Genomic DNA, 94,575 nt, shown 5'->3' on the forward strand with positions numbered 1-94,575 from the left:
TATGACGAAATTGTTGATGAAGTTTCAAAAGCATGGAATCACTTTATTTCAATACCGGAGCGAGTGATGAAGATATGTAATCGGGAATGGATAAAGTTGATTTAATCTTTATGCGGAATGGTATAAGTACGCAGTCTAACAAAATTAACGAAGGGTATTGTGCAATAGGAGGAGTCCATATAAGGCACTTGAGTGCCGAAAGTGTCTGATATGCTCTTCACACATAACCAGAGACATTCACGGCTAAAGCCGTTCCTACGCTTTGTAATCACGATGTTCAATCACGCTTTCCATGTTGTTTAATCATGATGACAAGGTTGAAGGCTCTAAAATTGGCTACTTCACTTTACGCTAACCAAATTAGCGCGTAGGTGGCACTTGAGTGCCGAAAGAGTCTGATATGCCCTTCACACCTAATCACTGATATTCACTGCTAAAGCCGTTCCTACGCTTTATAATCAGATGTTTAATCACGATGTACAAATCAAAAGTGAATAGAGTAGTGGGCTCAAATCTTTAAAATAGGCCCACTTTATCAAGCATTCATTCTCATCTATTAATAATGAGTCTTCACTTGGCAAGCTGCCTGACGAATTAGTACCCTATTTACCCTTTGTTGCAATTTTCATCTTGGTTTAGTACCTGAGCTATGTAAAACTAATCGGGTTTTTAACCACAATCAGGTGACATGAATGTCTCAAATAAAAGCTTGGAAACTTATTAGCCTGTTTTGTTTGGTAAGCTTGCTTATGGGCTGTGAGTCGAAGGAAGAGCAGCTGAAACAAACAATACAACAATCCATAGAAAAAGCTGAAGTAGAGTTAAATCAGTTGGGTACTGCGCTTGATAATGGCTCTCTTCGTAATGCGACTTTACTTAAACAGTATGCAAAGGTCCTCACGGAGCAGCAACCACAACTTTCTGAAATTGCGCGTGTTATTAGCCTTGATGCAACCCGAGAAGGTGCTATTTACAGTGGGCTTAAACAGCGTTTAGCGGATGTCAAAGCAACGAGCTTAATTCCGCCTTATGAAGACACCCTTCATCAACTTGATTTAATTCGTGACGCCGCAAAACCGTCTTTATTCCAAGACGCTTTAACTGACCCAATAAATATGCTCGCCGATATGTCAAACGGTGCGCTTGCGCGTGTTGGGGCAATTAGTGAGGCTGCAGAAGGTGAAAGCGTAGGAAATCAGCTTGTTGGCAACCCTAATTACGGCCAATGGCAAACCAATAGTAGCGGCACTAGCTTTTGGGTTTGGTATGGCATGTATCGCATGCTCGGTGATGTGTTTGATCGTGTTGAATATGGTCGTTGGAGCCGCAACAGAAAATACAGCTATTACAATGACTATGGCCGTTATCGTTATTCGAGCCCTAAACAAATTAAGGCACAACAAACTGTTGAGACACGAACACGCCAGTCTTATCAACGTCAAGGTAAACAATTCACTAGCCCGTATGCAACCAAGCGAAGCGGTGCATCAGGGTTAAGCCGTAGCAGCTATACGCCGCCACGCACACGTAGTAGCTATGCTTCTAGTAGTAGTTACAGTAAAAGCTCCGGGTCATTACGCAACAGCTCGAGCAGAACATCACGTGGCATTAGCCGCGGTAAGTAGTGAAAAGAATAACCATCGGAGTTACAACACATGTATGAATTTAATGGAATAACAACGTGGTCATTGCAAGCTTTAGCAATCGACTTTGCAATCATTATCGCCTTATTTGTAAGCTTAAAGTTTATTAAAGGCTGGGTATCTAATCTACATGCCAATGATGAGATTACGGAACGTGACAATTTTGCGTTTGGTATTAGTTTTGCAGCAGGGCTTGTTGCGTTAGCCATTGTACTTAGCGGTGTGAGCAGTGGTGCATTTGCAGTCAGTTTACAACAAGAAGCACTACAAATGGTGGGCTATGGTGTAATGGCGATTGCGCTCATTAAGCTTGGTCATTTCTTCCAAGATAAAGTGGCGCTGCGTAAAGTGAGTTTGCATGACGAAATCGTCAAAGGTAATGCAACAGCTGCACTTATTGATTTTGGACATGTTGTTAGTGTTGCCATTGTTATTCGTTCAGCTTTATTTTGGGTTGCTACTGAGGGGTGGCATGGTCTTCCGATAGTAATAGCCGCATTTGTGATTGGCAGTATCGCCATGTTGTTGGTGAGCCAATACCGAGTTCAGCTGTTCAAACGTACAAATCGCAGTGGTGATTGCTTACAGCAAGCGGTGATTGACGGTAACTTAGCAGTGGGAATTCGTTATGCAGGCTTCTTAGTGGGCAGTGCATTAGCGCTTACAGCAGCATCAGGCATAGCCCCGTACGCTGCGGATAATATTGGAGCAAGCTTAGGGTATTGGGCATTGAGTGCCGCGCTAAGTATCGTAGCCTTTATTTTATTGCACTTACTAACGATTAAAATCATTTTAGCAGGGTGTGATATTTCTGATGAAGTTAATCGCCAGAAGAATGTCGGTGTAGCGGCAATTTCTGCTGCGGTATCATTTGCTATAGGCTCTACCATGGCCACGTTGTTAGGTGCTTAATTAAGTGTCTCATACAGCGGCTTCGCCAAGTAGAGCCTCTCTACTTGGTCATGATTTTTTATTAATTACTGTGATGGCCGTACTCGCTGGGTGCGGCCTAATTTATGAATATCTACTATCGCATTATGCTGGGCGTGTTCTTGGCTCTGTTGAGAGCGCCATTTATGCCATGATAGGCACAATGATCGTGGCAATGGGGATCGGGGCATTTTTAGCACGTTGGTTTAAAGACGCATTTACTGCATTTGCATGGCTTGAAAGTATCATTGCTTTAGTCGGTATGGGTTGTATTTTAGCAATTGCCAGTGTGATAGCTGTTAGTTATTCATTGCCTCATCTCTTCTCTAGCATCTTTAACTTACCAGCAGATACCGTACTGGATGGCTATGTATTTGAAAAGCTACAAGAGTGGTCGCGTTTTTTACCTTATGTGTTTGGTCTGTTGCTTGGGCTTTTAATCGGTATGGAAATCCCGTTAATAGCACGTATTCGTCAGCAAGTTTATGGCCGCTTTTTAGAGAATAACGCGGGTACAATTTACGGTGCTGATTATATTGGCGCTGGGGTCGGTGCTGCAATTTGGGTGAGTATTATGCTTGCAATGCCAATCATGCAGGCTGCTGCTTGGACGGCATTGTTTAATATTATTGCCGGGCTGATCTTTTTATGGCGTTACCATCAACACGTGCGTTTTGCGAAGGTGTTATTAATGTGTCACGTGTTGCTATTAGTATTTTTCGCTTTTGTGTTAGTGCTTGGTACGAGCTGGATGAAAAATCTTAGTAACGTTTTATATAAAGATAAAGTTATCTACTCGCAAGCAACTAAGTATCAGCACTTGGTGTTAACCGAGCGTTTGAGTCGCAATCAGCCAACTGCGATCACAGATTTATACCTCAATGGTCGTTTGCAATTTTCAAGCGTTGATGAGCAAATTTATCATTCGATGCTGGTGTATCCTGCGATGCTAGCTTCAAATCGCCATGACCGTGTGTTAATTATAGGCGGCGGTGATGGGTTGGCGCTTCGCGATGTTTTGAAGTGGCCAGTAAAGCATGTCACCTTGGTTGACTTAGATGGTCAGCTGTTAAACTTATTTGGTAATGATGTGGGCGACTATGATGCGCCAGAGACTATCAGAAAACGCTTAATTGAGCTGAATAATCACTCGATGAGCGATCCTCGAGCACAAATCCGTATTGCAGATGCCTTTTTGGAAGTTGAAGCTATGCTTGCGAAAGGAGAGCGTTTTGACACCATTTTAATTGACTTACCAGACCCCAATCATCCTGACTTAAACAAATTGTACAGTGATTATTTCTATAATCATGTTCGTCAGTTATTAGCCCCAGATGGTGCAATGGCAGTGCAGTCAACGTCTCCTTATCACGCCAAAAAGGCGTTCTTAAGCATTGCCAAAACAGTCAGGGCTGCCGGTTTTAATTACGTAGAGCAATACCAGCAAAATATCCCTTCATTTGGCCAATGGGGATGGACTATTGCTACCACCACAGGCAAGCCTGCGAGTAGCCGAATTCGCGAAACAGACAAATTACCAGTACCTTCTCGCTGGGTAAGTAAAGAGTATTTATTGGCATCTTTTGTTTTTCCGAATCATTATTTTGAACAAGTAAATACAATTGAAGTCAATAGATTAGGTTCTGGAACTCTGTATGATTATTATCGTCAAGCGTGGCAAGTTGAAACCGAATTGTACAAAAATTGATATTTTATAGTTGACATAATATGTCGGCTATGCAAATCTTAACTCAGACATAATATGTCAAAACGTAAAAAGGTGAGACATGGAATTAAATGAACTATCAATCAAACTGGCTTCTTTTGAAACAGAAGGTGTGAGCTTTGAGTCTTTCTTGATTGCCAACCCAGGCGAACAAGATGTATTGCAAGTTATCGTCGATGGGAATGATGAGTTACCTATCTTTGTTACGCAAACCGAGGAGCAGCTACTGTGTATTAGCTACTTGTTTGCAGAGGACGAAGTAAAAGCAGATATGCGTGATGAGTTAAACGAAACCTTATTACGTTTGAACGTGCCTATTCCATTAAGCGCATTTGCAAAGATTGATGATAAGTACGCTATTTTTGGTGCACTGTCGGTTAATTCATCGTTTGATGATATTACCCATGAGCTGGTAACACTCGCTGATAATGCGATTGATGCACTTGAAGCCGTGACGATTTATTTAAACGATTAATTAGCAATTTGCGGAGTTAAGATTATGAGTATTTTAAAGAAACTATTTACAGCTGTACGTGGTGGCGCTCGTGAAGCAGGGCAAGCGATTGTTGATGCAAACGGTATCCGTATCTTCGAACAAGAAATTGCTGATGCACAAAACGCGTTACAACGTGCTAAAAAAAGCCTAACAGAAGTGATGGCAAAAGAGATGCAAACAAAGCGCAAAATTAGTGCGTTAGATGCCTCTATTGCTGAACATGAAGCCTATGCAGGCCAAGCGCTTGAAAAAGGCAATGAAGCATTAGCGCTTGAGATTGCTGAGAAAATCGGTGACTTTGAAACAGAAAAAGCAGAGCATGAAGGCGTGTTAGCCGGTTTTAGTAATCATATTGTGACACTAAAACAGCAAGTAAAAGAAGCTGAAAAGTCGATTAAAGAGAACCAACGTCAATTAACGATGGTTAAGACAACTGAAAGCGTGCAACAAGCAACGATGGCAGTAAACAGCACACTGAATACAAACAGCTCATCAATGACATCAGCGCGTGAGTCGTTAGAGCGCATTAAACAGCGCCAACAAGACCGTCAAGATCAGCTTGGCGCAGCTAAGCAGTTAGAAGCGGATACGAATGGCGATGATTTAAAAGCGAAAATGGCTGAAGCGGGTATTGGTGATACTAGCCCTAAAAGTGCAGACATTTTGGCGCGCATTAAAGCTAAGCAAAACAGCTAATTTTATTAGCGGAAAGACAAAAGGTAACCCATGCACAGGGTTACCTTTTTTGCTTCAACAAGGAGTCAGCCAATGTTTAACTTTTTCAAATCTAAAAAAGCCCCAGAGCGCCAATTAACTGAACCTAGCCAATTACAAGTAGGTGATATGCTGAGCGTGATTGATTCGTTTGCTTATCCAAACTGGTTAAAGGGGCAGACATTACGTGTTATTGATGTACAAACGTATCAGTACCAACGCAGTGCTGAGTATGAGCTCGTTCTTGAGAGTGAATCGGGCCAAGTGGTGTTCTTGCAAATTGAATCTGATGATGGTGAGCAATGGGCAAACTTCGCGATTAAAATTCAACGCGATGATGTAGACGAAATATTTACGCTTGATGAGTTTGCACGTATCTTCGATGAAGATGAGTTAACCACAATTAGCGTGCAAAACACCCCTGAACGTTTTAGCCACTTTTTAGCTAAGAGCTACAAGCAAACTGAAGCGCCTTATGTATGTTATTTCCATAATAAAGATTATCGCAATAAACCATTACCTCGCTACGAAGATGAAGGCGGTGAACCATGCGAAATGATTTGTTTAAGCTCGGATGACGAGAGTTATGGCTTGAACATAGAAATTTGGGAAGGTGGTGAAACCGAGGTATCACTCACGCTAACACGCCCGATTAGTGATATTGTTGATTTATTTCCTGGGGATGCCAAGTGAGTGATGCAAAAGCAAAATGGCAGCGTCAGGAGCAAGCGGTTCGTGCCACGCAAATGGCGTTTGATCTAAGCAGTGAAGTACAAAAATCAATTAAAAAGCAAGCAATTGATCAAGAACTGACCCCATCAGATATGATTCGGAAAATTCTTGAGCTCGACGTTAAGTCTAAAAAAACCAGACAACGCTTATCGTTTAATTTAAATGACGAAGAAATTGCTCTGTTAGCTGCGCGTTTTGGTGTTGATGCAGATGATAAACGTGCGGTAAAGCAGCGAGTTGCAGAGCTATTGATTGCCCACAGCCAACGTAAATAAGGGGTGTAGTTTTGCCTTTGTGACATTAAGCCCTTACACTGAGGGGGAGATGTTTTAAAGAAGTGGCGTGTTGTGGATATTATTTTAATTGCGTATTTAGTTATTTTTGCATTATTTGGCACCGCCGCAAGTTACTTTGTGCGTTACATTTATGCTTACTGGGTGCACAACACGATGCATGTGCACTACATCTATAAGGCCGGAGTGTGTATCATCAGTGTGGTGATTGTATCCGGCCTTATGACATTATTTACTTAATTTCGATTGCTTGGCATTGCTCTGAAATACACAAAGATTGTACAGGCAAAACTGGCGAGCAGTCGTTAACACTTAACGGTTGTTCTGAATCTTTTTCTAATGAAGTGATCTGCTCAGCCAGCTGCTCGGCCTGCTCTTGTGGGGTGTTTAGCGTTGAATAAACCACATAGCGGCTTGGGCCACCACATGCGCGCTCACCTACTTCTAACACCTTACACTGGAAGCTTGCACTGCAACTATTGTTACTTACGATCTCGTCCAGTTGTTCATTTAAATCACTTAAATCAACACCTGTAGAGCCGCCAACAGAGGTGCTCTCACAGCCTGTTAATGCAAGCGCTGCCAACATCGTTGTGGTGATGAAAAGTTTATTGAAAGTCGATGAACGAACCATTATTGCTTATTCCTTAGTATACACTTGCCGCTGAGCCATCGATTTTAACACAAGTATTTGCAGAACACTGTGTGCCTGGTGCCGTTAGATGCTGACAAATACTCATAACGTCATTGGCTGCATTGTATTGGCTTTCAAGGCTCGTGATTTTTTGAGCTATTTTCTCAACTTCACTGCTATTGGCTGTTTTAGTTGAATACACAACATAGCTGCTTGGGCCACCGCATGCACGGCTACCAACAGGAAGTACTTTACACTGGCTACTGTTATCGCAGCTTGGGTCTTGAATGAGTTGTTTGAGCTGTTGATGGGCAGCAGTAATTGTTGTTTTTTCGGGTGCCGACTTGCTGATTTCAACTGCTTGAGGTGCATTTTCAAGTTTACTGGTTGTTGCTTGTAATTCGGTTTGTTTGGTTGTTGCTGCATCAGAGCACGCGGTAAGTAGCGCGGGAAATAATACAGCTAAAAGTGAAAAGCGCATAATGGACCTATAAATCGTTGAATAAGTACTCACCATCATACACTTTGCACTCAGAGGGGCAATAAAAACGTTGTCTTTCAGTAAGTAGCTCTGTCATTACAGAGCTACATTGTGTACAGGTTTAATTGCTATAAGCCACCTTTTGTAAGCTTTGCTGGGTCGAGCAATGTATTCAATTCTTCGCGTGAAATGTCAGTATGCTCAGCGGCAACATCAATAATAGGGCGACCTTCTTGATAGGCCAGTTTGGCAATTTTAGCGGCTTTCGTATAGCCGATCACCGGATTAAGTGCGGTGACTAAAATAGGGTTTTTAGCTAATGCTTTATCAACATTGTCTTGATTAACACTGAAACTGGCAATGGCTTTATCGGCAAGTGCCTCACTACTATTTGCCAACAGCTCAATGCTTTGCAGTATGTTTAATGCAATCACGGGTAACATCACGTTAAGCTCAAAATTACCGGCCTGACCTGCTACTGTAATGGTAGCATCGTTACCAATGACTTGCGCACTGACCATGGCGGCAGCTTCTGGGATCACAGGATTCACTTTACCAGGCATGATCGATGAACCGGGCTGTAAAGCTTCTAATTCAATTTCACCTAGACCAGCAAGCGGACCTGAGTTCATCCAGCGTAAGTCATTGGCTATTTTCATTTGCGCCACAGCTAAGACCTTGAGCTGTCCAGATAATGAAACAATGGCATCTTGTGAGCCAATGTTGTAAAAAAAGTTTTTACTTGGACTGAAACGGATACCTACGTTTTCGCTTAGGTGTTGGCAAAAAGTAGCAGAAAATGCAGGGTCTGCATTGATACCAGTACCAACCGCGGTGCCTCCTTGAGCCAGCTCGCAAACACGCTCAAGTGATTGGCGTATGCCTGTCATTGCGTTATCGATTTGGCATTGCCATGCTGAGAGTGTTTGCGCAAAACTGACGGGCATTGCATCCATTAGGTGAGTACGCCCCGTTTTAATAATATGACCCACTTCAGCTTGTTTACTCTGTAAGCGTTGGCTCAGCTTGTCTAGTTTAGGAAATAACTCGTAAATAATATTAATTGCACTGCTGACGGCAATTGCAGTGGGGATCACATCATTAGAACTTTGCCCCATGTTGACGTCATCATTCGGGTGTACTGGCTCATTAGCAAGGGTCGTTGCCAGTGTGGCAATAACCTCGTTAGCATTCATGTTCGAGCTGGTGCCGGAGCCGGTTTGGAATACATCGACAGGAAACTGCGAAAAGTGCTTACCATCAATGATGGCTTGGCAGGCTTGTTCAATCGCATTCGCTTTTACTTGGCTCAAATGTCCTAGCGCTGCATTACTCTGCGCCGCTGCTTGCTTAATGTAGGCAAGGGCAGTAATAAATTGCTTTGGCATGGTCAAGCCGCTAATTTTAAAGTTGTTGATAGCACGTTGAGTTTGAGCTTGATACAAGGCATTTACGGGAACGTGTAGCTCACCCATACTATCTGATTCGGTTCTAAATTTGCTCATAAACACTCCTAAATAGGGTTAAACTCTTGACTTAGAACGCAGGCTTCTCGCTCTAAGCAAAAATATTTTTCAATACAGTTATGAGTTTTGTAGTAACGCTTTAACGCGAGCTGCGGTTTGTAGAGTTGAGCTAAACATTGCTTACGAATAGCATTGTGAACTAGAGAATCGCACATTTTCTCAAGTAGTTCATGAAACGTACGCCTTAAATACAATTCTTGTAAAATAAAGCTTTGATGTTTTTCGTAATAGCGTGCGATGTTTAATCCCGCTTCAATATAGCCCGCAACCAACGCTGGAGCATGAAGCCCCGGTCTTTGACAAACACATTTCATTTGCCGCTGATAATTGAGCATAGCATTGTGAGAGTACATAAGAAAACCGATTAGCTGTAATGATAACTATTATCATTACAGCTAATCGGTTTTAGTGCAAGTCTTATATAACGGTGTTAAGACTGAATAGATTAACTGCAGAGGTTTAATTATAACCAAGAATAAAAATCTGGTCTGTTTCATGTTTTTTCGGCGCCTGTACATTTTCTTTATTGCATTGAGAAAGAAGATCAATCACGGTTGCTCTGTCATCACAACTTGTTAAGGCGGCTTTTTCGCTTTCTGCACGCTCGCTCGCGGCAATGGCTGCATCGACAGCAGTGTAAGGTGAGATATACATTATATTGCTCCTATTGGTTTGCTCATTACTGAATTTGCATAAGCTATACCAATCATGTTTATAAAATATAATCCTTTGAATTAAATGAATTTAAATTATTTTTAATGCAATAGAGCGCGACATTATTGTGGATTTTTGCTTTACTGTTGTGCATTAATTACCAAACATGGTGCAAAAACTGGTATGGAAAAACCATTCTCTCAAGCCTGTGAAAATAACAAATCACCCATTCTTCACGTATTAAAAGACTTTTTTGCCGATGTAGAAAATGTACTCGAAATTGGCTCAGGTACAGGGCAACATAGTGTGCACTTTGCCAAGCATTTAACGCATTTGCAGTGGCTATGCAGCGATCGTGAGGTGAATCACTTAGGTATTTTACAATGGCATCAGGAAGCATCGTTAGCTAACTTGCATGCCCCTTTGTCACTAGATTTACAGTATGCTTGGCCTGTTGATAGCGTGAACGCAATCTATACCGCCAATACACTGCATATTATTAGCTGGCCGCTGGTTGAGCGTTTCTTTCAAGGGGTTGAAAAGCATTTAGCCCACCAAGGAAAGTTATGTATTTATGGGCCATTTAAATACCAAGGCAATTATACAAGTGCCAGTAACGCTGAATTTGATACCTTTTTAAAGCAACAAGATGCAAACAGTGCAATACGTGATTTTGAAGCTATTTGCCAACTTGCAGAGCAGGCAGGCTTAACGTTTGTTGAAGATGTACAAATGCCAGCTAACAACCAATTACTGCTGTTTAAACGGCAGTAGGGTATCGCACTGTGCTTTATAGAGTGCCATGTGTTGGCGCTCTCTGGCGATAAAATCGTTGATAGCCGCAGCAAAATCAGGCTGTTGAATATGGTGTACTGAGTAAGTGTAAACGGGCTGAAACCCTCGGCTTATCTTATGCTCACCTTGTGCTCCAGAGTGAAACTGTTTTAGCTTATTGGCAATGCAGTATTCAATCCCTTGGTAATAACACAGCTCAAAATGCAGGCTGTCGATTTCATCATTGGCGCCCCAGTAGCGACCATACAGACACTGTTTATCTTTAAAGCTTAAAGTCGCAGCGATAACTTCATCAGCCTGTTTAGCAAGCATCAATACTAACTGTGTGGGCATTGTATCTCGTAGTCGTTGAAAAAACGCATTATTTAAATAACCTGTGTGACCTGAGCGTTTAATATAAGTTTGGCTATAAAAGTGGCTAAAGAGCTGCATGTCCTGAGCGCTTATAGTGTTACCTTCTCGCCACTCGATGGTTATGTGTTGTTGAGTGATTTTGGCACGCTCTTTTTTTATCGACTTTCGCTTGCGTGCTGTCAGTGAGTCTAAAAAATCATCAAAGTGAGAGTATGCTTGATTAAACCATTGAAACTGGACGCCTTGACGTAGCATAACAGCATCGCTTTTTAGTGATTCAGCCTGTTGCTGGTGGCAAAAGTTGATATGCCAGCCCGACCATTGCCTATCGTGCGCAGTATTTGTTAATACTTGCGTTAAATAATTATAAACACTGTCTGGATTGGGGTGGTTAATGCTCAGTCTTTGACCTTCAATGGGGGTAAAAGGCACGGCAGATAACCATTTGGGGTAGTAATCTAAACCATGTTGTTGATACGCCTCTGCCCATGCCCAGTCAAACACATATTCACCGTAAGAGTGATACTTTATATACCCGGGTAGTAGAGCAACGATATGTTTTTGCTGGTAAATTGCCAGGTGCATTGGTTGCCAACCTGTGTTTTTACTCACGCAGCCACTGTGCTCAAGCGCAGCTAAAAAAGCATGATCGGTAAAGGGGGTATCATGAAAAAAACGCTGCCAAATTGTCGTATCAATATCCGTTATTTGATTAAACCAACTGTGATTAAATTGGCTCATTGTTCAGAGGCTCTTTCAACGTCTTTAATAAAGTCTGTGATGTGCAAGCTGAGCTTATCGAAATATGGATTGAAGGTGAGTCTTGCAAATGGCTTATACTTCGCTAAATTCTCTGCTGTGCGCTCACCAATAACAATTTCAGGCTGATATTTACAGGCTTTGTATAGGGTATCGTCATCTAAATAACTGCCACAATTTCGATAGCGGGCAGTGCGGCCATAGTGTGGATTGCTTGGTTTATTAACGATACCAATATGTGACATGCCTTGAATATTTTTACAGTCTTCGGTGTCGCAGTCATCGCTAATTATCGGGTAATCGGCAGGAAAACTATTGGGTATATTTTTATCATCACCGTAATAAACAAGACGATTAAGTTGGCTGTTTTTATGAGTTTTGGGATTGTGTAGCTTAGCTAATAATTTAAACGTTACTTGATTATCAATCGTGGTATCAACATCGCTAAAGGTGCTAAAAAAAGCAACATCAGGTAGTGAACGGTGTTTTAGTTTATCTAAGCTGATGCGCTTCATGGCTTCATAGCTGGCTGATGCGGCATTAAATGGAAAGGACTCATATTTTGCAAAATCGAGATCGGCATCTTTATCTATCCAGTTTATAAAGGGTATCGCGTCAACCCACTTGGCTAGCCAGCCATTTTTATTATGGGGCTCAGTCGCGGGTGAAAACAGCATCGCGCCGATAATGTGTTTATCAACGGGACCTTGGGTTAAATAATCAATGATCATTGCTGCACCTGTTGAATACCCCCCTAAAATGACCTGATCAAAATCTTTTAACGTGCGCTCAATAGCGTAAGTGCTCGCCTTGTTCCAGTCGTTGGCATTAATCTCTTTGAGTGCTCCTGGTGCTGTACCGTGCCCTGGTAATAACAGGGTACGTACCGTGTAACCTTGTTGATAATACACTTGAGCTAGATCATGGTAGGTAAAAGGTGAGTCGGTTAAGCCATGGATTAATAGCACTGCCTTACGGCTCTGTTTTTGTGTTAACTCAAAGGGGCTGATTAAATCTGCTACTGTTGCATTTGCAGGGCGTGATCCTTGCGCAACGAGTTGCTTATAGGTGTCTGTATAGACTGGGCAAGGCAGCGTTGCGCGGGGATTTTCGCTGCTAATTTCAAGGTAAGCAGCTGTAAGGTAGTCACTATACGCTTGCTCGGTGTTATAACTAAAGGTGCTGTGTGAGCGAGGAAGAGGTTCTCTGAAAAGCCCTTCCCGCTTACTTTTCATCATGAGATTTTCATCTTCCAGTTGGGTTAAACACGTTTCTTGCTGTGCCTGTAATGGGGGGCTGCCGAGTCCAAAAAGAATGAGAATAAAGGCAACTAAGTTGATGAATTTCATTGTATAAGAGTCCTTTTAAGTATTCAGCTTATCGCGTTATTGTCGTATTGCAAGTACGCAGCGTCACGCTAAAGGTAAATGGCGTTTAGTGAATGCTTGCTTTAATACCACCGTCGATTCGATATTGGCAATACAATTGATACTGCCTAATTTATGTTTTACAAAACTTTCGTAGCTTTCTAAGTCAGCGGCAATTATTTTTAATAAATAATCATAGCTGCCTGAAATAACCGAGCATTCCAGTACGTGTTCAAGCTTTTCCACTTGCTGTTCAAACTGCTCCGCAGCAGCAACCGAGTTTTGATTTAAGCGTACAAACGCATAAACAGAGACATTTAAGTCAACCGCTTTGGGGTTAATTGCAGCATGATAACCACTAATCACATTACTTGATTCAAGCTTCTTAATTCGGCGCAGGCAAGGAGTGTCAGAGAGGCTGACTGATTGAGCAAGCTCAGACACAGATGTACGTGCATTATCTTGTAGTGCGTTGAGTAATTGTTGGTCTTTTTTGTCTAGTTTCATTTCTATTTGAGTGATTTTCACTAATTATCGCAAATTCTAGCTTATATTTTAGCGATTAGCACTCAGTGAACTCTGTTAACATTATCGCAATATATTTATTTTGGAGTAAGCCTGTGACTGAGAACACCAAGGCATTTGATAGCTGGCTGCGTACCCGATTTGTTGAGATCAATAGCGAACTAGAAAAACTATATTGGCAACAAGACGATAAAGCGAATGTAGAAGGCGTTGGCGAACACCTTAAACACCAGTTAGAGCAGGAAGGGAATGAGCATATTCGTGCCTTATTAGCAGAAGGCAATACCGACGAAGGCTTTGATAATGCCTTTGATTTATTAGGCAATGTTGGCTTATTTATGGCTGCATGTCGTCGCCATGAAATTACTGAACCCTCACGCGAAACCACTTCTCCCTTGGTTGATGCGTCGGCACTTGCTATGCACATTGGCGCATCCATTGGTGTTACACCACGCTTTGCGACTGCTCATTTAACCACCCACAATAAAGCGGTTGATGGTCTTTATAAGCGCTTTACAAATCTTGAAGATGAAAAAGTCTTTGTTGATTACAACACCAAAGGAATTTTGGCTTACAAACGTGCGGCAGATGCGTTACTAAAAATTCAACCATTAGGAATTTCGCACCCAATTGCCGCTGATTTATTGGCTGTAGCCAAACATGCATTACTGGATGTCATCGAGTCAAATAATGCGCTGTATAACAAACTCGATACTGATCGTTTCTTTTACTGTGTGCGCCCTTATTACAAACCCTATCGCGTAGGGAAAGAGGTTTATCGTGGTGCAAATGCCGGTGATTTTGCAGGCATTAATGTGATTGATATGTTGCTTGGACTTTGTTTTGCTAACGAGCCAAGCTATTCGCAAATGCTGGTGGATAAATTTTTATACATGATGCCAGAAGATCAGCAAATATTGCGTGAAAGCATGCGGATGACGAGTATCATGGATGACTTTTTAGCCGCAGAAACTGAACGAGATAGTGAATGGCTGCAAACAAACTTAAAGTTATTTATTCAAGTTTGTAAATTGCATGGTGACACAGCAATCGGTCATCATAATCAACTCGTGAGTAAGTACATTGCACAGCCATCACAAAAAATGCAGCAACAACATATGGATAAAGTCACGGCGAGTGGGCCACCGTTACATGTGTTGCTTAACTCTCTTGAGCAATTACGTGATCGCCGAGCCGCAGCAAAACGCGACGATATCCGCACTCGCTACGATGATTTAACTAAGCTAAAACAGTGGATTAAGTAATGCGTAAACATGACTTTATACTCGCCCCAGGAAGCTATTTATTAAATCATTCTGTGGGCCGCGCTTTAAAATCGGCAGAGCCGTATTTTCATGAGCATTTTTTTGCCGCTTGGCAAAATGAAAATAAAGAGCCTTGGCAGCAATGGTTACACGGCGTTGAGGCATTTACATCAAGCTTAGCGCGGCTGTTTAATTCGGATGCAGAGCTATTTTGCCCACAAGTGAATTTATCGAGTGGCTTAACAAAGTTAGTGATGTCGCATCCGCGTTTGCAACAGACAAACTGCACAGTATTAATGGCAGAAAGTGATTTTCCTAGCATGGGATTTGCGATGCAAAAAGCGCTCCCTGCATGCGCTGAAATTGTGTTTATTGGCGCTGATGAGGATTTAACCGATGCTCAGGTTTGGCAATCATATTTGGCTAAGCAAGCGTTCGATTTAGTGTTTGTGAGTCATGTGTATTCAAATACTGGCCAGCAAGCTCCGATTGCTGAAATCATTCAAATTGCAAAGCAATCCAATACGCTAAGCCTGATAGATATCGCTCAGTCGGCAGGTATTTTAGAGGTGGATTTAACAGCACTTGACCCCGATTTTATGCTTGGCTCGAGTGTTAAGTGGTTGTGCGGTGGCCCAGGTGCTGCTTATTTGTGGGTCAATCGTCATCAACTTGCATTGTGTCAGCCAAAAGATGTTGGTTGGTTCTCTCATCAAAATCCATTTGAGTTTGATATCAAGCATTTTACTTATCATCATACGGCACTGCGTTTTTGGGGAGGAACGCCATCAGTCGCACCGTGTATTTTAGCTGCGCATAGTATTCGCTACTTTGCCGATTTAGGCATTGATAAAGTACGCGCCCATAACTTAGCAATGCTTGCTACGTTGCATGCTGAGCTGAGTGAATATATGCGTTCGCCAAGTGCAGCAGATAAATGCTCCGGCACGGCAATCATGCATTTTGGTCGTCAACAACAGGCGGTTAAAGCGGCGTTGCATGAGGCTAATATCGCTGTTGATGAACGTCATTTAGGGCTAAGGGTCTCAGCCCATGTTTATAATGACGACAATGATATAAATGACTTTATTAAGACTGTGAAAAGCGTTTTAGATTAAGTGCTTGTCGCGCTTTTGCCTTTACAGAACGCCAGTGTGTCATCGGCTTTTTCGGTACCAGCGCTAAAATGTGTTCGAAATCGATGTCATCAATATGCATTTCATTACTGTGCGCAAACATAATGCGTTGAGGTTTAAGGGCTTTTAGCATTAATAAAGAGTTTAAATACAGTTTAGGATAAAACACAGGAAAGGGTGGCATAAGCTGCCCTTTCACTTTTACGAGTAAGTCGGCAATGTAAATTCGCTCTGTGGGAATATGGTACAAGCTAATATCGCGGTCGGTATGACCTGGCGTATGCAGTGCTTGCCAGTCATCAAAATCCGGCAGGGTAGAGTCGGTTGCTAAGTAATAGTCGGCATCTAGATATCGGCTATACCAAAGATTGCGTCTTTCTTTGTTTAGCCGACCTGCAACCCACCATGCAAGAGCGATATCGGTCAAGTGCATTAAAATACCATCGAGGCCTTTATACCATTGCCCCGGTGCATTAGATGTCGCAATTTTTGCACCGCTTAGTTTTCTTAGGGCATGGGCGCCACCGGCATGATCGGGGTGCATATGAGTCACAACAATCAGTTTTAAATCTGTCAGAGGGCGGTTGAGTTGTTCGGTAATATAGTTAAATACGGTGTCGACATCAGCGCGGCAACACCCATCGAGTAGCATTAGTTTGTCGGGATATTCAACTAAGTAAATATTTTGAATATAACCTTCGATTGTGTGTATGTGCATTACCCTCGCTCCCTTAATTAACCCGTCTCAATTGTTATATCATGCCTGACCAGTTTAGGAAAATTAGGGGGTTTGTGTGCCTTTCAGTTGCTTTTTACGCTCTTCTAATTGTTTTATCTGTTGTTCAAATTGCGTAAGTTGGTTTTCATAGTATGAATTTATGCGCTTACTTTGTTTACTTATTGCATCGTTAATCGAATCTGCACCTAATCTGTTCGCCGCATCTTGAGTCATTAACTTAAGTTTTTCTATTCGTTCGCGCTGTTGTTGCTTTAGGTTTTTACGTTCTAATTCTAGTTGTTGAATTTTGCGATCGATTTCTTGGACTTGTAGGTAGTCATCAACGCTTAGCTCAGGCTGTTTTTTTGTATTATCGGTGAGTTGTTTAGGGGGAAGGTTGATTTTTATGATAGTGGCGTCTTTTCCACAGGGTTGCTCTGAGAAAGTGGCAACACCCTTTATCATGCATTTATAGACAGTTGCTTGGCTGCTAAAACTAGCTAAAATTACTGTGGCTAAAATCTTTTTTGTCAATTTACTCATTCGAGTTCTCTAGCGAGCGGCAAAATAGAAAGGGTTGCTTTGCTGTTTGACTGTATTTCACTTATATATAAATAGGTATTATCAGCTGTTTGATGGGCTGCCAACCTAATATCAAGTGCATTACTAGCTAAAAACAGATTTCTGCCCCATGTGTTATCTGAAAAGTCTCTTTCACTGACAATGACGCCTTCTCCTTTTTTTGCATAAAAAACACTTATTTTTGATTCATCGATTACTGCGTCAAGTGTAGCAAATGAGCCACTAATATCAGAGTAAATGGTCTCTGCATCACTCCATTGTCCTTCAGACCAACGAGTCATAAGTATTTTTTCATCCTTACTGCTAAACTTACGATATATAATACAAGGTGAACAATAAGTATTATCAAATACAAGCTTTGAGGTTTGTATATACGTTCCTTTATCTTGTTTTGGGTTTGAGTTTTCATAACTGATTTCTGGGTATATTTCTAATGTAGATAGGCTAACTGGAGGTGTTAGCAAGTTACCAGCTGAGGTTATAAAAGAATTTTCATTTGGATTGTAAACTGCATAACTACCTTGATATCGCCTAGCGCTTGGTGAAAAAGAAGACCATTCCCATAAAATATGCACATTGCCGTTGGTATCAACAAACAGATCATTCGGGTAGACTGGTGCGTTCAATCCATTTTCTTCTTTTGTATTTGCTGCAAACTTAGCGATTAAACGCCATGTTTTGGACGTGTTATTCCAATGGTAAAGGTCTCCGGAACCTGAGTACTTTTCATATTCAGATTGTTGTTTTATTTTAGGCAGGTTTCTAATTATAAGATAAATATCTCCTTCAGGAGTGCTTTTTGCAATAGGATAAGTAAAAGAGCCTTTGTTTTGAAACATAAAACTCTGCTCTAACGAGTTCAAACCCGAATCTCCTAAAAAATAGCAACATCCATTACCCTCATTATGCATTCCGGCCCAAACATGTATTGTTCCATCACCATCCATTGCTATTGTTGGTTGCTTGTGGCCAATGTCATCACAAGAATACCAATAACCTTCTGTTGAGTTTGCAAGGATATAGTTCCAGTTGCCACTTTTGTCTTTAGACGCAAGGGCGAGGTAGTGCGTACTATTATCTGAACACTTTTTGCTTTGCTCCCCAGATGCATTGTAAGCTATGTAAAGGTTTTCATTATAACTAGTGATCGGAGACCACCATCCCGCCCTGTTGGATGAATCGAGGTTAAAAGAGGTTACAGACTGACCTTCACTTGAAAGGCTGCTTATTGTTGGGGTAATTATTTCAGAATCCCCCTCTCCTTTACATCCTGCTAAAATTAATAGAAAAGTTAAACTAAGGCGAATTCTCATTTCTGATCTACTCCTTGATTTCAAGAGTAAACTTATAGTTAACGTTACATCAAAAATCAAACAACGCCGCATATTTTAGCGAGGATTAATTGAGTCACTCTCAGTTAAAACTTTCGCTATATGTGAGTTTCACTGATTCAGTATAAATTAATAGGGCATGTTAAGTGCGTTTTCATCACCATGCTTTATAAGGAAAGTTCTTGAGGCTTATAAGGTCAATTTCGACAAGGTCATTTTTGTTTAGATATTGCAAGCATAAAAAAACCGCTAAAAAGCGGTTTTTAATAATAAAATGGTGGAGAAGGAGGGATTCGAACCCTCGATAGAGCTACAAACCCTATACTCCCTTAGCAGGGGAGCGCCTTCGGCCACTCGGCCACCTCTCCAACGCATAATTCAGATTGTAACTTGCTGATAATTATCAACAAATAAAAATAAGTGGTGGAGAGATAGGGATTTGAACCCTAGAGGGGCTACAAACCCCTGCCGGTTTTCAAGACCGGTGCATTCGACCACTCTGCCATCTCTCCACAAAGTGTTGCGAGAATAATACTTAGCTGAATCGGTTGTGTAAATAGGAAAAAGTTCGTTTGCTTGTTTTTTGAGCGTAAAGACGGTGTTTTTTGTAAAAAGCTTTAAATTTTTGCTGTTTTAGTGCTTTTAAAAAGAGGGGAGCAGCAAACGAGGAGCTAAAGAAGATGCTTCGTTAGTGGTTGGGTGTTTGCTGCACCTAAAAAGTAACCATGGTTGGGGATTACTTATATTGTACTGCACCGCCAAGCGCTAGCTTTTTGCCGTAGCGATTAAGTTTTGCCAACATTTTTGCTTTGCGGTTAGTTGGTTTTACGGCAACATGAGTTGCAGCATTTTGATTTAAAGTGTTAATTGGGTTCATTACTTTGCTCCAGATTGTGTTTGGTTGAAAACATGGGTATTTTGCAGGCAAAGTGAACAAAAATAAAACGATAAAATTTGAGTCTGTCGGATAACTTTTTCTTATCTGAATGCGCCTTGTTAACGGTGAGTTAAGTTACGTGTCTCATTGTTTTTTGAATAGTTATGCTAAAGAAATGCGCTCTAATGTCCTTGTTTGTAGGGGTTTTTAGCTTTTGAAACTTTGTTTTATGCGTTTTTAAAGTTTTAAATTGAGTATTTATTCAGATTAATTTAATTTGAATAAAAAGAGGTTTTTTGCTAAGAAGATGAAGTGGCAGTTGATGTTAATAATAATAAAGCCAAGTGACAAAAAAAATACTAAGCAAAGTGTTGAATGGTTATTAAACGAATGCACATTACGGCACATTGAGCCGCAACTTTTCTTTACCACGGGACACTTTGAAAGTGACCATAAAGCAATTGCGAATCTTGCAAAGCACGTTAATCAGGCTGTTGTTATTGGTGGCGATGGTTCACTGCATTTAGCCATTAATGCACTGTTTGGTTCAGGGCAACCGCATACTTTTACCCAAAAATAAGCTCTGCTCTGAATTCATCGGCCCAGCCAGCCATTTTGAGTTTGCTTCTCATGCTGGCTTTCTTGGGGTGTAAACGAGCCATATTCAAACAAAATCGCCTAATCACTCCGACATTTTCCGCTCCGTCCTCTTTGCGTATTCGGCTATCATCTTCTTTAAACGTCACGTCTAACACCCAGTGGACTTTATTTTCGACTTCCCAGTGTGCTCGGATAGCCTGGTTGACCGCAGCGGGGTCAATATCCAGTGAACTGATGTAATATTGCGTTTCAGTGCTCACCTCTTTGTCTTTAAGGTGGCGCTCTCGCTCTATTTTGATAACACTGCGTATACCTTTCCAGTGCTGTGCTTCACTTATCCACTCACTGATTCTTAGTTGCTGGCACCGGCGTACTTCAATTCGTCCATGGCCAGAATCAGTCTGTTCATTACAGGCAATCCAAGCGGGATTATCCCTCTCTACCTTATGGAAATAGGCGGCAATTTCATCGCGTAGTTGTTTGTGGTTGTTTTTGATGCAGAGCACATAATCTGCGTTCTCCGAGCAGATTTTCTCGACTATCTTTTTCTGAGAGTTCATGGCATCTGCACTGATAAGAGCGCCTTTAATATTAAGCGTGTCGAGTAGATCCAATACCGAAGCATTCTCATTTTTCTTGCCCGATGACTTCAGTTGCGCAAGCACTAAACCTGCATCTTTGCTCCAGGCGGTAATGCTATGTAATGCCGTTTGCTTATCGCCATCGTAGGAATGACGAAGTGTCTTACCGTCGATGGCAATTTGAGGCTTACCCGTTTCAACACGCACTTCATTCACCCAATTCATAAAGGCTTTATTTAATTGTTCAGGGCATATTACTCGGACAATTCGGGCAATGGTATCGTCAACAGGAATGCCGTTTTCAAAGGGACGGTATTGGCGCAACCAATCAAGTTTATCTCGACCAAACACTTCTATATCGCTCCAACCCTCTGCTCCAGAAAGGACTGCACTCACAGTCAGAAATATCACATCAATAAAGTCATGTTGAACATTAATTTGCGTGCGGGGATCGGTAACTTCTGAAAAATGGCTTAGAAAACTCATAATTAACTCGTGTCATCAAAAAAACTATTTGATCACACTAATGATGATAAATATAACGAATTAAATCGATCAGATATCAGAGTAATTTAACAAAAGTACGATCTTGCCCTGCTGTTTGGTTGTGATTGTTCAATTGCCTTATTGCCAGCAGGGACCGGTAATGACTTTGCGCGAGGCTTTGCTTTTAAGCCGCAACAATGGCGAGACGCTGTCTTTTCAGGCCATACTCAGTTAATTGATGTTGGGAAAATTAATCAGCGGTATTTTATTAATGTGGCTGGGGTCGGTTTTGATGCGGATGTTGTTAGTCAATTAAATCAAGTGGGGCGGTTTACTGCGTTTGGTTATCTATGGCAGGGCATTAAACAGTTATTTTCTTTTCAAGCAAAGTCTTTATCAGGGGTATTTGCCGACAAGCATGAAGAGTTCACTAATTTAGTGACTTTATTTGCTAACCATCATTATTTTGGTGGAGGCTTAAAAATTGCGCCTCATGCCATATTGAATGATGGAGAGCTTGAGTGTTATCGCATGCCAGCAGGTAACTTAGTGAAGAATTTACGCAGTTTTTTACATCTCATTTTTGTAAAACATCATAACTTAAACGAGCTTCAATACTGCCGTTTGTCTCGTGCCGAAATACACACTGCCGGTTTGCTAATAGAGGCTGATGGCGAGTTGGTCGGTGTGACACCTGCAAAAGTTGTCATGTATCACCAAGCATTACGTTTTCATTTACCATAAAAAAGCGCCTGCTATTTTTAGCAGGCGCTTGGTGTTAGAGGTGACATAATCACTTCTAACTGGGGACAGAGCGATTTTGCAGGCTATTTCTTGTAGCAAAAAACGCTTTAATTCGTTGTGTGGGCGTTAATACAATGGCATTGCCAAATAGCACTAAACTAAACCCTATAAATGTGTTGGTTTGCCACTCAAACCCTTCAAACAATGTACTCAGTACGACTGCCACCAGAGGAAATAATACAATGACGTAACTGGCGCGCTCGGGACCAATATTTTTCAATAGCGCAAAATAACAAGCAAATGCGATGACAGTGCCAAATATGGCTAAGTAAAGTAGCGATACCCAGTAACTTGCAGGTGCAGTGAATGTCAGTTGCACGTCGCTTATTAATACATACACGGCTAAGCCAATAGCACTGTAAAGCATGCCCCATGCATTCCCCTGCATAACGCCAATATCACGCTGAGAATTGCGGACGCTGATCATATTACCTAATGAAGCCACAAAGGTCCCTGACAGCGCAAGCAGTAACCCGACCAACGTACCATTACTCAAGTCGAACTGCTGAATTTGTGGCCAAAACAAGCTGGCGATACCCAAAACGCCTAACAATGCGCCAACGTAAATTCGCTTGGCGATTGGTTTCGAAAAAAACAGTCGGGTATTAATAATATTCATCACTAATAGCATTGAGAATGCAATGGAGGCCATGGCAGAACTAAGGTAATTTTGTGCCCAATACAGTGTTAGGTAGTTCAAACCAAAGTTAAATAATGCCAGTAGGGTAAAAAAACCATGATCACGCCATGAATAACGCATCGGCAGGTTTTTAAATAACACAAATGCCCACATTAAAATGGCGGCAATTGCAAAACGATAGAACAAAGAAATTTCAACGGCGACATCACCTAGTTGAAACTCAATAGCCAGCCACGTTGATCCCCAGATCAATACAGTTGCAAGGTAAAGAGCGGCGCTTTTCATCTTTATTGCCTAAATAGGGTAAGTGTGTTTATTTTAATTTGATTCTGTATACTTAACATATACAGAAAACTACAAATGCAACCTATACAGTTTGGTGAGCTATGTCACAAGTGATCAGTCGCAGTAACAGTCAGTTCTTGTATCAGCAAGTGACTCAGTTAGTAAGAGATTTATCGTCACAGGGATCGTTATTACCCGGAGAAAAACTCCCTTCATTGCGAAAAATGGCTGAAAAGCTTAATGTCAGTATTCCTACCGTTAAGCAGGCCTATCAGCTTCTTGAGGGGCAAGGGTTGATTGAAGCGAGAGAGAAGTCGGGATACTTTTTAAAATCATCGCAGTTAAATCAATCAAGACCCAAGCGCGTGAAATTAAGCCGCGAGCCAATGACTGTCAACAAGCAAGCGCTGATAGAGCAAGTTTATAGCGCAATTCACAAAGCCAATGTTGTCCCGTTTGGTATTGCTAATCCAATTGCTGCGGCACCCACCGATAAAGCATTAGCACGAACGATGCGCCGAGTGATGACATTGGCCGGAGCTACGGTAATTAATTATGGGCCGATGGATGGCTTTGCTCCGTTAAAAAAGCAATTGATTCATCGTTATTTAGATTTCGGAATTGGTGTGGCGAGCGATGAATTGGTGATCACCAATGGGGCACAAGAAGCGCTTGCCATTGCACTAAAATGCGTGGCAAAACCTGGTGATGTGATTGCGATTGAATCACCTTGTTACTTTGGCATCATTGAGTTAATTGAAAGTTTAGGATTGAAAGCGCTGGAAATCCCACTATGCCCAGATGAAGGCATTTGGTTAGATGACTTACAACAGGCGCTAGATGAGCATGATATAAAAGCATGCGTGTTCTCTACCTCATTGAATAACCCTGTGGGGAGTTTTATGCCTGATAGTAAGCGTGAACAGCTGGTCGCTTTACTTGAGGCTCGTGATGTTGTGCTGATAGAGGATGATGTATACGGTGATCTACATTACACCGCAAAACGTGCTACACCAGCGCAGGCTTACTCTAAAAAAGGATTGGTGATCACCTGCGCCTCATTTTCAAAAACGGCTGCACCGAGTTATCGGATTGGTTGGATTATTGCGGGCCAGTTTGCTGAACAAGCCAGACGTTTTAAACGAGCCTTGAGCTGCTCAGCGCCATTGATCAATCAATGGACCTTGTATGAATTTATTGCCAGTGGTGAATACGACAGAAATATTCGTTTATTACGCCAGCGACTAAGTGCTAACAAAGAGCGAATGATTTGGTGCCTGCAGCAATATATGCCAAGTTGTGCACGTATTAGTAACCCGCAGGGAGGGTGTGTTATTTGGGTGGACTTAGGGAGTCAATATGATGCCGTTAAACTATTCCATTTAGCATTAGATGCGGGGATTAGTATTACTCCTGGGCTTATTTTTTCGGCGGGGAAAAAATACCGCAGCTGTTTTCGATTAAGCTATGGTTTGCCTTGGTCAGAGCGTTTGGAAGACGCAGTCAAAACGTTGTCACAACTAACCGTACTTGCAAAAAAATAAAAAAAGCGCAGAGCAAGCTCTGCGCCATAAGACCAAGTAGATTGGTTCAGGGATGTTAATGCATTACAGGGTGTTCTGTTTGAACGTGAACAGTTGGTATTCTTTGAGTTGTGGCACTAAAGCAACGAGCTGTTGCTCTTTGTGAGCAATATCGGCAAAGCTGCCACACAATGCGTCGGCACGTTTTTCAAGTTGCGCTGCTTGTGTTTCTACACGCGCTTCGATTTGTTCACCCATGTTTTCCATGCGCTGTTCAAACGTGTCCATGTCACCACCCGAGCCAAGAAGCTCAGAGCCTAGTGCAACTAAAATACTGCCCATTGATTGCATCATTGCCGATTCAACTGCAGACTCAATTTGTTGGTCGAATTGTTCATCAAAATTTTGACCAAACTTTTCAAAACTTTGCTGACCCATGGTGAATGCACCTTGTTGGTAAAAGGTATTTTGCACTTCTACACTAATCTCATCCATTAATTCAGAGATGTCATCAAAGCCACTAATGTTGAATGCGTTTGCCACTTCTTCAATTGCAACACCGGCAATTTTCACACCCTCTAGAGCAATGTTTGCCACTTCGGGTAGTTGGCTACGTAAGCTATCTGAGTAATTTGCAATAGCTTGTTGTTGAGATGCATTCAGCGAGATGTTTTCGCCATCAATGTATAAGTTATTTTGATCAATGATTTTCATTGTGCTGTTATCAGCAGTGAACACTTCTAATTCGTTTGGCGTGATGCGAACATCGTTCTTGAACTCAACATCACATTGCTCACCACTGAATGAAATATGCGTATCATTATCGTTATGAGCCATAGCGCTGGTTGCGATAAATAAAGAACTTACTAACAATAACTTTTTCATTTTTTTCTTTCCTGTTTGAAATGACGAAAATAAATAATCAAACTTAATGCCAAGGTTTTTATTGTGTTTATTTTCATTGAGTTATGTTGTTTTTGAGGTTTTTTAAAATGAAAGCTGTTTGGTTTTTTAACCATTTTTTAGTCAAATTAACTAAAAAACATACATGGATAAATGTGTTTTATCGAAACGATAAAAAACTCTCACTTTTCAGAAATCAAATTTAGCGCTATTTATTCACAATATTGACATATCGCCACTTTAGCATGGCGGTGTGGCTTTATTTTGGTGGTTTTTTACATACTAAATAACCACTGAGCTTTTTAATCTTTGCCAATTCACAGAGCAAATTTTAATCTCCTGAATTGGTCTCAAACACTTTATGGAGTGGGTTGTGGGTAAGACATTTAGTTATGATGCGCTAGATGACGATTTTGTTGAAGACGAGTACGAAATGGTCGGGCGTAATCAACACGACAAGAAAAAGCAACGCGTTAAGAAGAAGTTGGAAGACTATCTTGAGCAAAAACGCTTGCGCAGAAACTTAGGCGAAGACGACTTTGATGAGTACATGAACGACTAAGCATAAATTTAGATAAAGAGGCTATTGCCTCTTTATTGCTTTTTGATTCGAGGTTTATTTGCTCAGTGCCGTAATAATTGCAGACTCGATGTGTTCTGGTTTAGTGAGGGGCGCGAATCGTTTAATCGCTTTACCATCCCTACCAATCAGAAACTTTGTAAAGTTCCACTTTATTTTACGGGTGATAAAGCCCGGTAATTCTGATTTTAGGTGCCTAAAGACAGGGTGAGCATGTTCACCATTGACATCCACCTTACTCATCATTAAGAAACTCACGCCATAGTTGATGAGGCAGCCTTCCTTGATTTCTTTTGTGTCACCGGGCTCTTGTTTACCAAACTGATTACACGGAAAGCCGATAATAATGAGGCCTTGATCATGGTATTTTTCGTGCAATTTTTGCAGGCCTTCGTATTGTGGTGTAAAACCACACTTGCTCGCTGTATTGACGACTAAAACGACTTTATTTTCGAAATCAGAAAAGTGAACCGTTTGGCCTTGTAAGTTGGTTGCTGAGAGTTGATAAAATTCGTTCATAATAGTGACTTTTTATTATTATTTGATTGATTCTAACCCGCTTGCCTTATTTCTGAAAGTGTGAATTTTATTCAGCGAATTCATTGGTAAGGTGCTCAATTAGTAAACGTACGCGGTAAGGCAAGAGATCTTTGCGCGGATACACCAACCAAGAGGCGTTGTCGCTGACTTGAAAGTCATCCAGCACTGTTACAAGTTGCCCTTTTGCAATATAGGGCTCAACAATGTCGTGTGCCAAATGCGCGATTCCGATGCCAGCAATAGCTGCACTTAGAATGGCTTGAGGGTGATTGCTGCGCCAATTGCCATTTATACGGACTTCTTTGATGTGTTCATCAATGTTAAAACGCCAACGTTTTCTCATCGCGATTAGGCAATTGTGTTCAGTCAACTCATAAGGGTGCGTTAAGCGTGGATGGTTGGCTAGGTATTCAGGGCTTGCGACAAGCGTCATTATTCGCTTGCAAAGAGGTCTGGCGATAAGATTGGAGTCTTCCATGCGGCCAAAACGAACGGCTAAGTCAAAGCCCTCTTCAACTAAATTGACATTACGGCTATTGAAGTCGATTTCGACTTCGACCTCTGGGTAGCGTTTGACAAATTCGGCAACTTTCGGTGCAACTTGATTGGCAACAAATTCACCGGCACCTGTGATACGAATAAGCCCTTTAGGTTGGCGTTGCTCACCCTGTAACTGGTTATTCGCATCGATAAGCTCTTGCCGGATTGCTTTAAGTTTGATCGCATATTCTTTTCCGGCCTCTGTCAGGCTTATTTTTCGCGTGGTACGCTGAAAAAGGACTGACCCTAAGCGGTTTTCAAGTTGTTGAATTTGCCTACTAATATGTGAAGTAGAGACCTCCATCGCCTTGGCTGCATGGGTAAAGCTCCCTTGCTCAACAACATATAAAAATTCGTCTAAACCTTGCCACATATTCATATCCTAAGATTTCTAGCTAGTGTGAGTTTACGTTAATTATTGTTGCATTACTGCAAAAGTGATTATCTATTTTACCGCTTTATCCCTATATAAAAATAACTAAAATGGTTTATTCTCTGATAAAAACTCACATCAACGATGAGGAAGCCACATGTTAAATTTTAGTTTTGAAAACCCAACCAAGATTCATTTTGGTGAGCAACAGATTAAAGAGATTCAGTCAGAAATCCCTAAAAATGCCAAAGTACTCGTCACTTATGGTGGTGGCAGCATTAAGAAAAATGGCGTTTATGATCAGGTTAAAGCAGCATTAAGTGAGCATACGTGGTTTGAGTTTGCAGGTATTGAGCCAAACCCAAGTTACCAAACCTGTATGAAAGCCGTAGAGCTTGTTAAAGAAAAGCAGATTGATTTCATTCTGGCTGTAGGTGGGGGTTCTGTGGTTGATGGCAGTAAGTTTATTGCCGCTGCGGCTGAATTCACGGGTGAGCCTTGGGATATTTTAGCAAACGGCGCAGAAGTAAAATCGGCGGTTGCACTCGGTGTGGTACTGACCTTGCCTGCAACGGGGTCTGAGTCGAATACCTTTAGTGTTGTCTCAAACCTTGAAACTCACGATAAACTTCCATTTGCCAGTGAGTATGTGCGCCCTCGTTTTGCGGTACTTGACCCCGCAGTAACGTTTTCATTACCAGAGCGCCAAGTGACTAACGGGATTGTTGACGCATTTGTACATACTATGGAGCAATACCTTACGTATGATGTAGGTGCAAAGTTGCAAGACCGCTTTGCCGAAGGAATTTTAATGACCCTCATTGAAGAAGGGCCTAAAGCATTCTCAGAGCCAGAAAATTATCAGGTGCGCGCTAATATTATGTGGTCAGCAACAATGGCATTAAATGGGTTGATTGGTGCGGGCGTACCTCAAGATTGGGCAACACATATGATAGGGCATGAAATGACAGCAGTGTACGGCCTTGATCATGCGCAAACCCTAGCGATTGTATTACCACGCATGATGGCTGAGCAAAAAGACACTAAGCGCGGTAAGTTACTACAATATGCAGAACGTGTGCTGGGACTGGATATTACCAATGAAGAGGCGGCAATTGAACACGCGATAGCTGCAACGGAAGCTTTCTTCCACAGTGTTAAAATGCCAACACGTTTGAGCGATTATAACTTAGACGACAGTGTGGCAGATAAGCTTGTTGCGCAGTTAGAGCGCCATGGCATGACTGCTCTGGGTGAGCGTGAGCAAGTGACACTTGAGAAAAGCCGCGCTATTTTGCTCGCCAGCGTATAAGTTGCGTTAGCTCAAGATTATAAATAATCCCATCCCTGCCAGTGTTGTGTAGTAAATGTTGTGTGTTTTGTAAGCCACAATAACGGAAAGTACCGCAGCAATTAGGTAGGGATTTTGCCAATCTAAATTAATCCCTTCATCATTAATAAATACAATGGGCACCCAAATAGCAGTGAGCACGGCAGGAGCACTAAAACTCAAAAACTGCTGCATTTTAGGGCCTACCTTAAAAGGCAAAGCGCGGTGTAGAAACAAGTAACGCGTAAAAAAAGTAATACACGCCATTAATACAATCGTGGTCATCATGCACTATGCTCCTCTTTTGCTTGCCAGCGGCTAATTGCGTACCCAACCGACATAGCAATCAGTGCTGCTGTTACTAACCATAACTGAAAACCGTGGCTTTTAAGGAGGGTTGCAACGACTCCTGCGGTGACGACGGTGGCAAGAGTTGCGAGGTTTTTCACCCCTGGCACCACTAATGCAATAAAAGTGGCGGCAATAGCAAAATCAAGGCCTAGGTTTGTTAAATCGGGCAATAAGCTGCCAGCAACAATACCAAGCAATGTCCATATGTTCCATGCGATATAAAAACTAAAGCCAGCACTTAAAGCATAAATAAGGCGCAGCTTTGTTTGGTAGGCTTTAGGGTGATGCGAAAAAGCAAATAACTCATCGGTTAAAACAAAGCTGACAGGTAAACGCCAACCAAATGGTTGATCAATGACTTTATGGCGGATGGCTAGGCCATACAAAAAGTGTCTTGAACTTATAATAAGCGTGGTAAATAAAATAGTGAGTAAGGGGGTATTGCCAGCCATTAATTCAATCGCGACTAACTGCGCAGAACCGGCAAATACGAGTAGTGACATTGCTTGTGTTTCAAACGCACTAAAACCATTTTGGATTGCTAAAGAGCCACACAGAATGCCCCATGGGATGACGGCTAAACATAGCGGGAGCATGTCGAAAAAGCCTTTTAATAACGCTTTGAGAATAGGTTTTTGCATTTTATCGCTCTTACTTGTTGTTATGGCTCAGATCAAAACACCTGTAATAGAGGCGTGTCAAAATAACCGAAGTTTGCAATAATGTATACCCCAATGCCTTACCGGTTCTGGTCTTTTTAAGTGCTTTGAGTATATTTCATAGGGAGCGTTATCATGTCTAAAGTGAAAGTATGGGATGGCTTTATAAGAAGCTTTCATTGGTTATTAGTTGTTGCAATTGCAACGCTTTATTTTAGTGCTGAAGAAGGCATGCTGGAGCTACATTTTGCAACCGGGTATTTCACGCTAGCGCTCATAATCACGCGTCTTATATGGGGGGTTATTGGCAGTAAAACGGCCAAGCTGTCCTCATTGATACATTCACCGATTGCGGCAATTAAGTCATTTAAAAATAATGAGCATAAAGCTGGTCACGGGGCTGCCGGCAGCTATATGGTCATCGCGTTTTTTATATTAATTTTGGCGCAACTAGGCTCAGGATTGATGACCAGCGATGACATACTTACCGATGGACCGCTTGTTAAATATGTATCTACGGACACGGTTGAGTTTGCAGGTTGGTTACATCACCTGAACTTTGATATTTTGCTGTATGCTATTGTGCTGCATGTAATTGCGATTGTGATATATCGTATTAAAGGCAAGAACCTCGTTAAACCAATGCTGACGGGCAGTAGTGAGCAAGTTTCTGTGACTGAGCCTGTGACAAAATCACCCTTGCTTGCATTCGTTATTTTTGCGCTGTGTTTAGTGGTACTCTTTACCACATGGGGTGCTGAGCCATTAAGTTATTTGTTTAGTTGAGTGAGTTAAGTGAGTTAAGTGTTAAAAAAGGCGCAGACGGCGCCTTTTTTAATGTCGTTGACTAGTCTTTAAATGACTTATGACAGTCTTTACATCCTTTAGCCCACGCACCGAATGCTTTACCAATTACTTTCTGATCACCACTTTTTGCTGCAACCGCAAGTTCATCCGCATATTGCTGGAAAGCGACTGCTTTTTTCATAAAAGTGTCGTTATCGTTCCACACCGCGGGAAGCGCTGATGTTTCGCCTTTGTCTGAACCTGCAACAAATGCTTCCCATGGCATTTTTGATAAAGCGGCAGCATTATTTGCTCGCATTTGGAAGCGCTCAGCATCAAAAGGGACTTTTCCTTTTAACATGTCGCCCATATCACCAATTTGTACACGGATCATAGAAAACGCAGCTTGGCGGTATTCAATCGCGTCGCTAGGTTCTTCGAATACGGTGCTTGCTGTTGCGCCTAGTGCCAGTGTCGATAACATGGTACCTAATACTAAGTGTTTTAATTTCATTCCTTTTGCCCCTTTAGATGTCATAAAGATAAACTGTTTGAGTTGTATCTTAGCTAGGTGTTTTATTCAAGTGTAATGCGGTTAATCTTAACTTAAGTTTAATTTAATCATTAATATCAATGTCAGCGAAGATCATCCCGCGTCGCATGCTACGTGTTGCTAAGAAAACTTCGCCAAGTAACGATAAAAAGCCACAAATGAGCAGTGCCATCGCAGCCACAAAGCAACTCGCAATGGTCACACTTAAGTTGATAGAGTGAATGTGTGATAAAAATAAACACATAACCACGGCGCACACGAGCAAAGCACTTAATACACTTGCACTAAATGCAATATGAATACAGCGAGAACGTTTTAGCAGGGCTCTTAATTCTGTGGTCAGTGACTTATTGAACTCTTCGTCGGTACTGACTTTTAGCTTTCGCTCTAACTGCCTAGCGCGGTCTGTAATACGCGCTAAACGATTTGATAAAACACCTAAGGTTGCCGCAATACCGGTGATTAAAAAGACCGGAGCGACAGCGGTTTGTATAACCTTTGCCATAGTTAGTATGTTAATGACTTCTGAGTTCATTGTGCCTTACTCTACTCTAAAAATATTACTTTCGTTTACAAACGTTTACATCTGAGTTTTTATTTTTATATTCTTTTAAAACAAGGTTTTATTTGTTTTTCGGGTTCTTTATTGAGTTGATATGTAATCATGGTGTAATCAAGATGTTGTTCCTACTAATGTTTACGTTTTATATTGGCACTGAAACGTAGTTTCAATTGCTATTTAGACGATAACATAACATATCCCAGGGGAACCCATGTCTAATAACCTAATAAAAAGAACAACGATTGCTTTAGCTGTAACAAGTGCACTATGTGCCAGCGCGCAAGCGAATGATTTTTCAAAATATAATCTAGCAGGTAAAGAATTAATTAAACCGAGTGCGGTAAGTAAAAAAGAACAAAATACTCAAAGCGAAGTGACTAGTTGGTTAATAAAATTAAATGCGCCAGCAACTATTAGTGCGAAAAGTTTAGGGGCAGATGTTGCCTCAGTTCAGGCACAAGCTAAATTAGCACAGGCGAGCGTTGAGCAAGCTATTCAGAGTATGGACTTACCCGTTCAAGTCGTAGCTAAGACATCAACACTTGTAAGTTCGGTTGTTGTGAATGGTAACAAACAAGATATCGCAAAATTACTTTCAAATCCGCAAGTTGAAGGTATTTATCCCGTCTATGATTACAAACTACATGTAGCTGATAGTGCTGACTATATTGAAGCGACTCCGCTTGTAGCGAATGGCTTAGCGACGGGTCAAGGTGTACGTGTTGCTGTACTAGATACAGGTATTGATTATACGCACACTGCATTTGGTGGTGAAGGCACTGAAGCAGCTTATGAAGCAGCCATTGCAGATCCTACAACTGTTGATTGGCCGCAAGGAAAAGTGCTTGGTGGTTTCGATTACATTAATAATGATGCGGATCCTATTGATGTAACGACAAACCATGGTACGCATGTATCTCACTCTGTGAATGGCATTGCACCAAATGTTGATTTATTTGTTTATTCAGTGTGTGCTGCTAACTGTCCTGGACTGGCGCAATTACTTGCGTTAGAGAATGCGATGGACCCTGATGGTGATGGTGATATTTCTGATCGTGTAGATGTCATTAATATGTCTTTAGGTGGTGACTATGGTGACATTGCTAACGACGCGGTTGGACTTTTCATTAATGAGGCTGTGAAGCTAGGCACTAACGTGGTTATTTCAGCGGGTAATGATGGTGCATACCCATTTATTGTTGGTGGTCCGAGTACAACAGAGAATGCGTTGTCTGTTGGAGCAATGACTCACCCTGCAGAAGAGCAGTCAGTTGCTAGCGGTACAGTTAACGGTGAAGAAACTATTGTTCAGCCAGCTAGCTTTGGCCCACAAACTGCATTTAGTTACACAAATGACAACATTGAATTAGTTTACCCAGAAGCAAATCAGGCAGCGTGTGAAGCATTTGCTGATGAAGTTGATTTTACTGGCAAAGGTGTGATTATTGACCGTGGTGAGTGTGCATTCACAGTCAAAGTATTAGCAGCTCAAGCAAAGGGTGCTGAGTTCGTTGTCATTGCAAATAATACAGATGATGGCACGCCAGCACCTATGGGCGGTGCTGATGCAGCGGTCACAATTCCTTCTGTAGGTGTAACATTTACAGCGGGTGCTGCGCTTAAAGCGGGTGGAACATTTAACTTAACTGTTGAGCGTTTAGTATTGTCTGGTGCAATTGCAGACTTTACATCACGTGGCCCATCAATGGGCGGTTTATTAAAACCAGAAATTACCGCACCAGGCGTGAACATTATGACGGCTCATCCAGGTCTTGGTGATGGTTTAACTGGGGCTACAGGTACTTCGTTCTCTGGTCCTATCACGGCTGGTGCAGTGAGTTTACTGAAAGAAGCATTACCAGAGCGCAATGCACTTGAAATTAAAGCAACATTAATGAATACCGCTAACTTAAACGTAACAATGGAGCCATTAGCACTTAACCCTGATGCTGAACTTGCGCCAATTAGTTACATCGGTGCAGGTTTAGTTGATGTTAATAAAGCTGCTAACTTACCTGTTGCAGCTTGGGCAGCAGATACTAAACAAGCGGCTCTTTCATTTGGTTTAGTGAATGCATCAGAAACAGTTAATTTAACAAAAACGGTACAAGTTAAGAACTTCTCGAATGAAGTAAAAGTGTATTCGCTTTCTTTAGAACAGCGTTATCAAAATGATATTGACCGTGGTTCATTCTCATTAGATTACCCAGAGACAATCACTGTTCCTGCAGGTCAAACGCTATCATTCGATGTGACAGCAACGATTGACCCTACTACATTACCAGAATGGACACTGACGGATGATAACATTGGCTCACAAGCAGTCACTGCTGATTTAACAAACTTAGAGCTTGATGGTGCGTTAGTCTTCTCTGATGGTAGTGAAAAAGCATTCCACCTTGTGTATCACGTATTACCAAAAGCAAATGCTGCAATGAGCTTTACTCCTGTGATGACAGAAAATGGCCTTGCTCATACGTTAACTAATACAGGTGCAGTGGCACTTGAGCCTGTATTTGCACCAACAGTAATGACTGACGACATAGATGAAGACCAACGCTTTGATTTAGTGGGCGCGTCAATTGAGACGTTTGCTGTGCCAACAGAAGTCTGTGCAAGCGGTTTTGTTACTTTAACTACAATGGTGATGAACGAAGGTATTACGCATTCTTATGTGGGTGGCTTCATGGCTGACTTCGATATAGACCAAGATGGTACATACGATGTAACAGTTCAAAATGGTAAACTTGAATGGTTCTATGATGTTGAGCCTGGTACCGCAATTACCTTTACACATGGTTATGGAAGTGGCTCTGGCGCGCTGAACAATATTTATCAAATCATTGGTAATAATCATTTAACAATGCAAAGCTGTTTAGGTGATTTTGGTTTAACCGCAGAAGATGTTGGTAGAGCTACAGTAAATGTACGTTTCCGTACAGAGGAAGAAACTTGGACACCAATTGCTTCGGGCTCAGGCGATGTTGCAATGGGGACTTATACGTTTAAAGATGCATCTAATGATGTGTATGCAGCATTAGTTGATGAAGCGGGTGAAATAGTTAGCTCTTTAGAGCCAGGTGCTTCAGCAACGTTATTAAACGCAGGTGCAGACTTCATGATCCTGTCTGATTCAGGATCGAAAGCATTTGTAGCTACGCCAAGTGAGGACGCTGATGTTGCTCCTGTTCTTGAGGATGCTTCTTTTACAGTGGATGAAAACACTGCTGTAGATACTGTGATTGGTTCATTAGAGGCCACTTACGGGGCTGCTCTTGCTAACCCTATTGCTGAGTATATTGTGCTTAGTTCTAACTCAACAGCCGTTTCAGTGACAGCTGAAGGTGATGTAGTAGTAATGAATGCAGATGTGCTGGATTACGATGCGGGCTTGACTTCTATCGAGCTTGAAGTCGTTGCTGTAGATTCTGCAGGTAATATCTCTGAGCCTGCAATGATAACTGTTGAAGTAATCAATGTTGCAGATGAGCCTGAAGAAGTTTATCCTGTAATTGATGCGGACTTAGGTGAGTTCTCTGTTCAAGAGAATGCCACTGAAGGTACGGTCATTGGTACAATTACAGCAACTGATCCTGACTCAGATCTTACTCCAATCGTGTCGTATGAAGTGACAGGCAGTGACAGTATTGGTATTAGTGATGCTGGCGAGTTGGTGGTTGCAGGTATTATCGATTATGAGCAAACAAGCTCTATCGAAGTTTCTGTAACTGCGGTTGATTCAGCTGGTAATAAATCAGAAGCAGTCACAGTTACTATTGCTGTTACTCAAGATCCTAGAGAGGACGTAGTGGTTGAAAAACCTAAGAAGAAGTCTTCATCAGGTTCATTAGCATGGTTAACTTTACTAGCTGCACCGTTTGCATTTATGCGCCGTCGCAAGCAAAAGTAATGACTTGATTTGTAATTAATAAAGGGAGCTTCGGCTCCCTTTTTACATTGCTTCACAAAGCATGCTTATATCTTGCTCTGTTTTTACTTATATTGGAGGATGAATAATAAAAAATACAACAGGAATCTCATGAACGTTGGTTACTCTCTCTGCTTTGCAGCACTCTCATTTGCCGTTTTAACGGCGTGTAATAAAGTCCCTGATACCGCACATAATATTGAGCAATCACGTATTACAGAAAATGCAGGTATAGCGGCACCTATTGCAAAAAAAATTCGCCATGAAATGAGTATTCATGGTGATACGCGTGTCGATAACTATTACTGGATGCGTGATGATGCGCGTAAAAATGAGGCGGTAATTGCCCACCTCACTGCTGAAAATACTTACGTAGATCGCACGATGGCGCATACAAAAGCGCTGCAAGATACACTTTTTAATGAGCTTAAAAGTCGTATAGAGAAAGACGATAACTCTGTGGCTACCAAAAAGGGAGACTATTATTACTCATCGCAGACGCGAGGTGATGATGAGTATCCAATTTATGTGCGAAGCAAATCCAGTGATGGTAACAACCAACAAGTCATATTGGATGTTAATGAACTTGCTAAAGAGCATGACTACTTTGCTGTAACAGGCATAGAGGTAAGCCCTAATGGGCATTTATTGGCATACGGTGAAGATACTTTAAGTCGGCGTATTTATACCATTAGAGTGAAAGACTTGGTCAGTGGTGAGCGACTGGCAGATACGATAGAAGGGAGTGAGGGAGATGTTGTTTGGGCAAATGACAACCGCACTTTTTACTACATTAAAAAAGATCCACAAACGTTATTAGGTTATCAGGTTTATCGCCATACATTAGGCACCCCACAAGCTGATGATGAACTGGTTTACGAAGAAAAAGATACTCGCTATTACACCAGCATAGGTAAGAGTAAAGACCATCAAAAGATCTATATTTATCATGAAAGTACTAGTGCTTCTGGTGTCTCTGTTATTGATGCAAATGACACAGGTGCTTTGCCGAAGCGGTTCATCGAGCGTGAACCAGAACTTGAATATAGTATTAAAAAGCACGGGGATTGGTACTACATAGTCACCAATCTACATGCCGTTAATTTTCAATTAATGAAGGTACATCAATCACAAGCGCATGATAAAGGCCATTGGCAAACGGTGATTGCGGGTAGGGATAACGTTAAACTTGAAGATATCGAGTTATTTAAGAATCATTTGGTATACAAGGAACGTGAAATGGGGCAAACCCGTTTAACTATTCGTGACTTACGAAACCAAAATGAACAAGTGATTGTTTTTAATGATCCAACTTATATGGTTGATAGCTATGGAAATTTTGAGCTGGATAATCCTCGTTTACGTGTTTACTACTCAAGTATGACAACCCCAGATACCCATTACGATATCGACCTTATAAGCGGCGAAAAAACAGTGCTTAAGCAGCGCAACGTTTTGGGTGACTTTACGCCAAGTAACTATGCATCTGAGCGTATCTATGTAACAACCCGTGATGGTGTTGATGTACCGGTCAGCCTTGTTTATCGTAAAGATAAGTTTAAAAAAGATGGCAGTAATCCTCTTTTACAATACGGTTATGGTTCGTATGGTGCGACGATGGATCCGCGTTTTTCGAGCTCGCGTTTGAGCTTACTCGACCGCGGTTTTGTGTTTGCGATTGCACATATTCGTGGCTCTCAAATGCTAGGTCGCCCTTGGTATGAAGATGGCAAATTACTTCATAAGAAAAATACGTTTAATGACTTTATTGATGTAACTAAATCTTTAGTTGCACAAAAGTATGGTGACAAAGAACGCATATTTGCCATGGGAGGCAGTGCCGGAGGGTTATTAATGGGGGCGGTCGTTAATCAAGCGCCAGAGCTTTATAGCGGGGTGATTGCTGCAGTGCCATTTGTTGATGTAGTCACCACGATGTTAGACACAAGTTTACCACTAACAACCAATGAATATGACGAGTGGGGTAATCCGAATGAAAAAGTATTTTACGATTATATGCTGTCATATTCACCGTATGATCAAGTTAAAAAACAAGCCTATCCTCATATGTTGGTCACTACGGGGTTACATGATTCGCAGGTGCAATATTTCGAACCTGCAAAGTGGGTTGCTAAACTGCGTGAATACAAAACAGACAACAATTTAGTACTCTTTAAAACTGATATGGAAGCCGGGCATGGAGGGGCGTCGGGACGCTTTAAAAGCTTACAAGACACCGCCTTGTACTATGCCTTTATGCTTGATTTAGCGGGTTATCAACAATAAGCAAAAAGGCATCAATGCGCTTTTATTGATGCCTATTTTGATAAGTTAAAGCGAAACTGGCTGCCTTTCCCTAAGGTACTATTTACTTCGATATTACTGTTCATTAGGGTTAGTAAGTGCTTGCATATTGCTAACCCTAGCCCTGATGTTCCTCGTTTTATACTGTTTCGTGCTTGATAATGTGGCTCAAAGATCGCGTGTAACTCGTCTTCGTGTATGCCGATACCCGTGTCTGATACTGTGACGTAAAGTTGCTCACTTTGCTGTGACACGCTAATTGAGATAGTGCCCTTTTCCGGAGTATGGCGAATAGCATTTTCGAGCAGGTTGGTTAATATGCGTTCTAGTTTGGCAATATCCGTGGTCACGGTGAAGTCGCAGATTTCAGGGATAACCTGGAGAGTTATGCCGGCTTTTTGTGCAGTTAATGCTAGCTTGGCCAGGCAATCATAAATAAGCTCTCCTAGATTAAAGGTTTCTGTGTTTATTTTTACTTGGCCACTTTCTAAGTGCGCTAGTTCGAAAATTTGTTCTATTAACAGTTTTAACTGCTGGCAGTTATCCATAGCAAGGCTTAAGTAGTGCTGTTTTTCGTGTTCATTCAAATGACTTTTGGGTTTTTTTATTACTTCAATAAATCCGTGCAATGAAGCAAGCGGTGTTCTTAAATCATGCGAAAGGTGAGTGAGTAACTCGCGGCGCTGTTTATCTGCCTGTTGTAACGATTTTAATTGCTCATCAATGCGAGACAACATGCCATGAACTCCTTTGCTTAAGTTACCTATTTCATTGTTACCCGAATAGCGTGGGCTTTGTGTCATTTTTGTTAAGCTGTAATTTGCCGCTCTAATTTGGCAAATCTCGTTATTTAGCTGCGTGAGGGGTAAGGTAAAAAATCGAAAGAGAATAAGCATGATAATAAGTAACGTAATGACTGCAACTACAAACCCTATTGCACCAATCTTAAGAATGTCATTACTTTTAATATTATTAAGTAAAGTATCAAAGGTTTGACCACCAATAATCACGTACAAATAACCTTGCAATTGTTGTTGGTTATAAACCGGCGCGGCAGAGAATATTTTTTGGGTATTACTGCGAGGATCATCACCGTAAATCGGTGTTGTACTCGTTTTATTAATGAGTTCTTTGATAGGGATGAGATTTATTTTTTGTTTAATTACTTGCCCAGGTTTAGCCGAATAGGTCAGTAACTTACCGGTTGAATCAACAAAGTAGAATTCAAAAGCCGGGCCGAGGATCATCAAGGTATGAAATAAGTTCTCCAAAGCTTTATAGTCATAGACACCTTGTTTAATTAATGGATTGTCATTCACTAGGTGCTCAGCTAACTGTAAATGCAGGTTTTGTTGTGCATGATCTTGGGCGCTTTGCTCCAGCTGTTTATTCCAGTTGAATACCAGTGCACACAACAGGCTAAAAATAAATATGAACGACCATGCGAGCTTTTGATATAAGGTCATCGAGTGCATTAATTGGCACTCAACTGACGAGGGTTTAGTTTATAGCCAACACCCCAGACGGTTTCTATAAATGGTGTTTGATGGTATTGCTCAAATTTACTCCGCAGACGGTTGATATGTGAATTCACTGTATGCTCATAACCACTGTGTTGATAACCCCACACTTGGTCGAGTAATTGTTGTCGGCTAAATACGTGGTTCGGGTGCTTGGCAAAATACACCAGTAAATCAAACTCGGTGGCGGTTAAGTTAATTGCTTGGTTAGCTAAAAATGCTTGGTGGCTGGCAAATTCTATGTGCAGTTTGCCTAGTTGTATTATGGGTTGTTTCTCAGTTTGCTCGTTACTTGATTGTGCCATAAGAAGCTGTGCGCGATGGCGTAGTTGGGTTTTTATACGTGCCTGTAACTCTCTGGCGAAAAAAGGTTTGCAAATATAATCATCTGCTCCCATTTCTAACCCTATAACTCTATCCATATCGCTGCTAAGAGCGGTAAGTAAAATGACTGCGATAGTTGGGTAATGTTCCTTAACTTTTCGACATAAACTTAATCCATCCATCTGCGGCAAGTTTATATCCAGTAATACAAGCCCATAGTGATTGCTAGCAAGCTTTTTAATCGCTGATTCAGCACTGCATGCTTCATCAATGTGTAGGTTTAAGCTTTGTAACTGGGTGGCGATCAAGTGTCGTATAGTTCGGTCATCTTCAACAATTAATACTTTTTCTGTGCGCATAGTCATATCCAAATCGCTAAGGCACCTCCCTATGCCCTCAGCGTAAGTGGGTGCTATTATTATTGCGTCCGCGTTATGATTATCTGAGCAACAGGGTTATCAAATTTATGTTGGCTCGTTAGCACTGAACTTCGTAAACCATCATCTTGGCTAACAACACCAGGGTGCATTGCTACACTGTTGATATCATCTCGGCTTTCGTTAAAACCTTCTCCTGAGTCAGCAGGACCTGGGATCGTACCATGTGCTTCTGAGTTGGTCTCTGTACCAGCATCATAAGCATGACTATGGCGAGAAAGTGATTCATTAACAGCTAACGAAGACACGTCTATAGCATTAAGACCGGTAAAAGCGTCATTTGTATTCACCAACATTGTCGCTAAGCTAATCTTTAATGATTCAAGCTGCTCCGTGGTGAGTGTAAGAGTAAGTTGCTCTCCCGGAGGTAGTGGGCTTTCAGCACTCTGAGCGTGTGTTGCAAAATCAACGGTTAATAGTTGGCTGTTATCACCGCCCTCGGCCATTCTTTCTAATGCCTCTGAAGCAGAGTTTCCTATTTGCCATAGCATACCCTCTGTGTGAGCGATAAGGGCAACAGGAGAAAAAGGTTGTGCGGCGGTTAAATTGGTTATTGTCACAGTAAATTCGTAGCTTGTCGGAGTGACAACCACGGGAGGTTTTACTTCCACATCATTGTTATCTGAATCACTGCATGCTGCGAGGCTTACACCCAGCGCGAGTATAATTAAGCTTTTTGAAAAGCGCATAACGGCCTCCTACTTCACGGTTACAGTTAACATCGCAACAGGGTTAAGCCATCTGTGTACTGTATTATTAAGATCACTGATACCCGCTTCGAGGTCGTCATCACCTAAATTACCTGGATGAATGTGTACCATGGTATTGTTTTCGTTACTTGTTACACCACTTGCTCCACTACCAGCATTCCCACCAGGTGCCGCAGGAATACCTAAAACATCTAACGCACCCGCACCCTCAACAACACGTTCATCATTGGCTTCTGTACCCGCATCATAAGCATTTAAATACACGGTGTAAGTTCCTGCTTGCGATGGAATCATCCAGCTATCTAAGCCGACAAAACCATCATTGGTGGGGAGTAACATTGCAGTTAGCGATAAATAATTGTTGCCATCGCTGGTGGTTAATGTGGCCATAGTGGAACTGGTAGGCGCTAATAAGCCTTCTGCAGGATTCGCAACCATGTCACTACTTGCAGCAGTCGCTTCATTAATTAAAGGCTCTAAATTTCCGCCTTCAGCCATTGTTTGTAATGCCGTTGAGGCAGGCATTGCTACGTTAAATAACTTATGTTCACTGTTGTGGGCTGCAATGAGCACTGGGGTAAAATGTAACCCTTGGGTGAGGTTGGTCAGTTTAATGTCCAGTTCAGCCGCTTGGCCTAAAAAACTAGTCAAAGCGCTGGCTGCTAACATTGATAAAGGTAAAGCTTTCATTGTTCTTTCCTGTTTTTGATGATTTAAAAACAGTATCAAAGCGCAATATCAAGAAAGCCTCACGAAGTTATCACTTTTTTATCACAGCAAATTAAGTAGCCGTTCAAGGGCGTATACATCTTCGCCATTTTCTTCTTGAATCAGTCGGTTATCTTCATCGAGTAGCAATAGGCGAGGAATCCCTTTGTTTGCATAGGTATTATAAATTGTGCGACTTTCATCACTTATAAGCGGATAGTTAAGATGGTAGTCACGTTTAAACTGTGCCAACGACGCGGAATTTTCTTCACGGCCAATCGCAATAATTTGCAGTTCAGAATTATTGACCCATGGACTTGCTTGTAATTGCTCAATAGTACGCTGAGAATCAGCGCACCAGGTGGCAAATAAAATAATTAGTTTTTTCTTATTCTTAAGTTGTACGATATAGTTTTCAATATCAGTAAATTGGCTATGTTTAAATGATTCGCCTGGTTTAATAAACGTGACGTAATCGTTTTGAGGTAACGCTGGGGCCGTAGCTTGCTTTGCTCCGTTTGAAGAACAAGCGGTTGCTAGAAAACTACAAAGTATCAGTGTTATGCGTGTTTTTTTCATTTGCATCGTGAGCGTTTAATTTTTAATCTGCCCTCATAATATAGGCAAATGAAAAACGAAAACAATACAACAAGGAGATAAAATGGAAGATAATCAAAAAGTTGAATTAGTAGAGTGTAATAAAGAGCAACGCACTTGGGCGATGTTATGCCATTAGTCGCCGAGCATGGCCGTAAATCACTTAATTTTCAATTAACCATGATGATAGCCTACATCGTGAGTTTTTTACTTATATTTGTAGTGATTGGCGTGATTTTACTGCCTGTGATTGCGGTGTTTGCTTTTATCATGGTGGTGGTCAGTGCTATTAAGGCCAATGATGGTAAAGACGTTAACTACCCGTTGAGTATTGAATTTATAAAATAATGGGATTGCAATATACTGTTAAAGCTCAGTAACCGTGCTGAGCTTGTCTTTTTTGGTGTGCAATGGCCTATTTATCACTTTTTTTTACTGCTTTTATTTCAGCCACCTTATTACCGAGTTCCTCAGAATTAGTCATGACCGCGATGGTAGCCAAAGGCAACTACGTTTTATGGTTACTGTGGCTTAGTGCCACCTTAGGCAATGTGTTAGGGAGCTGTGTAAACTATTGGTTAGGAACACAAGTTTTACGTTTTAAAAACCGTAAATGGTTTCCGGTGTCTGAAAAATCAATTAAAAAAGCAGAAACGCAATTTAACAAGTACGGCATATACAGTTTGTTGTTTGCATGGCTGCCTGTTGTGGGCGACCCTCTGACAGTGGTTGGGGGAATATTTAGAGTTAAATTTTCTGTGTTTTTGATATTAGTTGCCCTTGGCAAAGGCGCACGTTATTTAGCCGTGCTTGCCTTTGCGGTTGGGCTAGAAGGGTTGCTTTAGTCTTTTTGCCAGTCAAGTGTGAGTGACACAGAGTCAGCAAAACGAAGAGCATGAGGTTTATCAACGCGCACTTTAGCGTAATGAACGCTCTGATGCTCATGGCAAATTGCCAGTATCTCTGCAACGAGTTTTTCTAAGAGTAAAAAATGCCCTTGCTCCACAAGACTGATCACCTCTTTAGTGATGGTTTTATAGTTGAGCGCTTTATCAACGGCATCTGTTTCACATGCTTGGTCAGCCGGGTAGTGAATTTCTAAGTTGATCACCACATCCTGCTTTTTTTCCCGCTCGTCTGGGTTAAAACCAATAAAGGTTCTCAGTCTTAAATTCGTTACATTAATAATTGCATTGGCCATAATTACCCTCTAACTAGTTGTAAAAACTCGTTACGGGTTTTTGGATCAGCCCTAAAGTTGCCAAGCATCACTGAGGTGCGCATGCTTGAGTTTTGCTTTTCAACGCCACGCATCATCATGCACATGTGTTTCGCTTCAACAATCACCCCCACGCCTTTTGCTCCAGTGACTTCTTCAACTGCTTTCGCTATTTGATGAGTAAGTTGCTCTTGGATTTGAAAGCGACGCGCAAACATATCAACAATACGTGCAAACTTTGATAAACCAAGTACTTTACCATTTGGAATATAAGCAATGTGGCAACGACCAACAAAGGGTAGCAAGTGATGCTCACACATTGAGTAAAGTTCAATATCTTGAATTAATACCATGTCATCAGCATCTGAGGTAAACACCGCGTTGTTGGTAATTTCATCTAACGTTTGACGATAGCCTTTTGTTAAATATTCCATCGCCTTTGCGGCACGCTTAGGTGTATCTAGTAAGCCTTCGCGTTGAGGGTCTTCGCCTACAGCGCTAATAATGCCTTGGTAACTCTTTTTTAAATCATCGTGCATAGGTTTCTCAATAATTCGTTATTTTAAATGTCTGCCACCATCAACGGGCATCGAACGGCCTGTGATGTAATGACTGTTAAGTAGTAGCTCTACACTGTTAATAATTTCGGCGCAGCCGGGCTCAATACCCATCAACGATTTTTTCAATGTTTTGGCTTTGTATTCGTCGCTATCGTGTTCATTAAAAATGATGAGTGAAGGGGCGATAGCATTGACCTTGATTGCTGGGGCAAATTTTGCAGCAAATGACTTTGTTAGGTTATCAAGCGCGGCTTTACTCGCAGAATAAGCAAGGTGTTTAGGACTGCCTTTTTCAACTACGTAATCAGTAAGATGAATAATATCGGCAGGGTGTCCTGTGTTTTTTTGATAATTAAGTAATAAGTCTGCCGAAGCGAGATTTATTAAATAGGGGGCTTTCGCGTGAATGCGCATCATGTTGTCGAACAGGGCAGCATAATCGTGATTATTTGCTTCGCAGTCCCAGCTTGAAGCATTGTGAATAATTGCTTTAAGCTGGTTTGTGTGACTTTTTAATTGTTCAATAAAGTGCGCAATTGCTTCGTCGTTATTAAAATCTGCATGAATGCAGGTTGCCCCTTTTCCAGCAAGTGTATCAATCGCTTCATGACGTGTGCGATAAGTGACAATGATTGCTTGCCCTTGTGCTAAAAAGTGCTCTGCTAAAGCAAGTCCTATACGTTGACCTGCACCAGTAATTAAAATGGGCGATGACATAAATTAATATAAATCCTTAGACTTTTTAATGCGATAAGGTATGCATTAAGAGTACGTTACTGTAACAACTATAAACCAAATTACAGAACTATTTCATCTTTACTGCAATCATGTAAGCAAACTTTTACGTATCTAATCTCTATATAGATCATTTGCTGAACTTCAAGAGTCAGGCATAATAATCGCACTCGAGGTTCTTCTAGCTGCTTATGTTTGCTTTTTTAAGGTCATGGCATTGGTTACGGTTTATGCCATGGCTGTTCATTATCAGTGTGTACTGTTCCTTATTATTTTCTCAAGGAGCCACCGGGCTAATGGGTCACTTTATGGCGCAAGTGAGTATTGCCGCCACGATGGCTCTCGGATCCTTTGTTGCCGGAGGTACTGCATTAGGGGGCGGGGCGGTGGCGTTTCCTGTGATGACCAAAGTATTAGCAATAGAGCCTGCAACAGCTAAAGTTTTCTCTCTAGCGATTCAAAGTTTTGGTATGACAGCCGCGGCTTTAACAATTATTTTTGGTCGTATTGCCTATTACAAGCACGTGGTGTTGATTGCTGCGCCTTTGGCAATTGTGGGCGCTATTTTTAGCTTACTGTTTATTGCAGATTACGTGCCTCGCTTAGTCGTGAAAGGGGTATTTAGTTCACTACTGTTGTGTTTTGCGCTCACATTAGCGTGGCGTATTTACCGACGAGCCCAGCATATTTGCAGTCAAACTGATATTACCGTGAATAAAGCGCGAGTGGCGCTGGTGGCTGTTATTGGTGGCATTGCATCGGGGTTAGTTGGTTCAGGGGCTGATATTGCCATATTTGCACTGCTCGTCATTGCATACAATGCGAATATTCAACGTGCGACAGCAACCACGGTGATTATAATGGCGTTGACTTCGGTGGTGGCCAGTTGTGTAAACTATTTCTTTCTTAACGTAGTTACTGCGCAGATTGAAGCGTATTTATTAGCCGCGATCCCTGTGGTTGTGCTTGGTGCGCCATTGGGGGCGTATGTGTGTGCGCGGGTCAAAAGCGGGCAATTAATAGGCTTTTTATTGCTGTTAATTGCCCTTGAAGTGTCATTTACGGTTTATGAGCTGTTAAATGCAGTTTAAAGCGCGTCGTAAACAGTGGGGATAGCTTGGCGTTTGTGCTGTGTACGCAGGTAAATCGCCGTTAGTTTTTGCTCTACTTCACTGCTCACATCTCTCCCTTCTAAAAAGTCATCAATTTGCTCATACGTTAAGCCGAGCGCCTCTTCGTCGGTTAAACCTGGGCGGTCACATTCTAGGTCGGCTGTTGGTGCTTTGTGCACGAGCAGTGCTGGGGCACCTAAGTGCTCGGCAAGCGCTCTAACTTGACGTTTCGACAGACCAAACAATGGCGCAAGGTCGCATGCACCATCACCAAATTTAGTGTAAAACCCTGTGATATTTTCAGCACTGTGATCTGTGCCTACAACGAGGCCTTGGCAAAAACCAGCAATTTCGTATTGCGCGACCATACGTTGGCGAGCTTTAACGTTACCTTTAATGAAATCGATTTTTGCTTGTTCAGGCAATTCACCCCCAGCGCCGATGACAGCCGCCATAGCTTGCTCATGCATGCCATCCACAGCGGCTTTAATATTAACGGTCATGCGCTTGCTGGGTTGAATAAAGTCAACGGCCATTTGCGCTTCGTCTTCATCGGCTTGAATACCGTACGGTAAGCGCACAGCAATAAATTGATACTCGTTGGTGTTATGCTCTTGGTTCAATTCATTCACGGCTAATTGACATAAACGGCCACAGGTTGAAGAGTCCACACCGCCACTAATACCTAATACTAGCGAGCGCGAGTGCGCAGCAAGCAGTCGGCTTTTAAGAAAGTTGACGCGTCGAGTGATCTCCGCTTTTACGTCAATCGTGGGTTGGACTTTCATTTCTGCCAGAATATCGGCACGCATGGTAGAGCTCCTATTTATGTTATTTTTGGCGTTGAATCTAGGGGTATTATGTTACGGGTCTGCTTTTTATTAAAGCCCTAAATGTGCTTTTATAGTGTCTATATGTCGCTTAAGTTCGTCGATCTCAGCCCGTAATTGCTCAACTTCATCGACACGATCGTGTTCAGGCTCTGCTGAATGCGTTATTTCATGTACACTTTGTGGATCAACAAATAGATGTTGATAACGGCTTTCGCGTTTACCGGGCTCACGCGCTAAGCGAGTAACATACTCTTGCTCAATTAGAGAGTTTAAAGCGCTTTCGACCTCATTGACGCTTGCAAACTCAGCAAGGCGATTACTGCGCGTTCTTAATTCGCCCGGCGTCTGTGCGCCGCGTAGTAATAACAAGCAAATAATGGCGCGTTGCTGCTCGGTAAATTGCAAGCTGCCGAATTCAGTATTACAAAAACGGTGCGCGTACTTATTCACGCGACCCGACAGCCCCTCATCAACAGTGACAAGGCGTAATGCAATTAACTCATCAAGCGTGTCTTGCACATCGGCTTCAGTAAGAGAGAGCACAGGCTCCCGATTTGATTTTTGATTACAGGCATTGGTTAATGAATTTAAAGACAGTGGATAATGTTCGGGTGTTGTACTTTGTTTTTCGAGTAAACAGCCAATAACGCGTTGTTGATTAGGAGATAATTGCATTGTTTTACTCTCTTTCTTGGTGGGTGTCTAACCACACGGATAGTTTTTTATTAAGTGAATCAAAGTTTAGCGGCTTGGTTAAATAATCATTCATACCGGCGTTTAAACAGCGCTCTTTATCGCCTTGCATCGCATTAGCTGTAAGCGCAACAATACTAACTTCGCGATGTGCTGTGCCTGCATCGCCGTTACGAATTGCCCGTGTCGCTTGGTAACCGTCCATTTCAGGCATTTGACAATCCATTAAAATTAATTCGTAGGGCATATGTTCTCGGTTTGCGATTTTTGCAATTGCCTCAAGGCCATTTTCGGCAATGTCAAAGCTAATACCGGCTTGTTTTAGCAGCGCGCCTGCAACCATCTGATTTACTTTATTATCTTCAACTAACAGTATTTGCGATGCCGAATTTACAGTGTACGTTGCTACTTTTTTTACTAAGGTTTCTTTATTGATTTGTTGCTGCTCGATATATTTATCGTTAGCAAGAGAGTTAAACAAATCAGAGGGCGTTAATGGCTTAAAGATAATACTCTCAACTTTCAGTGTTTGTCTTGTTTGTTTTTCTGTCAGACTCATCGGGGCCATTAAAATGCGTTTACAGCGGGTTGCATTAAAATGTGTTTTAAAGGCCTGTTTTTCGGCTGCACTTGCTTGCATATACAGTTGATAATCAACAAAAATGGCGTCGCAACGTTGACCATTTTGTTGTTTGGCACGATTTAATAAACTGGCCATGTCGTTTATTTCTTCGACTTCTGCGCCCCATAATTGCAGCTGCTTTTTGGCAATATTACTGCTTAGAGTACAGCTGTCGGCAATTAATATCTGTTTTTTATCAATGATATGGCTAGGCTCGAGGGACTGTTTTTTATAATCTAATTTTACCTTAATGGAAAAGTTAAAGGTGCTGCCTTCGCCATAAGAACTAACCACATTGACATCACCCTGCATCAACTTACACAGCTGCTTTACAATAGCAAGACCCAAGCCCGTGCCACCGTATCGGCGCGTGGTTGAAGCATCGGCTTGGGTAAATGAATCAAATAATGTGGCTTGTTTTTCAGGTTTAATACCAACCCCAGAATCAACGACAGAGCAATCTAAATACATCGCATCGTCAATCTGTTTGACCGTCGCAATGACGATTATTTCGCCATCTTTTGTAAATTTAATCGCATTTCCGAGTAGGTTATTAATAATTTGTCGAATACGATTAGGATCGCTAACAATAAATTCATGAGTAATTTGGGTGGCATCAAGCACAAGCTTGGTATTGTTTTGCTCTGCTTTAATCGCAAATGACTCAACGGTGTCACCCAGTAGTTTTGATACATTAAAGCTAATATTTTCAATATCTAATTTGCCTGCTTCAATTTTCGAGAAATCTAAAATATCGTTGATAATATGCAATAACGACTCAGCAGATGATTGTGCTAATTGAATATGATGATTTTGTTGGCTATCTAACTTGGTTTGCTTGATGATATTAAGCATCCCAATTACGCCATTCATGGGCGTGCGTATCTCATGACTCATACTGGCTAAAAACTCACTTTTAGCTTTAACAGCCTGCTCTGCGGCTTCTTTCGCTTGCACCAGTTGTTGCTCGGTTTCTATACGACGTTGGCTGGCATGTAGGCTACCAATCAGAGCAGCCACGGCAATTAAAAAGCTTTCTTCGTTTTTACTCCATTGCTGGCGACTATGGCACTTTTCAGCACATACCACCCCCATAGTTTTACTGCCTGTAGGAATAATCACCGTAAGCAGAGAGCGAATATCAAACTTATCAAGGTAATCCGTGTATAAGTCTTTAGTAAAGGGATGTTGTTGAGCATCGCTGGCGTTAATAACGGCATTATTGTTAATGGCATCAAAATAGTTTTGCACCTCAATCTGCTGCAAACAGATGGGGTCACTAAATTGTGGGTTGCTCTGATCATGAATAGCAAAAGTGTTGAGTGACTGCCTATCGTCGCTAAACAACCAAATGCTTGCACGGTCGACATTGAGCGCATGGCAAATTGCTTGCACAATTACATGCTTAGACAGGTTTAAGTTGCCAGTCAGGACTGCATCATTCACGGTTAAAGATGCTAAAATTTCGTTGTGTAGTGCTATTTTCTGGTTTTCAAGTTCAATTAGTTTGCGCGCATCTATATCTTGAATTGAGCCAAATAGCTTGATGCATCGACCATTCTTATGCTCAGCCTCACAGTGGACTAAAACCCAAACCGCATCACCTTTTGCATTAATAATTTGAATTTGTGTTTCAAAACTCTTGCCATGTTTAAGCGCCTGCTCGTAAAGGTGGCGAATTTTGTCGCGGCTAAAGCCCGCTTTAAAGCCGTTAAAATTGGTAGGCCATTCAGGTTGTTTATTTATCGGATAGTTAAATATTTGCTTGGTCATATCTGACCAATACATGCTTTTGGTTTCAAGATTAAAAGACCACGCGCCGATTTTGGCAAGACTGCTCATGGTTTCAAGCATTCGTTCGCTTTTGTATTGTCGTTCTAGCATTTTTAAGAAAAATAGCGATGCGCTAGCAAATAACGCACAAACCAAAATTATGGCTATCCTAAGTGGCCATATTGTTGAACTAGGAGGGCTCCAACCGGCTTTTGGCGCCGCATACATGCGCCATTCACCACCCGGAAATGTAATACTGAAACTGAGTGGCGTGTTTTCTAAAATATGCTTTTGACCATAAAAGAATTCACCGTGTTGGCCTTTGCCGTTTCGCCCTTGTAGTGCTACGTCGTAATGATTACCTAATGAGACCAAGCCAGAGTTGGTGTAGATCTTATTAATATCAAGCACCACCGAGAGTAAGCCCCAAAATTTATGGTCAGGTGGCATAAAAACAGGCATTCGGGCGACTAATGCGTGGCCACCTTGCACCAATTCTAATGGGCCCGCCATGACAATGGTATTCTCGTCACGTGCTTTAATGGCATCATCGCGCTGTGCTGCATTCTCTAAAAAGTTAAGGCCAATCGACTTTTCGTTACCTTCTAATGGGTAGGCCATACGAATAACCATATCGGGCGCGCCACCAATATTTCTAAGCTCTGAAGAGGTCTCAAATAGAGGGGCTGCAATTTGTGCAAAGCGTGTTTGATCAAGGTTGGGCTCGGCAGCAACCGCGACCGCAAGGCCACGAACAAGCTGGATATTTGAAATGAGGATTGATTCAAGTTCAGCACGGTAGGCGCTTAATTTAGCCAGTTCTTGAGAGCGAAAGGCGTCTTTTCCGCGGTTGTAATTAATGTGATCTAATACAAAACCAATGAATACAATTAGCGCGAGCGAAAACCAGAAAGCGAGCCTGAGTTTTCTTAGCTTTTTATTGTCGTTTTCAGTCGCTAGCGGCATAAGTCTTATTGCGTATTATACTATCTTCCTACTATAGACAATTTCTGTCGTAATTAACAATGGACAATTGAGCTGTCCACGTTAAATTTAATTATTTGTATCGTAACACTATTTTTTCACAAAGCACGGGTTACTATACCCATGTATTTGTTACTTTCGCGCAAGGAATTTGGGCATGTTTAAGATAATCAAATGGTTACTAATAAGCTTACTTATAGTGGGGCTACTCGCTACGGGGATCACTTATGGTGTGTTGAATTTAAGTTTACCTGCTTTAGATGGTCGGGGAACCAGCTCGGCAATTACCCACTCAGTAAAAATTGAGCGCGATAAGCTGGGGCAAGCCGTAATTCATGCTCAAAACCGTTTAGATGCTGCTTATGCACTTGGCTTTGCGCATGGGCAAGATCGCTTTTTTCAAATGGATTTATTGCGTCGAAATGCTGCGGGTGAACTCAGTGAGCTATTTGGAAAAGCAGCTCTAGGCCTTGATAAAAAAATGCGCTTTCATCAATTGCGACAACGCAGCCAAATTATGCTCGCACAGTTACCGGATAAAGATCAGGCTTTATTAAAAGCCTATACAGCGGGAGTCAATGAAGGGCATGCACAAGTTGGTTTCGACAGTTTTGAGTATATTTTAACGGGCGCAGAGGCCAAGCCTTGGCAAAGTGAAGACAGTTTACTGATTATTTTTAGTATGTACTTAGATTTGCAAACGGCAACCTTTGAGCGTGATAAAACACTGATTGAAATTGAACAACGGTACGGTAATGCAATGGTTGAATTTATAACTCAACCGAGTCCCTATCAAGCCGCGCTAGATAATAGTAAATTAGTCCCATATTCAGGCAAGATTCCCGCATTAAATGAGCCGCTGTGGGCGATGACTCACATTGATGAAAACCAAGAAGTAGGCAGCAATAACTGGGCAGTAACAGGCGATTTAACCGCCACAGGGTCGGCCATGTTATCGGATGATATGCATTTGTCGTTTGCTGTGCCAATCATTTGGTATCGCGCGCAATTGAATTTCCCATTAAAGGGAGAAATGCAGCAAATTACAGGGGTGTCATTACCGGGAGCGCCCGCTATTGTTGTGGGCACTAATAATAAAATCGCTTGGGGGTTTACCAATGGGTACCTCGACACTGCTGACTGGATTGCACTGGATGGAAAAGAAAAAACATGGCAAATCGACGAACCCATACTCTTAAATGATGGCAGCACTGAGCATTATGCATTAACGATGAGTGAATATGGCCCTGTGACAGAGATTAACGGTAAGCCATACGCCTTAAGCTGGGTTGCCCATCATGATTATGCTGTAAACATGGCGCTTTTAAAGCTTGAGCAAGCGCGCAATGTCGATGACGCTTTATCGCTTGCAGATTATGTTGGTATTCCGGTGCAAAACCTCATGGTGGTTGATGATAAGGGCAGTGCGGCATGGAAAAATATGGGGGCTATTCCAGCACGTAAAGTGCCTCATCAGCTTGCGGTATCGGAGCAAGATTACTCACCCAAATGGCATGATAATGAAACTGATCGCCCCTTTGTTAAAAACCCTGAGAGTGGTCGCCTTTGGACGGGTAATTCACGTGTTGTTTCTGCAGCAGACCATGCGCGTTTTGGTAATGGAGCGTATGCGATGGGGGCTCGTTCAGCGCAAATTCGCGATCGCTTATTTGAAAAACAACAGTTTAACGAACAAGACTTTTATGACTTACAACACGATAATGAAGCGCGCTTTTTAAAAGATTGGCATAATTTACTTGTTAATCAATTAACTGCTGCCGGTGATAAATATACTGTTTACTTAACAGCGCTTAACAACTGGCAAGCCTGTGCTTGTAGCGATTCAATAGGCTATACCTTAGTGAAACGTTATCGAGACGAAGTTATTAATAGCCTATTTAGTCCTCTTGAAAACACACTTAAGTTAGACGGCGGTAGCTTGAAATATGTAAAGCGTGATTTAGAGCCTGCGCTTTGGCAACTGATTGAGGAAAAACCGGCACACTGGTTAAATCCAAAGTACAGCGATTGGCAGCAGCAAATGTTGGCAGCATTCGATCACACCGTCGCTAAATTAACGAAGCAGTATGGCAATAATTTACATAGTTGGGAGTGGGGAAAAGTGAATCAATTGGTGATTGAACACCCATTCGCTAAGCAGATCCCAGTGCTTAAAAAGCTGTTGAATATGCCAACGGCTCCGGGGTTTGGCGATACTTTTATGCCCGCAGTACAAGGTCGAAGTTTTGGCGCATCACAACGCTTTATCGTACAGCCAGGTTATCTAGAAAATGCGATTATGGCGATTCCTGGAGGTCAGTCAGGTCATCCTTTATCGGAGTTTTACCGTGCAGGGTTTAATGATTATGTGTCTAGCGAGTTGACGCCACTGTTGCCGCAAAATATCGTACACAGTATTACGATTAACGCGGTTAACTAACGGCGTCAATGTTATTAAATACGCTACTTTGTCCGGTCGCGATGGTGGTTTTATTTCGCCCTGAGTGCTTGCTTTTATACAATGCGGCATCTGCTTGTTGCAGCATGCACTCAAGCGACGCTAACGGTTGCCATTCAATAAGGCCAAAACTCATCGTGACGGTTAATTCAGGAAAGTCTTGATGCGGTTCAATGGCTGCAATTTGCTGGCGTAATGCTTCGACTTTGGCAAAGGCTTGTTGTTGATTGGTGTGCCCTAGTAGTAACAAAAACTCTTCTCCTCCCCAGCGTACCGCAATATCATTTTCAGTTAAAAAAGCACGAATAGCGGCAGAAATATTCAACAATATGGTGTCGCCTTTATCATGGCCGTAGCTGTCATTTATATTTTTAAAGTGATCAATATCAGCCATAACTAAGCTGAGGTTATCAGCGTTCTCAATGTTTTTTTTATGGGCTGCTAGGATGAGTTTTTTTGCAAAACGACGGTTATACAATTTTGTAAGTGGGTCACGAGAGGCCATTTCTGTCAGCTCTATTCGCTGTGATATCGTTATTTCTCTAATCAAGCCAATGCCATATACCATGGGTAATCCAGCTATAATGATGTTGATCACATTGATATGAGGAATGAGTTCAGGGTAGGAAAAGGTATAGGTTACTTCGGCAAAAAAGACGTATAACAAAGCAAAGGTGATGATCATTAAAAAGCTATAAATAGCAGCGCGTTTTAACGGCAATTGATAGTCGATCATTAAAATACAAGAAATTGTCCATAAATAAAATTGAAACCCTGCGCTGAGTCCCAGTGTTGCACATACCACCACTGCATGAATGAGCACTTCGAGGCAAAATACTCTCAGCGCTAATGAGGTTAATCCTTGGTTTATAAGAAAGATGCCACCGCCCCAAGCAAAAACACTTAATACGTTTACTATGGCAAGCGTATTGGCTCCAATGTGGGCAAAGGCTGGTATTAATAAGGCATGAACTGCTAAGGCAAAATAAGCAATTCTAGAAATGATGAGAAACTTTACATGTTCAATTTCTTCTAATCCAGACTGCGTAGGTTGTTTAAGTAGATGTTTTATCAAACCAACCTCATAGATACAGACAGGGAGAATGTAAGTATAGATGATAATTTCAGCAGTGATCAGCTATTCTAGGTTATTCACATAGATAACAGTAAAAAAGTTCATAATTTGGGCGCAGGATTAAACACGTGTTCACCTGATATTTGCTAAGCTTAGGGTTTAGCATAACAAGCAAAAGATGCAGACTAGAATCAATTAGTTGAGAGAATAGTATGCACATTGCCGCTTGGTTTGTCCTCTCGTGCCTAAAAGGAGTATGTATGCCGGCAGAAAAAACGCATTTAGCGATCTGTAATTTAACGAAAGAGCAGTATCCACAAATAAAAACTTTAATGGATCAAGCCTATCCTGGGCTGGGGGGCGCGTGGCCAAGCCATACGATTTTCAGACTGATTGATCAATTTCCAGAAGGTCAAATCGGGATTGTAGATGATGGCGTTTTAGTAGGCATAGCACTGAGTGTGCAAGTTGATTATGCGCGTTTTTCTAACCCCCATACTTATGAAGATATTGTTGATGGTCATGACCGTGTCTTTAGTGATCCAGAAGGCGATGCGTTATACGGATTAGATGTGGTTATTTCATCGACCCACCGAGGTATGCGACTCGGTCGTCGTTTATATGACGCACGTAAAGAGCTTTGTCGTCAGTATAACTTACGCGCTATTTTAGCGGGCGGGCGTATTCCACGTTATTACAATCACAGCAGTGATATGTCGCCAATGGAATACATTGAGAAAGTTGATCACAAAGAATTATATGATCCGATTCTCAGTTTCCAGCTTTCGAACGATTTTCAGGTAAAGCGACTGCTTAAAAAATACCTACCTGAAGACCAAGAGTCAGTGGGCTACGCTACGTTGTTAGAGTGGAATAACATTATGTTTGAACCCACTGATACTGTGCTTGAATCAACTAAATCTATAGTGCGTGTAGGGGCTGTACAATGGCAAATGCGCTGTGTTGACTCGGTAGAAGAACTGCTAAAACAAGTTGAATATTTTGTGGATACAGTGTCTGACTATAAAAGCGACTTTATTTTATTTCCAGAGTTCTTTAATGCGCCAATAATGGGCTTAACTGAGCAAAGCAATCAAACAGAAGCGATCCGTTACTTAGCTGAGTACACCGAAACTTTTCGCGATGCGATGTCACGTATGGCTGTTGAATACAATGCCAATATTATTACCGGTTCAATGCCACTGGCAGAGGGCGATAAGATTTATAATGTCAGCTACTTGTGTCATCGAAGCGGTAAAATTGATGAGCAGCGTAAAATACATATTACGCCTCATGAACAAAACGACTGGGTTATTCAAGGCGGCGATAAAATTGCGGTATTCGAAACCGACGCGGGGCGTGTGGGGATCCAAATTTGTTATGACGTTGAATTTCCAGAGTTGTCGCGTATTTTAGCAAAACAAGGCCTAGATATTTTATTTGTGCCTTTTTGGACAGACACTAAAAATAGTTATTTACGTGTGCGCCATTGTGCACAAGCGCGTGCTATTGAAAATGAGTGCTACGTGGTTATTGCTGGCTCTGTTGGTAATTTACCTGAAGTTGAAAGCCTTGATGTACAGTATTCACAATCGGCAGTATTAACGCCGTCAGATTTTTCATTTCCACACGATGCGACATTAAACGAAGCAACCCCAAATACCGAAATGCTGTTATTCAGTGATTTAGACATGGACAAGTTGAAGATTCTTCACAGCGAAGGAACCGTGCGTAACTTAAAAGACCGTCGTGAAGACTTGTACGATGTGATACTGAAAAAGAGAGACGACTAATGGCATGGCTATACTTAATTGTGGCGGGGTTATTAGAAATAGGCTGGCCTGTTGGGCTTAAAATGTCGCAAGATCAAGAAAGCCGCTGGTTAGGTATTTCGATTGCCGTGGCGTTTATGGTCGCCAGCGGGTTCATGTTATGGCTTGCACAAAAACAAATACCCATGGGGACATCTTATGCAGTATGGACAGGCATTGGTGCTGCAGGTACTTTTTTAGTAGGTATTTTGTTTTACGGCGATGCAGCCACATTTGGTCGCATCGCGGGTGTATTACTGATTATAAGTGGTGTGATCACGCTTAAAATCAGTCATTAAAAAAGCGGCTATTGCCGCTCTTTTAAGGAAGCATAACGAGTATAGCCGCGAGCGCAATTAACACGAGCCCTGCCGTGTCTTGGCGTTTTAGCGGCTGTTTAAGCAACAGTATTGATACCATTATGGTAAAGAACACCTCAATTTGCCCTAGCGTTTTCACATACGCAACATGCTGTAAACTCATGGCACTAAACCACCCTATAGACCCCAAACAACTACACACACTGACGGCAGTTGTCGTGCCTTTGTGTTGCCACATTTTTGCAAAGGTGTCGCGTTCTTTTAGCGCGATATAAAAACACAACATAACAGTTTGCAGACTAATAATAAGTACTAAAACCCATGCTGCAGAATGCGGAAAACTCAGTCCTGAGTTAAGACTTGCTTCGCGGATCCAAGATGATGAAAGCGCAAATGAAGTACCACAAGCCAATCCCAATAACGCGGTACCTAAGTTGAAGTGTTTGACATTGGCAATCCCACTGAGCAGTAAGACGGCAATGGCACCAATAAATACACCAAACCAACCTAATAAAGACAGCGCAGAACCAAAGAACATCACCCCTAAAATGGCGGCCATTAAAGCCTCACTTTTAGCAAGCCCTGCTCCAACAGCAAAGTTGTTCATTTTAAACAGTTTAACCATTAATCCGGTTGCGACAATTTGTACAACACTTGCACCAACAATATAACCAATAAAAGCAGGGTTGAAGTCGGGGAGTGCGGCTGCTTGATAACGATAAAGGCTCAATAAATACAGCGCTGCAATAGGACTTGCAACAATAAAACGTGCCAAAGTGACCCCTGCTACACTGACATGTGCGCTGAGTTTACTTTGTAATGCATTTCGCCACGACTGCATAAAGGCGGCAAAAATGGTTAAGAAAATCCAAGTCATATTGAAAATAAATTAATGGGGAGAGGCTGTTAGAGTAACAAAGCCGTGTTATAAGCGCATTAGCTTATCGATCAACTTGAGAAAAAATCAGCTGTGTTAGACGGTGTCGTTAAAGGTAGCGGCTTTTTTCTGTTTACGTTAGGGTAGGTGTATACAACAGAATAAGGAAGCGTTATGACAACATTAATACTGTGTGCACTCATTGCTGTATTATTGCCTTATTTAGCGAAAGCGCCCGTCGCATTTGCACAAAATAAGCTTGCGGGATACGACAATAAACACCCAAGAGAGCAGCAGAGCAAACTAACAGGATTTGGCGCTCGCGCGTTGGCTGCACACCAAAACAGTTTTGAATCTTTGATTGTTTTTGGTGTTGCTTTAGCGGTCGTTATGAGTACTAACAATGTGTATCACGTTACCGAAACATTGGCTATTATGCATGTTGTTTCACGTGTTATGTACTGCATTTTTTACTATATAAACCAAGATATTCTGCGTTCATTGGTTTGGCTCGTTGGTTATGTTTGTGCCGTGGCGATGATTGCAGTCTGTTTATAAAAACCACAAAGCAAGCGGCTTAAAAAAGGCGCTTGCTTTAGGGTCTTTGGTGCTCGTTAATTACTTAGAGCTCACTTTAATTTTCTCAATTAAATCCTTCGCTTTAACGTTTTCATCCAAAGCAAAGTCGAGCTGCACGAGGACATTTTTATAGCCTGATTCAGTTGGCGCGTATTGCCATTTTTTTAGTGCGCGCTTAGCCTCTCGGTTAAATACATCCTCAGGCTCAGCACTCACAACACTGATATTGCTGGTGGCCCCGCTGGGTGAAATGTCGTATTTCAATACAACTGAGCCGCTTATTCCTTGCTCTACTGCCTGCACTGGATAGATAGGCTCTACACGCATCACAGCTTGGTAGTCTTTTTCTTTCTCTGCATTCACAGGCTGTTTTGCAATTGCAAAGCTACTAAGCATACCGGCCGCAAAAATAACAAGCGCTGTTTTTGCAATAAACGAACTATTATCGAGTTGTTTAATTTGGTTGAGTCTTTGTAACATGGTGTTTTTATCTCCGTATTGTGAGTAAGCCATGAGTCCCACGGTGCTAAAGCTTGCACAATGAACTAATGCCTTGCTGTATAGAATTCGCTGTTCCGTTGATTTATCTTTTAGTACGTGTTCATCGCATGAAAGCTCTTGCAATCGACGCAGGCTTGCATAGCCCAACCAGGCGAGTGGGTTAAACCAAATTAACAAGGTGCCCATGAGCGCCAACGCGTTAATTAAATTATCTTTACGATGAATATGGACACATTCATGCTCCAAAATAAGGGCTAAAGCATGCTGGTCGTAATTAATGTTGTAATTAGATGGCAGGACTAATTTGGTTTTTATCAGCCCAATCACTAAGGGTGAACTGACTTTTTCACTTTGATAAAAACGTAATCCTTTATAGTTGTCATTAGGGGTCGCTATTGGCTTTAATTTTAAGCGAGTGAGAAACTGATAATGAAAGTACACGGCACAGAGCATAAGTGTAATTGTTATTAGGCTATAAATAGCGAACCAGCTCAGTGATAGCTGTGGCGTCACTGGATTAGATGGGGTAATGGTAAACTGACTAATGAACTGATTGTGTATTGGTTTTAAATGATCAGGCAAATTTGCCAACATTAAACACGCAGGGAGTAATGCCCATAACGCATAAACAAGGCGAGCAGATACGTGGCTGAGGAGCTTTCGCTCAAGAAGGATAAGAAATAAAATAGCGCAAGAGATAAAAAGTTGCTGCTCTAATAGCCAATTAAAAAACGTTTCGAACATGACATCACCTTACTTTTGCTGCTTTTCCCAATCATTAATGACTTTTTTAAGCTCATCAATGTCGTTTTGAGAAAGTTGTTCAGACTTTGCAAAGCCGCTAACCAGCGGGGCTATACGGCCATTAAAGAAACGTTCAACAAAGCTTTGGCTTTCTTTTAGTGTGTACTCTTCACGCGCAATGCAAGGCGTGTAGTTATACAGTCGCCCTTGTTTTTCAAAGCTGAGTGCGCCTTTTTTAACTAAGCGGCTGAGTAAGGTTTTTATGGTTTTTTCGTGCCACTCTTTATCGTCACTCAAACGCTCAATAACTTGGCTGGCTGTCGCAGGATAATCGAGCCACACGGCATCTAATACTTCGAATTCTGCTTTTGAAAGTTCAATCATTTTATTGCCTACACATGTAATCTTTAATTAAAGATTACAGCTGTAGTCAAATAATGCAAACTTTTTTTGTTAGATGATGTCTGTTTTTTCGATACGGGTTGTTTGCCCTTCTGCAAGGCCGAGCTGTTCGATAGATAAATTGGCAATTTCAATTCTATAAAGATCAATAACCTTGTAGCCACAATAGTGCGCCATTTTGCGAATTTGACGGTTAAGCCCTTGCCTTAAGGTAATCATAAACTGCTGCTCATTTACTTGCGTTACTTCACACGGAAGAGTGATGTGTTTATCGACAGGCACGCCATGTGCCATTGTTTGGCAGAAGCTGTGATTTAACGGTTTATCGACCGTGACCAGGTAGCGTTTTGGCTGATGAAAGTCTGGGTGGATTAATTGGTTACAAAACTCACCATCATTGGTCAGTATTAACAGTCCGCGGGAGTCTTTATCTAAGCGGCCAATGGGGTAAACGCGAGTTTCGCTCGGTAAAAAATGGATAAGGCTCTGTGCATCGCTACGATTGAGTTTGCAATCAATGCCTACGGGTTTATGGTAAGCAAAATAAACCATTGGTGCTTTTCCTGTGATCGTCTTTCCTTCCACAATCACTTCATCTTCGTCGTTTACATGGTCAATATGATTTGCCGCTTGGCCATTAACCCTTACAACGCCTTGGTCAATTAAGCGTGAGGCTTGTTTACGAGAGCATATGCCAGCATGAGCAATATATTTAGCAAGCCGTACTTTTTCTACCATGGATGATTTTTGCACAATTAATTTGATCACAGTATACCAAATTCACGTATAGATAACTCTATACACAAAGAGGATTTCACATGGCGATAAAGTTATCTGAACTTGCAGCGCACCAACCACTGCAAAAAGTTATTGTGCACTCATTGGAAATGGCGCTTTATCAAGTGTCTGTGGTTATCAATAATGTGGAGTACTATGTTACTGACGAGAAAGGCGAGTTTATCCGTGATTTGAGCCCGCTGCATATTCAAAAGCGACTTGATCATTTGAGCTATGGTGAGATGGTGTTACGCCATACCAGTGCGTACGATGAAATGTGTGGCCAGCCAGAAAAACTTGCAAGCAACATGCTAGAAGTCCCTTACGGAAAAAATCATTTATACTGAATACGTTAAATGCTTATACTGAGTCATAACATTTATAGGTATGCTATGTATCAATTAAAAAGTGATGACTCGGTAGAGCTAAACGATGAGCTAAGGGCGCATGTTGTTGCATTTAATAAGCAGCACTTTAATGCTGAACGCGTGCCGTTAGGTTTTAAATATGTGAATAAAAATTGTGATACCGTTGCAGGTATTCATGGTTATGTATTTGGTAACTGGCTGCTGATAAGTTGGCTGTGGTGCGACGACTTTACACGAGGTAAAGGGCTTGCAACGCGTTTGCTCCATGAGTTAGAAACCAAAGCTATTGCGCTTGGGGCAACGGTCGCTCAACTCGATACGCTTGATTTCCAAGCTAAACCTTTCTACGAAAAAAACGGCTACCAAGTGGTGTACCAAATGGCAAATTACCCACTCAACGGCTGCCGTTATTTTATGGAAAAAAAGCTGTAGTTATACCAATCCGCAAAAATACTTAATCATTTTGAGTGATCAAACCAGTCGCTACCTGCGTTAAAAATTTCTGATTTAGAACAACTAAATAACTAAATTTTTGCCTTGTTATCAACGCGGTTTTATTGCCTCAAAATAGACCACTTAATTAAGCGGAATGGTATTATTTTGCTTTTAGTACATTTTCTTCGCTAAAGGTGATCCCCAAAAACGGCGTAGTCTCAGGTGCGAGCATAAATGTGCGTATATTCATGTGATCTTGGCCATCAGGGTGTTTAACAACGTCTTCACGGTAAAACGCGCCAAAACAATCGAGGGTGTTTTGTTTGCTGAGTTGATTAAGTTTGGCAAACGCGAAGATTTTACATGATCCATTATTCTCATTGGCTGAACTAATTAGTCCGTGATTATTGAAACCACTGGGCGTAAAGTCATAATGACGATCAATTACCGCCATTGTATCGGTAAACTCGATTAAATGGGGTGTTTCAGCTAATTTTTGTAAGAAGTCATTGAGTGTCATGTTTCGTCCTTAATAAATAGTCTTTGTTAACTCTAACTCATCCAGTTGCTGATTGATATTAAACTTAAATTTCTCTAAAAAGTTCATACCAAGTAGGCCGAAGCCCGTGTGATTGTTGATAACCAAAATATCAAAGTCATCAACTTTTTGCTGGCCTATGCGAAACGATTGTACTCGATAGCGTTGTGCTTCAACGAGCCCATTCGCCGTATTTACGTGTAAGGTGTCAATATAGCGGGCCGGTTCGCTGAGTGTATTCAATAGCGCTTGGTCAATAACGGTAAAGCTTGCTCCCGTATCAATCATGAGCGTGGCCTCAATCTCATTATTAATAACGCTACTAACAAGGTAATGCGCCCCTCGGGGAGTTAATTTCACTTTCTCAACGCCTGCCAAAGCATGCTGTATTTTTTGCTTAAGTTGGTCGGATTGTGTTTTAAAGGCATGGTTATTAGGTAACTGCTCTAAACTTATTTGACTCGCCACATAGTCACCTAAGTGGTAGTAAGCCAATGCATGAATATATAAGTAGTAGGCATGATAGGGCGCGTATTCTAACCATTGCTGGCTGTGTTCGAGCAATTGCTGCCAATGTTGTGTGTTAATTAAGTGATTGCTGTGTAAAGTAGTGAGCTCTTCTATTTGCTGAGTGAGGTCACTGTGCGGATTACTGTCTAATTGATCACTTAGCGCCATCAAATTTACAATACCCTGTTGTACATAACCTTGATTAATTAAGCGTTTTGCATCGAGCTTTAACATGGCGGCATCGTATGGATGACTGTTTAAAAAGGCGCTTAGAAATTGCTCGCTGATATGCTCGTGCTGCTCTAGCAGCCATGTTTCAACGGTTTGTTGCCATGCATGTTTAAGTTGCTGTGCGTATTGCGGTGAATTGTCCTTGAGCTGCGAGTATGCGGCAACAGCCTTATCGAATTGTTGGTTATTAAACAATGTGATGGCGTGCTCAAATAGCTTAGGTTGAACAGCGCTATTAACCTGAGTTGCTGTAAATTGCTGTTTATCTGCTATCACCGTGGTCTCTTGACGACTGAGCTGCCAAATAAAGTAGCCATTAATGCTTAATGAGCACAGTAGTAAAAGTTTCAGCAGAGTATTCATTTATTTTGCCTAAAAATCTCAATGATTAGAGGATTACTTTAGCAACAACCGAGACCGTGTAAAAATAGTTACTCTTTAATTAAGTGATTTAATGCAAAAATATCTTCAATTTCAATATCCGCCAGCCCTTTGTATTGATAATTAGTCGCTTGGTTATTTAACCAAACACTCTGACAGCCCGCATTATTAGCGCCTTGTACGTCAGTGTCTAAGCTATCACCAATATGCAAAATTTCACTGTGAGCGACATTTAATAACTGCGCTGCGTTATTAAATAAAGCAGCGTGAGGCTTTGCTTTACCATGTGGGCCTGCTTGAAGCACTAACTCAAACACCCCATTTAGATTAAACTTTTCAACCTCGACATTGCCATTAGTAATCGCGATTAAGCGAAAATGCCTGCCAAGCTTTTCAAGTAATTCAAGCACATCATCAGCAACGGTTATTTGACTACGAGCATCTGCAAAGGCCTGATATGCTTGTTCGGCATGGTGCTTGGCAAGGTCGTGTTCAAAGCCAAGATCCTGCATTGCATATAACAGGGCTGCTTGTCGCCAACGAGTGACATCGTCAACCAAGGTTGCGTCTTGTTTTAATGCATTATCGCGACATGTCAGCCAGTAGTTCATACTGTCGGCAGGCCATTGCTCAATATTTGCTAAGTAGTCAGCTTGGGCTTGTAAGGCTGATTTTATGATTGGATGATTGTTGTATAAGGTGTCATCTAAATCAAAACTTAGAACAGAAACGGGCGATAAGGCACGATTAAATCGGATCATAATTACAGGGTTACTCGGGTGTTGAGCGCTTTTTAGCGCGTGGGTGGGTGTTGTCGTATACTTTGGCTAAATGTTGAAAATCAAGGTGTGTATAAACTTGAGTCGCAGACAAACTAGTGTGTCCCAATAACTCTTGTACAGCACGCAGGTCACCCGACGATTCTAAAATATGTGATGCAAATGAGTGACGTAACTTGTGCGGATGTACTTGTGAGCTGATACCTTGCTTGATCCCCCACTCTTGCATGCGCAACCGTACATGACGTATTGAAATACGTTTCTTTTGGCTGCTGACGAATATGGCTATTTCATCAGGGTGTGCAAATTGTGGGCGAATTTTTAGCCATGCTTTTAACGCACTTAACGCTTTACTCCCCACGGGCAGTAAACGCTCTTTGTTGCCCTTACCCCGTACTAAAATTTCGCCTTCTCGGGGATTGATATCTTGTATGTTGGCACCAACTAACTCGCTAATACGCAAGCCCGATGAGTACATTAACTCCATCATCGCTTTATCACGAATAGCGAGAGGATCGTCATCGGGTAATTCTAGCAATTTTGCCATTTGATCAACGTCTAAATTTTTCGGCAAGGGTTTTGAGAATTTAGGCCCTTTAATAGCTTCAGCAGGGTTATGGTAATGTGCCTGATTGGCAATGTTCTTTGCTTTTAAAAATTTATACAAGCTGCGAATACAGCTGAGCTTTAAACTAATGGTGCGGCCACTTAACTGTTTACTGCGCAGCTGCATACTGTAGCGGCGAATATGCTCACCTTGAACCGTAAACCAGTTCTCACTGAGCTTACTAAAATATAAAGCGGCAAAGCCGAGCTGGCTGGTGTATTGGTTTATGGTGTGTACCGAATATTGTTTTTCGTAACGTAAGTAGTCAGCAAAAAGCTGGATGGGCGTACGCCATGCATCGCTTAATTCATTAAGGTCTGGCGTTGTTACGTCGCTCATGCAAGTTCCAATAACCGTAGCTGTAATGAGCGAACGAACTCAAGCACAAAAAAACTGTCTTTAGCGGGTTCAAAGTGGTTAACATCATCACTGCCAAACGCCAAAATAGCGACAGGGTGGTTGCTATTTCCAATCAAATACAAGGCAGTTGATTGGGTTGATTCTGAAAATAATAAATCGCGTTCTTGCTGATTCACTCGTCCTAAGTAGATGCCGTCATTTTGTAAACGGTGAGCAATTAAATCATCGTATTTTTTTTCATACTTTACTAACTGACATTCATTGATTAGCGGGTTTGTGCAAATAATATTGCGCAGATTATTTGCCAGCGTTTTGAAGTCGTAGTTAGTCCACAGTTGGCGATGGCATTCGCTAAACAAACGATGAATCAATTCATTTTCTTTTGCTTGTGCAACTAACTGCTCAATTTTATTTTTTAATAAGGTGTTGTGTTCACGCAACTGACGCTGCTGAATGTGCACTAATGATGTCGCAGCAGCCGTTTGCTGTTGCAACTCAAGTGTCGCAAGAACATCTGGATTATTTATTAAAAAGTCTGGATGTGCCTTTAAATACTCAGCTACATGTTGTTCTGTTAGTTTACTCATAATGCCACTTGTCCGTCGAATACATGCTCTGCAGGCCCTGTCATTCTTACTGGATGACCTTCACCTTGCCAGCGCACTTGTAAGCTTCCTCCTGGTAAGTCAACTTGTACAGTGCTTGCCAGTTTACTTTGTATTTGACCAATCACCACCGCTGCGCACGCCCCTGTACCACAGGCTAATGTTTCATTTACGCCTCGCTCCCACACTCTTAGTTTTATGTGGTCTTGTGAAATAACCTGCATAAATCCTACATTTGCGCGCTGTGGAAAGCGTTCATGGTTTTCAAGTAGTGGGCCTAAGGTTGCGACTTCTGCGGTTTGAATGTCGTCGACTTCTAACACGCAGTGCGGATTCCCCATCGACACGGCACCGCTAAAAATGGTGTGCTCTTCAGTGCGAATAATGTACGTTAACTCGCGTTTACTTGCCTTGAGAGGAATTTTGTTTGGCTCAAAGACCGGATGGCCCATGTTTACGGTTACTTGACCATCTTTTTCTATGTATAAGGTTAAGTTTCCCGACTTGGTTGATACGGTAATTTTATGTTTGTTGGTCAAGCCTTTCATGCGCACAAAACGCGCAAAACAGCGAGCACCATTGCCACATTGTTCCACTTCGTTGCCGTCAGCATTAAAAATACGATAGTGAAAATCTAAATCAGGAGAGTAAGGGGCTTCAACCATAAGTAATTGATCGAAGCCGATACCAAAGTGGCGATCTGCCAGTTTCTTTATTTGATCACGTGACAAGAAAACATTCTGCGTGATGTTATCAATAACAACAAAGTCGTTACCTAGGCCGTGCATTTTTGAGAAATTAACTAACATAGCGCTCTAATTCGGATTTGCTCTGAGCTAATCATGCCACAGAGCAGGGCGGTTATAAAAACGTTTATGGTAAAATTTTCTCACCTTGCCAAAGGCTTTCTAAGGTTTCACGTTGGCGGATTAAGTGGCTTTGCTTGCCATCGACCATGATCTCAGCGACGCGTGGACGTGAGTTGTAATTTGAGCTCATGGTAAAGCCGTATGCACCAGCACTGCGTTGCGCCAGTAGGTCACCAGCATGTAGCGCAAGCTCACGGTCTTTTCCTAAAAAGTCACCCGTTTCACACACTGGGCCAACAATGTCGTAGTTTTGACGTGGCGTGCCATCTTCGCGCGGTTCGACAGGCACAATTTTTTGCCATGCTTGGTAAAGAGATGGGCGCAGCATATCGTTCATACCGGCATCAACAATGGCAAAATATTTGTCTTGATTCTGTTTAATAAACTCAACTTTGGTCACTAAAATACCCGCATTAGCTGCAATGGCCCGACCGGGCTCAAAAATAAGCTCTAAGTCTTGATAATTAGCTAAGCGAGATGTGATTTTATCAACGTATTCACTTGGGTGAGGCGGTGTTTCACCATTATAAGGCACGCCTAATCCTCCACCAATATCTAGGTGGGTAAGTGTGATATTCACGGCTTTTAATTCTTCGATTAAGGTCAGCACTTTTTCCAGAGCCGCTAAGAAAGGCTTAATTTCTGTAAGCTGTGAGCCAATGTGACAGTCAACCCCAGTAATGTTTAAACCTGGAAGCGATGCTGCATATTGATAAACGCTGACCGCTGTTTGAATATCAATACCAAATTTATTTTCTTTTAAACCGGTTGAGATATACGGGTGTGTTTTGGCATCGATATCCGGGTTCACGCGAATCGAGATAGGTGCAACACGGTTTAGTGAAGTTGCTACTTCTGATATACGGTCTAGCTCAGCAACCGACTCAACGTTAAAACACTTGATCCCCAATTCAAGCGCGTAGGCAATTTCGTCAGCAGTTTTTGCAACGCCAGAAAATACCACTTTACTGGCATCGCCACCGGCTGCAATAACGCGAGCTAACTCGCCTTTAGAAACAATGTCAAAACCAGAGCCTAAGCGCGCTAAAATATTTAATACAGCAATGTTTGAATTCGCTTTAACGGCGTAACAGACTAAACTTTTGTGTGATTTAGCTGCCTCGGCGAAAGCGAGATAATGGCGCTCAAAGGTTTTACGTGAATAGATATAGCAGGGCGTACCGTATTGGTCGGCAAGCTCTTTGACAGCGATGTCTTCAGCGAATAGCTGATTATTATTGTAGTTAAAAAAGTCCATCTATTGGTCCTGTTTTTGCTCTGGTTGTTCGGATGGATCAGCCTGTGGCTGAGATTCTGCTGGCTTTGCAGTATCATCTGGAAGATAAAGCGCACCGCTTTGTCCACAGCCCACCAGAGTGAGCATAAGTAGGGCACTAAGAGGTAAAATTGTTTTAAATTTTTGGCTATGAGTCTCTTTCATTAGATTAATACGGTTGCTGGCTTTATAATCGCAGAGTAACAGAATATTTAAAAAATGCAGCTATTCGCGGATGAATTTATTCCTGTTACACTTGATGTACACAATCTGCCTCCAGATCTAGGCTTAAAGCCCGTTAAAGGACACTAAAATGACTGATCATGAATACCACACACTAGCCGATGCGTTGATGCTAACAATTGAAGAGCAAATCGATGAATGTGATGCTGATTTAGACTACGAGTCTGCATCAGGTATTTTAGAAATCATCTTCCCAGATCGCAGCAAAATAGTGATCAATAAACAAGCGCCATTGCACCAAGTGTGGGTGGCAACTAAATTCAATGGTCATCACTTTGAATTGCGAGACGATAAGTGGATTGATAATCGTTCTGGTGCTGAGTTCTGGCAATTTATGTGCGATGCGGCTACGCGCCAAGCGGGTCAACCGATCGAGTGGCGTTCTGAGTTATGAGTTTAGGGTTTGTAGAATACCCCGCGCAAGGTGAACATAAGGCAACCGTTATTTGGTTGCATGGCTTGGGTGACTCGGGAGAGGGGTTTGCCCCTGTTGCTCCGCAGTTAGCGATACCGAAAGAGCTCGGTGTGCGGTTTGTGTTTCCTCATGCGCCAGTGCAACCGGTCACCATTAATGGGGGCATGGCGATGCGCTCATGGTACGACATTAAATCGATGGATTTAGATAAGCGTGCCGACGAACAAGGCGTACGAGAGTCTGCTGCTAAAGTGGCTGAGCTCATTGATCAAGAAATAGCGAAAGGCATCCCCGCGAGTAAAATTATTTTAGCAGGGTTTTCGCAAGGGGGAGTCGTGTCACTGCATTTGGCTCCACGTCTTGATTATAAGTTAGCAGGTGTCATGGCGTTATCAACGTATGTGTGCGCACCCGATAAGTTGGCTGACGAAGCTAAGCAACAGGCGTTAAATATATTTATGGCGCATGGGCGTATGGATGATGTTGTACCGCATAGCGCGGGCAGGCAAGCATTTGACGTACTGAGCGCAAATAACATGGAAGTTAGCTGGCAAGACTATCCGATGGCACATCAGGTGTGTGGTGAAGAACTGATGGCTATTCGAGCGTGGTTAATTGCTCGCTTAAGTTAATTTTTGGTTGTGAAGAGGCCAACATGACAAACAAACTTGTAATAACAGCAAATATGAATTCGGCGGAGCCTGCAAGCACATCACCCACAGCGGTAACGTACCAATGGCATTGGCGACGTATTTTTATGTTCAGTGGCGTGATTTTAGTGGCCCTGGCGACTGTAATATACAGCTTCGTAGGTGCTGTGAGTGCTGAGCAAAGTGAACAAGATGAGCCGCACACTGAGTTGACTACCGCTGTATTACAAGCTCCTGATAATAATCTTGCAGCAGAGCACGTTGACGAGAACACAGAGGACAGTGCAGAGCAGCCCGATGTGAATACCCCTGACCTTGTGCCTAATAGTGTGGCCAATGAGCCAGAAACTGAGTCTCTCAAGCCCAAAACACACGTGCAATCACTGGACACCGTTACTTCGCAAGACACTCAATTACCGGCTAAAACGACCACAGACAGCGAAGCGAAGCCTGAAAATAACGATGAACAGCAGCTCGCTTTAGCACCTAATAATAAAGTGCAGCAGTTTTCACAATCAGCTCATGTTGCCAGCGTGGCCATTGGCGCTAAAATAGATACAGATAAAGTGAGCCGTGCGGTATTAACCACCGATGTTGTTGATCGAGAACCAGTCAATGTTCTAAAAAACGATGTAAGATTAGCGGACATTACGCATAGTTTGAGCTTCTTTAGTGAGCTTAGAAATATGCAAGGGCAAACGGTTCGTCATCAATGGTATTACCAAGATGAGCAGCTAGCCTCTATTGAATTAGCAGTAAGCAGTCCGCGTTATCGCACTTACTCGACAAAAAATATTATGCCAGAACAGCTTGGTGAGTGGCGTGTTGAAGTCGTTGACGCACAAGGCACTTTACTTGCACAAAAAGAATTTAGAATTTTAGCTGATTAAGTTCAGCCAGATAAATAATTGGATTTTTCATGACACAGACAATCAAACGCGTTCGAATTGCCACTCGTAAAAGTGCGCTAGCGCTATGGCAAGCAGAATTTGTAAAAGCCCAACTTGAACACTTTCATGACGATGTGACAGTTGAACTCGTTCCAATGTCAACGCAAGGCGATATTATTCTTGATACCCCTTTGGCTAAAATTGGCGGTAAAGGCTTATTTGTAAAAGAACTTGAGCAAGCGATGCTTGACGGCCGCGCTGATATTGCTGTTCATTCAATGAAAGATGTACCGGTTGAGTTCCCTGAAGGGTTAGCGTTGCATACTATTTGTGAGCGTGAAGACCCACGAGACGCATTTGTATCAAACAACTTTAAGAGTTTAGATGCGTTACCACAGGGTGCAATCGTCGGTACGTCAAGTTTACGCCGTCAATGTCAAATTCGAGAAGCGCGACCAGACTTAGATATCCGTGATTTACGCGGTAATGTGAATACTCGCCTAGCGAAACTCGATGATGGCCAATACGATGCAATTATCCTTGCCGCTGCAGGTTTAATTCGCCTTGAAATGCCAGAACGAATCACTGCGTTCATCGAGCCAGAAGTCTCTTTACCTGCAAATGGTCAAGGTGCAGTTGGTATCGAATGCCGTATTGATGACGAAGTAACTAAAGCGTTACTGGCTCCGCTTGAGCATACAGAAACGCGTATTCGTGTTAATGCCGAACGCGCTATGAATCGCCGCTTAGAAGGCGGTTGTCAGGTGCCAATTGGTGCTTTTGCACTCGTGAATGATGATCACGTTTATTTGCGTGGTTTAGTTGGCGCGGTTGATGGTAGTCAAATGCTGCGCGACGACGTTACAGGCCCAGTAGCTGATGCTGAGAAGTTAGGCATTGAACTCGCTGAAAAGTTATTGGCGCAAGGTGCAGACAAAATTTTAGCTGACGTATACAGAGACGCGTAATATGCATATTTTGATAACTCGTCCAGAAGGAAAAGGCACTGAGCTTGCACTTGAGCTTCAGCAGGCGGGTTATCAAACGACCCTGTGCCCAGTATTGACGCTTGATTATCTTACGCCAAGTAGTCAAGCACTCGCGCCGCTTGAAAATGCCGACAAAATTATTTTTATCTCACAAGATGCCGTTCACGCATTATTAAAGCTTACCCCCACAATTAACAAAACTGCGCAGCTTTATGCGGTTGGCCAACAGACGGCAGATGCGATACATGAGGCATTTGGGCGACGCGCAGCAGTTCCTAAAAAACACGACTCCGAGGGCTTACTTGCACTAAAAACACTGCAAGATGTAGAGCTTAGCAATATTGTTTTAGTGAAAGGAGAAGGTGGGCGTACCACAATAGCAAAAACATTAAAACAACGTGGTGCCGTGTTAAATCAACTTGTTGTTTATAAGCGACGTGCCATAGAAAGCGAATCAGGTAAGTGGATGGACCACTGGCAAACAGCGGGTGTAGAGGGTATAGTCATTACAAGTAATGCGGCTGTTGATGCCATTTTTAATGGCTTAAATGAGTCACAGTTGGCATGGTTGAAGGGGTGTCAGTTTTATGTTGCTAGTGAACGTATCGCTGAATACCTACAACAAAAAAATGTCATTAGAACACATATACATATTGCTGCAGGGGCTAGTGATAGCGCTATGTTCGCCTGCATTAATCAGCAAGGTAGCAAAATGAGTGAATCAGATCTAAAACAGTCAGCCAAACCTGCTGCGGCTGAACCAGCAAAAAAGGCAGCAGCGGCTAAGCCTGCATCAAACCAAGTGGTTCAGCATAAAAAAGGGATAAGTAAAACCGGTAGTTTGGCACTGTTGATTTCACTTCTCGTTGCTTCAGCGGTCGGTTATGAGTTTTACCATAAACTGAATAGCGATCAGCAGTCTACTCTGGCATTTAACGAGCTGACAACTGAAAACCAACGTCTACAGCAACAACTCGATGCCATCAAGAATGCTCAGCAAACTCTGCAACAAGCTTTGTATAATAGCGAGCAAAAAGTCGCGGATACGTTGCGTGATAATGCCGAACAAACTCAGCAACAACTGCAAGCCGCTTTAAAGCGTGCTGAGCAACAAAGCTATACGTTAAACCCACAAGAAGTGACCAGTCTGCAGCGTATGGCTGAGTTTAAGTTGTGGGCTGAGCATGACTTTCGGGGAGCGGCTGCTGTTTTATCACGATTAGACAGCTTATTAGCAGAGCATCCTGGTACGGGGGCTATTCGCCAAGCAATTCATCAGGACTTACAAACTTTGAACGGCATTGACCCAGTGGCTGTTGAAGCGATTTATTTAAAGCTGCATGGCATCAATCAAAAAGTCGATGAGTTGGTATTTAACGCGATTTCATTACCTGAAGAAGTCAGCCAGGACGATCCTAATCAATTAAGTGAAAATGTCAGCGAATGGCGTCAGAATCTTGCAAAGTCGTGGCTGCAATTCAAAGATTTTTTTGTCACGGTTCGTACGCGAGAAGACATGGTTGTGGCGCCGTTTTTAAGTGAGCAAGAGCGTCATTTAGTTAAACAGCGTTTAAGGCTCTATTTAGCACAAGCTCAGGATGCGATTTTAACCAAGCAAAGTAGTGTGTACTTTACAGCGGTTGAAGCGGCACATGCGCTTGTTAAAGACTACTTTAAGCAAGATGATGCCGTGACTAAAGCTGCATTAAAGAGTTTAACTGAGCTTTCTAAAGAGCAACTCGATTTTAATCCTAACGTGTCATTGCAAAGTACGGAGCAGGTGAAGGAGTGGGCACAATGATCCGCTTTTTATTGCTGATAATTGCGATTGCAGTCTGTTTAGGCATTGCTCCTTTTTTTATAGATCAAAAAGGCTATGTACTGATTGCGTTCAATAAAACGACCATCGAGGGCACTATATGGGGGGTTGCAGCCCTTATTGTGCTGGGGTGTGGTATTGCTTACTTAGGGTATAAGTTGGTGCGTTATTTATGGTCGTTATATAGCCATACACGCCATCGTTTTTTTGCCCGCAGTGAAGAGCGCAAACAAGCGGCTATTGAACAAGGCGTATGGAGTTTGATTAATAACGACTACGCAGAGCTTGAATTAGCACTGGATAACAACAGTGTCGCAGAGCCGTGGACCGATATACGTTATGCACTGCTTGCCAAAGCTGCACTGGCGAATAATAACAGTGAAAAAGCGATTAGCTATCTTGATAAAATCAACCAAGCAAATCAATTAAAAGTGGCTAATTTATGGCTTGCTAGCGGTGAATGCAGCACGATCTTTGCGGAATTAAAAACGTTAGCCGAGCGCAAAAAAGCAACAAACCTAGAGCTCAAAATGTATGCTCAGGTATTAGTTCAAGAGCAGAAATGGTCTGCGCTTGATGACTTTATGCCACGATTACTGCGTAAAAAAGTGCTCACAGAAAAAGAATGGCAACAGGTGTTTGACCGTTATTTTGCAGCGCAGGCTGACACCTCGTTAACCGAGCGTTTTGAGCAACTGACAAAGAACTTAAAACCAATGGCAGAAGTAAGTTACTTAAAAGCCATGGCGCGCGCAGGAAAACTAAATAAAATAGAGCTAAGCTTAATTAAAATGATTAAAAAGCCTCTGCAACATAAAGACTTAGCTCGTATTCTTCGCACTAGTGCAGCAGGTGATGCGCTAAAACTGCAGGCCAGTTTGCAAGATGTATTGAAGAAAGACACCGAAAATACCGACCTTCTTCTTGCGCTTGCGTGTTTAGCCAATGCGCATGGCGAATACGATTTAGCTGCACGTGTGTTTGATAAAGCACTGAACGCAACGAATCGTGACGACTACTTACAGCAAGCCGTATTGAGTTACAGTAAGAGTGGGCAACCAGACAAAGCATTGGTTCTGTATCAATAATTTTATGACTGCCAGTTAAGGAGTGATGGCTTGAAAAATGCGTTTACGTTAACAATAAGTATCGCTCTAGCCTACTTTTTTACGGGGTATTTAAGCAATTCTTTACTGGCAATCGACGGCTATGCTGTTGCAGCTTGGCCTCCATCGGGTATTGCTCTTGCCAGTATTTTACTCAGCCGAAACCGAGCACTCCCTGGGGTTTTGCTGGGTGCATTTCTGGTTAACTTAATTCATTTAGATAACGTATCCGACATTTTGCATTGGCAGATAATGCTGCAAGCAATCGGTGTAACCCTTGCCTCAACTTTTCAAGCTTGGCTTGCGTATTACATTATTATCCATTTAGTAAAAAATCCACTCGAACTTTCTTCGCTAAGACAAAGCGTACAAGGGCTGATTATTGGCGGTCCATTGTGTAGCTTAATAGCTGCCTCTGCAGGCACCGCATTATTGGTTATCAATGATGTGATCCCCCATTATATGGCGTTAAACAATTTTGTTGCTTGGTGGATTGGTGACAGCATTGGTGTACTGATTTTTACTCCATTGGTACTGGCTGCGTTTAGTTACAATCACATTCAACAACGTGTTCAAATTATTGTGCCGTCTCTGGTGATTTACATGATTATTTGTGTCAGCTTTTATGGCGCATCAAGTGTAAAAAAAGCTAAGGACGAGCAACGTCAACAGACTAAAGTAAGTGCCATTAAGACTAATTTAGAACACCGTGTTGGTGAAATACAGTCTCATCTAGCGTTACTGGCGACATTTTTTGCTAGCAGCGATGACGTTGATTTTAGAGAGTTTAAGCGCTTTACCTCTCGACAATTGCAAGATAGCACCGAAATAGCTGCATTTGAGTGGGCACCCAAAGTCATTCACTCACAGTTGAGTAATTACGAAAACTTACTGCGCGATGAGTTAGGTGACGACTATTACGTAAAAGAAAAAAATACTGAAGGTGAATGGCAAGCTGTCAGCAAACGCGATATTTATTTTCCAGTGCAGTACATTCATCCCTTGATTGGAAATGAAGCAGTGAAAGGCTTTGACTTGGCCTCAAGTGCGGTCCGTTTTGAGGCGCTGACCAATTCGCGCTTGAGTAAAAGTGTCACCGTCAGTGAACCTATTTCGCTTATGCAAGGGGGCGGGAATGAACGGGGAGTGCTGTTTTTCAACCCTGTGTATGCGGATTTACATCACCAAGTTGGTTTTAAAGGTTATGTTGTGGCTGTCGTTAACTTAGAGGTTTTGGCACAAACGCTTAACTACAACCAAAACACCGATATTGATGCCAGTTTTTATGATATGACGGATGGAGATAATCCCACCGAAATATTCAGTCCGCAGCGGGTTGGTACAAAGGTAATAGCGCATTTTAATTTCATTGTTGGTGAGCGTGTTTGGCAAGTAAAGCTGTGGGAGCCGGTTAAGCAATCCTCATGGCTTGTGTATTGGTTTGCGCAAATAGTGGGCATGCTATTCGTATGGTTGCTGATTACGTTTTTAATCTCGGTGACGGGCACGAATATTCAAATTCGTCAGCAAGTGGCAAAACAGACACAAAGCTTACGAGAAGAAAAATTAAAAGCCGATAAAGCCAGTCAAATTAAAAGTGAGTTCTTGGCTAATATGAGCCATGAAATCCGCACCCCAATCAATGGTATCAAAGGGTTACATTATTTGGCGTTACAAGAGCAAGATTGGCAGCAAGCCCGTGCTTATATCGAACAAGCAGATGGTGCGCTAAACGTGTTACTGCGCGTTCTTAATGATGTGCTAGATTTTTCGAAAATCGAAGCTGGGCGATTAGAGCTGCACCAAGAACCTGTCGATATTAATAGCTTAATTAATGAGATCAGTAATTTAATGCAGTTTGAACTGAACTCACGCTCACTTAATTTTGTGGTTGATTACGACCGAAGTGAATCATTAGTGATTCAAACAGATGCTATTCGGTTGAAACAAATTCTGCTTAATTTACTTAATAATGCCGTTAAGTTCACCCCTGAAGGCGAGATCACGTTACGAATTTGGCAAGAAAATAAGATGACTTATTTTAGCGTCATTGATACGGGTATTGGAATTAAAAAAGAGGTGCAGGAGCAGCTATTTCAACCATTCTCTCAAGCCGATAGTTCGACATCTCGCCGCTTTGGCGGTACGGGACTCGGTTTAAGCATTTGTAAAAAGCTTATTGATTTAATGGGCGGAGACATAAGCCTCACGAGTGTTGAAGGGCAAGGCTCTACCTTTACATTCACAGTGCCGTTTGAGTCGCCTTTAGAGGCTGTCATCCACACGGATGACGTGCTATCAGAAATTGACATTTCGGCGATTTCATTTGCGAATGTGGCTATTTTATTAGTGGAAGATAACCCGCTTAACCAGCATGTGGCATGCGCTATTTTAAAAACAAAAGGGTGCCTTCCCGATGTTGCCAAAGACGGTCACGAAGCAATTAAGATGATTAGTGAAAAGAGTTATGATTTAGTACTCATGGATATTCAGATGCCGAATATGGATGGCTTGCAAGCAACGCAAGTTATTCGTAATGAATTATTAATAAATGACCTACCAATTATCGGCTTATCAGCGAATGCGCATGATGATGATTTGAAAAAAGGGTTGGCCAGTGGCATGGATGGATATTTAACGAAACCCATTGATGCCGATAAACTCTTTAAAACCTTGTGGTATCACTTACAAAATAAATCAGTGAATTAATGCAGACAATTGACCTCAATAAAGTAAATAAAATCATCTAAACTTGAAATATCAACGCGGGTACGTATGATCCGCGAAAACTGACTGAACTGAGTGCCAATTATGATCAACAACACACTTCCTTTGCTTGATATTCATCGCCACCTTGATGGTAATGTTCGACCACAGACAATTTTAGACTTGGGTCGACAGTTTAATCTTGCGCTACCGGCAGACCATATTGACGCACTTATTCCGCACGTACAGGTGATTGACCCTGAACCTAATTTAGTGGCGTTTTTACAAAAGCTTGATTGGGGTGTAAAAGTGCTGGGAGATTATGATGCGTGTCGTCGTATCGCAGTCGAAAATGTTGAAGATGCATTAGCACAAAAACTTGATTATGTTGAGCTGCGTTTTAGCCCTTATTACATGGCGCAAAGCCAAGGCTTACATCCACAAGGTGTTGTGGAAGCGGTTGTTGATGGTGTAAAAAGTGCTTGCCAAGGTGCCCCGATTAAAGTGAATTTGATTGGTATTATGTCACGTACGTACGGGACTGAAATTTGCCAACAAGAACTTGATGCACTGCTTGCATTTAAAAACGATCTTGTGGCGGTTGATTTAGCTGGAGATGAAATGGGGTTTCCCGGAGAGTTGTTTGTTAACCATTTTAAGCAAGTACACGATGCTTATTTGGCCGCGACGATTCATGCTGGTGAAGCGCGAGGCAGTGACAGTATTTGGCAGGCAATAAATCAGCTGGGTGCGACGCGTATTGGGCATGGCGTAAAAGCCATTGAAGATCCAAAACTTATGGACTATTTACGCGATAACCGCATCGGAATTGAATCTTGTTTAACCAGTAATATTCAAACCAGCACAGTGGCCGAACTGGCAAGTCATCCTTTAAAAACATTTTTAGATCACGGTATTTTGGCGTCAATTAATACGGATGATCCCGCCGTGGAAGGCATTGAAATTGAACATGAGTATCGTGTCGCTGCGCCCGCTGCGGGCTTAACCCAAACAGACATAGAAAAAGCACAAGCGAATGCGCTTGAAATTGCTTATTTGAGTAATGCCGATAAAGCCGCTTTAAGAGAGTTAGCTGCAAACCGCTAATGAGCAGCAGCTAGCTACAAAACTTACACTTGATGCTCTTGGCACGAGACATAGTTCTCATAAAGTGCTTTGAGCACATCGCCACGGCTGATCATGCCAACCACTTTGTTACCTTCAACAACTGGGTAGTTTTTGGGTTTGCCGGTCTTCATGCCGTCGGCAAGCTCAATGATATTTTGATCAATACTCACGGTGACGACATCTGTTCGCATTAGCTGTTTCACCTTTACCACACCATCGCAGAAATAACTGTTTTGCATTAGTGGTTGTAGTAATTCTTGCTCAGAAATAAAGCCAACCAAAGCTTTATTATCATCAAACACCGGCGCGCCTAATAGTTTAAACTTTTGCAGCTCGCTAATGGCGGTGGTCATTTCGGTTTCGGGTGTAATATGTGGCAACTTACGTTGCATAAAATCTTGTACTTTTGTATTTAGCATTTGGGTCTCTCCCCATCATTATTCTATATAAAGTATGGTCAAGGAAATGCAGTTTGTGAAATCGTTATATGGATTTAAGTGTGAGTTAAAACAAATAAAAAAGGCACCCAGTAAACTGGGTGCCTTCATAGCAAGAAAGGATCACTTACTTTATAAATGCAAATGCATCTGCGTACATGTTTTCACGAACTGCACCATGTGCAATAAAGTCATCACGCACAATGCCAATCATGTCAAAACGGCCAGCCATATATATATCGTATGGCTCAAGAGACACTATATCAGCCATGACCGCTTTGTGAACAAAGCCTGTTTTGCCAGACCAACTTGCAGGGGCATTTTCAACAACGGGAATGTATTGAAAGTGAGGGTTACTCTCTGCCCAAGCTTGCATTTCGTCATGGGCATAAAGAGCCGATTCTTCACGCACACCCCAGTAAAACAACACGGGGCGATCACAGCCTATTTCAGCTAGGTGATCAGCCATCGATTTTGCATACGAAAAGCCCGTACCGCCCGCTAATAAAATGATAGGGCGTTCGCCTTCAGTGCGAAGTTGTGACACACCTAAACCAACTTCAACGTTAACCTGTTGTTGTGCTGTATGAGCGTGACGTAAGTGTTCAAGTGCCTGCATTGCATATGAATCCGCACCTGATGCGCCTATGTGTAATTCAATTTGCTCAGTTTGCGATGGGCGACTAGCAATTGAAAAGGCACGCTTATCTTTTTCGCCTAATACAAGTTGCATATATTGGCCTGCCTCGAATGACACAGGTTGCTGTGGTTTCAAAATGACCTTATGTACGTGGTCTGTAAGCGGGCTGATCGCAACAACGTCAGCGAGTAATGTTTGCATAGTTTACCTTTATAAAGCAGAGACGCATAACCGATTGCGAGTGCGCTCACAACCGTTAATTTTTGAGCAGTTTATCACAGACACAGCTTAGAGAATATCTAAGCTGTCCCATATTTCATCAACACGATCTTTAATTTTTGGGTCCATTACAATGGGCTCACCCCATTCCCGATCGGTTTCTCCTGGCCATTTATTTGTCGCATCCATTCCCATTTTTGAGCCTAGGCCAGAGACGGGTGATGCAAAGTCTAAATAGTCAATCGGTGTATTTTCAATCAGTGTGGTATCACGGGCAGGATCCATGCGTGTGGTTATCGCCCAGATCACGTCATTCCAATCACGTGCATTTACATCGTCATCACAGACAATGACAAACTTTGTATACATGAACTGGCGAAGAAATGACCACACACCCATCATTACGCGTTTTGCGTGGCCTGGGTATTGTTTTTTCATGGTCACGACAGCTATACGATATGAACAGCCTTCTGGGGGCAAATAGAAGTCGACAATTTCTGGAAATTGCTTTTGTAAAATAGGCACAAAGACTTCGTTTAATGCCACGCCTAATACAGCGGGTTCATCAGGTGGACGACCTGTATAAGTACTATGGTAGATTGGATTTTCACGATGCGTGATGTGCGTCACTGTCATAACAGGAAACTCATCTACCTCATTGTAATAGCCTGTATGGTCACCGTAGGGGCCCTCTGGGGCTGTTTCACCCGGCATAATATAGCCTTCTAAGATAAACTCAGCTGTTGCAGGCACTTGCAAGTCATTGGAAATAGATTTAACCACTTCGGTTTTACTACCGCGTAACAGGCCTGCGAATGCGTATTCACTGAGTGTATCTGGTACAGGTGTTACCGCGCCAAGAATAGTGGCAGGGTCTGCGCCAAGGGCTACCGACACTGGGTATGGCTCGTTCGGGTGTTCTTTGCACCACTCACGGAAATCAAGCGCGCCACCACGGTGAGATAACCAGCGCATAATGATTTTATTCTTACCTAATAATTGCTGACGGTAGATACCTAGGTTTTGGCGCTTTTTATAAGGTCCTTTGGTGACCGTCAGACCCCATGTGATAAGTGGTGCTGCATCACCCGGCCAACAGTGTTGAATAGGCAGTTTTGTTAAATCAACGTCATCGCCTTCAAGAATCACTTGTTGGCACGCTGCTTTTTTAACTTCCTTAGCTGGCATATTTAACACTTGTTTAAATACGGGGATTTGACCTAGCGCCTCTTTAATTCCTTTTGGTGGCTCTGGCTCTTTTAAAAAGGCCAGTAACTTACCGACTTCGCGCAGTTCACTCACATCATTTTGCCCCATACCCATCGCAACACGCTTGGGTGTTCCGAATAAGTTGGCAAGTACAGGAATTGAGTGGCCTTTTGGATTTTCGAATAATAGGGCAGGGCCTTCAGCACGTAAGGTGCGATCGGCAATTTCGGTCATTTCTAGGTAGGGATCAATCTCTTGTTTGATCCGCTTTAGTTCACCCTTTTGTTCTAATAACTCGATAAATTCGCGAAGATCTTTGTATTTCATTTTGGTCGCTTAAACGCTGAAAAAACTGTCGCTATTATACTCAAAATCAATCTTTAAGCTAATTTAGCAGGGAGAATTCGCTGTTTTATTGGGCGAGAGCACAGTGGTATTTTTTACCTCTCAAAATGAGCATAGCCTCAGGACCTTTAGACCAAAAAAGTACGGTGTCATTACTGTACTTTACACCCGAGGCGCTGACTTGCCGGCTTAGTAAAAAAGACTCTTGTTGAAATGAAAGTGTTGCTTGCTCTTCATTGATGTCGGTAATACTCGCGATTTCTTCATCACACTTATAATTGTTTGGCGCACTTTGCTCGGCACAAGCACACAAGGTGACTAAAGCGAGCCCTAAAGTAAGTGGCTTAATCATGGAAACACCCCTGTTTTAATGAATCTACCCAAACCATTGGAAATGTGTTTCTTCAGATGGTGTGGATTTATAAGCCTAACAAAGAAAAATTAACCGTTGGTGAAAATACCAGGATAAGTTATGTTGTTATTGAAATTAATGGGCAAGGAGCTGCTATGGCTGGGACTAACTTATTAACCTTACTTGATGATATTACAACGCTTTTAGATGATATTGCGACAATGAGTAAAGTCGCAACTAAAAAAACAGCAGGGGTATTGGGTGACGACCTAGCACTCAATGCGCAACAAGTAACTGGGGTCACGGCTGATCGAGAATTACCCGTAGTCTGGGCTGTTGCAAAGGGATCGTTTATCAATAAAGCGATACTGGTACCTGCCGCATTATTGATTAGTGTGTGGTTACCTTGGCTTATTACGCCGCTTTTAATGATAGGTGGCTTATTTTTGTGCTTTGAAGGTGCTGAAAAAATTATTCAAAAGCTGTTTGATCACACAAAAGCTGAAGATGAATCTGCCATCGAACATCAAGACTTGCACGAATACGAAAAACAGAAAGTGAAAGGGGCTATTCGCACGGACTTTATCCTCTCAGCCGAAATTATTGTTATAACCTTGGGCACAGTTGCCGGTGCTACACTGGTTAATCAAGCATTGGTGTTAACGGTTATTGCAATCATTATGACTATTGGCGTTTATGGTCTTGTTGCAGGCATTGTAAAACTTGATGATGCCGGTTTGTATTTACTGCAAAAAGCCCAGCAAACAGGCGGGAAATTTAAACAGTTATTAGGCACCTTTTTAGTCGCGGCAGCCCCTCAGTTGATGCGTTTTTTAGCGTTCGCAGGTACAGTTGCAATGTTTTTGGTTGGCGGTGGCATACTCGTTCACGGCATACCTGTGTTGCATCACGCTCAGCAAGGCGTGAGTGAGTTTGCACTTACTTATCTTGGTAAAACAGGGGAAGTTGTTACACCGATTTTATTCGATGGTTTGCTTGGCGTCGCTGCGGGGATTGTGGTGGTGCTAGTGGTTGAGTTGTGGCACAAAGTGAGAAATTAAATAAAAAGTGCCGGCGAGAAACCTCGCCGGCAAGAAATTAGCACGGGAACGTAAGCGTGCTAATGTGCAGGGTGTTCCTTTAAGCTATATAAACCCAAAGGTGTTTGTCTTCTGGGACTCATAGAACCCCTAAAACAAAGCAGGAGAATTATTCTGCTCTTTCTATCTATACTTCATTATGCACTAGTTAAAATATGTTATAACGTAACCTATCTGATGTAAATAACCAATGCGTTTGTTATTCATTGGTTTACTTTATTGGATGTTATAAAAAGTGGATTTAATCTGTGTTTAAATTACTGCAGTCGTAGCTTAGGCATAATTCAGCAAGTTCAATTTTAGCTTTGAGGTTGCCTTGTTGTGTGGCTTTATTGAGCCAATAGGCCGCTTTTTCTAGACTTTTTTGAGTACCTTGACCATCGCGATACATTTGCCCTAAGTTAAGTTGCCCCCACGAATAACCCCGCTCTGCAGAAAGCGTAAAACTGTCTAGCGCTTCTGTGTAAAGCCCATCTTTAAAATAAGTGATACCTTCTTGATTGTGCTTATCAAGTTTTACGCCGGTATATAAGGGTTTCGGCTTTGGTGGGTGCATTACAAAGCCTCCGAATAAGCTATAAAGCTCAGGGCGCATGATTTTGTAAATGCTGTTGTCTTCATAAAATTGCTGTATTTGTTCTTTGCTAAAGGTCATGGTTTTACTTGAGAAATAATTATCTTGGACCAACATGCTTGTGCGCATAGCAATTTCAATGTCTTTATTATATTTGTAGGTGTAATTACCGACACGAAAGGTCATGTTGTCATTATCAAATTCAACCAGTTGTGCCACTTTTAAATTATTAATCCGTTTTGGGGTGTCGGTAAATTTGTCAGCGTGGACAAAATACGTGTCGAACAGTTTTGGCTTATTTATATAACTAACTTCGTTCGTAGTTTGTTGATGAACACCAAGCACAGTTTGAATTAAAAAATAGCCTAAAAGTAACACGCCGGCAAAGTACTTAATAATCGAGAGCATTTCTAAAGTAGGAAGTGCGTACCAAGACACGGGAGTCATATAGCCACAATCATCACACTGGCGCTGATAACTGATTGATAGTGGGATAACTGGCAAAATAGTAAAACGCAGTATCTTGCTGTGATTGGTTAATGAATAATGCTCGCTTTGACAGTGGGGGCATGTTTTAGGTTGTTTGTAAAAAACATCAGCAGCAGCAGTATTAAAAAGTAGCATAGTGTCTTCCTTGGTAATAACTACAAACTAGAACAAATGCAGCAAGTTATAAAGATGCAAACTGTAACCAAATATGAATTTCAGTATGAAAGGCTTTTCACTTAGAGAATAAACCCATTCTCTGCTATGATCCTCTGAATCTTCGAGGATATCCCTCCACTATCAAGTTTGGAATGTTACTGTGACTGCTACTGCTTTTTCATCGTTGGCTTTGCCGCAAGAGTTAATCGATAATTTATCGACCTTAGGTTATTCACAAATGACGCCAGTGCAAGCGCAAAGTTTGCCGGTCATTTTGCAAGGAAAAGATATTATTGCCCAAGCTAAAACTGGCTCAGGGAAGACTGCTGCATTCAGTTTAGGCGTGCTGGCTAAATTAAATGTTAAACGTTTTCGAATCCAATCATTAATTCTCTGCCCAACGCGTGAATTAGCTGAGCAGGTTGCAGAAGAAGTCCGTAAGTTAGCGCGTAGTATTCACAATATTAAAGTACTTACTTTGTGTGGTGGCGTATCAATTGGACCGCAAATTGGTTCGCTTGAACATGGTGCACATATTATCGTAGGTACACCAGGGCGGGTCGATGACCATATTCGTAAAGGGACATTGCGCTTAGATGATGTTGAAACTTTAGTGCTTGATGAAGCCGATCAAATGCTCGACATGGGTTTTCAAGATACCTTAGATGCGATTGTTGAATGCATTCCAGCCCAGCGTCAAACATTATTGTTTAGTGCGACGTATCCGAAATCAATAGCAGCAATTGCAGAGCGTGTATTGAGCAATCCTGAGACTATAAAAGTTGAAGAAGAGCAGGCAAAGAGCACAATAAAACAGTACTTTTACAAACTTGATAATAACAAGCAGCGCTTTAATACTTTAAAACTTTTATTGTTAAAGTTTCAGCCAGAAAGTTGTGTGGTGTTCTGCAACACGAAAGTTGAGACTCAGCAAATTTGTGATGACCTTTTTGCTGAAGGATTTAGTGCCGTCGCATTGCATGGTGATTTAGAACAGCGAGAACGAGAACGTACATTAATTCGTTTTTCTAATAAAAGCGCTTCAATTTTGGTCGCGACGGATGTTGCTGCACGCGGGCTTGATATTAATGATATGGATATGGTGGTGAATTACCACTTAGCACATGACCCTCAAACACATGTGCATCGTGTGGGCCGCACCGGGCGTGCAGGTAAAAAAGGGATTGCCTGTTCAATTTATGGTGAAGCTGAGCAGTTTAAAGTGGCACAAATAGGTGATCACTATGAAAAAGATTTTGAACCAGAGCCTATTCCGCCGTTTAGTTTATTAGAAAAGCCAGCTTATAAGCCTACAATGGCAACGCTTATGATTGATGCAGGTAAAAAGCAGAAAATTCGTGCGGGTGATATTTTAGGGGCGCTAACGGGTAAAGAAGGGGTCGCGGGACACCAAGTTGGTAAAATAAATGTACTTGATAATGTTGCCTTTATTGCTGTTGAGCGTGCTGCTGTTAAGCCTGCTCTGCGTAAATTAACAGAAGGTAATATTAAAAAGCGTAAAATACGAGCTCGTCGATTAACGCGCTAAAATTAATGTGAGCAATTCGCCTTGAGTTGCTCATATTCTTGCCGTATTTTTTTGAACTTGGTAGCAGAACCTTGTCGATCAGGGTGATACTTTAAGGCGAGTTGTCGCCACCGTTTTTGCAGCTCTCTATATGAATAATCTGCAGGGAGTTGCCAGTGTTGTATGATCGGGTAAAGTTGCTCAGCTGATACTTGAGTAAGACAGAAGCGATTGTGTGTGCTAAAACGCTGCCAAAATTGGTCAAGTAATGCATCAATGGCGTCTCGTGACGTGTCATAGTTTTGCCAATCTAAATAATATGCTCTTAGCGGATCGTCTTTTTCTGGACGGTCTGTAGGGCATGTATCTATAAGCTCTATATGAAGCGATGCAATCTCTAATCGCTGGGTCGGGGCTAGCTGTGCTTGTAACTGATACAATCCGTTCATAATTAGAAAATTACGTTTAAAGAGGTCTTTTTGCGGGTCTTCATCGAGTTGCTTAAGGTAATTCGTCTCTCCCAGCGCGCTGGCTAGCGTATGCACCTTCCAAGTAGACTGTCGTAGAAGAAGGTGAAAAATCTCATCAATCAGTGGGTTAACCATTGTTCGTAGGCCAATGTTTAGTGTAATCTTAAAGTATATACGCTAACACAGCTGCGTTATTGAAACTACGATCATGTTTTAGGTTTAAAGGAATGCATTTGGCGATGCTTTAGCGAGTTCTGCTAATGCACGCTTGGTTGATTTTTAGGGATATAAACATATGTACATCACATTGCGCCTCAGCTTGCTTTATTCAACGCTCGCGTGTGTCTGTTTGTTTTTTACGTCTCCTAGTTTTTCATCTCACTCATTGTTTGAGCAGTTTACGCAATCACAGCAATGGGATGAGAAAAAACAACTTTCAATAAAGCTGCTAGCCGCACCTAATATCACATCCGATGAAAAATTAGAGGTTTATCTACAGTTAGCTGACTTTGCACTAGAGAAAGATAATTTCTCTGCTGCAGTGGAACACTATCAACTGGCTGCAACATCAGCCTCTTTTGAAGAGCATCCACAACGTTATTTTCAAGCTCTTAAAATGCAAGGTGTGACCTATTATTATCAAGGGTTAATGCAGCAAGCCGTGAGTGCGTATATGCGAGCCTTGAGTGTTGCAAGAAATATGGAGCAGCCAATTTCTGAAGCTAATCTTTTGAGTAATATTGGTCTTGCTTACTTCAATATGTTTAATATGAATCAAGCGCTTGATTATTATAAACAAGCGAAAACGATTTACGATAAATATGGAACAGCACAAGATAAAGCGGATATTTTGCACAATATAGCGGGTATTTATATCCGTTTGTCTAGCTACGATATTGCACTGGATATGTATCGAGAAGCACTGGCTATTTTTCAAAAGCTTAATGATGAAGATGGTATCGCTCAATCTTATGGCAATATGGGAGTGGCTTACTCAGAGCTTGGCGAGTATCAACTGTCATTGCATTACTACCAGCGTGCTTTGCGCCATTACCAAGAAACGAATGATGCATACTACCTGTCCTCTCGACACGGTAACATTGCTAACGTGTACTTGCGAACGGGCGATCTTGAGATGGCCTTAAGTCACACGGAAAAAGCGATAAAATTCGCAAAGCAAATTGATAATAAGGGGCTCGAGTTAGCGGGGTTATTATCACAAGCGAAAATCGAGCTGTTACAAGGGAAGTTACCTGAAGCAGAAGTCACACTTAACACATCTGTTAGTATGGCGAAAGAGTATAAAGATGAGCTCAGAGTACTCGATGGTTTGGGTATGCATGCATTGATAAAAGCGGGTCAAGGAGACTTTGAAAGTGCAGTGTCATACTTTGATAGCTTTGTTCGCAAAATGAATGCTTCTAAAAATGAACAGCTTTTAAAATCATTGGGTAAACTACAAAGCCAAATTCAAGCCAGTCAGTTAAATCAAGAAATTGTCGATCTTAAGCAACATCAGCATGTGCAAGAGCTCGAAATGTCTAAACAACGCCAGCTAACGATCATGCTGTTCATTTTGCTTGTAATGATTGTTGTGACAGGAATTACTATTTACCGACGCAAGATTGAAAAAGAGGCGAAGGAGCAACTCTCTTTAATGGTGGCTAAGCGCACCCAAGAACTTGAAGAAATTGCAGAGCAGTTGCGTAGTGCAAATGATATCAAAAGTCAGTTTCTTGCCAATATTAGCCATGAAATCCGCACTCCACTGACTGCTATTCTTGGTCAAACCGATCATTTAATGAATGGTCTTTATAAGCCTGAGAAGTTGAATGAAGAACTTGCGGTTATTCAAAAACAAAGTGATCACTTAAAAGAGCTTATTAATGATGTACTTGATATTAGTAAGATTGAGGCGAATAAACTTGAGTTGAACTTAGAAGAGGGCAACTTAGTGGAATTACTGACAGATGTGCATTCTATGCTGAGCGGTCAGGCGAAAGAGAAAGGATTAAAATTTGCGTTTCAAAATCAACTTGGTGAGCAGTTTTTCAGCTACTTAGATTTTACGCGTGTAAAACAGATATTAATAAACTTATGCGCGAATGCCATTAAGTTTACTCAGCAAGGAGAAGTTGAGTTACATGTATCGCGCGTCGAGCAAGGCATTGTGTTTCGCATTAGAGATACCGGCATTGGCATGAATGCAGAGCAATTGAAACTAATTTTTGATTGCTTTAGTCAGGGTGATAACAGTATTAGTCGTCGTTTTGGTGGTACTGGGCTTGGACTTAGCTTGTCGCAGCAATTGGCGATGATGATGGGCGGGTACATCAGTGTTGAGAGCGAGGCGAATAAAGGCAGTGAGTTCTCTTTTTACTTACCCTGTAAAGAACTTGAGCCTGCGGCGTATATTGATGACAATCAAGCGATTACACACTCAGCTTCTAAAGGATTATCAGGCAAAGTATTACTTGCCGAAGATCACCCAGATAACAGACGCTTAATTTGCCGTTATTTAGAATCTATGGGGCTAGAAGTCATTACAGCAGAAAATGGTGAGCAGGCTGTTGAGCAATGTTTAAAAGAGTTCCCAGATGTGGTGTTACTCGATATTCAAATGCCAGTACTTGATGGTTTAAGCGCATTGAAGCTATTACAAAAATGTGGCTTTACTCAACCTGTATACGCATTAACTGCGAATGCGATTAGCCACCAAATTGAAGGTTATTTAGAAGCGGGTTTTACTGGGTATCTTGCTAAGCCAATCGATAAAAAAGTGTTTTACACGCAGCTTGCTAAGCATTGTAAAAGTACCTCTCAACTAGCTAATTCAATGCCCGATACACGTGATCTTGTCACTAGCTTTATCAATAGTTTTGCCTACGAAGCGGACTTGATTCAGCAGCATTTCTCAGCGGATGATTTAATGAGCTTACAACAAGATGCTCATCGAATTGGAGGGGCTGCAAAAATGTTTGCCTTAGATGATATTGCACACAGTGCTTTAGCACTCGAGCTGGCCATAAAAAACAAGACAGCGTTTGAAATTAATCACTTAGTAACGCAACTACTCGAGCTTATGCACTGCACACGTTTAGCTCAAAATAGCTCAATATCACCATCTTGAGCTTGTTTTATTTCTTCGTCATTGATGAATCGTGAGCGGTCTACTCGCTTTTTTAAATCAATGCTAGGGTAGGTCACTTTAAACATCGACAACTTATTATCTATTGAATGTGCGAGATTAACGAGATCCTTACTTGAAACGGCTTGAATTTGTGTGCTGGATAATGCATCTGAGTTAATTTCAACCATAGAGTCAATACTTGCTTGTGCTTCATCAGACATTTGGCTTTGCAGTGCAACTTGTGCGTGAATACTTTCTGATAAAGCATCGATGGCTAACATCGCTTGTTCTATTTTATTTGTTTCACGTGTTGATTCGTCAGATAGCTTAACGGTGTGCTCTGTTTCTTTTAATGCCTTTTGCATCAACTGATTCGCTTGCTCAGTATTATGCTGAATTTTAGCAACCATATTTCGAACTTCTTGTGTTGATTTGCTTGTGCGTGCAGCTAAGTTTCGAACCTCATCAGCCACTACTGCAAACCCTCTTCCTTGCTCGCCTGCTCGGGCTGCTTCAATGGCGGCATTAAGAGCCAATAAGTTAGTTTGTTCGGCAATACTATTAATGACCTCAATCACAGAACCTATTGCGTCGCTATCTTGCTTGAGCAAAACAATTTGTTGGCTTGTTTGATTAATATTATCGGCGAGTTTTAATAAACTTGATTGACTCTTATCAGTGTCTAAACGGGTTTGTTTTACGGAATTCGTGGCATTAGAAACCGCGTGATAAATTTGCTCTAAACTTCGATCGAGCTCTCTTGATACGTCAATGGTACGCTTTATTGTAATGGCGAGATCGACACCGTGAGCATCTTGAATCGTGGCTTTTTGGGTCATAGAGGCATAAGTGTCTCTTAGTGCATCCGCCATAGGGAGCAATCGCGCAGAAGAAAAATAAATCTCTCCGAGCAAGTGCTCTACTGTGGTTAAACTTTCATTTAATGCATGGCATGCTTGCGGTAAATTAGGGTTATTTTCATCAAAACGAAAGGAGAAGTTAATACCTTGCTCTGCGGTCATATTCGTCGCAAAGTCATTTAAGAAGTCCAGCTGCTGCTTGTCTGTCGAATAGAGACTATAAATCATTACTGGCCACGGTCCACAGATAAAGAGACTGAGTATAAGTAGAGCCGAAGTAGAGAAATCAAACACAGCAAAACTAGCAATACACCCCAGTAAGCTTGTTAAAAACAGAGCGATTGCTATTTTAATGCGCGTCATTGAGTGTTCCTAAGCATTTCATCTCATTATTTATAGAACAGCTTTCAATGAAATTCCATTTATATTATGAACTTATATTAACCTGAAATAACACTTACCCACGTGGCTAAGTGACAGTGGCTGTTATCAGTGATAGATATTTCTTATTTAGAACAACAAAATAACACAAGCGTAGGCAGGGGTATTACTTGCTTCAAATAGAGTATTGAATGCAGCGAATGGGTATCAAAGAGGCTTCTTTTGGGCAAAAAAAATGCCTGTTTAATACAGGCATTTATTTAAAGCATTCAAATGTGATTATTGACGTTTCATTGAATCGAAAAACTCGTCATTGGTTTTGCTCATTGACAGTTTATCAATTAAAAATTCCATCGCATCAATTTCTGACATGTCATGTACGATCTTACGTAAGATCCACATTTTTTGTAGCTCATCAGGTTTAGTCAGCAACTCTTCGCGACGTGTACCAGAGCGGTTAAAGTCAATGGCAGGGAATACACGTCTTTCAGCAATCTTACGATTTAAGTGTAATTCCATATTACCAGTGCCCTTAAACTCTTCGTAGATAACTTCGTCCATTTTCGAACCAGTATCAATAAGCGCTGTCGCGATGATTGTCAGGCTTCCGCCTTCTTCAACGTTACGTGCCGCACCGAAGAAACGCTTAGGCTTATGTAATGCGTTTGCATCAACACCACCGGTTAGTACTTTACCCGATGAAGGAATTACCGTGTTGTATGCACGAGCAAGACGTGTAATTGAGTCAAGTAAGATAACCACGTCTTTTTTGTGCTCTACAAGGCGTTTTGCTTTCTCGATTACCATTTCAGCAACCTGAACGTGACGGCTTGCAGGCTCATCGAATGTTGAAGCAATCACTTCACCTTTTACAAGGCGCTGCATTTCGGTTACTTCTTCAGGACGCTCATCGATAAGTAATACCATCAGCTCACAGTCTGGTTGGTTATAACTGATCGATTGGGCGATATTTTGCAGAAGCATTGTTTTACCTGCTTTCGGTGGTGCAACGATAAGTGCGCGCTGACCTTTACCAATTGGCGAGGCTAAATCGAGTACACGCGCTGTGATGTCTTCTGTACTACCATTACCGCGCTCCATACGTAAACGTTCATTTGCGTGGAGTGGAGTAAGGTTTTCAAAAAGGATTTTAGTGCGTGAGTTTTCAGGTTTATCGAAGTTTACTTCATTTACTTTCAGTAAAGCGAAGTAACGTTCACCGTCTTTCGGTGGACGAATCAAACCGGAAATAGAGTCACCAGTACGCATGCTGAATCGACGGATTTGACTCGGAGATACATAAATATCGTCAGGACCGGCTAGGTAAGATGCTTCAGATGATCTCAAGAAACCAAAACCATCTTGTAAGATTTCTAATACACCGCCGCCATAAATGTTCTCACCGCTTTTTGCGTGTGCTTTAAGAATGGCGAAAATAATGTCTTGTTTTCTTAAACGGGCTACGTTTTCGAGCCCCATGGACTCAGCTAAGTTTACAAGCTCTTTGATAGACTTGTCTTTTAATTCGCGTAAATGCATATTGGTGGGTTCTTTATTACAATTGTCATACTCAAAATCGTCGTTTGATACATGAGTGAGGTTTGTTGGTATAACTAAGGATTAGTTGGCTTTATAAACTAGCAGGTCACTAGCAAGGCGTCCAGTCTTTAAACAAAATAAAGCTAAAAAAAGGGCAAAAAGCCCTTTTTTTATTATTTCATTAGATGTTGTTTTCTAAAAACTCAACTAATTGAGTCTTAGAAAGGGCACCTACTTTAGTGGCTGCAACTTGACCATCTTTGAAAAGAAGAAGTGTAGGGATACCACGAATACCAAATTTAGGTGGTGTGCCTGCATTTTGGTCAATATTCAGTTTTGCAACGGTAACACGACCATCAAAATCGCCTGCTACTTCGTCAAGAATTGGGGCGATCATCTTACAAGGTCCGCACCATTCTGCCCAAAAATCAACAAGTACAGGTTTGTCTGATTGAAGTACGTCAGCTTCAAAGCTATCGTCAGTTAATTGAATAATTTTCTCGCTCATTGCGATCTCCGATAAGTTAGGCGAAATATTTAATGCGTATTTAAACACTCTTGTTTCTTATTGCAAGTTTAAACGTTATGCTTAAACGCTATGACTAAGACACATTTGACCGATAAAAAGTTTTCAGACTTTGCTATCGCACCGGAAGTGGTTGCCGGTTTAACCGAAAATGGGTTTGAATATTGCACACCCATACAAGCTAAATGCCTACCTTTTATTTGTGAGGGCCGTGATATTGCGGGTCAAGCACAAACAGGTACGGGCAAAACGTTGGCGTTTTTAACGGCCACGTGCCATCGGTTATTACAATCTAGCAAAGCACCTAGTAAACATCCAAGAGCCCTGATCATGGCCCCTACGCGGGAGCTGGCGATTCAGATACACAAAGATGCAAAAATTTTAGCGCCACATTGTAATCTTAACTTAGGATTAGTATATGGTGGCGAAGATTATGAAAAACAACGTGCACAACTAGAAAAAGGCGTTGATATTTTAATTGGGACGACTGGACGCCTTATCGACCTTTATAAGCAGGGCTGTTATACCCTGAACGAAATTGAGGTTGTTGTGCTTGATGAAGCGGATCGCATGTTTGATTTAGGCTTCATTAAAGACATTCGTTATATGTTCAGACGTATGCCGGAAGCATCTGAGCGTTTAAATTTATTGTTTTCAGCGACCTTATCGTATCGTGTACAGGAATTAGCATTTGAACATATGACTAATCCTGAGCATGTACAAATTGAACCTGATGTGAAAACAGGTAAGCGCATTCAGGAAGAGCTCTTTCATCCATCACAAGATGATAAAATTAAGTTGTTGTTAACCTTAATTGAAGAAGAATGGCCTGAAAAAGCCATTGTGTTTGCAAATACCAAACACAGTTGTGAAAACGTGTATGCGTGGATGAAGGCGGATGGGCATCGCGTTGGGTTATTGACTGGTGATGTTAACCAGAAAAAACGTCAGTCAATTCTGGCGCAATTTACCAAAGGTGATTTAGACTTTTTAGTTGCGACCGATGTTGCAGCTCGTGGTTTACATATTCCAGAAGTAAGTCACGTATTTAATTTTGATTTGCCAGATGATTGTGAAGACTATGTACACCGAATTGGACGTACAGGACGTGCTGGCGCATCAGGCCATGCAATCAGCTTTGCCTGCGAACAGTATGCTTATAATCTTCACGAAATCGAAGAATACATAGAGCACAGCATTCCATTATCACATTATGATAAAAGTGCATTGCTTGATGATTTAACAAAGCCTACTATTCAGAAAAAGCGGAACTATTCAACAGGCCCACGTAATCGTAATAACAACGGACGTCGACCAAATAATAGTTACCAAAAATCACGGTCATCATAACTGGCCGTTGTTTAAGACGTAGTAGTAACTAGAGGTTTTTGAACGGTGGGGCAACTTCAACCGCAAAAAAATGTGTATGCAGTTATCGATTTAGGATCAAACAGCTTCCATATGCTGATTGCCAAATCGATGGCTGGCGGCCTACAAACTATTGGCCGAGTCAAACGCAAAGTAAGGCTAGCAGCAGGACTTGATGAAAACAATGTTCTAAGTACTGAAGCCATGCAACGAGGCTGGGAATGCCTCGCCTTGTTCGCTGAACGTTTACAAGATATACCAAAGAAAAATATCACCATTGTTGCAACCGCAACACTGCGCCTTGCTATTAATGCCGATGTATTTCAACAAAAAGCTGAGAAAATCCTTGGCCATAAAATCAATGTTATAAGTGGCGAGTTAGAAGCAAAGACTATCTATAAAGGGGTTGCTCATACATCTTCATGTGGTGGTCGACAGCTGGTTATTGATATTGGTGGAGCAAGCACTGAGGTTGTCATTGGAAAAGGTTTTGACGCGTTGCATTATAAGAGCCTCAACATGGGGTGTGTCACTTTCCTTGAGCGCTATTTCAAAGATCAAAAGCTTAGTAACAAAAATTTCAATACCGCTATTAAAGCAGCGCGAGATGTTGTTGAAGATATTGTACCTGAATATAAAGCTGCTGGATGGGAGATTGCCAGTGGTGCATCCGGTACAGTTCAAGCCATTCAAGAGATTATGGTTGCGCAAAACCAGGATGAGTTACTAACGCTAGATAAACTGTTAGCAATTAAAGAACAGTCAGTCACGTTTGACACCATTGCTGATCTTGAATTACCTGGTCTTAGTGAAGAGCGTCGTTTAGTGTTTGTATCTGGACTTGCAATTCTTATTGCTTTATTTGAATCGTTAGAAATAAAGCAAATGGGGCTTGCGCGCGGTGCATTGCGTGAAGGTGTGTTATATAGCATGGTGCCTGAGCTACATAATCATGATATTCGCAAACGCACCGTTGATGGTTTAATGAATCGTTACCATGTTGATCAGAAACAAGCGTGCCGAGTAGCGCAACTTGCGGAACAACTGGCAATAAGTGTAATGAACCAATGGCAATCAATGGATAGTAATGCGATTGCACTGTTAAAGACTGTGGCAAAATTGCATGAGATTGGTTTGCTAATCGAATATAAGCTTTACCATAAACATACGGCCTATATATTAGAAAACACAGACATGCCTGGCTTTTCACAGTCAGAGCATAAACTTATTACAGCAGTAGCGAATGGGCACCGGGCTGATCTTGCAAAAAATAGCTTTGCATATCTAGGGTGTAATGAGCAATTAGCTGAATGCCTAACACGTATCATTCGGATCGCAGTGATCTTATCGATGCGTCGCCAAGACGATGTATTACCAGCGCTAGGTCTAAGTGTAGATAAAAATGCGCTTATACTGACATTTGATAGTGATTGGTTAAAATATCACCCACTAATGGCAAGTGAGCTACAACTAGAGTCCAAGTTACAAGCGAAAGTTGGTTGGAAGCTCATAATCAAATAACTAAAAAAGGCCCTTCAGGGCCTTTTTTAGTATTGTTTTTACCCGTTTCGTTCGTATTTTGCACGAACAGTCATTTTTTTCATAAAAACATAAAAAAACAGTTGATCTGAATTCGGATCTCCCTATAATGCGACCCCACTGAGACGGCAGACTGCAACGCTTAGCGAGGCAAGAGCAACTCAGGGTGTTAAGTAAAACTTAGTTTCGAAAAATTAAATTTTCTCAAAATTAAGTATTGACAAAAAAATAGGAAAGCGTAATATACGCAGCCCTAGCGAGTTAAAGTGAAACGCTTTAATCGCAACGTTCTTTAACAATATAAAGCAATCATCTGTGTGGGCACTCGTACAGATTGAGTTCTAACAGTCGAGCTACTTAGGTAGTAAGACAAACAAATTTAGAGTCTCAATTTAAACTGAGTGACCAACAGAAATAAGTTTACTTATTTCAGCACAGTCAATTCAACATCGAAAGATGTTAAATAAATTCAGAATTCATTGAGCATGTCCGCTCCCTTAATGGGAAGGACAGAAAAAACTTTTAATTGAAGAGTTTGATCATGGCTCAGATTGAACGCTGGCGGCAGGCC

General features: G+C 41.8%; 94 protein-coding genes and 2 tRNA genes. 41 read left to right on the plus strand and 55 right to left on the minus strand.

Features of this window, described 5'->3' with window-relative positions; all coding sequences use genetic code 11:
- The first annotated feature begins 692 nt into the window (after positions 1 to 692).
- The 8 genes from BM378_RS16195 to BM378_RS16230 all read left to right on the plus strand — a co-directional run bounded on the left by BM378_RS16195 (position 693) and on the right by BM378_RS16230 (position 6,774).
- Positions 693 to 1,625 (plus strand): hypothetical protein, encoded by a 933-nt coding sequence (locus BM378_RS16195; protein ID WP_036974313.1) that lies wholly within the window; start codon positions 693 to 695, stop codon positions 1,623 to 1,625.
- Positions 1,626 to 1,655: 30 nt separating this feature from the next.
- Positions 1,656 to 2,555: a DUF350 domain-containing protein gene (locus BM378_RS16200; RefSeq protein ID WP_036974315.1), complete on the plus strand. Its 900-nt coding sequence runs from the start codon at positions 1,656 to 1,658 to the stop codon at positions 2,553 to 2,555.
- Positions 2,556 to 2,559: 4 nt separating this feature from the next.
- Positions 2,560 to 4,281 carry a polyamine aminopropyltransferase gene (locus BM378_RS16205; RefSeq protein WP_036974318.1) on the plus strand — a complete coding sequence of 574 codons (1,722 nt, stop codon included), beginning with the start codon at positions 2,560 to 2,562 and terminating at the stop codon, positions 4,279 to 4,281.
- A gap of 79 nt (positions 4,282 to 4,360) precedes the next feature.
- Positions 4,361 to 4,774, plus strand: a complete 414-nt coding sequence (locus tag BM378_RS16210; protein ID WP_036974320.1) for a YjfI family protein — start codon at positions 4,361 to 4,363, stop codon at positions 4,772 to 4,774.
- A 24-nt stretch (positions 4,775 to 4,798) separates the two neighbouring features.
- Complete coding sequence (locus BM378_RS16215; protein ID WP_074989603.1) at positions 4,799 to 5,491, plus strand: PspA/IM30 family protein; 693 nt, start codon at positions 4,799 to 4,801, stop codon at positions 5,489 to 5,491.
- 72 nt (positions 5,492 to 5,563) lie between these two features.
- The gene (locus BM378_RS16220) at positions 5,564 to 6,202 is read left to right on the plus strand and encodes a hypothetical protein (RefSeq protein ID WP_036974324.1); all 639 of its coding nucleotides are present in this window, start codon (positions 5,564 to 5,566) and stop codon (positions 6,200 to 6,202) included.
- Positions 6,199 to 6,516 (plus strand): hypothetical protein, encoded by a 318-nt coding sequence (locus BM378_RS16225; protein ID WP_036974326.1) that lies wholly within the window; start codon positions 6,199 to 6,201, stop codon positions 6,514 to 6,516. Before BM378_RS16220 ends, BM378_RS16225 begins: the two co-directional genes overlap by 4 nt.
- A gap of 72 nt (positions 6,517 to 6,588) precedes the next feature.
- The gene (locus BM378_RS16230; RefSeq protein WP_036974327.1) at positions 6,589 to 6,774 is read left to right on the plus strand and encodes a hypothetical protein; all 186 of its coding nucleotides are present in this window, start codon (positions 6,589 to 6,591) and stop codon (positions 6,772 to 6,774) included.
- Here BM378_RS16230 and BM378_RS16235 read toward each other — a convergent pair.
- From BM378_RS16235 to BM378_RS16255, 4 genes are all read right to left on the minus strand, one after another.
- The gene (locus BM378_RS16235) at positions 6,767 to 7,168 is read right to left on the minus strand and encodes a hypothetical protein (RefSeq protein ID WP_036974328.1); all 402 of its coding nucleotides are present in this window, start codon (positions 7,166 to 7,168) and stop codon (positions 6,767 to 6,769) included. The two genes, BM378_RS16230 and BM378_RS16235, sit on opposite strands and share 8 nt — an antisense overlap.
- 13 nt (positions 7,169 to 7,181) lie before the next feature.
- Complete coding sequence (locus BM378_RS16240; protein ID WP_036974330.1) at positions 7,182 to 7,649, minus strand: hypothetical protein; 468 nt, start codon at positions 7,647 to 7,649, stop codon at positions 7,182 to 7,184.
- A gap of 128 nt (positions 7,650 to 7,777) precedes the next feature.
- Complete coding sequence (locus BM378_RS16245) at positions 7,778 to 9,154, minus strand: class II fumarate hydratase (protein WP_074989604.1); 1,377 nt, start codon at positions 9,152 to 9,154, stop codon at positions 7,778 to 7,780.
- Positions 9,155 to 9,634: 480 nt separating this feature from the next.
- A complete protein-coding gene (locus BM378_RS16255; protein ID WP_036974335.1) occupies positions 9,635 to 9,829 on the minus strand; it encodes a hypothetical protein in 195 nt (64 codons plus the stop codon).
- 183 nt (positions 9,830 to 10,012) lie between these two features.
- Here BM378_RS16255 and BM378_RS16260 point away from each other — a divergent pair, with 183 nt between their 5' ends.
- Positions 10,013 to 10,603: a DUF938 domain-containing protein gene (locus BM378_RS16260; RefSeq protein WP_074989605.1), complete on the plus strand. Its 591-nt coding sequence runs from the start codon at positions 10,013 to 10,015 to the stop codon at positions 10,601 to 10,603.
- On the opposite strand, the gene BM378_RS16265 is transcribed toward BM378_RS16260, so the two are convergent.
- The 3 genes from BM378_RS16265 to BM378_RS16275 all read right to left on the minus strand — a co-directional run bounded on the left by BM378_RS16265 (position 10,580) and on the right by BM378_RS16275 (position 13,611).
- Complete coding sequence (locus BM378_RS16265) at positions 10,580 to 11,719, minus strand: GNAT family N-acetyltransferase (protein ID WP_074989606.1); 1,140 nt, start codon at positions 11,717 to 11,719, stop codon at positions 10,580 to 10,582. The genes BM378_RS16260 and BM378_RS16265 overlap by 24 nt on opposite strands.
- Complete coding sequence (locus BM378_RS16270) at positions 11,716 to 13,086, minus strand: alpha/beta hydrolase (RefSeq protein WP_074989607.1); 1,371 nt, start codon at positions 13,084 to 13,086, stop codon at positions 11,716 to 11,718. Before BM378_RS16270 ends, BM378_RS16265 begins: the two co-directional genes overlap by 4 nt.
- A 63-nt stretch (positions 13,087 to 13,149) precedes the next feature.
- Complete coding sequence (locus BM378_RS16275) at positions 13,150 to 13,611, minus strand: Lrp/AsnC family transcriptional regulator (RefSeq protein WP_036974343.1); 462 nt, start codon at positions 13,609 to 13,611, stop codon at positions 13,150 to 13,152.
- Positions 13,612 to 13,724: 113 nt separating this feature from the next.
- Here BM378_RS16275 and BM378_RS16280 point away from each other — a divergent pair, with 113 nt between their 5' ends.
- Together BM378_RS16280 and BM378_RS16285 are read left to right on the plus strand one after the other, a co-directional pair.
- Positions 13,725 to 14,894: a PrnB family protein gene (locus tag BM378_RS16280; protein WP_036974345.1), complete on the plus strand. Its 1,170-nt coding sequence runs from the start codon at positions 13,725 to 13,727 to the stop codon at positions 14,892 to 14,894.
- Positions 14,894 to 16,012: an aminotransferase class V-fold PLP-dependent enzyme gene (locus BM378_RS16285; protein WP_036974347.1), complete on the plus strand. Its 1,119-nt coding sequence runs from the start codon at positions 14,894 to 14,896 to the stop codon at positions 16,010 to 16,012. Before BM378_RS16280 ends, BM378_RS16285 begins: the two co-directional genes overlap by 1 nt.
- Here the strand turns inward: BM378_RS16285 and BM378_RS16290 are convergent.
- The 6 genes from BM378_RS16290 to BM378_RS20465 all read right to left on the minus strand — a co-directional run bounded on the left by BM378_RS16290 (position 15,984) and on the right by BM378_RS20465 (position 19,538).
- Positions 15,984 to 16,748, minus strand: coding sequence for an MBL fold metallo-hydrolase (locus BM378_RS16290; RefSeq protein WP_036974349.1), 765 nt, complete (start codon positions 16,746 to 16,748; stop codon positions 15,984 to 15,986). The two genes, BM378_RS16285 and BM378_RS16290, sit on opposite strands and share 29 nt — an antisense overlap.
- Before the next feature lie 63 nt (positions 16,749 to 16,811).
- Complete coding sequence (locus BM378_RS16295; protein ID WP_051501981.1) at positions 16,812 to 17,291, minus strand: DUF4124 domain-containing protein; 480 nt, start codon at positions 17,289 to 17,291, stop codon at positions 16,812 to 16,814.
- Entirely contained in the window at positions 17,288 to 18,643 is a 1,356-nt protein-coding gene (locus tag BM378_RS16300) for a BNR-4 repeat-containing protein (protein ID WP_036974351.1), read from the minus strand. The genes BM378_RS16295 and BM378_RS16300 overlap by 4 nt, the downstream gene beginning before the upstream one ends.
- 293 nt (positions 18,644 to 18,936) lie before the next feature.
- A tRNA-Ser gene (locus BM378_RS16305) sits at positions 18,937 to 19,029 on the minus strand.
- Positions 19,030 to 19,082: 53 nt separating this feature from the next.
- A tRNA-Ser gene (locus BM378_RS16310) sits at positions 19,083 to 19,173 on the minus strand.
- Between the two features lie 224 nt (positions 19,174 to 19,397).
- Positions 19,398 to 19,538 carry a hypothetical protein gene (locus tag BM378_RS20465; RefSeq protein WP_162898013.1) on the minus strand — a complete coding sequence of 47 codons (141 nt, stop codon included), beginning with the start codon at positions 19,536 to 19,538 and terminating at the stop codon, positions 19,398 to 19,400.
- Between the two features lie 322 nt (positions 19,539 to 19,860).
- Here BM378_RS20465 and BM378_RS16315 point away from each other — a divergent pair, with 322 nt between their 5' ends.
- On the plus strand, positions 19,861 to 20,118 hold the full coding sequence (locus tag BM378_RS16315) for a diacylglycerol kinase family protein (protein WP_143104599.1): 258 nt from the start codon (positions 19,861 to 19,863) through the stop codon (positions 20,116 to 20,118).
- On the opposite strand, the gene BM378_RS16320 is transcribed toward BM378_RS16315, so the two are convergent.
- Positions 20,105 to 21,205 carry an ISAs1 family transposase gene (locus BM378_RS16320; RefSeq protein ID WP_074989609.1) on the minus strand — a complete coding sequence of 367 codons (1,101 nt, stop codon included), beginning with the start codon at positions 21,203 to 21,205 and terminating at the stop codon, positions 20,105 to 20,107. The two genes, BM378_RS16315 and BM378_RS16320, sit on opposite strands and share 14 nt — an antisense overlap.
- A gap of 141 nt (positions 21,206 to 21,346) precedes the next feature.
- Between BM378_RS16320 and BM378_RS16325 the strand changes: the two genes are divergently transcribed.
- A complete protein-coding gene (locus tag BM378_RS16325; RefSeq protein WP_074989610.1) occupies positions 21,347 to 21,949 on the plus strand; it encodes a diacylglycerol/lipid kinase family protein in 603 nt (200 codons plus the stop codon).
- 55 nt (positions 21,950 to 22,004) lie between these two features.
- Here BM378_RS16325 and BM378_RS16330 read toward each other — a convergent pair whose 3' ends face one another.
- Positions 22,005 to 22,934, minus strand: coding sequence for a DMT family transporter (locus BM378_RS16330; protein WP_036974353.1), 930 nt, complete (start codon positions 22,932 to 22,934; stop codon positions 22,005 to 22,007).
- A gap of 110 nt (positions 22,935 to 23,044) precedes the next feature.
- Here BM378_RS16330 and BM378_RS16335 point away from each other — a divergent pair, with 110 nt between their 5' ends.
- Positions 23,045 to 24,478: an aminotransferase-like domain-containing protein gene (locus BM378_RS16335; RefSeq protein WP_036974457.1), complete on the plus strand. Its 1,434-nt coding sequence runs from the start codon at positions 23,045 to 23,047 to the stop codon at positions 24,476 to 24,478.
- A 63-nt stretch (positions 24,479 to 24,541) separates the two neighbouring features.
- On the opposite strand, the gene BM378_RS16340 is transcribed toward BM378_RS16335, so the two are convergent.
- Positions 24,542 to 25,342, minus strand: coding sequence for a YggN family protein (locus BM378_RS16340; protein WP_036974355.1), 801 nt, complete (start codon positions 25,340 to 25,342; stop codon positions 24,542 to 24,544).
- Positions 25,343 to 25,733: 391 nt separating this feature from the next.
- Between BM378_RS16340 and BM378_RS16345 the strand changes: the two genes are divergently transcribed.
- The gene (locus tag BM378_RS16345) at positions 25,734 to 25,922 is read left to right on the plus strand and encodes a PA3496 family putative envelope integrity protein (protein ID WP_036974357.1); all 189 of its coding nucleotides are present in this window, start codon (positions 25,734 to 25,736) and stop codon (positions 25,920 to 25,922) included.
- A 54-nt stretch (positions 25,923 to 25,976) separates the two neighbouring features.
- Here the strand turns inward: BM378_RS16345 and BM378_RS16350 are convergent, their stop codons facing one another.
- Both BM378_RS16350 and BM378_RS16355 read right to left on the minus strand, forming a co-directional pair.
- Positions 25,977 to 26,459, minus strand: coding sequence for a glutathione peroxidase (locus BM378_RS16350; protein WP_036974359.1), 483 nt, complete (start codon positions 26,457 to 26,459; stop codon positions 25,977 to 25,979).
- A gap of 67 nt (positions 26,460 to 26,526) precedes the next feature.
- Positions 26,527 to 27,393: a LysR family transcriptional regulator gene (locus tag BM378_RS16355; RefSeq protein WP_051501983.1), complete on the minus strand. Its 867-nt coding sequence runs from the start codon at positions 27,391 to 27,393 to the stop codon at positions 26,527 to 26,529.
- A 157-nt stretch (positions 27,394 to 27,550) separates the two neighbouring features.
- On the opposite strand from BM378_RS16355, the gene BM378_RS16360 reads away from it, so the two are divergent.
- The gene (locus BM378_RS16360; RefSeq protein WP_036974363.1) at positions 27,551 to 28,705 is read left to right on the plus strand and encodes an iron-containing alcohol dehydrogenase; all 1,155 of its coding nucleotides are present in this window, start codon (positions 27,551 to 27,553) and stop codon (positions 28,703 to 28,705) included.
- A 6-nt stretch (positions 28,706 to 28,711) separates the two neighbouring features.
- Here the strand turns inward: BM378_RS16360 and BM378_RS16365 are convergent, their stop codons facing one another.
- Positions 28,712 to 29,011, minus strand: coding sequence for an AzlD domain-containing protein (locus BM378_RS16365; RefSeq protein ID WP_074989611.1), 300 nt, complete (start codon positions 29,009 to 29,011; stop codon positions 28,712 to 28,714).
- Positions 29,008 to 29,715 carry an AzlC family ABC transporter permease gene (locus tag BM378_RS16370; RefSeq protein ID WP_036974367.1) on the minus strand — a complete coding sequence of 236 codons (708 nt, stop codon included), beginning with the start codon at positions 29,713 to 29,715 and terminating at the stop codon, positions 29,008 to 29,010. Before BM378_RS16370 ends, BM378_RS16365 begins: the two co-directional genes overlap by 4 nt.
- 153 nt (positions 29,716 to 29,868) lie before the next feature.
- Between BM378_RS16370 and BM378_RS16375 the strand changes: the two genes are divergently transcribed.
- On the plus strand, positions 29,869 to 30,519 hold the full coding sequence (locus BM378_RS16375) for a cytochrome b/b6 domain-containing protein (RefSeq protein WP_074989612.1): 651 nt from the start codon (positions 29,869 to 29,871) through the stop codon (positions 30,517 to 30,519).
- Between the two features lie 61 nt (positions 30,520 to 30,580).
- On the opposite strand, the gene BM378_RS16380 is transcribed toward BM378_RS16375, so the two are convergent.
- Together BM378_RS16380 and BM378_RS16385 are read right to left on the minus strand one after the other, a co-directional pair.
- Entirely contained in the window at positions 30,581 to 31,033 is a 453-nt protein-coding gene (locus BM378_RS16380; RefSeq protein ID WP_074989613.1) for a c-type cytochrome, read from the minus strand.
- 103 nt (positions 31,034 to 31,136) lie between these two features.
- Positions 31,137 to 31,607 carry a DUF2721 domain-containing protein gene (locus tag BM378_RS16385; RefSeq protein WP_036974373.1) on the minus strand — a complete coding sequence of 157 codons (471 nt, stop codon included), beginning with the start codon at positions 31,605 to 31,607 and terminating at the stop codon, positions 31,137 to 31,139.
- Positions 31,608 to 31,845: 238 nt separating this feature from the next.
- Here BM378_RS16385 and BM378_RS16390 point away from each other — a divergent pair, with 238 nt between their 5' ends.
- Together BM378_RS16390 and BM378_RS16395 are read left to right on the plus strand one after the other, a co-directional pair.
- Positions 31,846 to 35,544 carry a S8 family serine peptidase gene (locus BM378_RS16390; RefSeq protein ID WP_074989614.1) on the plus strand — a complete coding sequence of 1,233 codons (3,699 nt, stop codon included), beginning with the start codon at positions 31,846 to 31,848 and terminating at the stop codon, positions 35,542 to 35,544.
- A gap of 129 nt (positions 35,545 to 35,673) precedes the next feature.
- On the plus strand, positions 35,674 to 37,848 hold the full coding sequence (locus tag BM378_RS16395) for a S9 family peptidase (RefSeq protein ID WP_036974377.1): 2,175 nt from the start codon (positions 35,674 to 35,676) through the stop codon (positions 37,846 to 37,848).
- Between the two features lie 32 nt (positions 37,849 to 37,880).
- Here the strand turns inward: BM378_RS16395 and BM378_RS16400 are convergent, their stop codons facing one another.
- From BM378_RS16400 to BM378_RS16420, 5 genes are all read right to left on the minus strand, one after another.
- Positions 37,881 to 39,332 carry a sensor histidine kinase gene (locus BM378_RS16400; protein WP_074989632.1) on the minus strand — a complete coding sequence of 484 codons (1,452 nt, stop codon included), beginning with the start codon at positions 39,330 to 39,332 and terminating at the stop codon, positions 37,881 to 37,883.
- An 8-nt stretch (positions 39,333 to 39,340) separates the two neighbouring features.
- Complete coding sequence (locus BM378_RS16405) at positions 39,341 to 40,069, minus strand: response regulator transcription factor (RefSeq protein ID WP_074989615.1); 729 nt, start codon at positions 40,067 to 40,069, stop codon at positions 39,341 to 39,343.
- Positions 40,070 to 40,128: 59 nt separating this feature from the next.
- Positions 40,129 to 40,836: a spondin domain-containing protein gene (locus BM378_RS16410; RefSeq protein ID WP_074989616.1), complete on the minus strand. Its 708-nt coding sequence runs from the start codon at positions 40,834 to 40,836 to the stop codon at positions 40,129 to 40,131.
- 9 nt (positions 40,837 to 40,845) lie between these two features.
- Positions 40,846 to 41,547 carry a spondin domain-containing protein gene (locus tag BM378_RS16415; RefSeq protein ID WP_074989617.1) on the minus strand — a complete coding sequence of 234 codons (702 nt, stop codon included), beginning with the start codon at positions 41,545 to 41,547 and terminating at the stop codon, positions 40,846 to 40,848.
- Positions 41,548 to 41,628: 81 nt separating this feature from the next.
- Positions 41,629 to 42,144, minus strand: a complete 516-nt coding sequence (locus BM378_RS16420) for a TlpA family protein disulfide reductase (protein ID WP_074989633.1) — start codon at positions 42,142 to 42,144, stop codon at positions 41,629 to 41,631.
- Positions 42,145 to 42,291: 147 nt separating this feature from the next.
- Here BM378_RS16420 and BM378_RS16425 point away from each other — a divergent pair, with 147 nt between their 5' ends.
- Together BM378_RS16425 and BM378_RS16430 are read left to right on the plus strand one after the other, a co-directional pair.
- Positions 42,292 to 42,510, plus strand: a complete 219-nt coding sequence (locus BM378_RS16425) for a DUF4870 domain-containing protein (protein ID WP_227006858.1) — start codon at positions 42,292 to 42,294, stop codon at positions 42,508 to 42,510.
- Positions 42,511 to 42,572: 62 nt separating this feature from the next.
- A complete protein-coding gene (locus BM378_RS16430) occupies positions 42,573 to 43,007 on the plus strand; it encodes a YqaA family protein (RefSeq protein WP_036974386.1) in 435 nt (144 codons plus the stop codon).
- Here BM378_RS16430 and folX read toward each other — a convergent pair.
- From folX to folM, 3 genes are read right to left on the minus strand one after another with little or no spacing between them, the layout of a single operon-like run.
- Positions 43,004 to 43,363, minus strand: coding sequence for a dihydroneopterin triphosphate 2'-epimerase (gene folX, locus BM378_RS16435; RefSeq protein ID WP_036974387.1), 360 nt, complete (start codon positions 43,361 to 43,363; stop codon positions 43,004 to 43,006). The two genes, BM378_RS16430 and folX, sit on opposite strands and share 4 nt — an antisense overlap.
- Positions 43,364 to 43,365: 2 nt before the next feature.
- The gene (gene folE / locus BM378_RS16440; RefSeq protein WP_036974389.1) at positions 43,366 to 43,920 is read right to left on the minus strand and encodes a GTP cyclohydrolase I FolE; all 555 of its coding nucleotides are present in this window, start codon (positions 43,918 to 43,920) and stop codon (positions 43,366 to 43,368) included.
- Between the two features lie 18 nt (positions 43,921 to 43,938).
- On the minus strand, positions 43,939 to 44,658 hold the full coding sequence (gene folM / locus BM378_RS16445; protein WP_036974391.1) for a dihydromonapterin reductase: 720 nt from the start codon (positions 44,656 to 44,658) through the stop codon (positions 43,939 to 43,941).
- A 314-nt stretch (positions 44,659 to 44,972) separates the two neighbouring features.
- On the opposite strand from folM, the gene BM378_RS16450 reads away from it, so the two are divergent.
- The gene (locus BM378_RS16450; protein ID WP_227006857.1) at positions 44,973 to 45,767 is read left to right on the plus strand and encodes a sulfite exporter TauE/SafE family protein; all 795 of its coding nucleotides are present in this window, start codon (positions 44,973 to 44,975) and stop codon (positions 45,765 to 45,767) included.
- On the opposite strand, the gene nadE is transcribed toward BM378_RS16450, so the two are convergent.
- The 3 genes from nadE to BM378_RS16465 form a co-directional block, all read right to left on the minus strand.
- Entirely contained in the window at positions 45,764 to 46,600 is an 837-nt protein-coding gene (gene nadE, locus BM378_RS16455) for an NAD(+) synthase (protein ID WP_074989619.1), read from the minus strand. The genes BM378_RS16450 and nadE overlap by 4 nt on opposite strands.
- 69 nt (positions 46,601 to 46,669) lie before the next feature.
- Positions 46,670 to 47,296 (minus strand): YceH family protein, encoded by a 627-nt coding sequence (locus BM378_RS16460; RefSeq protein WP_065978876.1) that lies wholly within the window; start codon positions 47,294 to 47,296, stop codon positions 46,670 to 46,672.
- A 4-nt stretch (positions 47,297 to 47,300) separates the two neighbouring features.
- Positions 47,301 to 50,675, minus strand: coding sequence for a response regulator (locus BM378_RS16465; protein ID WP_074989620.1), 3,375 nt, complete (start codon positions 50,673 to 50,675; stop codon positions 47,301 to 47,303).
- Positions 50,676 to 50,850: 175 nt separating this feature from the next.
- On the opposite strand from BM378_RS16465, the gene BM378_RS16470 reads away from it, so the two are divergent.
- Positions 50,851 to 53,133, plus strand: coding sequence for a penicillin acylase family protein (locus BM378_RS16470; protein WP_074989621.1), 2,283 nt, complete (start codon positions 50,851 to 50,853; stop codon positions 53,131 to 53,133).
- Here the strand turns inward: BM378_RS16470 and BM378_RS16475 are convergent.
- Complete coding sequence (locus BM378_RS16475; RefSeq protein WP_227006856.1) at positions 53,126 to 54,226, minus strand: GGDEF domain-containing protein; 1,101 nt, start codon at positions 54,224 to 54,226, stop codon at positions 53,126 to 53,128. The two genes, BM378_RS16470 and BM378_RS16475, sit on opposite strands and share 8 nt — an antisense overlap.
- A 260-nt stretch (positions 54,227 to 54,486) precedes the next feature.
- Between BM378_RS16475 and BM378_RS16480 the strand changes: the two genes are divergently transcribed.
- Together BM378_RS16480 and BM378_RS16485 are read left to right on the plus strand one after the other, a co-directional pair.
- Positions 54,487 to 56,019: a carbon-nitrogen hydrolase family protein gene (locus BM378_RS16480; RefSeq protein ID WP_036974402.1), complete on the plus strand. Its 1,533-nt coding sequence runs from the start codon at positions 54,487 to 54,489 to the stop codon at positions 56,017 to 56,019.
- Positions 56,019 to 56,336, plus strand: coding sequence for a DMT family transporter (locus BM378_RS16485; RefSeq protein WP_036974404.1), 318 nt, complete (start codon positions 56,019 to 56,021; stop codon positions 56,334 to 56,336). The genes BM378_RS16480 and BM378_RS16485 overlap by 1 nt, the downstream gene beginning before the upstream one ends.
- Positions 56,337 to 56,358: 22 nt before the next feature.
- Here BM378_RS16485 and BM378_RS16490 read toward each other — a convergent pair whose 3' ends face one another.
- Positions 56,359 to 57,234: a DMT family transporter gene (locus BM378_RS16490; RefSeq protein ID WP_083422929.1), complete on the minus strand. Its 876-nt coding sequence runs from the start codon at positions 57,232 to 57,234 to the stop codon at positions 56,359 to 56,361.
- Between the two features lie 174 nt (positions 57,235 to 57,408).
- Here BM378_RS16490 and BM378_RS16495 point away from each other — a divergent pair, with 174 nt between their 5' ends.
- A complete protein-coding gene (locus tag BM378_RS16495) occupies positions 57,409 to 57,792 on the plus strand; it encodes an MAPEG family protein (protein WP_074989622.1) in 384 nt (127 codons plus the stop codon).
- A 60-nt stretch (positions 57,793 to 57,852) separates the two neighbouring features.
- Here the strand turns inward: BM378_RS16495 and BM378_RS16500 are convergent, their stop codons facing one another.
- The 3 genes from BM378_RS16500 to BM378_RS16510 form a co-directional block, all read right to left on the minus strand.
- Positions 57,853 to 59,058 carry a M56 family metallopeptidase gene (locus tag BM378_RS16500; RefSeq protein WP_036974406.1) on the minus strand — a complete coding sequence of 402 codons (1,206 nt, stop codon included), beginning with the start codon at positions 59,056 to 59,058 and terminating at the stop codon, positions 57,853 to 57,855.
- 9 nt (positions 59,059 to 59,067) lie between these two features.
- Entirely contained in the window at positions 59,068 to 59,442 is a 375-nt protein-coding gene (locus tag BM378_RS16505) for a BlaI/MecI/CopY family transcriptional regulator (RefSeq protein WP_036974407.1), read from the minus strand.
- 69 nt (positions 59,443 to 59,511) lie between these two features.
- Positions 59,512 to 60,198, minus strand: coding sequence for a pseudouridine synthase (locus tag BM378_RS16510; protein WP_036974460.1), 687 nt, complete (start codon positions 60,196 to 60,198; stop codon positions 59,512 to 59,514).
- Positions 60,199 to 60,278: 80 nt separating this feature from the next.
- Between BM378_RS16510 and BM378_RS16515 the strand changes: the two genes are divergently transcribed.
- Together BM378_RS16515 and BM378_RS16520 are read left to right on the plus strand one after the other, a co-directional pair.
- Positions 60,279 to 60,584 (plus strand): DUF6482 family protein, encoded by a 306-nt coding sequence (locus BM378_RS16515; protein ID WP_036974408.1) that lies wholly within the window; start codon positions 60,279 to 60,281, stop codon positions 60,582 to 60,584.
- A gap of 45 nt (positions 60,585 to 60,629) precedes the next feature.
- A complete protein-coding gene (locus BM378_RS16520; RefSeq protein ID WP_036974409.1) occupies positions 60,630 to 61,037 on the plus strand; it encodes a GNAT family N-acetyltransferase in 408 nt (135 codons plus the stop codon).
- 163 nt (positions 61,038 to 61,200) lie between these two features.
- Here BM378_RS16520 and BM378_RS16525 read toward each other — a convergent pair whose 3' ends face one another.
- The 8 genes from BM378_RS16525 to lptM all read right to left on the minus strand — a co-directional run bounded on the left by BM378_RS16525 (position 61,201) and on the right by lptM (position 67,361).
- Positions 61,201 to 61,560 carry a HopJ type III effector protein gene (locus tag BM378_RS16525; RefSeq protein WP_074989623.1) on the minus strand — a complete coding sequence of 120 codons (360 nt, stop codon included), beginning with the start codon at positions 61,558 to 61,560 and terminating at the stop codon, positions 61,201 to 61,203.
- Between the two features lie 9 nt (positions 61,561 to 61,569).
- On the minus strand, positions 61,570 to 62,682 hold the full coding sequence (locus tag BM378_RS16530) for a retropepsin-like aspartic protease family protein (protein WP_074989624.1): 1,113 nt from the start codon (positions 62,680 to 62,682) through the stop codon (positions 61,570 to 61,572).
- Positions 62,683 to 62,750: 68 nt separating this feature from the next.
- Positions 62,751 to 63,461, minus strand: coding sequence for an HAD-IA family hydrolase (locus BM378_RS16535; protein WP_036974411.1), 711 nt, complete (start codon positions 63,459 to 63,461; stop codon positions 62,751 to 62,753).
- 10 nt (positions 63,462 to 63,471) lie between these two features.
- Positions 63,472 to 64,425 (minus strand): tyrosine recombinase XerC, encoded by a 954-nt coding sequence (locus BM378_RS16540; RefSeq protein ID WP_065978885.1) that lies wholly within the window; start codon positions 64,423 to 64,425, stop codon positions 63,472 to 63,474.
- A complete protein-coding gene (locus BM378_RS16545; RefSeq protein WP_036974415.1) occupies positions 64,422 to 65,033 on the minus strand; it encodes a DUF484 family protein in 612 nt (203 codons plus the stop codon). Before BM378_RS16545 ends, BM378_RS16540 begins: the two co-directional genes overlap by 4 nt.
- Positions 65,030 to 65,860, minus strand: a complete 831-nt coding sequence (dapF, locus tag BM378_RS16550) for a diaminopimelate epimerase (protein WP_036974416.1) — start codon at positions 65,858 to 65,860, stop codon at positions 65,030 to 65,032. Before dapF ends, BM378_RS16545 begins: the two co-directional genes overlap by 4 nt.
- Before the next feature lie 64 nt (positions 65,861 to 65,924).
- Positions 65,925 to 67,178: a diaminopimelate decarboxylase gene (gene lysA / locus BM378_RS16555; protein ID WP_065978886.1), complete on the minus strand. Its 1,254-nt coding sequence runs from the start codon at positions 67,176 to 67,178 to the stop codon at positions 65,925 to 65,927.
- Positions 67,179 to 67,361 (minus strand): LPS translocon maturation chaperone LptM, encoded by a 183-nt coding sequence (lptM, locus tag BM378_RS16560; RefSeq protein ID WP_036974419.1) that lies wholly within the window; start codon positions 67,359 to 67,361, stop codon positions 67,179 to 67,181.
- A gap of 148 nt (positions 67,362 to 67,509) precedes the next feature.
- On the opposite strand from lptM, the gene cyaY reads away from it, so the two are divergent.
- The 8 genes from cyaY (at position 67,510) to add (ending at position 77,121) form a co-directional block, all read left to right on the plus strand.
- Positions 67,510 to 67,833, plus strand: a complete 324-nt coding sequence (cyaY, locus tag BM378_RS16565) for an iron donor protein CyaY (RefSeq protein WP_036974421.1) — start codon at positions 67,510 to 67,512, stop codon at positions 67,831 to 67,833.
- Entirely contained in the window at positions 67,830 to 68,486 is a 657-nt protein-coding gene (locus BM378_RS16570) for an alpha/beta hydrolase (RefSeq protein WP_074989625.1), read from the plus strand. Before cyaY ends, BM378_RS16570 begins: the two co-directional genes overlap by 4 nt.
- 23 nt (positions 68,487 to 68,509) lie before the next feature.
- A complete protein-coding gene (locus tag BM378_RS16575) occupies positions 68,510 to 69,394 on the plus strand; it encodes a DUF2914 domain-containing protein (protein ID WP_074989636.1) in 885 nt (294 codons plus the stop codon).
- Between the two features lie 29 nt (positions 69,395 to 69,423).
- Positions 69,424 to 70,362 carry a hydroxymethylbilane synthase gene (gene hemC / locus BM378_RS16580; protein WP_036974425.1) on the plus strand — a complete coding sequence of 313 codons (939 nt, stop codon included), beginning with the start codon at positions 69,424 to 69,426 and terminating at the stop codon, positions 70,360 to 70,362.
- A 1-nt stretch (position 70,363) separates the two neighbouring features.
- Complete coding sequence (locus BM378_RS16585) at positions 70,364 to 72,184, plus strand: uroporphyrinogen-III synthase (RefSeq protein ID WP_074989626.1); 1,821 nt, start codon at positions 70,364 to 70,366, stop codon at positions 72,182 to 72,184.
- Positions 72,181 to 73,290, plus strand: a complete 1,110-nt coding sequence (locus BM378_RS16590; protein ID WP_065978890.1) for a heme biosynthesis HemY N-terminal domain-containing protein — start codon at positions 72,181 to 72,183, stop codon at positions 73,288 to 73,290. The genes BM378_RS16585 and BM378_RS16590 overlap by 4 nt, the downstream gene beginning before the upstream one ends.
- Positions 73,291 to 73,320: 30 nt before the next feature.
- On the plus strand, positions 73,321 to 76,017 hold the full coding sequence (locus BM378_RS16595; RefSeq protein ID WP_036974432.1) for a CHASE domain-containing protein: 2,697 nt from the start codon (positions 73,321 to 73,323) through the stop codon (positions 76,015 to 76,017).
- Between the two features lie 102 nt (positions 76,018 to 76,119).
- Entirely contained in the window at positions 76,120 to 77,121 is a 1,002-nt protein-coding gene (add, locus tag BM378_RS16600; RefSeq protein ID WP_065978891.1) for an adenosine deaminase, read from the plus strand.
- Positions 77,122 to 77,144: 23 nt separating this feature from the next.
- Here the strand turns inward: add and BM378_RS16605 are convergent, their stop codons facing one another.
- The 4 genes from BM378_RS16605 to BM378_RS16620 form a co-directional block, all read right to left on the minus strand.
- On the minus strand, positions 77,145 to 77,561 hold the full coding sequence (locus tag BM378_RS16605; protein ID WP_036974436.1) for a CBS domain-containing protein: 417 nt from the start codon (positions 77,559 to 77,561) through the stop codon (positions 77,145 to 77,147).
- Positions 77,562 to 77,706: 145 nt separating this feature from the next.
- Positions 77,707 to 78,420: an NAD(P)H-flavin reductase gene (gene fre / locus BM378_RS16610; RefSeq protein WP_074989627.1), complete on the minus strand. Its 714-nt coding sequence runs from the start codon at positions 78,418 to 78,420 to the stop codon at positions 77,707 to 77,709.
- Between the two features lie 87 nt (positions 78,421 to 78,507).
- Positions 78,508 to 79,974: a 4-hydroxy-3-polyprenylbenzoate decarboxylase gene (gene ubiD, locus BM378_RS16615; protein WP_074989628.1), complete on the minus strand. Its 1,467-nt coding sequence runs from the start codon at positions 79,972 to 79,974 to the stop codon at positions 78,508 to 78,510.
- A gap of 85 nt (positions 79,975 to 80,059) precedes the next feature.
- The gene (locus BM378_RS16620; RefSeq protein ID WP_227006855.1) at positions 80,060 to 80,344 is read right to left on the minus strand and encodes an MliC family protein; all 285 of its coding nucleotides are present in this window, start codon (positions 80,342 to 80,344) and stop codon (positions 80,060 to 80,062) included.
- Between the two features lie 155 nt (positions 80,345 to 80,499).
- Between BM378_RS16620 and BM378_RS16625 the strand changes: the two genes are divergently transcribed.
- On the plus strand, positions 80,500 to 81,405 hold the full coding sequence (locus BM378_RS16625) for a DUF808 domain-containing protein (RefSeq protein ID WP_074989637.1): 906 nt from the start codon (positions 80,500 to 80,502) through the stop codon (positions 81,403 to 81,405).
- A 280-nt stretch (positions 81,406 to 81,685) separates the two neighbouring features.
- Here BM378_RS16625 and BM378_RS16630 read toward each other — a convergent pair whose 3' ends face one another.
- Positions 81,686 to 82,642 (minus strand): tetratricopeptide repeat protein, encoded by a 957-nt coding sequence (locus tag BM378_RS16630; protein WP_074989629.1) that lies wholly within the window; start codon positions 82,640 to 82,642, stop codon positions 81,686 to 81,688.
- A gap of 181 nt (positions 82,643 to 82,823) precedes the next feature.
- Here BM378_RS16630 and dbpA point away from each other — a divergent pair, with 181 nt between their 5' ends.
- The gene (gene dbpA, locus BM378_RS16635; protein ID WP_036974444.1) at positions 82,824 to 84,212 is read left to right on the plus strand and encodes an ATP-dependent RNA helicase DbpA; all 1,389 of its coding nucleotides are present in this window, start codon (positions 82,824 to 82,826) and stop codon (positions 84,210 to 84,212) included.
- 2 nt (positions 84,213 to 84,214) lie between these two features.
- Here dbpA and BM378_RS16640 read toward each other — a convergent pair whose 3' ends face one another.
- Entirely contained in the window at positions 84,215 to 84,796 is a 582-nt protein-coding gene (locus BM378_RS16640) for a DNA-J related domain-containing protein (protein WP_036974446.1), read from the minus strand.
- A gap of 160 nt (positions 84,797 to 84,956) precedes the next feature.
- Between BM378_RS16640 and BM378_RS16645 the strand changes: the two genes are divergently transcribed.
- Positions 84,957 to 87,791 (plus strand): tetratricopeptide repeat protein, encoded by a 2,835-nt coding sequence (locus BM378_RS16645; RefSeq protein ID WP_051501988.1) that lies wholly within the window; start codon positions 84,957 to 84,959, stop codon positions 87,789 to 87,791.
- On the opposite strand, the gene BM378_RS20705 is transcribed toward BM378_RS16645, so the two are convergent.
- The 3 genes from BM378_RS20705 to trxA all read right to left on the minus strand — a co-directional run bounded on the left by BM378_RS20705 (position 87,764) and on the right by trxA (position 91,079).
- A complete protein-coding gene (locus BM378_RS20705; RefSeq protein WP_074989630.1) occupies positions 87,764 to 89,014 on the minus strand; it encodes a methyl-accepting chemotaxis protein in 1,251 nt (416 codons plus the stop codon). The genes BM378_RS16645 and BM378_RS20705 overlap by 28 nt on opposite strands.
- A gap of 297 nt (positions 89,015 to 89,311) precedes the next feature.
- On the minus strand, positions 89,312 to 90,571 hold the full coding sequence (gene rho, locus BM378_RS16655) for a transcription termination factor Rho (protein WP_036974448.1): 1,260 nt from the start codon (positions 90,569 to 90,571) through the stop codon (positions 89,312 to 89,314).
- Positions 90,572 to 90,752: 181 nt separating this feature from the next.
- Complete coding sequence (trxA, locus tag BM378_RS16660; RefSeq protein WP_036974472.1) at positions 90,753 to 91,079, minus strand: thioredoxin TrxA; 327 nt, start codon at positions 91,077 to 91,079, stop codon at positions 90,753 to 90,755.
- Between the two features lie 90 nt (positions 91,080 to 91,169).
- Between trxA and rhlB the strand changes: the two genes are divergently transcribed.
- Positions 91,170 to 92,447 carry an ATP-dependent RNA helicase RhlB gene (gene rhlB, locus BM378_RS16665; protein WP_036974450.1) on the plus strand — a complete coding sequence of 426 codons (1,278 nt, stop codon included), beginning with the start codon at positions 91,170 to 91,172 and terminating at the stop codon, positions 92,445 to 92,447.
- Positions 92,448 to 92,492: 45 nt separating this feature from the next.
- Entirely contained in the window at positions 92,493 to 93,986 is a 1,494-nt protein-coding gene (gppA, locus tag BM378_RS16670) for a guanosine-5'-triphosphate,3'-diphosphate diphosphatase (protein WP_036974452.1), read from the plus strand.
- The last annotated feature ends 589 nt before the right edge of the window (positions 93,987 to 94,575 follow it).

The organism is Pseudoalteromonas lipolytica, from assembly GCF_900116435.1.
GTDB lineage: Bacteria > Pseudomonadota > Gammaproteobacteria > Enterobacterales > Alteromonadaceae > Pseudoalteromonas > Pseudoalteromonas lipolytica.

Bases quoted from the DNA above. Each gene is read 5' to 3' on its own strand.
- BM378_RS16460 (WP_065978876.1), bottom strand. From the start codon at position 47,296: ATGCAATTATCTCCTAATCAACAACGCGTTATTGGCTGTTTACTCGAA.
- BM378_RS16285 (WP_036974347.1), top strand. From the start codon at position 14,894: ATGCGTAAACATGACTTTATACTCGCCCCAGGAAGCTATTTATTAAAT.
- BM378_RS20705 (WP_074989630.1), bottom strand. From the start codon at position 89,014: ATGACGCGCATTAAAATAGCAATCGCTCTGTTTTTAACAAGCTTACTG.
- cyaY (WP_036974421.1), top strand. From the start codon at position 67,510: ATGACTGATCATGAATACCACACACTAGCCGATGCGTTGATGCTAACA.
- BM378_RS16405 (WP_074989615.1), bottom strand. From the start codon at position 40,069: ATGCGCACAGAAAAAGTATTAATTGTTGAAGATGACCGAACTATACGA.
- BM378_RS16210 (WP_036974320.1), top strand. From the start codon at position 4,361: ATGGAATTAAATGAACTATCAATCAAACTGGCTTCTTTTGAAACAGAA.
- folM (WP_036974391.1), bottom strand. From the start codon at position 44,658: ATGTCATCGCCCATTTTAATTACTGGTGCAGGTCAACGTATAGGACTT.
- BM378_RS16505 (WP_036974407.1), bottom strand. From the start codon at position 59,442: ATGATTGAACTTTCAAAAGCAGAATTCGAAGTATTAGATGCCGTGTGG.
- nadE (WP_074989619.1), bottom strand. From the start codon at position 46,600: ATGCGTGCCGATATTCTGGCAGAAATGAAAGTCCAACCCACGATTGAC.
- BM378_RS16620 (WP_227006855.1), bottom strand. From the start codon at position 80,344: ATGATTAAGCCACTTACTTTAGGGCTCGCTTTAGTCACCTTGTGTGCT.
- BM378_RS16295 (WP_051501981.1), bottom strand. From the start codon at position 17,291: ATGAGTAAATTGACAAAAAAGATTTTAGCCACAGTAATTTTAGCTAGT.
- BM378_RS16590 (WP_065978890.1), top strand. From the start codon at position 72,181: ATGATCCGCTTTTTATTGCTGATAATTGCGATTGCAGTCTGTTTAGGC.
- BM378_RS16510 (WP_036974460.1), bottom strand. From the start codon at position 60,198: ATGGTAGAAAAAGTACGGCTTGCTAAATATATTGCTCATGCTGGCATA.
- BM378_RS16540 (WP_065978885.1), bottom strand. From the start codon at position 64,425: ATGAGCGACGTAACAACGCCAGACCTTAATGAATTAAGCGATGCATGG.
- dapF (WP_036974416.1), bottom strand. From the start codon at position 65,860: ATGTTAGTTAATTTCTCAAAAATGCACGGCCTAGGTAACGACTTTGTT.
- add (WP_065978891.1), top strand. From the start codon at position 76,120: ATGATCAACAACACACTTCCTTTGCTTGATATTCATCGCCACCTTGAT.
- rhlB (WP_036974450.1), top strand. From the start codon at position 91,170: ATGACTAAGACACATTTGACCGATAAAAAGTTTTCAGACTTTGCTATC.
- BM378_RS16270 (WP_074989607.1), bottom strand. From the start codon at position 13,086: ATGAAATTCATCAACTTAGTTGCCTTTATTCTCATTCTTTTTGGACTC.
- ubiD (WP_074989628.1), bottom strand. From the start codon at position 79,974: ATGAAATACAAAGATCTTCGCGAATTTATCGAGTTATTAGAACAAAAG.
- lptM (WP_036974419.1), bottom strand. From the start codon at position 67,361: ATGAAAGAGACTCATAGCCAAAAATTTAAAACAATTTTACCTCTTAGT.
- BM378_RS16195 (WP_036974313.1), top strand. From the start codon at position 693: ATGTCTCAAATAAAAGCTTGGAAACTTATTAGCCTGTTTTGTTTGGTA.
- BM378_RS16525 (WP_074989623.1), bottom strand. From the start codon at position 61,560: ATGACACTCAATGACTTCTTACAAAAATTAGCTGAAACACCCCATTTA.
- BM378_RS16395 (WP_036974377.1), top strand. From the start codon at position 35,674: ATGAACGTTGGTTACTCTCTCTGCTTTGCAGCACTCTCATTTGCCGTT.
- lysA (WP_065978886.1), bottom strand. From the start codon at position 67,178: ATGGACTTTTTTAACTACAATAATAATCAGCTATTCGCTGAAGACATC.
- BM378_RS16315 (WP_143104599.1), top strand. From the start codon at position 19,861: ATGTTAATAATAATAAAGCCAAGTGACAAAAAAAATACTAAGCAAAGT.
- BM378_RS16200 (WP_036974315.1), top strand. From the start codon at position 1,656: ATGTATGAATTTAATGGAATAACAACGTGGTCATTGCAAGCTTTAGCA.
- BM378_RS16215 (WP_074989603.1), top strand. From the start codon at position 4,799: ATGAGTATTTTAAAGAAACTATTTACAGCTGTACGTGGTGGCGCTCGT.
- folE (WP_036974389.1), bottom strand. From the start codon at position 43,920: ATGCACGATGATTTAAAAAAGAGTTACCAAGGCATTATTAGCGCTGTA.
- BM378_RS16385 (WP_036974373.1), bottom strand. From the start codon at position 31,607: ATGAACTCAGAAGTCATTAACATACTAACTATGGCAAAGGTTATACAA.
- BM378_RS16260 (WP_074989605.1), top strand. From the start codon at position 10,013: ATGGAAAAACCATTCTCTCAAGCCTGTGAAAATAACAAATCACCCATT.
- fre (WP_074989627.1), bottom strand. From the start codon at position 78,420: ATGCAAACATTACTCGCTGACGTTGTTGCGATCAGCCCGCTTACAGAC.
- BM378_RS16375 (WP_074989612.1), top strand. From the start codon at position 29,869: ATGTCTAAAGTGAAAGTATGGGATGGCTTTATAAGAAGCTTTCATTGG.
- hemC (WP_036974425.1), top strand. From the start codon at position 69,424: ATGACACAGACAATCAAACGCGTTCGAATTGCCACTCGTAAAAGTGCG.
- BM378_RS16570 (WP_074989625.1), top strand. From the start codon at position 67,830: ATGAGTTTAGGGTTTGTAGAATACCCCGCGCAAGGTGAACATAAGGCA.
- BM378_RS16350 (WP_036974359.1), bottom strand. From the start codon at position 26,459: ATGAACGAATTTTATCAACTCTCAGCAACCAACTTACAAGGCCAAACG.
- BM378_RS16235 (WP_036974328.1), bottom strand. From the start codon at position 7,168: ATGGTTCGTTCATCGACTTTCAATAAACTTTTCATCACCACAACGATG.
- BM378_RS16400 (WP_074989632.1), bottom strand. From the start codon at position 39,332: ATGACCTTATATCAAAAGCTCGCATGGTCGTTCATATTTATTTTTAGC.
- BM378_RS16535 (WP_036974411.1), bottom strand. From the start codon at position 63,461: ATGATCCGATTTAATCGTGCCTTATCGCCCGTTTCTGTTCTAAGTTTT.
- BM378_RS16355 (WP_051501983.1), bottom strand. From the start codon at position 27,393: ATGTGGCAAGGTTTAGACGAATTTTTATATGTTGTTGAGCAAGGGAGC.
- BM378_RS16630 (WP_074989629.1), bottom strand. From the start codon at position 82,642: ATGCTACTTTTTAATACTGCTGCTGCTGATGTTTTTTACAAACAACCT.
- BM378_RS16520 (WP_036974409.1), top strand. From the start codon at position 60,630: ATGTATCAATTAAAAAGTGATGACTCGGTAGAGCTAAACGATGAGCTA.
- BM378_RS16290 (WP_036974349.1), bottom strand. From the start codon at position 16,748: ATGCACATACACACAATCGAAGGTTATATTCAAAATATTTACTTAGTT.
- BM378_RS16240 (WP_036974330.1), bottom strand. From the start codon at position 7,649: ATGCGCTTTTCACTTTTAGCTGTATTATTTCCCGCGCTACTTACCGCG.
- BM378_RS16430 (WP_036974386.1), top strand. From the start codon at position 42,573: ATGGCCTATTTATCACTTTTTTTTACTGCTTTTATTTCAGCCACCTTA.
- BM378_RS16265 (WP_074989606.1), bottom strand. From the start codon at position 11,719: ATGAGCCAATTTAATCACAGTTGGTTTAATCAAATAACGGATATTGAT.
- BM378_RS16340 (WP_036974355.1), bottom strand. From the start codon at position 25,342: ATGAAAAAGTTATTGTTAGTAAGTTCTTTATTTATCGCAACCAGCGCT.
- BM378_RS16515 (WP_036974408.1), top strand. From the start codon at position 60,279: ATGGCGATAAAGTTATCTGAACTTGCAGCGCACCAACCACTGCAAAAA.
- BM378_RS16255 (WP_036974335.1), bottom strand. From the start codon at position 9,829: ATGTATATCTCACCTTACACTGCTGTCGATGCAGCCATTGCCGCGAGC.
- BM378_RS16645 (WP_051501988.1), top strand. From the start codon at position 84,957: ATGTACATCACATTGCGCCTCAGCTTGCTTTATTCAACGCTCGCGTGT.
- BM378_RS16545 (WP_036974415.1), bottom strand. From the start codon at position 65,033: ATGAGTAAACTAACAGAACAACATGTAGCTGAGTATTTAAAGGCACAT.
- BM378_RS16360 (WP_036974363.1), top strand. From the start codon at position 27,551: ATGTTAAATTTTAGTTTTGAAAACCCAACCAAGATTCATTTTGGTGAG.
- BM378_RS16640 (WP_036974446.1), bottom strand. From the start codon at position 84,796: ATGGTTAACCCACTGATTGATGAGATTTTTCACCTTCTTCTACGACAG.
- BM378_RS16425 (WP_227006858.1), top strand. From the start codon at position 42,292: ATGCCATTAGTCGCCGAGCATGGCCGTAAATCACTTAATTTTCAATTA.
- BM378_RS16245 (WP_074989604.1), bottom strand. From the start codon at position 9,154: ATGAGCAAATTTAGAACCGAATCAGATAGTATGGGTGAGCTACACGTT.
- BM378_RS16220 (WP_036974324.1), top strand. From the start codon at position 5,564: ATGTTTAACTTTTTCAAATCTAAAAAAGCCCCAGAGCGCCAATTAACT.
- BM378_RS16625 (WP_074989637.1), top strand. From the start codon at position 80,500: ATGGCTGGGACTAACTTATTAACCTTACTTGATGATATTACAACGCTT.
- BM378_RS16390 (WP_074989614.1), top strand. From the start codon at position 31,846: ATGTCTAATAACCTAATAAAAAGAACAACGATTGCTTTAGCTGTAACA.
- BM378_RS16495 (WP_074989622.1), top strand. From the start codon at position 57,409: ATGACAACATTAATACTGTGTGCACTCATTGCTGTATTATTGCCTTAT.
- BM378_RS16575 (WP_074989636.1), top strand. From the start codon at position 68,510: ATGACAAACAAACTTGTAATAACAGCAAATATGAATTCGGCGGAGCCT.
- BM378_RS16300 (WP_036974351.1), bottom strand. From the start codon at position 18,643: ATGAGAATTCGCCTTAGTTTAACTTTTCTATTAATTTTAGCAGGATGT.
- folX (WP_036974387.1), bottom strand. From the start codon at position 43,363: ATGGCCAATGCAATTATTAATGTAACGAATTTAAGACTGAGAACCTTT.
- BM378_RS16450 (WP_227006857.1), top strand. From the start codon at position 44,973: ATGGGTCACTTTATGGCGCAAGTGAGTATTGCCGCCACGATGGCTCTC.
- BM378_RS16415 (WP_074989617.1), bottom strand. From the start codon at position 41,547: ATGAAAGCTTTACCTTTATCAATGTTAGCAGCCAGCGCTTTGACTAGT.
- BM378_RS16530 (WP_074989624.1), bottom strand. From the start codon at position 62,682: ATGAATACTCTGCTGAAACTTTTACTACTGTGCTCATTAAGCATTAAT.
- BM378_RS16605 (WP_036974436.1), bottom strand. From the start codon at position 77,561: ATGCTAAATACAAAAGTACAAGATTTTATGCAACGTAAGTTGCCACAT.
- BM378_RS16330 (WP_036974353.1), bottom strand. From the start codon at position 22,934: ATGAAAAGCGCCGCTCTTTACCTTGCAACTGTATTGATCTGGGGATCA.
- BM378_RS16490 (WP_083422929.1), bottom strand. From the start codon at position 57,234: ATGACTTGGATTTTCTTAACCATTTTTGCCGCCTTTATGCAGTCGTGG.
- rho (WP_036974448.1), bottom strand. From the start codon at position 90,571: ATGCATTTACGCGAATTAAAAGACAAGTCTATCAAAGAGCTTGTAAAC.
- BM378_RS16320 (WP_074989609.1), bottom strand. From the start codon at position 21,205: ATGAGTTTTCTAAGCCATTTTTCAGAAGTTACCGATCCCCGCACGCAA.
- BM378_RS16370 (WP_036974367.1), bottom strand. From the start codon at position 29,715: ATGCAAAAACCTATTCTCAAAGCGTTATTAAAAGGCTTTTTCGACATG.
- BM378_RS16480 (WP_036974402.1), top strand. From the start codon at position 54,487: ATGCCGGCAGAAAAAACGCATTTAGCGATCTGTAATTTAACGAAAGAG.
- BM378_RS16500 (WP_036974406.1), bottom strand. From the start codon at position 59,058: ATGTTCGAAACGTTTTTTAATTGGCTATTAGAGCAGCAACTTTTTATC.
- BM378_RS16470 (WP_074989621.1), top strand. From the start codon at position 50,851: ATGTTTAAGATAATCAAATGGTTACTAATAAGCTTACTTATAGTGGGG.
- BM378_RS16380 (WP_074989613.1), bottom strand. From the start codon at position 31,033: ATGAAATTAAAACACTTAGTATTAGGTACCATGTTATCGACACTGGCA.
- BM378_RS16485 (WP_036974404.1), top strand. From the start codon at position 56,019: ATGGCATGGCTATACTTAATTGTGGCGGGGTTATTAGAAATAGGCTGG.
- BM378_RS16465 (WP_074989620.1), bottom strand. From the start codon at position 50,675: ATGCCGCTAGCGACTGAAAACGACAATAAAAAGCTAAGAAAACTCAGG.
- BM378_RS16410 (WP_074989616.1), bottom strand. From the start codon at position 40,836: ATGCGCTTTTCAAAAAGCTTAATTATACTCGCGCTGGGTGTAAGCCTC.
- BM378_RS16275 (WP_036974343.1), bottom strand. From the start codon at position 13,611: ATGAAACTAGACAAAAAAGACCAACAATTACTCAACGCACTACAAGAT.
- BM378_RS20465 (WP_162898013.1), bottom strand. From the start codon at position 19,538: ATGAACCCAATTAACACTTTAAATCAAAATGCTGCAACTCATGTTGCC.
- trxA (WP_036974472.1), bottom strand. From the start codon at position 91,079: ATGAGCGAGAAAATTATTCAATTAACTGACGATAGCTTTGAAGCTGAC.
- BM378_RS16365 (WP_074989611.1), bottom strand. From the start codon at position 29,011: ATGATGACCACGATTGTATTAATGGCGTGTATTACTTTTTTTACGCGT.
- BM378_RS16420 (WP_074989633.1), bottom strand. From the start codon at position 42,144: ATGAAAAAAACACGCATAACACTGATACTTTGTAGTTTTCTAGCAACC.
- BM378_RS16585 (WP_074989626.1), top strand. From the start codon at position 70,364: ATGCATATTTTGATAACTCGTCCAGAAGGAAAAGGCACTGAGCTTGCA.